The sequence below is a fragment of the Enterobacter sp. Res13-Sevr-PEC09-46 genome (genome assembly GCF_015672585.1).
Taxonomy (GTDB): Bacteria; Pseudomonadota; Gammaproteobacteria; order Enterobacterales; family Enterobacteriaceae; genus Enterobacter; species Enterobacter hormaechei_C.
This window is the reverse complement of record NZ_JADABR010000018.1, coordinates 281,171-393,727: the sequence shown is the minus strand read 5'-3', so window position 1 is coordinate 393,727 and position 112,557 is coordinate 281,171. Positions and strand designations below refer to the sequence as shown.

General features: G+C 55.6%; 97 protein-coding genes, 1 pseudogene, 1 riboswitch and 1 other annotated feature (1 of these 100 running past the window's edge). Of the genes and pseudogenes, 38 read left to right on the top strand and 60 right to left on the bottom strand.

What is annotated here, in order from left to right; all coding sequences use genetic code 11:
• Nucleotides 1-121 precede the first annotated feature (121 nt).
• The 4 genes from nadC to hofC all read left to right on the top strand — a co-directional run bounded on the left by nadC (nt 122) and on the right by hofC (nt 4,193).
• Nucleotides 122-1,015, top strand: a complete 894-nt coding sequence (nadC, locus tag IMQ56_RS13490; RefSeq protein WP_045347230.1) for a carboxylating nicotinate-nucleotide diphosphorylase — start codon at nt 122-124, stop codon at nt 1,013-1,015.
• Nucleotides 1,016-1,189: 174 nt separating this feature from the next.
• Nucleotides 1,190-1,627, top strand: a complete 438-nt coding sequence (gene ppdD / locus IMQ56_RS13485; RefSeq protein WP_015572680.1) for a prepilin peptidase-dependent pilin — start codon at nt 1,190-1,192, stop codon at nt 1,625-1,627.
• A 12-nt stretch (nt 1,628-1,639) separates the two neighbouring features.
• Nucleotides 1,640-3,019 (top strand): type II secretion system protein GspE, encoded by a 1,380-nt coding sequence (gspE, locus tag IMQ56_RS13480; RefSeq protein ID WP_047062346.1) that lies wholly within the window; start codon nt 1,640-1,642, stop codon nt 3,017-3,019.
• The gene (hofC, locus tag IMQ56_RS13475) at nt 3,009-4,193 is read left to right on the top strand and encodes a protein transport protein HofC (protein WP_017383776.1); all 1,185 of its coding nucleotides are present in this window, start codon (nt 3,009-3,011) and stop codon (nt 4,191-4,193) included. The genes gspE and hofC overlap by 11 nt, the downstream gene beginning before the upstream one ends.
• Nucleotides 4,194-4,226: 33 nt before the next feature.
• On the opposite strand, the gene IMQ56_RS13470 is transcribed toward hofC, so the two are convergent.
• On the bottom strand, nt 4,227-5,270 hold the full coding sequence (locus IMQ56_RS13470; protein ID WP_017383777.1) for a GMP reductase: 1,044 nt from the start codon (nt 5,268-5,270) through the stop codon (nt 4,227-4,229).
• 228 nt (nt 5,271-5,498) lie between these two features.
• On the opposite strand from IMQ56_RS13470, the gene coaE reads away from it, so the two are divergent.
• From coaE to yacG, 3 genes are read left to right on the top strand one after another with little or no spacing between them, the layout of a single operon-like run.
• Nucleotides 5,499-6,119, top strand: a complete 621-nt coding sequence (gene coaE / locus IMQ56_RS13465) for a dephospho-CoA kinase (RefSeq protein WP_126543237.1) — start codon at nt 5,499-5,501, stop codon at nt 6,117-6,119.
• On the top strand, nt 6,119-6,862 hold the full coding sequence (gene zapD / locus IMQ56_RS13460) for a cell division protein ZapD (RefSeq protein WP_017383779.1): 744 nt from the start codon (nt 6,119-6,121) through the stop codon (nt 6,860-6,862). Before coaE ends, zapD begins: the two co-directional genes overlap by 1 nt.
• A gap of 9 nt (nt 6,863-6,871) precedes the next feature.
• A complete protein-coding gene (yacG, locus tag IMQ56_RS13455; protein WP_015572675.1) occupies nt 6,872-7,066 on the top strand; it encodes a DNA gyrase inhibitor YacG in 195 nt (64 codons plus the stop codon).
• Between the two features lie 34 nt (nt 7,067-7,100).
• Here yacG and mutT read toward each other — a convergent pair whose 3' ends face one another.
• The 23 genes from mutT to leuO all read right to left on the bottom strand — a co-directional run bounded on the left by mutT (nt 7,101) and on the right by leuO (nt 34,267).
• The gene (gene mutT / locus IMQ56_RS13450) at nt 7,101-7,493 is read right to left on the bottom strand and encodes an 8-oxo-dGTP diphosphatase MutT (protein ID WP_026080649.1); all 393 of its coding nucleotides are present in this window, start codon (nt 7,491-7,493) and stop codon (nt 7,101-7,103) included.
• Between the two features lie 57 nt (nt 7,494-7,550).
• Complete coding sequence (gene secA, locus IMQ56_RS13445) at nt 7,551-10,256, bottom strand: preprotein translocase subunit SecA (RefSeq protein ID WP_015572673.1); 2,706 nt, start codon at nt 10,254-10,256, stop codon at nt 7,551-7,553.
• A 58-nt stretch (nt 10,257-10,314) separates the two neighbouring features.
• On the bottom strand, nt 10,315-10,818 hold the full coding sequence (gene secM / locus IMQ56_RS13440) for a secA translation cis-regulator SecM (RefSeq protein ID WP_032103219.1): 504 nt from the start codon (nt 10,816-10,818) through the stop codon (nt 10,315-10,317).
• Nucleotides 10,819-11,098: 280 nt separating this feature from the next.
• The gene (gene lpxC / locus IMQ56_RS13435; RefSeq protein ID WP_003856337.1) at nt 11,099-12,016 is read right to left on the bottom strand and encodes a UDP-3-O-acyl-N-acetylglucosamine deacetylase; all 918 of its coding nucleotides are present in this window, start codon (nt 12,014-12,016) and stop codon (nt 11,099-11,101) included.
• A gap of 101 nt (nt 12,017-12,117) precedes the next feature.
• A complete protein-coding gene (ftsZ, locus tag IMQ56_RS13430) occupies nt 12,118-13,269 on the bottom strand; it encodes a cell division protein FtsZ (protein ID WP_003856338.1) in 1,152 nt (383 codons plus the stop codon).
• Between the two features lie 63 nt (nt 13,270-13,332).
• The gene (gene ftsA, locus IMQ56_RS13425; protein ID WP_003856340.1) at nt 13,333-14,589 is read right to left on the bottom strand and encodes a cell division protein FtsA; all 1,257 of its coding nucleotides are present in this window, start codon (nt 14,587-14,589) and stop codon (nt 13,333-13,335) included.
• Nucleotides 14,586-15,428: a cell division protein FtsQ gene (gene ftsQ, locus IMQ56_RS13420; protein WP_003856342.1), complete on the bottom strand. Its 843-nt coding sequence runs from the start codon at nt 15,426-15,428 to the stop codon at nt 14,586-14,588. Before ftsQ ends, ftsA begins: the two co-directional genes overlap by 4 nt.
• 1 nt (nt 15,429) lies before the next feature.
• Nucleotides 15,430-16,350: a D-alanine--D-alanine ligase gene (locus IMQ56_RS13415; RefSeq protein ID WP_047728780.1), complete on the bottom strand. Its 921-nt coding sequence runs from the start codon at nt 16,348-16,350 to the stop codon at nt 15,430-15,432.
• Complete coding sequence (gene murC, locus IMQ56_RS13410) at nt 16,343-17,818, bottom strand: UDP-N-acetylmuramate--L-alanine ligase (RefSeq protein WP_003856345.1); 1,476 nt, start codon at nt 17,816-17,818, stop codon at nt 16,343-16,345. The genes IMQ56_RS13415 and murC overlap by 8 nt, the downstream gene beginning before the upstream one ends.
• A gap of 59 nt (nt 17,819-17,877) precedes the next feature.
• Nucleotides 17,878-18,942 (bottom strand): undecaprenyldiphospho-muramoylpentapeptide beta-N-acetylglucosaminyltransferase, encoded by a 1,065-nt coding sequence (gene murG / locus IMQ56_RS13405; RefSeq protein WP_017383783.1) that lies wholly within the window; start codon nt 18,940-18,942, stop codon nt 17,878-17,880.
• The gene (gene ftsW, locus IMQ56_RS13400) at nt 18,939-20,183 is read right to left on the bottom strand and encodes a cell division protein FtsW (RefSeq protein WP_006810115.1); all 1,245 of its coding nucleotides are present in this window, start codon (nt 20,181-20,183) and stop codon (nt 18,939-18,941) included. The genes murG and ftsW overlap by 4 nt, the downstream gene beginning before the upstream one ends.
• The gene (murD, locus tag IMQ56_RS13395) at nt 20,183-21,499 is read right to left on the bottom strand and encodes a UDP-N-acetylmuramoyl-L-alanine--D-glutamate ligase (RefSeq protein WP_045339669.1); all 1,317 of its coding nucleotides are present in this window, start codon (nt 21,497-21,499) and stop codon (nt 20,183-20,185) included. Before murD ends, ftsW begins: the two co-directional genes overlap by 1 nt.
• Nucleotides 21,500-21,501: 2 nt before the next feature.
• Nucleotides 21,502-22,584 (bottom strand): phospho-N-acetylmuramoyl-pentapeptide-transferase, encoded by a 1,083-nt coding sequence (mraY, locus tag IMQ56_RS13390; protein WP_003856353.1) that lies wholly within the window; start codon nt 22,582-22,584, stop codon nt 21,502-21,504.
• Nucleotides 22,578-23,936 carry a UDP-N-acetylmuramoyl-tripeptide--D-alanyl-D-alanine ligase gene (gene murF / locus IMQ56_RS13385; protein WP_032647243.1) on the bottom strand — a complete coding sequence of 453 codons (1,359 nt, stop codon included), beginning with the start codon at nt 23,934-23,936 and terminating at the stop codon, nt 22,578-22,580. Before murF ends, mraY begins: the two co-directional genes overlap by 7 nt.
• On the bottom strand, nt 23,933-25,420 hold the full coding sequence (murE, locus tag IMQ56_RS13380; RefSeq protein WP_040117211.1) for a UDP-N-acetylmuramoyl-L-alanyl-D-glutamate--2,6-diaminopimelate ligase: 1,488 nt from the start codon (nt 25,418-25,420) through the stop codon (nt 23,933-23,935). The genes murF and murE overlap by 4 nt, the downstream gene beginning before the upstream one ends.
• Nucleotides 25,407-27,173, bottom strand: a complete 1,767-nt coding sequence (ftsI, locus tag IMQ56_RS13375) for a peptidoglycan glycosyltransferase FtsI (protein WP_003856361.1) — start codon at nt 27,171-27,173, stop codon at nt 25,407-25,409. Before ftsI ends, murE begins: the two co-directional genes overlap by 14 nt.
• 15 nt (nt 27,174-27,188) lie before the next feature.
• Complete coding sequence (ftsL, locus tag IMQ56_RS13370) at nt 27,189-27,554, bottom strand: cell division protein FtsL (protein ID WP_003856363.1); 366 nt, start codon at nt 27,552-27,554, stop codon at nt 27,189-27,191.
• Complete coding sequence (gene rsmH / locus IMQ56_RS13365) at nt 27,551-28,492, bottom strand: 16S rRNA (cytosine(1402)-N(4))-methyltransferase RsmH (protein WP_003856366.1); 942 nt, start codon at nt 28,490-28,492, stop codon at nt 27,551-27,553. The genes ftsL and rsmH overlap by 4 nt, the downstream gene beginning before the upstream one ends.
• A gap of 2 nt (nt 28,493-28,494) precedes the next feature.
• A complete protein-coding gene (gene mraZ / locus IMQ56_RS13360; protein WP_006810119.1) occupies nt 28,495-28,953 on the bottom strand; it encodes a division/cell wall cluster transcriptional repressor MraZ in 459 nt (152 codons plus the stop codon).
• Nucleotides 28,954-29,544: 591 nt separating this feature from the next.
• A complete protein-coding gene (gene cra / locus IMQ56_RS13355; RefSeq protein WP_003856369.1) occupies nt 29,545-30,549 on the bottom strand; it encodes a catabolite repressor/activator in 1,005 nt (334 codons plus the stop codon).
• 179 nt (nt 30,550-30,728) lie between these two features.
• Nucleotides 30,729-31,220, bottom strand: a complete 492-nt coding sequence (gene ilvN, locus IMQ56_RS13350) for an acetolactate synthase small subunit (protein ID WP_003856371.1) — start codon at nt 31,218-31,220, stop codon at nt 30,729-30,731.
• 1 nt (nt 31,221) lies between these two features.
• Entirely contained in the window at nt 31,222-32,946 is a 1,725-nt protein-coding gene (ilvI, locus tag IMQ56_RS13345; protein ID WP_015572665.1) for an acetolactate synthase 3 large subunit, read from the bottom strand.
• Nucleotides 32,947-33,322: 376 nt separating this feature from the next.
• Nucleotides 33,323-34,267 (bottom strand): transcriptional regulator LeuO, encoded by a 945-nt coding sequence (leuO, locus tag IMQ56_RS13340; RefSeq protein ID WP_017383788.1) that lies wholly within the window; start codon nt 34,265-34,267, stop codon nt 33,323-33,325.
• An 806-nt stretch (nt 34,268-35,073) separates the two neighbouring features.
• On the opposite strand from leuO, the gene leuA reads away from it, so the two are divergent.
• From leuA to leuD, 4 genes are read left to right on the top strand one after another with little or no spacing between them, the layout of a single operon-like run.
• Nucleotides 35,074-36,645, top strand: coding sequence for a 2-isopropylmalate synthase (gene leuA / locus IMQ56_RS13330; RefSeq protein WP_017383789.1), 1,572 nt, complete (start codon nt 35,074-35,076; stop codon nt 36,643-36,645).
• Nucleotides 36,645-37,736: a 3-isopropylmalate dehydrogenase gene (gene leuB / locus IMQ56_RS13325; RefSeq protein ID WP_017694521.1), complete on the top strand. Its 1,092-nt coding sequence runs from the start codon at nt 36,645-36,647 to the stop codon at nt 37,734-37,736. Before leuA ends, leuB begins: the two co-directional genes overlap by 1 nt.
• Nucleotides 37,737-37,738: 2 nt before the next feature.
• Nucleotides 37,739-39,139 carry a 3-isopropylmalate dehydratase large subunit gene (gene leuC / locus IMQ56_RS13320; RefSeq protein WP_003856382.1) on the top strand — a complete coding sequence of 467 codons (1,401 nt, stop codon included), beginning with the start codon at nt 37,739-37,741 and terminating at the stop codon, nt 39,137-39,139.
• Between the two features lie 10 nt (nt 39,140-39,149).
• A complete protein-coding gene (leuD, locus tag IMQ56_RS13315; RefSeq protein ID WP_015572662.1) occupies nt 39,150-39,755 on the top strand; it encodes a 3-isopropylmalate dehydratase small subunit in 606 nt (201 codons plus the stop codon).
• A 91-nt stretch (nt 39,756-39,846) separates the two neighbouring features.
• Here leuD and IMQ56_RS13310 read toward each other — a convergent pair whose 3' ends face one another.
• The 3 genes from IMQ56_RS13310 to sgrT all read right to left on the bottom strand — a co-directional run bounded on the left by IMQ56_RS13310 (nt 39,847) and on the right by sgrT (nt 41,668).
• Complete coding sequence (locus IMQ56_RS13310) at nt 39,847-39,999, bottom strand: Hok/Gef family protein (protein ID WP_032647235.1); 153 nt, start codon at nt 39,997-39,999, stop codon at nt 39,847-39,849.
• Between the two features lie 216 nt (nt 40,000-40,215).
• Nucleotides 40,216-41,394, bottom strand: a complete 1,179-nt coding sequence (locus IMQ56_RS13305) for a sugar efflux transporter (protein ID WP_015572661.1) — start codon at nt 41,392-41,394, stop codon at nt 40,216-40,218.
• A 121-nt stretch (nt 41,395-41,515) separates the two neighbouring features.
• Nucleotides 41,516-41,668 (bottom strand): glucose uptake inhibitor SgrT, encoded by a 153-nt coding sequence (gene sgrT, locus IMQ56_RS13300; RefSeq protein WP_003856388.1) that lies wholly within the window; start codon nt 41,666-41,668, stop codon nt 41,516-41,518.
• 88 nt (nt 41,669-41,756) lie between these two features.
• Between sgrT and sgrR the strand changes: the two genes are divergently transcribed.
• The 4 genes from sgrR to thiQ all read left to right on the top strand — a co-directional run bounded on the left by sgrR (nt 41,757) and on the right by thiQ (nt 46,832).
• Nucleotides 41,757-43,412, top strand: coding sequence for an HTH-type transcriptional regulator SgrR (sgrR, locus tag IMQ56_RS13295; RefSeq protein ID WP_015572660.1), 1,656 nt, complete (start codon nt 41,757-41,759; stop codon nt 43,410-43,412).
• 36 nt (nt 43,413-43,448) lie between these two features.
• Nucleotides 43,449-43,549, top strand: a riboswitch (TPP riboswitch).
• 31 nt (nt 43,550-43,580) lie between these two features.
• Nucleotides 43,581-44,564 (top strand): thiamine ABC transporter substrate binding subunit, encoded by a 984-nt coding sequence (gene thiB, locus IMQ56_RS13290; protein ID WP_017383793.1) that lies wholly within the window; start codon nt 43,581-43,583, stop codon nt 44,562-44,564.
• The gene (thiP, locus tag IMQ56_RS13285; RefSeq protein WP_032670574.1) at nt 44,540-46,150 is read left to right on the top strand and encodes a thiamine/thiamine pyrophosphate ABC transporter permease ThiP; all 1,611 of its coding nucleotides are present in this window, start codon (nt 44,540-44,542) and stop codon (nt 46,148-46,150) included. The genes thiB and thiP overlap by 25 nt, the downstream gene beginning before the upstream one ends.
• Nucleotides 46,134-46,832: a thiamine ABC transporter ATP-binding protein ThiQ gene (thiQ, locus tag IMQ56_RS13280; protein ID WP_017694525.1), complete on the top strand. Its 699-nt coding sequence runs from the start codon at nt 46,134-46,136 to the stop codon at nt 46,830-46,832. The genes thiP and thiQ overlap by 17 nt, the downstream gene beginning before the upstream one ends.
• Before the next feature lie 28 nt (nt 46,833-46,860).
• Here the strand turns inward: thiQ and IMQ56_RS13275 are convergent, their stop codons facing one another.
• Complete coding sequence (locus IMQ56_RS13275) at nt 46,861-47,628, bottom strand: DedA family protein (RefSeq protein ID WP_196064055.1); 768 nt, start codon at nt 47,626-47,628, stop codon at nt 46,861-46,863.
• A gap of 118 nt (nt 47,629-47,746) precedes the next feature.
• Nucleotides 47,747-48,592: an arabinose operon transcriptional regulator AraC gene (gene araC, locus IMQ56_RS13270; RefSeq protein ID WP_003856402.1), complete on the bottom strand. Its 846-nt coding sequence runs from the start codon at nt 48,590-48,592 to the stop codon at nt 47,747-47,749.
• Between the two features lie 337 nt (nt 48,593-48,929).
• On the opposite strand from araC, the gene araB reads away from it, so the two are divergent.
• From araB to rluA, 6 genes are all read left to right on the top strand, one after another.
• Nucleotides 48,930-50,639, top strand: a complete 1,710-nt coding sequence (gene araB / locus IMQ56_RS13265) for a ribulokinase (RefSeq protein WP_196064054.1) — start codon at nt 48,930-48,932, stop codon at nt 50,637-50,639.
• A 10-nt stretch (nt 50,640-50,649) separates the two neighbouring features.
• Nucleotides 50,650-52,152 (top strand): L-arabinose isomerase, encoded by a 1,503-nt coding sequence (araA, locus tag IMQ56_RS13260; RefSeq protein ID WP_015572656.1) that lies wholly within the window; start codon nt 50,650-50,652, stop codon nt 52,150-52,152.
• An 86-nt stretch (nt 52,153-52,238) separates the two neighbouring features.
• Nucleotides 52,239-52,934 carry an L-ribulose-5-phosphate 4-epimerase gene (gene araD, locus IMQ56_RS13255; RefSeq protein WP_023295910.1) on the top strand — a complete coding sequence of 232 codons (696 nt, stop codon included), beginning with the start codon at nt 52,239-52,241 and terminating at the stop codon, nt 52,932-52,934.
• A 155-nt stretch (nt 52,935-53,089) separates the two neighbouring features.
• A complete protein-coding gene (polB, locus tag IMQ56_RS13250; RefSeq protein ID WP_048220370.1) occupies nt 53,090-55,447 on the top strand; it encodes a DNA polymerase II in 2,358 nt (785 codons plus the stop codon).
• A gap of 127 nt (nt 55,448-55,574) precedes the next feature.
• Nucleotides 55,575-58,481 carry an RNA polymerase-associated protein RapA gene (rapA, locus tag IMQ56_RS13245; RefSeq protein ID WP_015572654.1) on the top strand — a complete coding sequence of 969 codons (2,907 nt, stop codon included), beginning with the start codon at nt 55,575-55,577 and terminating at the stop codon, nt 58,479-58,481.
• Nucleotides 58,482-58,493: 12 nt separating this feature from the next.
• Nucleotides 58,494-59,153 (top strand): bifunctional tRNA pseudouridine(32) synthase/23S rRNA pseudouridine(746) synthase RluA, encoded by a 660-nt coding sequence (gene rluA, locus IMQ56_RS13240; RefSeq protein WP_003856412.1) that lies wholly within the window; start codon nt 58,494-58,496, stop codon nt 59,151-59,153.
• 31 nt (nt 59,154-59,184) lie between these two features.
• Here rluA and djlA read toward each other — a convergent pair whose 3' ends face one another.
• Nucleotides 59,185-60,000 (bottom strand): co-chaperone DjlA, encoded by an 816-nt coding sequence (gene djlA / locus IMQ56_RS13235; RefSeq protein ID WP_015572652.1) that lies wholly within the window; start codon nt 59,998-60,000, stop codon nt 59,185-59,187.
• Nucleotides 60,001-60,239: 239 nt separating this feature from the next.
• Between djlA and lptD the strand changes: the two genes are divergently transcribed.
• The 6 genes from lptD to apaH are packed head-to-tail and all read left to right on the top strand — an operon-like array spanning nt 60,240 to nt 66,969.
• A complete protein-coding gene (gene lptD / locus IMQ56_RS13230; protein ID WP_017383802.1) occupies nt 60,240-62,591 on the top strand; it encodes an LPS assembly protein LptD in 2,352 nt (783 codons plus the stop codon).
• Between the two features lie 53 nt (nt 62,592-62,644).
• Nucleotides 62,645-63,931 (top strand): peptidylprolyl isomerase SurA, encoded by a 1,287-nt coding sequence (surA, locus tag IMQ56_RS13225; RefSeq protein ID WP_017383803.1) that lies wholly within the window; start codon nt 62,645-62,647, stop codon nt 63,929-63,931.
• On the top strand, nt 63,928-64,917 hold the full coding sequence (pdxA, locus tag IMQ56_RS13220; protein ID WP_026080650.1) for a 4-hydroxythreonine-4-phosphate dehydrogenase PdxA: 990 nt from the start codon (nt 63,928-63,930) through the stop codon (nt 64,915-64,917). The genes surA and pdxA overlap by 4 nt, the downstream gene beginning before the upstream one ends.
• Nucleotides 64,914-65,735, top strand: a complete 822-nt coding sequence (rsmA, locus tag IMQ56_RS13215) for a 16S rRNA (adenine(1518)-N(6)/adenine(1519)-N(6))-dimethyltransferase RsmA (RefSeq protein WP_003856423.1) — start codon at nt 64,914-64,916, stop codon at nt 65,733-65,735. Before pdxA ends, rsmA begins: the two co-directional genes overlap by 4 nt.
• A 3-nt stretch (nt 65,736-65,738) precedes the next feature.
• Complete coding sequence (apaG, locus tag IMQ56_RS13210; protein ID WP_003856425.1) at nt 65,739-66,116, top strand: Co2+/Mg2+ efflux protein ApaG; 378 nt, start codon at nt 65,739-65,741, stop codon at nt 66,114-66,116.
• Between the two features lie 4 nt (nt 66,117-66,120).
• Complete coding sequence (gene apaH / locus IMQ56_RS13205; RefSeq protein WP_015572649.1) at nt 66,121-66,969, top strand: bis(5'-nucleosyl)-tetraphosphatase (symmetrical) ApaH; 849 nt, start codon at nt 66,121-66,123, stop codon at nt 66,967-66,969.
• Nucleotides 66,970-67,008: 39 nt separating this feature from the next.
• Here apaH and folA read toward each other — a convergent pair whose 3' ends face one another.
• The 3 genes from folA to kefF all read right to left on the bottom strand — a co-directional run bounded on the left by folA (nt 67,009) and on the right by kefF (nt 69,991).
• Complete coding sequence (folA, locus tag IMQ56_RS13200) at nt 67,009-67,488, bottom strand: type 3 dihydrofolate reductase (protein WP_003856431.1); 480 nt, start codon at nt 67,486-67,488, stop codon at nt 67,009-67,011.
• A gap of 114 nt (nt 67,489-67,602) precedes the next feature.
• Nucleotides 67,603-69,468 carry a glutathione-regulated potassium-efflux system protein KefC gene (gene kefC, locus IMQ56_RS13195; protein ID WP_015572648.1) on the bottom strand — a complete coding sequence of 622 codons (1,866 nt, stop codon included), beginning with the start codon at nt 69,466-69,468 and terminating at the stop codon, nt 67,603-67,605.
• The gene (kefF, locus tag IMQ56_RS13190; protein WP_017383806.1) at nt 69,461-69,991 is read right to left on the bottom strand and encodes a glutathione-regulated potassium-efflux system oxidoreductase KefF; all 531 of its coding nucleotides are present in this window, start codon (nt 69,989-69,991) and stop codon (nt 69,461-69,463) included. Before kefF ends, kefC begins: the two co-directional genes overlap by 8 nt.
• A 371-nt stretch (nt 69,992-70,362) precedes the next feature.
• Here kefF and IMQ56_RS13185 point away from each other — a divergent pair, with 371 nt between their 5' ends.
• Nucleotides 70,363-73,374 carry an autotransporter outer membrane beta-barrel domain-containing protein gene (locus IMQ56_RS13185; protein WP_196064053.1) on the top strand — a complete coding sequence of 1,004 codons (3,012 nt, stop codon included), beginning with the start codon at nt 70,363-70,365 and terminating at the stop codon, nt 73,372-73,374.
• Between the two features lie 48 nt (nt 73,375-73,422).
• On the opposite strand, the gene IMQ56_RS13180 is transcribed toward IMQ56_RS13185, so the two are convergent.
• From IMQ56_RS13180 to IMQ56_RS13160, 5 genes are all read right to left on the bottom strand, one after another.
• On the bottom strand, nt 73,423-73,656 hold the full coding sequence (locus tag IMQ56_RS13180) for a YgdI/YgdR family lipoprotein (protein ID WP_003856439.1): 234 nt from the start codon (nt 73,654-73,656) through the stop codon (nt 73,423-73,425).
• A 140-nt stretch (nt 73,657-73,796) separates the two neighbouring features.
• Nucleotides 73,797-77,021, bottom strand: coding sequence for a carbamoyl-phosphate synthase large subunit (gene carB, locus IMQ56_RS13175; RefSeq protein WP_017694535.1), 3,225 nt, complete (start codon nt 77,019-77,021; stop codon nt 73,797-73,799).
• A gap of 18 nt (nt 77,022-77,039) precedes the next feature.
• Nucleotides 77,040-78,188 carry a glutamine-hydrolyzing carbamoyl-phosphate synthase small subunit gene (gene carA, locus IMQ56_RS13170; RefSeq protein ID WP_196064052.1) on the bottom strand — a complete coding sequence of 383 codons (1,149 nt, stop codon included), beginning with the start codon at nt 78,186-78,188 and terminating at the stop codon, nt 77,040-77,042.
• A gap of 454 nt (nt 78,189-78,642) precedes the next feature.
• Nucleotides 78,643-79,464 carry a 4-hydroxy-tetrahydrodipicolinate reductase gene (dapB, locus tag IMQ56_RS13165; RefSeq protein ID WP_196064051.1) on the bottom strand — a complete coding sequence of 274 codons (822 nt, stop codon included), beginning with the start codon at nt 79,462-79,464 and terminating at the stop codon, nt 78,643-78,645.
• 132 nt (nt 79,465-79,596) lie between these two features.
• Nucleotides 79,597-80,604, bottom strand: a complete 1,008-nt coding sequence (locus IMQ56_RS13160; protein ID WP_017694536.1) for a LacI family DNA-binding transcriptional regulator — start codon at nt 80,602-80,604, stop codon at nt 79,597-79,599.
• A 187-nt stretch (nt 80,605-80,791) separates the two neighbouring features.
• Between IMQ56_RS13160 and IMQ56_RS13155 the strand changes: the two genes are divergently transcribed.
• The 5 genes from IMQ56_RS13155 to IMQ56_RS13135 are packed head-to-tail and all read left to right on the top strand — an operon-like array spanning nt 80,792 to nt 85,096.
• The gene (locus IMQ56_RS13155; protein ID WP_015572641.1) at nt 80,792-82,534 is read left to right on the top strand and encodes a class I mannose-6-phosphate isomerase; all 1,743 of its coding nucleotides are present in this window, start codon (nt 80,792-80,794) and stop codon (nt 82,532-82,534) included.
• Nucleotides 82,535-82,536: 2 nt separating this feature from the next.
• Complete coding sequence (locus tag IMQ56_RS13150; protein ID WP_017383812.1) at nt 82,537-82,965, top strand: PTS fructose transporter subunit IIA; 429 nt, start codon at nt 82,537-82,539, stop codon at nt 82,963-82,965.
• 10 nt (nt 82,966-82,975) lie between these two features.
• Complete coding sequence (locus IMQ56_RS13145) at nt 82,976-83,470, top strand: PTS sugar transporter subunit IIB (RefSeq protein ID WP_015572639.1); 495 nt, start codon at nt 82,976-82,978, stop codon at nt 83,468-83,470.
• Nucleotides 83,471-83,480: 10 nt separating this feature from the next.
• Nucleotides 83,481-84,278 carry a PTS sugar transporter subunit IIC gene (locus IMQ56_RS13140; RefSeq protein ID WP_015572638.1) on the top strand — a complete coding sequence of 266 codons (798 nt, stop codon included), beginning with the start codon at nt 83,481-83,483 and terminating at the stop codon, nt 84,276-84,278.
• On the top strand, nt 84,278-85,096 hold the full coding sequence (locus IMQ56_RS13135; protein WP_015572637.1) for a PTS system mannose/fructose/sorbose family transporter subunit IID: 819 nt from the start codon (nt 84,278-84,280) through the stop codon (nt 85,094-85,096). Before IMQ56_RS13140 ends, IMQ56_RS13135 begins: the two co-directional genes overlap by 1 nt.
• A 27-nt stretch (nt 85,097-85,123) precedes the next feature.
• On the opposite strand, the gene IMQ56_RS13130 is transcribed toward IMQ56_RS13135, so the two are convergent.
• The 8 genes and pseudogenes from IMQ56_RS13130 to IMQ56_RS23015 all read right to left on the bottom strand — a co-directional run.
• Nucleotides 85,124-85,894 (bottom strand): glucose-6-phosphate isomerase family protein, encoded by a 771-nt coding sequence (locus IMQ56_RS13130; RefSeq protein ID WP_015572636.1) that lies wholly within the window; start codon nt 85,892-85,894, stop codon nt 85,124-85,126.
• Nucleotides 85,887-86,441 (bottom strand): glucose-6-phosphate isomerase family protein, encoded by a 555-nt coding sequence (locus IMQ56_RS13125; protein ID WP_196064050.1) that lies wholly within the window; start codon nt 86,439-86,441, stop codon nt 85,887-85,889. Before IMQ56_RS13125 ends, IMQ56_RS13130 begins: the two co-directional genes overlap by 8 nt.
• Nucleotides 86,442-86,597: 156 nt before the next feature.
• Complete coding sequence (ispH, locus tag IMQ56_RS13120) at nt 86,598-87,548, bottom strand: 4-hydroxy-3-methylbut-2-enyl diphosphate reductase (protein WP_017383814.1); 951 nt, start codon at nt 87,546-87,548, stop codon at nt 86,598-86,600.
• Between the two features lies 1 nt (nt 87,549).
• Nucleotides 87,550-87,999 (bottom strand): FKBP-type peptidyl-prolyl cis-trans isomerase, encoded by a 450-nt coding sequence (fkpB, locus tag IMQ56_RS13115; RefSeq protein ID WP_015572634.1) that lies wholly within the window; start codon nt 87,997-87,999, stop codon nt 87,550-87,552.
• Nucleotides 88,000-88,115: 116 nt separating this feature from the next.
• Nucleotides 88,116-88,616 (bottom strand): signal peptidase II, encoded by a 501-nt coding sequence (gene lspA, locus IMQ56_RS13110; RefSeq protein WP_003856452.1) that lies wholly within the window; start codon nt 88,614-88,616, stop codon nt 88,116-88,118.
• Nucleotides 88,616-91,432, bottom strand: coding sequence for an isoleucine--tRNA ligase (gene ileS, locus IMQ56_RS13105; RefSeq protein WP_017383815.1), 2,817 nt, complete (start codon nt 91,430-91,432; stop codon nt 88,616-88,618). Before ileS ends, lspA begins: the two co-directional genes overlap by 1 nt.
• Before the next feature lie 45 nt (nt 91,433-91,477).
• On the bottom strand, nt 91,478-92,404 hold the full coding sequence (gene ribF, locus IMQ56_RS13100; RefSeq protein ID WP_003856456.1) for a bifunctional riboflavin kinase/FAD synthetase: 927 nt from the start codon (nt 92,402-92,404) through the stop codon (nt 91,478-91,480).
• Between the two features lie 7 nt (nt 92,405-92,411).
• Nucleotides 92,412-92,617: pseudogene (locus IMQ56_RS23015) on the bottom strand (DUF2575 domain-containing protein); the annotation flags it as partial.
• A gap of 115 nt (nt 92,618-92,732) precedes the next feature.
• On the opposite strand from IMQ56_RS23015, the gene rpsT reads away from it, so the two are divergent.
• Nucleotides 92,733-92,996, top strand: coding sequence for a 30S ribosomal protein S20 (gene rpsT / locus IMQ56_RS13095; protein WP_003856458.1), 264 nt, complete (start codon nt 92,733-92,735; stop codon nt 92,994-92,996).
• Between the two features lie 58 nt (nt 92,997-93,054).
• Here rpsT and nhaR read toward each other — a convergent pair whose 3' ends face one another.
• The 4 genes from nhaR to dnaK form a co-directional block, all read right to left on the bottom strand.
• A complete protein-coding gene (gene nhaR / locus IMQ56_RS13090; protein ID WP_003856462.1) occupies nt 93,055-93,954 on the bottom strand; it encodes a transcriptional activator NhaR in 900 nt (299 codons plus the stop codon).
• A 59-nt stretch (nt 93,955-94,013) separates the two neighbouring features.
• The gene (gene nhaA, locus IMQ56_RS13085) at nt 94,014-95,189 is read right to left on the bottom strand and encodes a Na+/H+ antiporter NhaA (RefSeq protein WP_017383817.1); all 1,176 of its coding nucleotides are present in this window, start codon (nt 95,187-95,189) and stop codon (nt 94,014-94,016) included.
• Nucleotides 95,190-95,361: 172 nt separating this feature from the next.
• Complete coding sequence (gene dnaJ, locus IMQ56_RS13080) at nt 95,362-96,507, bottom strand: molecular chaperone DnaJ (RefSeq protein WP_014830600.1); 1,146 nt, start codon at nt 96,505-96,507, stop codon at nt 95,362-95,364.
• Nucleotides 96,508-96,594: 87 nt separating this feature from the next.
• Nucleotides 96,595-98,508, bottom strand: coding sequence for a molecular chaperone DnaK (gene dnaK, locus IMQ56_RS13075; protein ID WP_017383818.1), 1,914 nt, complete (start codon nt 98,506-98,508; stop codon nt 96,595-96,597).
• Between the two features lie 296 nt (nt 98,509-98,804).
• Here dnaK and satP point away from each other — a divergent pair, with 296 nt between their 5' ends.
• A complete protein-coding gene (gene satP / locus IMQ56_RS13070; RefSeq protein WP_003856474.1) occupies nt 98,805-99,371 on the top strand; it encodes an acetate uptake transporter in 567 nt (188 codons plus the stop codon).
• Here satP and IMQ56_RS13065 read toward each other — a convergent pair.
• The 3 genes from IMQ56_RS13065 to tal form a co-directional block, all read right to left on the bottom strand.
• Complete coding sequence (locus tag IMQ56_RS13065; RefSeq protein ID WP_196064049.1) at nt 99,348-100,670, bottom strand: MFS transporter; 1,323 nt, start codon at nt 100,668-100,670, stop codon at nt 99,348-99,350. The two genes, satP and IMQ56_RS13065, sit on opposite strands and share 24 nt — an antisense overlap.
• 122 nt (nt 100,671-100,792) lie before the next feature.
• Complete coding sequence (mog, locus tag IMQ56_RS13060) at nt 100,793-101,380, bottom strand: molybdopterin adenylyltransferase (protein WP_017383820.1); 588 nt, start codon at nt 101,378-101,380, stop codon at nt 100,793-100,795.
• A gap of 110 nt (nt 101,381-101,490) precedes the next feature.
• On the bottom strand, nt 101,491-102,444 hold the full coding sequence (gene tal, locus IMQ56_RS13055) for a transaldolase (RefSeq protein ID WP_003856481.1): 954 nt from the start codon (nt 102,442-102,444) through the stop codon (nt 101,491-101,493).
• A gap of 262 nt (nt 102,445-102,706) precedes the next feature.
• On the opposite strand from tal, the gene IMQ56_RS13050 reads away from it, so the two are divergent.
• Nucleotides 102,707-104,140 (top strand): sodium:alanine symporter family protein, encoded by a 1,434-nt coding sequence (locus IMQ56_RS13050; protein ID WP_017383821.1) that lies wholly within the window; start codon nt 102,707-102,709, stop codon nt 104,138-104,140.
• Between the two features lie 66 nt (nt 104,141-104,206).
• Nucleotides 104,207-104,980 (top strand): peroxide stress protein YaaA, encoded by a 774-nt coding sequence (gene yaaA / locus IMQ56_RS13045; protein ID WP_015572628.1) that lies wholly within the window; start codon nt 104,207-104,209, stop codon nt 104,978-104,980.
• Nucleotides 104,981-105,011: 31 nt separating this feature from the next.
• Here yaaA and IMQ56_RS13040 read toward each other — a convergent pair whose 3' ends face one another.
• The 7 genes from IMQ56_RS13040 to yjjY all read right to left on the bottom strand — a co-directional run bounded on the left by IMQ56_RS13040 (nt 105,012) and on the right by yjjY (nt 111,818).
• Nucleotides 105,012-105,299, bottom strand: coding sequence for a DUF2502 domain-containing protein (locus IMQ56_RS13040; protein ID WP_015572627.1), 288 nt, complete (start codon nt 105,297-105,299; stop codon nt 105,012-105,014).
• 248 nt (nt 105,300-105,547) lie between these two features.
• The gene (gene thrC, locus IMQ56_RS13035) at nt 105,548-106,834 is read right to left on the bottom strand and encodes a threonine synthase (protein WP_017694545.1); all 1,287 of its coding nucleotides are present in this window, start codon (nt 106,832-106,834) and stop codon (nt 105,548-105,550) included.
• Between the two features lie 3 nt (nt 106,835-106,837).
• The gene (gene thrB, locus IMQ56_RS13030) at nt 106,838-107,767 is read right to left on the bottom strand and encodes a homoserine kinase (protein ID WP_022650380.1); all 930 of its coding nucleotides are present in this window, start codon (nt 107,765-107,767) and stop codon (nt 106,838-106,840) included.
• A 1-nt stretch (nt 107,768) separates the two neighbouring features.
• Entirely contained in the window at nt 107,769-110,231 is a 2,463-nt protein-coding gene (gene thrA, locus IMQ56_RS13025; RefSeq protein ID WP_023295899.1) for a bifunctional aspartate kinase/homoserine dehydrogenase I, read from the bottom strand.
• A gap of 24 nt (nt 110,232-110,255) precedes the next feature.
• Nucleotides 110,256-110,373 (bottom strand) — a sequence feature (Thr leader region).
• Nucleotides 110,312-110,380, bottom strand: coding sequence for a thr operon leader peptide (thrL, locus tag IMQ56_RS13020; RefSeq protein WP_015572623.1), 69 nt, complete (start codon nt 110,378-110,380; stop codon nt 110,312-110,314). Its footprint overlaps the feature before it by 62 nt.
• 211 nt (nt 110,381-110,591) lie before the next feature.
• Entirely contained in the window at nt 110,592-111,278 is a 687-nt protein-coding gene (locus tag IMQ56_RS13015) for a tRNA/rRNA methyltransferase (RefSeq protein WP_196064048.1), read from the bottom strand.
• A gap of 399 nt (nt 111,279-111,677) precedes the next feature.
• The gene (yjjY, locus tag IMQ56_RS13010; protein ID WP_001541509.1) at nt 111,678-111,818 is read right to left on the bottom strand and encodes a protein YjjY; all 141 of its coding nucleotides are present in this window, start codon (nt 111,816-111,818) and stop codon (nt 111,678-111,680) included.
• A 95-nt stretch (nt 111,819-111,913) separates the two neighbouring features.
• Between yjjY and arcA the strand changes: the two genes are divergently transcribed.
• Nucleotides 111,914-112,557: the 5' portion of a two-component system response regulator ArcA gene (gene arcA, locus IMQ56_RS13005; protein WP_003856501.1), read on the top strand. Its footprint extends 73 nt past the window's final position; 644 of the gene's 717 nt are visible here — the first part of the coding sequence; it begins with the start codon at nt 111,914-111,916; its stop codon lies beyond the right edge, outside the window.

Here is a 112,557-nt window from a genome sequence, read left to right as displayed (position 1 = left end):
GCGCGTCCACCAGCCATCCGTTTTCTAACAACATGCTGGAACTCCTTATCTATGGTGCTGTTACTCGGTTCAGAGTAGCATGTTTCAATATTATGATTCGTTACCAATTTGGAGTTTTATCATGCCGCCTCGCCGCTATAACCCCGACCACCGACGTGACGCGCTTCTGGAACGTATTAATAGTGATATCCCGGCAAGCGTTGCCCATGCCCTGAAAGAAGATCTCGGCGGCGACGTCAGCGCCGATAACGATATTACCGCCCAATTGTTGCCAAAAGAGACACGCTCGCATGCGGTGATCATCACCCGCGAAGCGGGGGTTTTCTGCGGCAAACGCTGGGTTGAGGAGGTCTTTACCCAGCTGGCAGGCGACGAGGTGCAGGTAACATGGCACGTTGAAGACGGTGATGCGGTCACGGCGAATCAGCCACTGTTCGAGCTGGACGGCCCGTCCCGCGTCTTGCTGACCGGTGAACGCACCGCGCTCAATTTTGTGCAAACGCTCTCTGGCGTTGCCAGTGAAGTACGCCGCTACGTTGACCTGCTGGCAGGCACCCGCACGCAGCTGCTGGATACCCGTAAAACCCTGCCGGGCCTGCGCACCGCGCTGAAATACGCGGTACTCTGCGGTGGCGGCGCCAACCATCGTCTGGGGCTATCCGATGCCTTCCTGATCAAAGAGAACCACATTATTGCCTCTGGCTCGGTGCGTCAGGCCGTGGAAAAAGCCTTCTGGCTACATCCGGATGTGCCGGTCGAAGTGGAAGTGGAAACGCTGGAGGAGCTGAACGAGGCCATTAAAGCGGGGGCTGACATCATCATGCTCGATAACTTCGACACGGAGCAGATGCGTGAAGCGGTCAAACGCACAAACGGCCAGGCGCAGCTTGAGGTGTCCGGCAACGTGACGTTCGACACCATCCGCGAATTTGCTGAAACCGGCGTCGATTACATCTCCGTTGGCGCCCTGACCAAGCACGTCCGCGCCCTCGACCTCTCGATGCGCTTCAAATAAATTATCCTCCCCTCTCCGCCCGGAGAGGGGAAATACGAAACCGCTCGCAATTACGCTGTCCTTCTCTGCAACACTGAATCATTTCCCTGAAAGCCCCTTCACGTTCACGCTTTTGTCCCTCGTTTCTGCATGCTGGCACTGCCACAGTAGCGCCACTTAACGTAAGGAGCAGACATGAACAGACAACAAGGATTTACCCTGATTGAGCTAATGGTGGTCATTGGCATTATTGCCATCCTGAGCGCCATTGGCGTTCCGGCCTATCAGAACTACCTGCGAAAAGCGGCGCTCACCGATATGCTGCAAACGTTCATCCCCTACCGCACCGCCATTGAGCTTTGCGCCCTGGATCGTGGTGGTGTGGATAGCTGCGACGCAGGCACCAATGGCATCCCCTCCCCGACAACCACACGTTACGTTTCAGCGATGAGCGTGGCAAAGGGGGCCGTATCGTTAACAGGGCAGGAAAGCCTTAACGGACTTGAAGTGCTCATGACACCGATCTGGAGCGACGGTAACGGTATGACGGGCTGGACGCGTGACTGCAAAATTGCGTCCGACACGGCGCTCAGACAAGCCTGTGAAGATGTTTTCCGCTTCGACAACAACTGACAGGAGTGGACAATGAATACCGAACAGCTAATGACGCTCTGTCAGCGCCATCACGCACTGCTACTCGCAAGCGACACCGATATGATCAGCATTGCGGTGGTGGGTAATCCTGCCTCTGAGCTGATGGAAGCGTTACGCTTCGCCACGCAGAAGCGTATTGATATTGAGTGCTGGACGGCAGAACGGATGGAAAAACGGCTTCAGTCCGTCTCATCATCACACCTGCCGGGCATAGCGCCAAACTCAGCCGCTGACGTGCTCAGTACAACCTTGCAGCAGGCAGTAAACCAGCGGGCTTCTGACATCCATATTGAACCGACGGAGCACGGCTACCAGATCCGTTTGCGAATCGACGGTGTTCTCTACCCGCAACTGCCGATCTCTGCCGCCCTCGGGACGACGCTTGCCGCACGTCTGAAGGTGCTGGGTCAACTGGATATTGCGGAGCGCCGCCTGCCGCAGGACGGCCAGTTTACGGTGGAGCTGGCAAGCGTCCCCGTCTCTTTTCGTATCGCAACCCTTCCCTGTAGTGGTGGAGAAAAAATCGTGCTTCGTCTGCTTCACCAGGTACAGCAGGCACTGGAGCTTGAACAGCTGGGGATGAGCGCAGATCAGCAGGCCCGTTTTGCCGGGGCGCTTAACAGCCCTCAGGGGTTGATTCTGGTCACCGGCCCGACCGGTAGCGGGAAAACAGTGACGCTGTACAGCGCGTTACAGGCGCGAAATACCCCTGACGTCAATATTTGCAGCGTGGAAGATCCCGTTGAAATCCCGCTTGCAGGCTTAAACCAGACGCAGATTAATCCGCGTGCGGGGCTGACCTTCCAGAGCGTGCTGCGTGCCCTGCTCAGGCAGGATCCTGACATCATTATGGTGGGTGAAATTCGTGACGGCGAAACGGCAGAAATTGCCATTAAGGCGGCGCAAACCGGACATCTGGTGCTGTCCACCCTCCATACTAACTCGACGACTGAAACGCTGGTACGGCTGCAACAGATGGGCGTCGCGCGCTGGATGATCTCTTCGGCGCTCTCGATGGTGATTGCCCAGCGACTGGTGCGCCGTTTATGTCCGTACTGCCGACAGGAAGCCAGCCGCCACACCGAATTACCCCGCACGCTGTGGCCCCGGCCGCTTCCTCGCTGGCAACCCACCGGCTGCGATCGCTGCTACCACGGTTTTTATGGTCGCGTAGCTATTTTTGAAGTGCTCGTCATCGACGACACGCTGCGGCAGGCCATCGCCAGCGGAGCAAACACGGAGGTGATTGGGTCCAGCGCTCGTCAGGCGGGAATGACCTCTTTGTTTGAGCATGGCTGCATGGCCGTAGAGCAAGGGCTGACCACGCTCGAAGAGCTGTTGCGCGTCCTGGGAATGCCCGATGGCTGCTAATTCGCTCTGGCGCTGGCGTGCCCTGAACACCGAGGGGGAGGTGCAAACCGGCACCCTCTGGGCCATCGACCGTGGCGCAGCTTACACGGCTCTGGTGCTTAAACAACTGCACCCGCTGGCGCTAAAACGCTGTCAGCAGCGCCAGCGATGGCAGGTGCAGCACTGCTACGATATTTTTCGCCAGCTCGCCACGCTGCTACAGGCTGGACTCACGCTATCCCAAAGCCTGCACATGCTGGCGGAACAGCATCCTTTGCAGCACTGGCAGGCGCTGCTGCACAGTCTTGCTGATGACCTGAGCGAAGGTTGCGCCCTGTCAGAGGCCATGAAGAAATGGCCAGAGGTGTTTAGCCCTCTTTATGTCTCAATGGTGAAGACGGGTGAGCTGACGGGTAAGCTCGAAGCCTGCTGCCGTCAGCTTGCGCAGCAACAAAAATCCCAGCAGCAGCTCAGTGCGAAGGTGAAGAAAGCGCTGCGCTATCCGCTGATCATCCTGACGCTGGCCGTTTTCGTGGTGCTGGCGATGGTCACGCTGGTTTTGCCTGAGTTTGCTGCAATCTACAAAACGTTCAACACCCCGCTCCCTTTGCTCACGCAGGCAGTCATAGGGCTGGCGGCCTTGGTTCAGGCGCATATCCTCACCCTTTTGACCCTGCTCGTGGCAATGGTTGTCATCGCCTGTAAGCTGCGGCGGCATCCACGCTGGCAGTATGTTTTGTTACACGTACCGGTTATGGGCACGCTGACGCGCGGGCAAAAACTGGGACAGATTTTTACCGTGCTGTCATTAACCCAGCAGGCCGGAATTGCCTTTTTACAAGGACTGGAGAGTGTGGAGGAGACCGTTGAGAGGGGCTACTGGCAGGAGAAACTCCGTGAGATACGCAGCGATATCGAACAGGGGATGCCCGTGTGGTCCTCCTTCCAGAAGGCCTCTGTTTTTACGCCACTGTGTATTCAGCTCATTCGCACCGGAGAAGTGTCGGGTTCACTGGATGTGATGCTGATGAATCTGGCCCGCCACCATACGGAACAGACATTTCAGCAGGCAGACAATCTGGCGGCGCTTCTTGAGCCTTTGCTACTGGTCGTGACGGGTCTGATTATTGGCACGCTGGTGGTGGCAATGTATTTGCCGATTTTCCATCTGGGGGATGCAATGAGCGCGGGGTAACGCTGGCGCACGGACGCGCGCCAGCCGTAGCCGTCAGAGGCTATTGAATACGCGGTTTTCCTGCTCCTGAACGCGGATAAACGTCGTGCGTTTCGTCAGCTCTTTCAGGCGGGAAGCACCAACGTAGGTGCAGGCAGAACGCAGACCGCCGAGGATATCGCGCGCCGTGTTTTCGACCGGACCACGCAGTGGCAGCTTAACGGTTTTGCCTTCCGCCGCACGGTATTTCGCGACACCGCCCACGTGACGGGTCATCGCGGATTCAGAGCTCATTCCGTAGAACAGCATGAATTTCTCGCCGTTCTCTTCTACCACGGTACCGCCGCTCTCTTCGTGGCCAGCCAGCATGCCGCCGAGCATCACGAAATCCGCGCCGCCGCCGAAGGCTTTCGCGACATCGCCTGGCATGGTGCAGCCACCGTCGCTGATGATCTGGCCGCCCAGACCGTGCGCAGCGTCAGCGCATTCAATTACCGCAGACAGCTGCGGATAACCCACACCGGTTTTCACGCGCGTGGTGCAAACGGACCCCGGGCCAATGCCAACTTTTACAATGTCGGCCCCGGAGAGGATCAGCTCTTCACACATTTCACCGGTCACCACGTTGCCCGCGATGATGGTTTTGGTTGGCCAGGCCTCACGTGCCTTGCTGACGAACTGAACGAAATGCTCGGAATAACCATTTGCCACGTCAATGCAGACAAAATTCAGCGCTGGATTGGCGTTCAGGATCTGTTTGGTTTTCTCGAAATCTGCATCAGAGGTACCGGTCGAGACCATCACATGCTTCACCACGTCAGCCGAGGCGGAGGCGACAAACGCATCCCACTCTTCAGCGCTGTAGTGTTTGTGTACCGCAGTAAGGATGTCGAATTGCGCCAGTGCGGTCGCCATCTCGAAGGTTCCGACGGTGTCCATGTTGGCCGCGATAATCGGCACGCCAGACCACGTCTGACCGGAATGCTTAAAGGTGAATTGACGTTCGAGTTCAACGTCTGAGCGACTTTTCAGTGTAGAGCGTTTAGGGCGGATAAGAACGTCTTTGAAACCTAACTTCAGATCTTCTTCGATACGCATGTGCGGATTCCTGGGGTTAGAGGCAAATATATTAAAAGCACAACTCCAGTGACGCTATCATACGCACTAATACCTGCTCCGCAAGACTGCGAAATTCTCTTTTTTTACGCTACAATCCTATAAATTTACCTGGTAAAAAGCGGGTAAAGAGAGCTAAACATTGGCTGTTGTAAGTTTGAATTTTAAGCAACTGATTTTAAAACTGAATAATTCCCAGGATCTGATTTAATGGGGTATATCGTCGCATTAACCGGCGGCATCGGTAGTGGTAAAAGCACCGTTGCGCACGCGTTTGCTCGTCTCGGCATCACGATTATCGACGCCGATATCATTGCCCGTCAGGTGGTAGAACCCAATACACCCGCCTTAAACGCCATCGAAGCGCATTTTGGTCGCCGTGTGATACAGGCTGACGGCACCCTGAATCGTCGGCAGCTGCGTGAGTGCATATTTTCCGATCCAGCGGAAAAAGCCTGGCTTAATGCCCTGCTCCACCCCATTATCCACCAGGAAACTCAGCGTCAGATTGCCGCAGCCCTTTCGCCCTATGTGTTGTGGGTGGTCCCGTTACTGGTGGAAAATCAGCTTCAAAATAAAGCAGACAGAACGCTGGTGATTGACGTTTCCCGCGAAACGCAAATCCAGAGAACCATGGCGCGTGACCATGTTTCTCGCGAGCATGCTGAACAAATTCTTGCCGCACAGGCCACGCGCGAAGCGCGCCTCGCCATTGCGGATGATGTTATTGATAATAACGGCGCACCAGATGCCATTGCATCGGATGTTGCTCGTCTGCACGCGCAGTATCTGACCTTCGCCGCGCAGGCCGTTGCACAGGAAAAACCATAATGTCGACTCATATCCTTTTTGAGCACCCGCTTAACGAAAAAATGCGTACCTGGCTACGCATAGAATTTCTTATTCAACAGCTTTCACAACATCTGCCTGTCAATGATCACGCCACGGCGCTGCATTTTTTCCGCAACGTGGGCGATCTGCTGGATGTGATTGAACGCGGCGACGTCCGCACTGAGCTGTTGAAAGAGCTGGAGCGCCAGCAGCGTAAATTACAGGCCTGGGCCGAAGTACCGGGCGTGGATCAAAGTCGAATTGACGCTTTACGCAAGCAGCTGAAAAACAGCAGCACGACCCTGATGGCCGCGCCGCGCGTTGGCCAGTTTTTACGAGAGGATCGTCTGATTGCGCTGGTGCGCCAGCGCCTGAGCATACCGGGCGGATGCTGTAGCTTTGACCTGCCAACGCTGCATATGTGGCTGCACATGCCGCAGGAACAGCGCGATCGCCAGGTGAACAGCTGGCTGGGCAGCCTGGAGCCGATGAATCAGACGTTATCCCTGATCCTCGATCTTGTGCGTAACTCTGCCCCGTTCCGCAAACAAACCAGTCTCAACGGTTTCTATCAGGATAACGGCGACGACGCCGATCTTCTGCGCCTGAACCTGTCTCTTGGCGAGCAGCTTTACCCGCAAATTTCCGGACATAAAAGCCGTTTCGCGATCCGCTTTATGCCGCTGGACAGTGAACATGGCACCGTGCCGGAACGCCTCGATTTTGAACTGGCCTGTTGTTAAGGAGTGCCAATGTCTGACGTAACCACCGTAAACTGCCCAACCTGTGGGAAAACTGTCGTCTGGGGAGACGTAAGTCCATTTCGCCCATTCTGCTGTAAGCGCTGTCAGCTTATAGACCTGGGCGAATGGGCGGCGGAAGAGAAACGCATTCCGAGCGAAGGCGATCTCTCGGATAGCGATGACTGGAGCGAAAACCAGCAGTAACGTTCAAAGCCTGCTGGCGCGTCGCTTAGCAGGCCTACGGTTGTGCGGCCAGCCGGAGGATCACAGGCTCATTGGCAGGCGGGAATTTTTCCGCATCACTGGCCTGAAGCTCAATCCAGTTACCCGGCTGCCCCTCTTTTCCCCACGGCTCACCTTCCCAGTTTTCAACCAGCCAGAACCACAGCGTGATGTGACGATCCGGAAACTGGTACTCCAGCTTATCGAACAGCGTTGCGCCAAGCGGGGTGATCCCCACCTCTTCCTGAAGCTCACGCACCAGCGCCTGCTCCGGCGTTTCACCTGATTCGATTTTTCCGCCGGGGAATTCCCATTTGTTGGCCATGTGCGCATCGGCGGCACGTTGGGTAATGAAGATCTGATTTTGCGGGTTGCGAATGATCCCGACAGCAATTTGCAGTGTTTTCATCATGTCACTTCCATAAAAAAGGCGCAGATATCTGCGCCTTTTCAGTTTGTTATGTTCTTAACTCAGACGGCCGTGGCACGCCTTGTATTTTTTGCCGGAACCGCATGGGCACGGATCGTTACGACCGACTTTACGATCGCCCGTCTGCGCTGCGATTGCCGCTGCGGCTTCGCTTTCATCGGTCTGATGGCTCAGCTGCTGCATCTGTGCCAGACGCTCAGCTTCTTCACGACGCTGCTGCTCCATCGCTTCCACTTCTTCCGGCATACGCACCTGAACTTTGCTCAGGGTGCTGATGACTTCATACTTCAGCGACTCCAGCATGGCAGCAAACATGGAGAAGGATTCACGCTTGTACTCCTGCTTCGGATCTTTCTGCGCATAACCACGCAGATGGATACCCTGACGCAGGTAGTCCATTGCCGCCAGGTGCTCTTTCCACAGGGAGTCCAGGGTCTGCAACATTACGCCTTTCTCAAAGTGACGCATCATCTCTGCGCCAACCACTTCTTCCTTACGCTTGTAGACGTCCAGCGCGGTTTCGTAGATACGCTCGCGAAGGGTCTCTTCGTGCAGCTCAGGCTCTTTGTCCAGCCACTCTTTGATTGGCAGTTCGAGATCGAAGTCGTTTTTCAGACGTTCCTGCAAACCTTCGATATCCCACATCTCTTCCAGAGACTGTGGCGGAATGTGCGCGTCGATAGTGGCTTTGAACACATCTTCGCGAATGCTGTTGATGGTTTCGCTCACGTCGGACACGTCCAGCAGTTCGTTACGCTGGGTGTAGATCGCACGACGCTGGTCGTTGGCAACGTCATCATATTCCAGCAGCTGCTTACGAATATCGAAGTTGCGGCTTTCTACTTTACGCTGGGCGTTGGCAATCGCTTTGGTAACCCACGGGTGCTCGATCGCTTCGCCAGGTTTCATGCCCAGTTTACGCATCATGCCGGACACACGGTCAGAGGCGAAAATACGCATCAGCGCATCTTCCATAGACAGATAGAAGCGGGAAGAACCGGCATCACCCTGACGACCTGCACGACCGCGCAGCTGGTTATCGATACGACGAGATTCATGACGCTCGGTACCAATGATGTGCAGACCACCGGATGCCAGCACCGCGTCATGACGCACCTGCCAGTCGGCTTTGATCTGCGCGATTTGCTCTGGGGTTGGGTTTTCCAGCTCCGCCACTTCGGCCTGCCAGCTACCGCCGAGCATAATATCGGTACCACGACCCGCCATGTTGGTGGCGATGGTTACGGCAGCCGGGTAACCGGCCTGCGCAACGATATCTGCTTCTTTAGCGTGGAACTTGGCGTTCAGAACGTTGTGTTTGATGCCCGCTTTAGTCAGCTCGTTAGATACCACTTCGGATTTCTCGATGGAGATGGTCCCCACCAGTACCGGCTGGCCCTTCGCGGTACGTTCGCGAATATCTTCGATGATCGCCTGAATTTTTTCCGCTTCAGTCATGTATACCAGGTCCGGCATATCCTTACGGATCATCGGACGGTTGGTAGGTACTACCACGGTATCCAGCTTATAGATGGAGCTGAACTCAAACGCTTCGGTATCTGCGGTACCGGTCATCCCCGCCAGCTTCTCGTACAGACGGAAGTAGTTCTGGAAGGTGATGGATGCCAGCGTCTGGTTTTCGTTTTGAATATCCACGCCTTCTTTCGCTTCCACGGCCTGGTGCAGGCCATCGGACCAGCGACGTCCCTGCATGGTACGGCCGGTGTGTTCATCGACGATGATGACTTCGCCGTCTTTAACGATGTAGTCAACGTCGCGGGTGAACAGGGCGTGCGCGCGCAGTGCGGCCGTTACGTGGTGCATCAGCATGATGTTGCTCGGGGAGTACAGAGACTCGCCCTCTTCCATAATGCCTTCAGCCACCAGCAACTCTTCGATTTTTACCAGGCCGCGTTCGGTCAGGTTGACCTGACGCGCTTTTTCATCCACGGAGAAGTGACCTTCCCCCTGGAAAGTATCGGAGTCTTCTTTCTCCTGACGCAGCAGGTGAGGAATGATTTTGTCGACTTTACGGTACATCTCGGAGCTGTCTTCGGCCGGGCCGGAGATGATCAGCGGGGTACGCGCTTCATCGATCAGAATGGAGTCAACCTCATCAACCAGCGCATAGTGCAGTTTACGCTGGACGCGCTCTTCCGGGCTGAACGCCATGTTGTCGCGCAGGTAGTCGAAGCCGTATTCGTTGTTGGTGCCGTAGGTGATATCTGCGTTATAGGCTTCACGCTTGGCAGGTGCCGGCAGGCCGGACATGTTAATGCCCACGGTCATGCCGAGGAATTCGAACAGTGGACGGTTGTTTTCTGCGTCGCGCTGCGCCAGATAGTCGTTGACGGTAACAACGTGAACGCCCTTACCCGTCAGCGCATTCAGGTAAGCCGGCAGCGTTGCCGTCAGGGTTTTACCTTCACCGGTACGCATTTCCGCGATGCAGCGCTCGTTGAGCACCATCCCGCCCAGCAGCTGCACGTCGAAGTGACGCATGCCGAACACGCGTTTACTGGCCTCACGTACAACGGCGAAGGCTTCCGGGATCAGGCTTTCTAAGGTTTCACCTTTCTCCAGACGCGCACGGAACTCCGCGGTTTTCGCTTTCAGCTCATCATCAGTGAGCTTCTCCATCGCCGGTTCCATACCGTTGATGACGTTCACAGCTTTGCGCATGCGGCGCAGGGTACGATCGTTACGACTACCAAAAACTTTGGTTAACAATTTGATTAGCATAATAAATTCTCAAACGCCCCAGTCGGGCAGATAAATTAAGGTATTGAAAAAGGTTAATTTAGCTGAGGCGTTGAGGCCCGGCACGGATGCCGTGAACCTGGCTAATCCATGTCGAAACAGAGAAGGATGCAGGGGAAACAAAATCCGTTTGCGCCGTCTGATTTACGGTCACTGGCGGCTGGTTGTCCTGCGTCAGAAGCGCATTAAGCGTATCGAGCAGGGCAAGATGCTGAGCCTGAACCGGCAGCGTTTCTTCCGCAACAGGCATCGTCTGCGGCGCCATCGCGAATGACAGATGGCGGATAACCGTGCGAATCGCGTGCTGCTGCCAGTAATCAACGGAGAAATTGGGACGACGGCTGGCTTCAAGCCATGCGAGATTAGTGAAGTTAACCCGTGTGGTGAGATCGTGTTTGGTCGTCGTGGAACGTGCTGGCGTGGCCGCGTCTGCGCTGTTGCTGAGCACAGGCAAGCCGAAACTCGCCGCGACCATCCCCAATAAGAGATGCGGCCAGAAGTAACGTCTGCCAAATTGTCGCCAGCGCGTCAGTATTCCGCTCACTTGCTCCACCACGTTCGCCCGCCAGTGCAGGCTGAGTTCAGTTATTCTTTTTTAGCGCCCAGATATTACCACTAAAGCCAATACACGGCAGCAGGAATGACACCTTGCAGCAGGTAAAAACGGTCAATAATGCAGCGAACACACCGTTATTCGGCACCCGACACAGGCCAGGGGTGAGGGGGACAAATTAAAGAAGGGCAGAAATAAAAACGACTGGCTTCCCTGGTCGGAGAGAGTACCAGGTGAACCAGTCGCTTTTCTTACGAAACGGCTTTAACCGTTACGCCAGGACCATAGTCGGGGCTTTGAACGCCAGCGGCAGTTCAGCTTCGTCTTCGAAGGTCACATATTCCCAGGCTTCCTGTTTTGCCAGGACGGCCTGCAACAGTTTGTTGTTCAGTGCATGACCGGATTTAAACGCGGTAAATGCACCAATGATGTTGTGACCACACATGAAGAGGTCGCCGATCGCGTCCAGCATTTTGTGACGAACAAATTCATCTTCAAAACGCAGGCCGTCTTCGTTCAGTACGCGATAATCGTCAACAACGATGGCACAATCGAAGCTGCCGCCCAGGCACAGGCCGCGGGATTGCAGATATTCGATATCACGCATAAAGCCGAAGGTACGTGCTCGGCTGATCTGACGCATGAACGCATCCGCAGAGAAGTTCATCGCATAGCGCTGAGTGCTGGAGTCAATCGCCGGATGGTTAAAATCGATGGTGAAGTCCAACGAGAAACCATTGTACGGTTTGAATTCAGCCCATTTGTCGCCATCTTCGACGCGAACGGTCTCTTTAATGCGAACAAATTTCTTCGCGCAGTTCAGTTCTTCGATGCCGGCATCCAGCAACAAATAAACGAACGGAGCAGCACTCCCGTCCATGATCGGGATTTCTGGCGCATCGACTTCAACCATAATGTTGTCGATACCCAGACCCGCCAGGGCGGCGTTCAGGTGCTCTACGGTAGAAATCCGCACGTCATGCTCGTTCACCAGACAAGTACAGAGCATAGTATCACGCACAGATTTGGCATCGGCCGGAAAATCTACCGGTGGATTCAAGTCGGTGCGACGATAGATGACCCCGGTATTGGCCGGCGCAGGGCGTAACGTCAGTGTGACTTTCTTGCCGGTATGTAAACCGACACCCGTCGCCTGAACGATACGTTTAAGTGTCCTTTGTTTGATCATCGTATAATCTCGCCAAATTAACTATCCAACCGAGAGTGTATATCACTAACGGTGGGCCAGTTTAGCACAAAGAGCGCAAATCCCCAAATTCCAGCCAATTCTTAGTCAGCTTGCTTACGCAGGAACGCCGGGATATCCAGATAATCTGGCTCTTTTGCCGTTTGTGGAGTTGGGTCGTTCACCACTTTCGCAGCGGGTTTTTGCTCCTGAGTCAGAGGCGCCATACCGTGCTGCTGGTAACGATCCATAACCGGCTGCTGAGTCTGTTTGTTGGTCACCAGGGTGATCTCAGGACGCTTGTCCATACCGATACCGGTGGCCACAACGGTCACACGCAGTTCGTCGTTCATTTCCGGATCAAGGGACGTACCGATAACAACGGTCGCGTTGTCAGAGGCGAACGCACGGATGGTGTTACCCACGGTTTCGAACTCATCCAGACGCAGGTCAAAGCCAGCGGTAATGTTGACCAGCACGCCGCGCGCACCAGACAGATCGATATCTTCCAGCAGTGGAGAAGAGATCGCCATTTCAGCGGCTTCTTCCGCACGGTCTTCGCCGCTCGCCACGCCAGAGCCCATCATCGCGTAGCCCATCTCGGACATCACGGTGCGAACGTCTGCAAAGTCAACGTTCATCAGACCTGGACGGGTAATCAGTTCAGCAATACCCTGAACCGCGCCTTTCAGCACGTCGTTTGCCGCGCCAAAGGCGTCCAGCAGAGAGATACCGCGACCCAGCACTTTCAGCAGCTTGTCGTTCGGGATGGTAATCAGAGAGTCCACGTGCTTGGACAGCTCGGTGATACCCTGCTCCGCGAAAGCCATACGCTTCTTACCTTCAAAGTTGAAAGGCTTGGTCACGACAGCAACGGTCAGAATACCTAAATCTTTAGCGACTTCCGCCACAACGGGTGCTGCACCGGTACCTGTACCGCCGCCCATACCCGCTGCGATGAAGACCATGTCTGCACCGTCCAGTGCAGCGCGCAGCGCTTCACGATCTTCTTCAGCCGCGTTGCGGCCCACTTCCGGGTTAGCCCCTGCTCCCAGACCTTTGGTGATGCCACCACCGATCTGAATCGTCTGGCCAACAGCCGTTTTACGCAGCGCCTGCGCATCGGTGTTCACCGCGAAGAATTCAACACCTTCGATGCGCTCGCGCACCATGTGCTCTACGGCGTTACCGCCGCCGCCACCGACGCCGATGACTTTAATCACCGCGTCGTTGGTTAATTCCATAGGTTCAAACATAATCTCTCTCTCCGTTGTGCCTGTCGCCCGAGACCGCTAATTCTCTCCGGTCTCTTAAAAAAATTAAAACTCTTTTCGCAACCAGGTGTTAAGTCGTTTGACCCAAGACCCCACCGAGACGCGTTTTTCCACTTCTGCTTCACCACTCAAATGGGATTCTTTCCCGTAGTGCAGCAGGCCCACGGCCGTTGAGTAATACGGCTCCTGAGCGTAATCCGTTAAACCGGTAATATTCAGCGGCGCACCAATACGCACCTGCGTATGGAACACGCGCTGAGCGCAGGCCGCAAGACCTTCAATTTGCGCTGCCCCGCCGGTTAATACAATCCCCGCCGCGAGATGATGTTTCACACCCTGCTGGCGAAGCTGTTCCTGTAACTGCAAAATCTCTTCGTTGACCAGGTTGAGCAGCTCGGTATAACGCGGCTCAATCACCTCTGCCAGCGTCTGGCGTTGCAGGCTGCGCGGCGGTCGCCCGCCTACGCTCGGCACTTCAACGCTCTCGTCTTTGCCGACGATAGAGCCCAGCGCGCAACCATGGCGCACTTTAATCGCCTCTGCATCGCTCGGTGGCGTACCAAAGGCGTAAGCGATATCGCTGGTCACCACATTCCCGGCGTACGGGATCACTTTGGTGTGGCGTAACGCACCGCCGGTATAGACGGCCATGTCCATTGTACCACCACCAATATCGACCACACAGACGCCCAGTTCACGTTCGTCTTCGGTCAGCACGGAATAGCTCGCGGCAAGACCGGCGAAAATGAGTTGGTCAACTTTCAGGCCACAACGTTCAACGGCTTTTACAATGTTCTTCGCCATATCGTTGTGACATGTGATCAGGTGCACTTTTGCCTGCATACGCACGCCCGAGAGACCGACCGGATTCTTGATGCCTTCCTGGTAGTCGATCGCGTATTCCTGCGGGATCACATGCAGCACACGGTGCTCGTCGCGAACACGCACGGATTTCGCCGTGTGGACAACGTTCTCAACGTCTTCCTGCGTCACCTCTTCTTCAGAAATCGGCACCATACCGATTTCATTCTGGCAGCTGATGTGCTTACCAGACAGGGCCAGATAGACAGAGGAAATCTGGCAATCTGCCATCAATTCAGCCTGGTCGATGGCGCGCTGAACGCATTTCACCACCGACTCAAGGTCGTTTACCCCACCTTTATCCATACCACGGGAGGGGCAGCTGCCCACGCCAATGATATTGACCATACCGTCGGGCAGAACTTCCCCTACCAAAGCGGCAACCTTCGCGGTGCCAATCTCCAGTCCTACTACCAATTTTCTGTCCGTCGACTTGATCATTGTTGTTCTGCCTGTACCTGTGCCTGATTTTGTTGCTGATTAGGTTCCTCGACCGGAGCCGGCTCCCAACCGACTGCTGCGCCTGAGTCATAGCGCAAATCAACGTAGCTTATCCGTTTGCCATCCGTCTGCGCCTGCTGCTGTAAAACCGGGTAAAGTTCTACAAAACGCGCCAGACGTTTCATTGTGTCGCCGCGGCCAAGATTGAGCTTAATGCCATTCGTTAGGGTCAACTGCCAGGAACGGCGCGCCGTCATCGCAGCATCTTTTAACGTAAAGCGATCCTTAGCCAGCACCTGCCCCATCTCACGAAAACCCTGCAATACTTCGTTTTCGCTGCCTTCCGGGCCATACAACATCGGTAAATTCTGCTTGTTGACACGATCACTCGGGACGCTGAACGAATTTCCGTCTACGTCAACCATATGCTGATCATTCCAACGCGCAATCGGCACATATTCAACCAGATGAATCTTCAATTCATCTGGCCATTGTTTTCTGACACTCGCCTGTTTTATCCACGGCAGACGTTCAATCTGACTCTGGATAATGTTGACGTCCTGCGTCATAAAGGTGCCAGGCGACCCAAGCGCCAGAATCGACTGGCGAATGTCATCGTTACGCGTGTAGTGTCGCTCCCCGGTCACCACCAGCTTCGACAGCGGCAACCGCTGCGCGTCTTCCATCCAGCCCAGCACCATCCAGCCGCTGATAAACACGGTGCACAGCACCCCGAGCAGGAAGATGATCCCTGCAAGACGCGTTCCATTACTCCGGCGCGAAGAGGAATATTCTTCTTCGTCATCGCGGTTGCGCGTGTTCAATGCAGCCTGAGACATATCAGCCCGCCTGGTCCAGAATACGTACGACTAACTGCGAGAAGCTCATTCCCGCCTGACGCGCCGCCATCGGCACAAGGCTATGGCTGGTCATACCCGGAGACGTGTTTGCTTCCAGCAGATAAAATTGCCCGTCACCGTCAAGCATCACGTCAATGCGTCCCCAGCCACGACATCCCAGCACATTCCAGGCTTTAAGCACCAGAGACTGTAATTCGGCCTCACGCTCTGCTTCAAGACCCGCTGGGCAGAAATATTGCGTCTCATCAGAGAGATACTTCGCCTCATAATCATAGAAGACTCCGGCGGGTTGGATGCGAATTGACGGTAAAATTTCTTCGCCAAGCATCGCGACGGTAAATTCCGGCCCGCTAAGCCATTTTTCAATCAGAACTTCTTCATCATGTTGAAATGCCAGTGCTAAAGCGTCAGCCAAATCTACAGCTTTATCGACTTTGGACATTCCCACGCTCGACCCTTCACGGCTCGGCTTCACAATAACCGGTAAGCCCAGTGCCGCAATGTGTGTATTAACGCTGTCCGACAGACCCATTTCATATTCACGACGCGTCAGTGCAACCCATGGCGCAACGGGCAGGTCCGCCCCCTGCCACAGCAGTTTGCTGCGCAGTTTATCCATGGAGATGGCGGATGCCATCACGCCGCTGCCGGTGTACGGCATACCGATCAGCTCCAGCAGCCCCTGCAACGTGCCGTCTTCACCGCCGCGACCGTGCAACGCGATAAAGGCTTTATCGAAGCCCATCGCTTTCAGCTGCGTGACGTCCACCTCTTTCGGATCAACCGGATGCGCGTCCACGCCACCTTCACGCAGGCCCGCCAGCACGGCAGCGCCCGAATTCAGAGAAACCTCGCGTTCGGCGGAAGTGCCGCCAAACAGGACAGCAATCTTATCAGCCATGACGCTCGTCCTCCTGAGTTTGCGGCTTCAGTTTGATTTCAGCTAAGGTACGGGCGATTTTGCCGATATTTCCCGCGCCCTGAATCAGGATCAGATCGTTACCCGTCAGGACCGGGGCAAGCATTTCAGCCACCTGAGCCGGGTCGGGAACCAGAATAGGATCCACTTTACCGCGTCCACGGATGGTACGACATAAAGAACGACTGTCCGCACCCGGAATCGGAGTTTCACCCGCTGCATAAACATCCAGCATCAGCAGGGTATCGACCTGCGAAAGGACGTTGGCAAAATCGTCATACAGATCGCGAGTACGCGTGTAACGGTGCGGCTGGAAGATCATGACCAGATTCTTTTCCGGCCAACCCGCGCGTGCCGCTTTGATGGTTGCGTCCACTTCCGTCGGATGGTGACCGTAGTCGTCTACCAGCATCGCAGAACCTGGCTTACCGTTTACCGGCTCCAGCGGGAATTCACCGAGGAAGTCGAAGCGACGGCCCGTCCCCTGGAAGCTCTCCAGTGCGCGCAGGATCGCCTCATCGTCAATGCCTTCTTCTGTCGCAACAGCGACTGCCGCTGCCGCATTCAGGGCGTTGTGACGTCCCGGAGCGTTCAGGGTGACATGCAGCAGGTCTTTATCCTGACGCGCGAGGGTGAAATGCCCCTGCGCACCGATCTGCTTGTAATCTTCTACGCGTACATCCGCGTCTTCGCTGAAGCCGTAGGTCGTAATTTGACGCCCGACGCGCGGCAGCAGCTCGCGAATAACCGGATCGTCCACGCACATCACCGCACGGCCATAGAACGGCAGGTTGTGCAGGAAGTTAATAAAGGTCTGCTTTAAGTTCTCGAAGTCGCCCTGGTAAGTGTCCATATGGTCAGCTTCGATGTTGGTGACGATCGCCACCATCGGCTGTAGATGCAGGAACGACGCATCGCTCTCATCCGCTTCCGCAATCAGATAACGGCTGTGGCCCAGACGCGCATGCACGCCAGCGGCTTTCACCAGACCACCGTTAACGAACGTCGGGTCGAGACCCGCTTCCGCATAAATGCTGGAGACCATCGCTGTTGTGGTGGTTTTACCGTGCGTACCGGCCACCGCAATGCCGTGACGGAAACGCATCAGTTCCGCCAGCATTTCCGCGCGACGGATCACCGGGATGCGCGCCTCATGCGCCGCAACGATTTCCGGGTTATCCGCGGAGATAGCGCTGGACACCACAACCACGCTCGCATCGCTCACGTTTTCCGGGCGATGATTGAAATAGATAGTCGCCCCCAGCGACGCCAGCTGCTGCGTAACAGGGTTTGGCGCCAGGTCAGACCCGCTGATCTGATAGCCTTCGTTAGCTAACACTTCGGCAATACCGCCCATGCCAGCACCACCGATGCCGACAAAGTGAATGTGCCGGACGCGACGCATCTCGGGCACGATAGAACGCAGTTTTGCCAGTTGTTGTGTATTCATTCTCTAAACGCCATCGACTACTTCAAAAAAATCGTGCAGCGCAACACGCACTGCGAGAATTATGCCTGGGCTGCCAGGCTCACTTCTTTTGCCACCCGTTCCGTTGCATCCGGGATAGCGGTCGCGCGTGCGCGTTGCGCCATCTCCAGTAATACATCCCGGTTCCAGCCCGCCAGGGTAGTGGCAACCGCATCAGCAGTAAATTGTGGCTGCTCAAAAATCTTCGCTGCGCCCGCTTTCTCAAGCGGCAGCGCATTCCAGTACTGCTGTCGGTCTTTGTGCTGGAACGGCACAAACAGCGCCGGTAAACCGGCGGCGGCGATTTCGCTCACCGTCAGCGCGCCCGAGCGACAGACCACAACATCGGCCCAGGCATAGGCTGCGGCCATATCATCAATAAATTCAGTCACTTTATGCTGCGGCTGACCTTCCTGCACGTAGGCCTGCTCAACGGTCTGCTGAGCGCCCTTCCCGCTCTGGTGCCAGATGGTCACCGCATCACCCAGTTTTGCCGCAACCTGCGGCATCGTCTGGTTTAAAATACGTGCGCCCTGGGAACCGCCGACGACCAGCACGCGCACCGGCCCTTCGCGACCCGCCAGACGCGTATCTGGCAGCGGCAGCGCCAGCACGTCCACACGTACCGGATTCCCTACGACATCCGCTTTCGGGAATGCCCCGGGGAAGGCCTGCATAACTTTGGTGGCGATTTTTGCCAGCCATTTGTTGGTCAACCCGGCAATACCGTTCTGCTCATGCAGAACAACGGGGATGCCCAGTGACCACGCCGCCAGTCCGCCCGGACCGGAAACGTAACCGCCCATGCCCAGAACGACGTCAGGCTTAAAACGCTTCATAATGGCGCGCGCCTGACGCCAGGCATTGAAAATGCGCACCGGCGCCAGCAGCTGCGCCTTGATCCCTTTGCCACGAAGGCCAGAAATACGAATAAAGTCGATCTCGATACCGTGTTTAGGTACCAGATCGGCTTCCATGCGGTCTGCGGTTCCCAGCCAGCGTACCTGCCAGCCCTGTTCCATTAAATGGTGCGCAACCGCCAGTCCCGGGAACACGTGTCCACCGGTACCGCCTGCCATCACCATTAACCGCTTCGGTTGATTCATCGTGAACCTCGTGTAAACGCCTGAGCTTTCTCCAGACGCGTTTCATAATCTATGCGTAACAAAAACATGATGGCCGTCGACATGATCAACAGACTCGAACCACCATAACTGATCAACGGCAACGTCAGACCTTTGGTCGGCAGCATACCCGCTGCCGCCCCAACGTTTACCAGCGCCTGGAAGCTAAACCAGATACCAATTGAGCAGGCCAGGAAACCGGAGAAGCGGTGATCGATCTCCAGCGCTTTCCGGCCAATCGACATGGCGCGGAAAGCGACGAAGAATACCATTAATAGCGCCAATACCACACCGATATAACCCAGTTCTTCCCCAATAATGGAGAAGATGAAGTCGGTGTGCGCCTCCGGTAAATACTCCAGTTTTTGTACCGAGTTGCCCAGGCCTTGACCCCAGACTTCGCCGCGGCCAAACGCCATCAGCGACTGCGTCAGCTGGTAACCGCTGCCGAACGGATCTTCCCATGGGTTCCAGAACGAGGTCACACGGCGGATACGGTAGGGTTCGGCGAGGATCAGCAGCACCACCGCCGAAATCCCCATCCCGATGATGGCAATGAACTGCCACAGTTTTGCGCCCGCCAGGAACAGCATCGCCAGCGTAGTGACAAACAGTACGACTACCGTACCGAGGTCGGGCTGCGCCAGCAGCAGGATCGCGAGGACCAGAATCACGCCCATCGGTTTTAAGAAGCCACGAAGGTTGTTACGAACTTCGTCAACTTTACGCACCAGGTAGTTAGCCAGGTAGCAGAACAACGAAAGTTTGGTGAACTCCGCGGGCTGAATACGCAGTGGCCCAAAGGCAATCCAGCGTGATGCCCCGTTAACGGAGCTCCCGACAACCAGAACGATCAACAGCATGATGATTGAGGCGATGAGCATGGCTGTACTGTGCCGCTGCCAGAACGACATCGGCAGGCGTAAGGTGATCATCGCCAGGCAGAACGCGAGAATGATGTACAGCCCGTCACGCTTGGCAAACAGGAACGGGTCGTTTGCCAGACGCTGTCCGACAGGCATTGACGCCGAGGTGACCATAATAAAGCCGATCGCCGCCAGCCCCAGCGTGAGCCAGAACAGCGTGCGGTCGTACATGATCAGGCTGTCGGAATCTTTATCCCGGGAAGCCATCACCCAGCCTTTCAGCGCCGTAAACAGCCATACCAGGATACCAAATCCTGGCAGGCGCGGCATTTTCAGGCGAGGGAGAGATAAACGCATCAGCCTAACTCCTTCGCCAGGCGGGTAAAGACATCACCCCGCTGTTCGAAACTCTTGAATTGATCGAGGCTGGCACAGGCTGGTGAGAGCAGTACCATATCGCCGGGCTTCACGCGTGGGGCGATGAGGCGCATCGCCTGCTCCATGGTCTCGGTTTGCTCGGCGACTTCAGGACGCAACGCTGCCAGCTCGCTGCCATCGCGGCCAAAGCAATACAGGCGCACGTTATCACCGTTGAGGTACTGCTTTAGCGAGGAGAAGTCAGCCGATTTACCGTCGCCGCCCAGCAGCAGGTATAGCGTGCCATCAACGTGCAAACCGTTCAGTGCCGCCTCGGTGCTACCCACGTTGGTCGCTTTGGAATCATTAATCCAGCGTACGCCGTTGTGCTCCAGCGCCAGCTGGAAGCGGTGCGCCAGGCCGGTAAAGGTGGTGAGCGCCTTCAGGCTTGAAGATCGCGGCAGGCCAACGGCATCCGCCAGCGCCAGCGCCGCCAGAGCATTGGTGTAGTTATGCTGGCCGGAGAGCATCATCTCTTTCACGTTCAGCACTTTCTCACCTTTCACGCGTAGCCAGGTTTCGCCCTGCTGACGATTAAGGTGATAGTCACCCATATTAATACCGAAGCTAATGCAGCGATCGTCTGCGCCGCGCACCGGCATGGTAAGTGCATCATCGGCATTTACTACGCAAACTTTGGCATTTTCATAAACGCGCAGTTTGGCCGCACGGTACTGCTGCAAGCCGAACGGGTATCTGTCCATATGATCTTCGGTGACGTTTAGGATCGTCGCCGCCGCCGCTTGCAGGCTTGAAGTGGTTTCCAGCTGGAAGCTGGAAAGCTCAAGGACGTACAGCTCACACCCTTTATCAAGCAGCATCAGAGCGGGCAGACCAATGTTACCGCCCACGCCGACATTTTTGCCCGCCGCCTTCGCCATTTCCCCCACCAGCGTGGTGACGGTGCTTTTACCGTTTGAACCGGTAATGGCGACGATCGGGGCCTGCGCCTCCCGGCAGAACAGTTCGATATCGCCGACAATCTCAACGCCTGCATCCGCGGCGGCGCTCAGGGAAGGATGCGCCAGCGCCATACCGGGGCTGGCAACAATCAGATCGGCGGCCAGCAGCCACTCATCATTCAGACCACCCAGGTGGCGTTCTACCTGCTCCGGCAGCTTGTCCAGACCCGGCGGAGAGACGCGCGTATCCATCACGCGCGGCGTCACACCACGTGCAAGGAAAAAGTCCACGCAGGAGAGGCCGGTGAGGCCTAACCCGATGATAACGACTTTTTTGCCCTGGTAATCTGCCATGATTAACGTACCTTCAGCGTTGCCAGGCCAATCAGCACCAGCATCAGCGAAATAATCCAGAAGCGCACAATGACGCGCGGCTCCGGCCAGCCTTTCAGTTCATAGTGGTGGTGAATCGGTGCCATACGGAAGATGCGCTGACCGCGCAGCTTGAAGGAACCGACCTGCAAAATCACCGACAGCGTCTCAACCACAAACACACCGCCCATGATTACCAGCAGGAACTCCTGACGCAGCAGCACGGCGATAATGCCCAGCGCACCGCCCAGCGCCAGTGAACCGACGTCGCCCATAAAGACCTGCGCCGGATAGGTGTTAAACCACAGGAAGCCCAGCCCCGCCCCGACAATCGCCGTACAGACGATCACCAGCTCACCCGCATGTCGCAGGTACGGGATGTGCAGGTAGTTTGCAAAGTTCATGTTACCGGTCGCCCACGCCACCAGCGCGAAACCGCCCGCAACAAACACGGTTGGCATGATGGCCAGGCCGTCCAGACCATCGGTCAGGTTGACGGCATTGCCGGTGCCGACGATCACAAAGTAAGCCAGCAGAATGTAGAACAGCCCCAGCTGCGGCATCACGTCTTTGAAGAACGGCACCACCAGCTCGGTGGCCGGGGTGTCTTTTCCTGCCAGGTAAAGCGCGAAGGCCACGCCCAGCGCAATCACCGACATCCAGAAATACTTCCAACGGGCGATCAACCCTTTAGTGTCTTTGCGCACGACTTTGCGGTAGTCATCAACAAAACCGATGATCCCGTAGCCAACCAGCACGGTCAGCACGCACCAGACATAGGGGTTAGACGGATAGGCCCACAGCAGAACGGACACCACAATCGCGGTTAGGATCATGATCCCGCCCATGGTCGGCGTACCGCGCTTGCTGAAGTGCGATTCCGGACCATCGTTGCGTACAACCTGGCCGAAAGAGAGTTTTTGCAGACGGGCAATCATGCGCGGGCCCATCCACAGCGAGATGAACAGCGCAGTCAGCAGGCTGACGATGGCGCGAAACGTCAGATAGGAAAAGACGTTAAAGCCTGAGTAATATTTGACCAAATGTTCGGCCAGCCAAACTAACATGTCCCGTTCTCCTGTAATGCGTGCACAACCTCTTCCATGGCGGCACTACGTGAACCTTTAACTAAAACAGTCACAATCTGTTTTTCTGTAATCAATGCCTTCAGGCGTTCGATCAGTGCAGATTTATCGGCAAAATGTTCGCCAACTTCACTGGCATCGGAAATGGCCTTGCTCAGCGTGCCTGCGCTCAATACGCGGTCAAGCCCGGCGGCTTTCGCCGCTTCACCCACCTGAACATGGCAGGCTTCGCTTTCATCACCCAGCTCGGCCATATCGCCCACAACCATCACGCGATAGCCCGGCATCTCAGACAAGACCTGCACGGCCGCCGTCATGGAGCCGACGTTAGCGTTGTAGGAGTCATCCAGCAGAAGTTTGTTTTCAGCCAGCTGGATCGGGAAAAGACGCCCCGGCACGGCTTTTAAATTTGCCAGACCTGCTTTGATCGCCGCGTGTGAGGCACCTACCGCCATTGAGAGCGCTGCCGCAGCAAGCGCATTGGCGATGTTATGACGACCGGGCAGGGGCAGCAGCACCTCGATGTCGCCCGTTGGGGTCGTGAGGGTGAACTCGGTGCCGTGTGACGTCACATGAATGTTGGTCGCCGAAAAATTACTGTTTGCCGCATTCGGTGAGAAGCGCCAGGTTTTGCGTGAACCAATGATGCTCTGCCAGTTCAGCCAGTCGTTGTTATCGGCGTTCATAATGGCGATGCCGTCATCCGGCAGTCCGGTATAAATTTCACCTTTCGCTTTCGCCACACCGGCCAGCGAACCAAAACCTTCAAGATGTGCCGCCGCCAGGTTATTCACCAGCGCCGCTTCCGGACGCGTCAGGCTCACGGTCCAGGCGATTTCGCCCTGATGGTTAGCCCCTAACTCAATCACCGCATATTCATGCTCGTGGGTCAGGCGCAGCAGCGTCATCGGTACACCGATGTCATTATTAAGGTTGCCCGCCGTATAAAGCGTGTTACCGCACTGGCTAAGGATCGCCGCCGTCATCTCTTTAACGGAGGTTTTACCCGACGAGCCCGTCAGCGCCACGACGCGTGTTGGCACCTGCTGGCGAACCCATGCCGCCAGCTCGCCAAACGCCAGGCGCGTATCTTTCACCACAATCTGCGGCAAATCGATATCGAGCTTACGGCTGACCAGCAGCGCGCCCGCGCCGTTATCTTTAGCCTGTTGCGCAAAATCGTGGGCGTCAAAACGCTCGCCCTTCAGCGCCACAAACAGGCAGCCCGCCGTCACCTTACGGGTGTCGGTGGTCACAGCCTCAATGGTTAGATCCTGACCATGCAGCATCCCCTGCAATACCGCAGCGGCCTGGCTTAACGTAATGCTAATCATGCCACCACTCCCAGCAGACGCGCTGCCGTCACGCGGTCGGAGTAATCCAGACGACGATTGCCGACGATCTGATAATCTTCATGACCTTTACCGGCCAGCAGAACCACATCGTTCTCCTGCGCCTGCATAATGGCGTTGGTCACGGCCTCCGCACGGCCTTCCACCACGCGCGCACGACCCGCATCCAGCATGCCCGCCAGAATGTCATTGATAATGACCCGCGGCTCTTCGGTACGCGGGTTGTCATCGGTTACCACGGGAATATCCGCGAACTGCTCAGCTATGGCGCCCATCAGCGGACGTTTGCCCTTGTCGCGATCGCCACCGCAGCCAAACACGCACCAGAGCTTGCCTGCGCAGTGCAGACGCGCCGCTTCCAGCGCTTTTTCCAGCGCATCCGGCGTGTGTGCGTAATCCACGACCACCGTCGGCTTGCCCGGCGCGCTGAACACTTCCATGCGGCCACAGACCGGTTGCAAACGCTCAGACGTTTTCAGCAGATCCGCCATCGGGTAGCCCAGCGCCAGCAACGTCGCCAGCGCCAGCAGCAGGTTACTGACGTTAAAGGCCCCCATCAGGCGGCTTTCAATTTCACCTTCGCCCCAGGTGGAAGCGAAGCGGATCGTCGCCCCACTATCGTGGTAGTTCACCTCGACCGCCTTCAGCCAGCGGCCGCGGCAGTTCGGATTAATGCGATCTTCCATCGACACCGCCACCGCATCCGGCAGTTTTTCCAGCCAGCGGCGACCGACTTCGTCGTCGGCGTTAATGATCGCCTGCCCGTGGTGGTGAGTGGAATAAAGCAGCCATTTCGCCGCTTCGTAGTGCTCCATATCACCATGATAATCAAGGTGATCGCGGCTCAGGTTAGTAAAGACAGAGGCAGCAAATTTCAGGGCCGCCACGCGATGTTGTACCAGACCATGGGAAGAGACTTCCATCGCAGCGAAGGTCGCCCCCTGCTCAGCGAGGCCCGCCAGCACACGCTGCACGTCAACCGCCGAGCCTGTAGTGTTTTCCGTCGGGCTTACTTTGCCCAGAAGACCGTTCCCCACCGTGCCCATGACGGCACCGGTTTCGCCCAGCAGCTGCGCCCACTGCGCCATCAGCTGAGTGGTGGTGGTTTTTCCGTTGGTTCCTGTCACGCCAACCAGCTTTAACTGGTCGGAAGGTTCGTTGTAAAAACGTCCTGCCAGCGCGGAGAGACGCTCATTCAGCTGGCTGAGATAGATGACCGGCACGCCGTGCATTTCACGGATCTCACCGTCTGTTGCCTCATCTTTGGCCTCAGCAATAATGGCAGCAACACCTTGCGCAATCGCCTGCGGGATATAACGACGCCCGTCCGCCTGATGACCCACTACTGCCACAAAAAGATCGCCAGAAGCCGCTACGCGGCTGTCCAGTACCATCTCTCGCAGTGCTCGCGCAGGTAGCATAGGCACCCACGGAGCAAGAAGGTCGCGCAAATTACGATCTGCCACCTGTTCCCTCGCCTTGATTAATTACAAATTCACTTTTTTCGCCCGTCGCCAGCGCATCCGGTTCAATGTTCATGGTGCGCAACACGCCGCCCATAATAGCCCCGAACACAGGCGCGGAGACGGCGCCGCCGTAGTATTTACCCGCCTGCGGATCGTTGATGACGACCACCAGCGCAAAACGCGGATTGCTTGCAGGCGCTACGCCTGCGGTATAGGCAATGTATTTGTTGATATAGCGGCCGTCCGGCCCCACTTTTTTCGCTGTACCGGTTTTAATGGCGATACGATAGCCCTTAATTGCGGCCTTCACGCCGCCACCGCCAGGTAACGCGACGCTTTCCATCATATGCACGACGGTACGAACGATAGATTCCGGGAAAACACGTTCCCCCGGAACCGGTGGATCAACTTTGGTGATCGACAGCGGACGATAAATGCCATAGCTGCCAATCGTTGCGTAGACTCGCGCTAACTGTAAGGGAGTTACCATTAGCCCGTAGCCGAAAGAGAAGGTGGCCCTCTCTATGTCAGACCACCGTTGTTTTTGAGGATATAAGCCACTGCGTTCTCCGACCAACCCCAAATTGGTCGCCTTTCCCAGCCCAAAACGTGAGTAAGTATCTACTAACGCTGAGGACGGCATCGCTAACGCCAGTTTTGACACACCGACGTTACTCGACTTCTGTAAGACCCCGGTGAGGGTCAGTTCGCTGTAACGTGCCACGTCTTTGATTTCGTGACCGTTAATTCGATAAGGAATCGTATTCAGAACGGTATTTTCGTTGACGATGCCTCGCTGTAGAGCCGTCATCACCACCATAGGTTTTACGGTCGAACCGGGTTCAAACACATCGGTGATGGAGCGGTTACGCATTGCATCTTTTGCTGTACCGGCAAAATTATTCGGGTTGTATGAGGGGCTACTGGCCATCGCCAGCACTTCACCTGTCGCCACATCCACCAGCACGGCGCTGCCCGATTCCGCCTTGTTAAACGCGACGGCGTTGTTCAGCTCACGATAGACCAGCGCCTGCAAGCGTTCATCAATACTCAGGGCCAGGTTGTGCGCGGCCTGGCTGTCTGTCGAGGAAATGTCTTCAATGACGCGACCATAGCGGTCTTTACGCACGATTCGCTCGCCAGGCTGGCCGGTAAGCCACTTGTCGAAGCTTTTTTCAACGCCCTCAATCCCCTGGCTATCCACGTTGGTAAAGCCAATCAGGTGCGCGGTGACTTCGCCCGAAGGATAGTAACGGCGGGATTCTTCCCGCAGATGAATGCCCGGCAGCTTCAGTTTCTTAATGTAGTCAGCCATGTCAGGGTTCACCTGACGGGCAAGATAGATAAAGCGCCCTTTCGGGTTGGCGTTAACGCGCGACGCCAGCTGATCCAGCGGCATTTTCAACGCGTCTGACAGCGCCTTCCAGCGGTTATCAAGGGTGATCCCGCCTGCATCGTGTAACTCTTTCGGATCGGCCCAGATCGCCTTCACCGGCACGCTCACCGCCAGCGGACGGCCGGAACGATCGGTGATCATCCCACGAGAGGTAGAAACTTCCTGCACGCGCAGAGAACGCATATCACCCTGACGTACCAGCATGTCAGGCGCGATGATTTGTAGCCACGCCACGCGTCCCAGCAGGAAACCCAGCGCCAGTAAAATGCAGCCGCAAAGCAACGCAAAACGCCAACTGACAAAGTTGGCCTGTTCTTCCTGGCGTTTTGGTTTTAGCGTTTTTGCCGCTGCTTTCATGCGTCGCGTTTTCCCTTATTTTTGTACTACGATATTTTCCTGCGAAGGATCAACATGCTGTAATTGCAGTTTTTCCGTTGCGATCCGTTCAACCCGGCTGTGATCGCCGAGCGCGTTTTCTTCAAGGATCAGATTTCGCCATTCAATATCCAGCGCATCGCGTTCCAGTACCATCTGTTCGCGCTGCGCAGTTAATAAACGGGTATGGTGAGCGGTGGTGACCACCATGACTGCCGTCACAATGATGCAAATGAACAAGCAGAGTGGCAGCTTCCCAAACCGCAAAAGATCGTCGCCGATCACGCCAGGCAAGGCATGGCGCTCGTTGCTTCCTAACGATCCCTTAACTTTGCTTAGGGTCTCTGTCACTCTGCTGATCATGCGTTCGTCCTCTCTGCAATACGCAGCACTGAACTACGGGCACGTGGATTCTCTGCCACCTCTTCTTCGCCCGGCATCAACTTGCCTAATGCTCGCAACTGACGGCCTCCCAGCTTTCTGAGTTGTTCTTCCGTCATCGGCAACCCAGCTGGAACCTGCGGACCGCGGCTCTGTTCACGCATAAAGCGTTTTACGATGCGATCTTCCAGCGAATGGAAGCTGATGATGGATAACCGCCCACCCGGGGCCAGCACGTCGAGCGAGCTTTTTAGCGCCAGCTCTATTTCCTCCAGTTCACTGTTTACCCAAATACGAACCGCCTGGAAGGTACGGGTCGCAGGATGTTTGTGCTTATCCTTCACCGGCGTTGCCGCCGCGATGACTTCTGCCAGCTCTTTGGTGCGGGTCATTGGCTCAACGCGGTTGCGCTCCACGATGGCGCGGGCAATACGTTTGCCAAAGCGTTCTTCACCGAAGGTTTTGATTACCCAGGCGATATCCGCTTCGTCAGCAGTTTGTAACCATTCAGCGGCAGACTGGCCGCGAGTGGGATCCATACGCATATCCAGCGGCCCATCACGCATAAAGGAGAAGCCGCGTTCTGCATCATCAAGCTGTGGTGAAGAGACGCCAAGATCGAGGAGAATCCCGTCGATCTTGCCGGTCAGGCCGCGCTCAGCGACATAATCCGCAAGCGCAGAGAAAGGTCCATGCACGATGGAAAAGCGAGGATCATCGATGGTTTGCGCAACGGCAATCGCCTGCGGATCGCGGTCAATTGCCAGCAGGCGTCCTTCCGCTCCAAGCTGGGAGAGGATCAAACGCGAGTGACCACCGCGACCAAAAGTGCCATCAATATAGATGCCGTCTGGACGAATATTCAGGCCGTTAACGGCCTCATCCAGCAGCACCGTTGTATGTTTATAATTTTCCATCATATTTATAGAGACAAGTCCCGCAGCCGTTCCGATAATGTTGCGGAATCAGACTGCTCAGCGTCGATATCTTCCTTGACCTGTTGATACCAGGTCGTTTCGTCCCACAGTTCAAACTTGTTGAACTGCCCGACCAGCATCACTTCTTTAGTCAGACCGGCATGTTGCCGCAACACAGGCGCAATCAATAATCGCCCGGCGCTATCCATCTGACATTCACTGGCATGTCCCAATAACAACCGCTGCACGCGGCGTTCTTGCGGGTTCATGCTCGACAGTCGCGACAGCTTTTGCTCAATGATTTCCCATTCAGGCAAAGGGTAAAGCAGCAGGCAGGGGGAGTTGATGTCAATGGTGCAAACCAGTTGACCCGAAGCGTTCTCAATCAGCTGGTCGCGGTATCGGGTTGGTACCGATAAACGCCCTTTGCTGTCGAGATTGACTAACGTTGCTCCACGGAACATGCCAGCCTCACCCCTCCTCACCACTTTAACCCACAAATTCCCACCTGAAGGAGTTTACGGAGCGAGGGAAAAGCTTGTCAAGCCAGGACTCTCTCTATACCGGCGCGAAAGCACCGTATTTACAGAGCAAGAGTGACCTGGCTAATAACTACACAACTGGCGAGGCAAAATTAACGTTATGAATATTTGTAAGAAAAAAACCGAATATGCACACGAGCGTTAAGACTCACTCAATATCATCGCAGGGAAATATAAAGTGTCAGTTTGCGACGCGGGCAGCATTTTAAGGCATATCGCCGGGGGATAACAGCACCAGATTAAGCGCAAGGCAATATGGATTCGTTCGTGTACATTGAGGGCTGAAGGGGACAGTAAAAAATGGCTGAATATTCATCGGCTGGCGGCTGTTTGTAACAAAACAATACAAAAGAATGCCCGTTAAAAATTATAATTGCGCTTTTTAACGCCAAAACGGATTCAGAAAAATAGCCGGCTACGAATCTTAGAGATAAATCCTAATTTTTATCCGGGAATTATTTCCCGCAATAAATGCGCCGCAAAAGGGGCTGTTTTACCGCCCCTGTGGAAATATTAATGGCGGCTCAAAATCCCGCGCCGATAGAGATTACGTTTGATACGCGTAAGCCCGGGTTTCGGTTTGCGAGGTTCATCCAGGCTTGCCAGAACAATCTCAAGCACGCGCTCGGCGACGTCGCGGTGACGCTGAGCCACGGCCAGCACCGGACATTGCAGGAAGTCGAGCAGTTCGTTATCGCCGAAGGTCGCAATCGCCAGATCGGATGGCAGCTTGCCATCGCGACGTAACGTCACGTCCATCACCCCCTGCAACAGGGCAAACGAGGTGGTAAACAACGCCTGCGGCATCGGGTGCGTTTCCAGCCATTTCTCGAACAGCTGAGCAGCCGCTTCGCGCTCATAGCTGTTGGCATACAGATAATGAACGTCACGCGGATCGTCTTTCCACGCCGTACGGAACCCTTGTTCACGCAGGAAGCTCACGGATAGTTCAGGCAAAGCGCCAAGATAGAGCACCGTTTCCGCCGGGAAGGTACGCAGCTCGGCAGCCAGCATTTCTGCATCGTCCTGATCGGCGCCTACGACGCTGGTGAAATGTTCACGATCCAAAGCACGATCCAGCGCCACAATCGGGAATGGATCGTTCGCCCAGCGCTGATAGAAAGGATGCTCGGGTGGTAAAGAGGTCGACACGATGATGGCGTCAACCTGACGTTGCAGCAGATGCTCAATGCAGCGCATCTCGTTGTCGGGCTGATCCTCGGAGCAGGCAATCAACAGCTGATAGCCCCGCTGACGAGCCTGACGTTCAAGATAGTTGGCGATGCGGGTATAGCTGGTGTTTTCCAGATCCGGGATCACCAGGCCAATCGAGCGGGTGCGTCCGGCACGTAAACCTGCGGCGACAGCATTCGGATGGTAATTATGCTCACGAACGACTGCCATCACTTTCTCAACGGTCTTATCGCTGACACGATACTGCTTTGCTTTACCGTTAATCACATAGCTGGCCGTGGTTCTCGACACGCCGGCGAGCCGGGCGATTTCATCCAGTTTCACAATTGCCCCTCAAAAAAAGAAAAAAGTCCATGGCCCTGTCAAGGTTATGGTTAAATATTTTAACATCTAAACGCAGAATAGCTTTCACGGCAACCGCTTTTGTCCGCGTTGTCGGCGGATTACGCAAAAAAAAGCCCGGCTTTGGCTACCGGGCTGAAAGAGGCGAACCTTTTGCGCAACTAACGCATGATTTTATCGCCGCGCGAGAGGCCAACAACGCCAGAGCGCGCAACTTCAACAATTTTTGCCACATCCCTGACGGAGGCCAGGAACGCATCCAGCTTATCGCTCGTTCCGGCAAGCTGCACAGTATATATAGAAGGCGTGACGTCAATGATCTGCCCACGGAAAATATCCGTGTTACGCTTGACCTCTTCACGGCCATAACCGCTGGCCTGAATTTTCACCAGCATCACTTCACGTTCGACGTAAGCCCCCTGCCCCAGCTCGCTGACGCGCAACACGTCCACCAGCTTGTGCAATTGCTTTTCGATCTGCTCAAGCACTTTCGCATCGCCGACAGTCTGGATCGTCATGCGGGAGAGCGTTGGATCATCGGTCGGCGCAACGGTCAGGCTTTCAATGTTGTATCCGCGCTGCGCAAAAAGCCCAATGACGCGTGATAGTGCGCCCGACTCATTTTCCAGTAATACAGATAATATCCGGCGCATATCAGGTTCTCTCCGTTTTGCTTAACCACATTTCATCCATACCACCGCCACGGATATGCATCGGATAAACGTGCTCTGTGCCGTCGACGATGACGTCCATGAAGACGAGGCGATTGTTTTTAACGTGCTCAAGCGCTTCGCCGAGCTTCGCTTCCAGCTCTGACGGATCGGTTACCCGCATGCCAATATGACCATAGGCTTCAGCCAGACGGACAAAGTCCGGAAGTGACTTCATATAAGACTGAGAGTGACGGCCGGAATAAATCATATCCTGCCACTGCTTCACCATACCGAGGTAACCGTTATTCAGGTTAAGCACCAGCACTGGCAACTCATATTGCAGCGCAGTAGAAAGCTCCTGAATATTCATCTGTATACTGCCATCACCCGTTACGCAGATAACCGTTTCGTTCGGCAACGCCAGCTTCACCCCCAGCGCGGCGGGCAGACCAAAGCCCATCGTGCCAAGCCCGCCTGAGTTGATCCAGCGACGCGGTTTATCAAACGGGTAATACAACGCAGCGAACATCTGATGCTGGCCTACGTCAGAAGTGACATACGCCTCGCCTTTGGTCAGATGCCAGATCGTCTCGATCACCGCCTGCGGCTTGATGTTCTCACTCTGCGTGTCGTATTTAAGGCACTGACGGCCGCGCCATTGTTCGATTTGTTGCCACCAGTCACGGATCTCATCCAGCGGTTGAGAGGCGGTCTCCTGCGCCAGCAGTTCCAACATTTGATCCAGCACCTGTCGTGCGTCCCCCACGATGGGCACATCCGCCGGCACCGTTTTAGAGATAGAAGTAGGATCGATATCAATGTGTAGCACCGTCGCATTCGGACAGTATTTCGCCAGGTTATTGGTGGTGCGATCGTCAAAACGTACGCCGACGGCAAAAATCACATCAGAATGGTGCATCGTCATATTGGCTTCATAGGTGCCATGCATACCCAGCATGCCCAGCGCCTGACGGTGGGTAGCCGGGAATGCCCCCAGCCCCATCAGCGATGACGCGACAGGAAGGTTCAGCTTCTCAATCAGTTCGCGTAGTTGCGTTTCACAGGCTGCATTGACGGCGCCGCCCCCCACATAGACTACGGGCTTTTTCGCAGCCAGCAGCGTTTGCAGCGCACGCTTAATCTGGCCTTTGTGTCCTTGCGTCGTCGGATTATACGAACGCATGCTCACCGACTCAGGCCACAGGTAAGGCAGTTTATTCGCGGGATTGAGAATATCTTTTGGCAGATCGACAACCACTGGCCCAGGACGACCGCTGGCGGCCAGCCAGAAGGCTTTTTTCAGCACGCCCGGGATATCTTCCGTTTGCTTAACCAGAAAGCTGTGCTTCACCACGGGGCGTGAGATCCCCACCATGTCGCATTCCTGAAACGCATCATAGCCAATCAGTGACGTCGCCACCTGTCCGGAGAGAATGACCAGTGGAATAGAGTCCATATACGCAGTCGCAATGCCGGTGATGGCATTGGTCGCTCCCGGCCCCGAAGTGACCAGCACTACACCCACTTCGCCCGTGGCGCGGGCCAGGCCGTCAGCCATATGCACAGCAGCCTGTTCATGACGAACCAGAACATGATCAATACCGCCTACCGTGTGCAGCGCGTCATAAATATCGAGAACCGCGCCTCCGGGATAGCCGAACACTTGTTTCACGCCCTGATCGATAAGCGATCGGACGACCATTTCCGCGCCAGACAACATCTCCATGCTTTGCCTCCAGGCTTTTGTTATAGACGGTCAACAGAATTCATTTCCGCGCCGTCTTCTGACAGGATAAACCCATCTTATAATGTGCAGAGTGAGGGATACCTTAACCGCTCGTTATGAGGCAGGCAATTAGCAAACGGAATGCGGGAATGGGCAATAAAAGCAGAAAAAATAGCTGTCAGACACGAATATGGTGAATTCGTCTGGTATGAGGGGAGACGCTAATAATTCATCTCTTAAAAAGAGGATGGATCAGGAAATCATCTATTTTTAAGCCGCCCTGAGCGTCTGAAAAAATGCGCACAGAACAAAATATTGCCTGCATAAAAAATCACAGAATAAACCGCATGGCACCATGCGGTTTATTCACCCTGACTTATCGACGACAAATATTGATCAGCAACTCTTCCATCCACTGGTGCCCTTTATCCCGCCCCGCCGCTTCATGCCAGGAAAGATAACAGGTACGGCTATTCAGCTTGAGCGGCAGAGGTAAAATTTGCAGGCTCAGCGAATCGGAGAACTCTTCAGCAAGCCAGCGCGGTGCAATAGCGACTAGCTGCGTCTGAGAAACGACATTTAAAACGCTGACCATCGCCATCCCCTGATAGGCCACGCTGGCTTGTTTATCGGCAGTGTCATACCACGGCTGACTGAACGAAGCATATCTGTCCAGAGCAACAACGGCATGCTGCTCGCTGTAAACATCGCTTTCACGCAGCGGCGAATTCATGCGTGGATGTTTTTTGCTGGCGACTAACACCATTTCATCTTTAAACAACGGAACACAGGCAAACTCTGGACGGCGAAACTCTTCGTAGCCCAGAACGAACTCCGTTTCCTGATAACGAAGCTGGTGCTCAGTGTTTTGATTTAAAGATGATTTAAAAACAAGATGAATATTAGGAGCAATCTGTTCAACTTTATTATATATAACAGACGTCAAATAATTGTCTAACGGACTGCAAACACAGAGATGGAAAACCCGCTCACTGCTTAAAGGTTCAAACCCTGAGCCGGGAAGCTCATTTTGAACCAGCTGTAGCGCCTGACGAATCGAACCGAATAGCTGGAATGCACGCGCCGTGGGCTGGATACCTCTTCCATACCGGACGAATAACTCGTCGTTAAACATCACCTTAAGTCTGGCTACGGCATTACTCACGGCAGGTTGAGACATTCCCAGAGATTGCGCTGCTCGCGTAATATTCTGCTCCTGCATAACTGCATCAAATACAGTTAACAGGTTGAGATCCACTGTGCGTAACTGAGGCTTAACCCCATCATAAGGCTGTGGTTGGTTAATATTATTTTCTGGCATTTCTGACTCCACTGTCACGCTAAATTCCCTTTGCCAAAGTACAGTAATAACTTCGAAAAATATGATTTACCATGCATATACAACAAGCGAAAGGAAATTATTTAAAATTCAGAATATATAAAGAACCCTCATTCAAGAGATGGCATTAAGCATTCCCTGAATGAAGAGCTAAAAATCGTTCAAATGATATCTAAAACTTTAATGCAGGCATGAAACCATAAAGCTGGCAAATACACAATCACCGCCTTAGTTAATAATAACTTAAGTATTATTAAACTATGAAGAGCATACACCACGATTTCATTAACAAAATGATATCAATATTGATAACTTTCCCGCCCATGATTCATTCATAGAACTTATAACTCAATGAAATAAAACACATTCCATTTCACAGCACATCGGTAAAAATACTGTGTTCAATTGCTACCAATTATATTCAAATTATTCCAGAGATGAATCTCAAGTCCAATAATAGACAATTAAATCGGTTAACAGCGTAAAAACCAGCACAATTAGCTAATGTGTTTATCCTGCGCTGAGTGGCCGTTTTGCCTGAGAGGGGTTGACATGAGTCGGCGTATCCAGTACCACTAAAAGCATATCGCATTCATCTGGAGCACGATTCATGATTCGCACCCTTCGTTTCACCGGTCTACTACTACTAAACGCATCCACTGTGCGCGGTAGACTGGCGGGCGAAATTCAGCGTTGAATCGTCTTCAGTAAAACAAAAAACCCGCGCCACTGCGCGGGTTTTTTTATGCTCGTAGCAAGGCGCCCTAAGACTGACAAGGACCTAACCCATGAGCCAGCAAGTCGTTATTTTCGATACTACTTTACGTGACGGTGAACAGGCATTACAGGCGAGCCTGAGTGTTAAAGAAAAACTGCAAATTGCGCTGGCCCTCGAACGCATGGGTGTAGACGTAATGGAAGTCGGGTTTCCCGTCTCCTCGCCGGGTGATTTCGAGTCAGTACAGACCATCGCCCGCACCATCAAAAACAGCCGCGTGTGCGGTCTGGCTCGCTGCGTTGAGAAAGATATTGATGTGGCCGCGGAATCCCTGAAAGTTGCAGAAGCCTTCCGTATCCATACATTCATTGCCACCTCCCCCATGCACATTGCAACCAAGTTGCGCAGCACGCTGGATGAAGTGATCGAACGTGCGGTGTATATGGTTAAACGCGCGCGTAACTACACTGATGACGTCGAATTCTCCTGTGAAGATGCAGGCCGCACGCCGATTGACGATTTGGCCCGTGTAGTGGAAGCCGCGATTAATGCCGGAGCCAGAACCATCAACATCCCGGATACCGTCGGCTACACCATGCCGTTTGAGTTCTCTAACATCATCACCGGCCTGTACGACCGCGTACCTAATATTGATAAAGCCATCATCTCTGTTCACACCCACGATGATTTGGGTCTGGCTGTGGGCAATGCCATCGCTGCCGTCCACGCCGGCGCGCGTCAGGTAGAAGGGGCAATGAACGGCATTGGTGAACGCGCCGGCAACTGCTCGCTGGAAGAAGTGATCATGGCGATCAAGGTGCGCAAAGACATTATGAACGTACACACTCGCATCAATCACAACGAAATCTGGCGCACCAGCCAGACCGTGAGCCAGATTTGCAATATGCCGATCCCGGCGAACAAGGCGATTGTTGGTACTGGCGCGTTCGCTCACTCCTCCGGTATTCACCAGGATGGCGTGCTGAAGAACCGTGAAAACTACGAAATCATGACTCCGGAATCCATCGGTCTGAACCAGGTTCAGCTGAACCTGACCTCACGCTCTGGCCGCGCGGCGGTGAAACACCGTATGGAAGAGATGGGGTATCAGGACAGCGATTACAACATGGATCAGCTGTACGACGCATTCCTGAAACTGGCTGACAAGAAAGGCCAGGTCTTCGATTACGACCTGGAAGCGCTGGCATTCATCAACAAACAGCAGGAAGAGCCAGAACACTTCCGTCTGGACTACTTCACCGTTCAGTCAGGCTCAAGTGATATCGCTACCGCCTCCGTCAAGCTGGCCTGCGGCGATGAAATTAAAGCGGAAGCCGCCAACGGTAACGGCCCTGTGGATGCCATTTACCAGGCGATTAACCGCGTCACTGAGTACGACGTAGAGCTGGTGAAATACGACCTGACGGCAAAAGGGCACGGTAAAGACGCCCTGGGCCAGGTTGATATCGTCGTCAACTATAACGGTCGCCGCTTCCACGGTGTGGGTCTGGCGACAGATATCGTTGAATCCTCCGCGAAAGCGATGGTGCATGTCCTGAACAACATCTGGCGCGCAGCCGAAGTCGAAAAAGAGTTGCAACGCAAAGCTCAGAATAAAGAGAACAACAAGGAAACCGTGTGATGTCGAAGAATTACCATATTGCTGTGTTGCCGGGTGACGGTATTGGCCCGGAAGTGATGACACAGGCGCTGAAAGTACTGGAAGCCGTACGTTCGCGTTTTGCGATGAAAATTACCACCAGCCACTACGACGTGGGCGGTATTGCCATTGATAACCACGGTACTCCCCTGCCGAAAGGGACTGTAGAAGGCTGCGAGAATGCCGATGCCGTTCTGTTTGGCTCCGTGGGTGGCCCTAAGTGGGAACATTTGCCTCCAGCAGAGCAGCCAGAGCGCGGCGCGCTGCTGCCGCTGCGTAAACACTTCAAACTGTTCAGCAACCTGCGTCCGGCGAAGCTGTACCCGGGGCTGGAAGAGTTTTGCCCGCTGCGCGCGGATATTGCGGCCAACGGTTTCGACATCCTGTGCGTGCGTGAGCTGACCGGCGGGATCTACTTCGGTCAGCCAAAAGGCCGCGAAGGCAGCGGTCAGCATGAGAAAGCGTTTGATACCGAGGTCTATCACCGTTTTGAAATTGAACGTATCGCTCATATCGCGTTTGAGTCAGCGCGCAAACGCCGCCGTAAAGTGACCTCTATTGATAAAGCGAACGTGCTCCAGTCGTCTATTTTGTGGCGCGAAATCGTCAGTGAAGTTGCCAGGCAGTACCCGGACGTTGAGCTGTCACATATGTATATCGACAACGCAACGATGCAGCTGATCAAAGATCCGTCCCAGTTTGACGTGCTGCTGTGCTCCAACCTGTTCGGCGATATTCTCTCGGATGAGTGCGCGATGATCACCGGCTCCATGGGCATGCTGCCCTCGGCCAGCCTGAACGAAGAAGGCTTTGGCCTGTACGAACCGGCGGGCGGCTCCGCGCCGGATATCGCAGGTAAAAACATCGCCAACCCGATTGCGCAGATCCTCTCCCTGGCTCTGCTGCTGCGCTACAGCCTGGATGCAGGCGATGCAGCAACCGCAATTGAAAACGCCATTAACCGGGCGTTAGAAGAAGGCGTCCGTACCGGTGATTTAGCACGCGGCACGGCAGCAGTCAGTACCGATGAAATGGGCGACATCATTGCCCGCTATGTCGCTGAAGGGGTGTAATCATGGCTAAGACGTTATATGAGAAGTTGTTTGATGCGCACGTTGTTTACGAAGCACCAAACGAAACCCCACTGTTGTACATCGACCGTCATCTGGTACACGAAGTGACCTCTCCTCAGGCATTTGACGGCCTGCGCGCGCACAAGCGCCCGGTGCGTCAGCCGGGTAAAACCTTTGCCACGATGGATCACAACGTTTCCACCCAGACCAAAGACATCAATGCATCTGGCGAGATGGCACGTATCCAGATGCAGGAGCTGATTAAGAACTGTAACGAGTTTGGCGTGGAGCTGTACGATCTGAACCACCCCTATCAGGGTATCGTCCACGTAATGGGGCCTGAGCAGGGTATTACTCTGCCGGGCATGACCATCGTCTGCGGCGACTCCCACACCGCGACGCACGGCGCATTTGGCGCCCTGGCGTTCGGGATTGGGACCTCTGAAGTTGAACACGTTCTGGCGACGCAGACCCTGAAGCAGGGCCGCGCCAAAACCATGAAGATTGAAGTGAAGGGTAAAGCTGCGCCGGGTATCACCGCGAAAGATATCGTGCTGGCGATTATCGGCAAAACCGGCAGCGCAGGCGGCACCGGTCACGTCGTGGAATTCTGCGGCGACGCTATCCAGGCGCTGAGCATGGAAGGTCGTATGACCCTGTGCAACATGGCCATTGAGATGGGCGCCAAAGCAGGCCTGGTGGCCCCAGACGAAACCACCTTCAACTATGTGAAGGGGCGTCTGCATGCGCCGAAAGGTCAGAATTTTGACGACGCGGTAGCGTACTGGAAAACCCTGAAAACGGACGAGGGGGCAATTTTTGATACCGTTGTGACGTTACAGGCGGAAGAGATCGCCCCGCAGGTCACCTGGGGCACCAACCCGGGCCAGGTGATTTCCGTCAACGACAGCATTCCTGATCCGGCCTCCTTTGCCGATCCGGTCGAACGTGCCAGTGCGGAAAAAGCGCTGGCTTACATGGGGCTGAAACCCGGCGTACCGCTGACCGACGTGAGCATTGATAAAGTGTTCATCGGCTCCTGTACCAACTCCCGTATTGAAGATTTACGCGCAGCGGCAGAAATTGCTAAAGGCCGCAAAGTGGCGCCGGGCGTGCAGGCGCTGGTTGTGCCGGGCTCCGGGCCGGTGAAAGCCCAGGCGGAAGCGGAGGGTCTGGATAAGATCTTTATTGAAGCAGGCTTCGAGTGGCGCCTGCCGGGTTGCTCCATGTGTCTGGCCATGAACAACGACCGCCTGAATCCGGGCGAGCGCTGTGCCTCCACCAGCAACCGTAACTTTGAAGGCCGTCAGGGCCGCGGTGGGCGCACCCACCTGGTCAGCCCGGCAATGGCCGCCGCTGCGGCAGTCACCGGTCATTTCGCCGATATTCGCAGCCTGAAATAAGGAGACAATCATGGCAGAGAAATTTACCCAACATACGGGCCGGGTTGTCCCTCTGGACGCCGCTAACGTCGATACTGACGCGATCATTCCTAAGCAGTTTTTGCAGAAAGTGACGCGCACGGGTTTTGGTGCGCATCTGTTCAACGACTGGCGTTTCCTCGACGATAAAGGCGAAGTGCCGAACCCGGAATTCGTCCTGAACTTTCCGGAATACAAAGGGGCTTCCATTCTGCTGGCGCGGGAAAACTTTGGCTGCGGATCGTCGCGTGAACATGCGCCCTGGGCATTAACCGACTACGGCTTTAAGGTGGTTATCGCCCCGAGCTTCGCGGATATCTTCTACGGCAACAGCTTCAACAACCAGCTGCTGCCGGTGACGCTGAGTGACGAACAGGTCGATGAACTGTTTGCGCTGGTGCAGGCGAATCCGGGGATTTCGTTTGAGGTGGATCTGGAAGCGGAAGTGGTGAAAGCCGGGGATAAGATCTACAGCTTCAGCATTGATGCGTTCCGCCGCCACTGCATGCTGAACGGTCTGGATAGCATTGGCCTGACGCTGCAACACGAAGAGGCTATCTCCGCTTACGAGAAAAAACAGCCTGCGTTTATGGGTTAAAGGCAATGGCCCGCAGGGCGCGGGCCATTGATAAGGGTGCGTTGAGGCTCAACCACTCTGGAGTGGCGGGGAAAACTCCCCGCCAATACTGCTAACGTTTTGCTTCGTAAGCCAACACTGCCGCCAGCTCTGTTTTCTCCTGTCTGAAGTGCAGCTCACACAGCGAGTCGCGCACCATCCAGGTGAAGAGCAACAGCGTCGTACAGATCAGAAACAAACCTAACAGCAGAGTACGTTTTGGCATTCCAGCCTCCTTATTGCTTTTCGGCAATGAAGAGACTAACCTCGCAATGTTGGTTGTGAAGTTGGTCTCCCCATCAGTTTTTTGATGTGGGACTCTCCACTGTTTGCCTCTTGCGAAAGCCTGAGGCAAACAGCCTCAAGCACCCGTCACGCACTCTATGCGCCTTCTCTGCGCCTGTCAGAAAATCGTTTCATTTCGTGAAGCCGCCTTCCAGAATCAAACGTCTTTTACCCGGCACGTCAGCATCAGCGTGACGAGCGAAATCGCTGCGATCACCCAGTACACGGATGCATGCCCATAGCTTTGCGACAGCGCCCCCTGAATCACCCCTGCCAGAATCACGCCGGTAGAGATACTGTTGGTAAACAGCGTGGTCGCGGAGCCTGCGCGCCCCGGCATTAAATCCTGGAACCAGAGCATGCCTATCCCGGCAACGATTCCGATAAACACCGCGTTAAACAGCTGTAACGCCAGCAAGGCTTCACGCGAATGGAACAGGATCAGCCCCGCGTAGAACAGTACCCCGGCCGCCACGGCGACGACCATCATCCGACGCTTTCCGAAACGTTTGACGTAGTAACCCGCCAGAATCATCGCCGGGATCTCCAGCCCGGCAGCGGTACCCATCAGAATACCCGCGAGCTTGTCGGGCAGTCCCAGATCGCTGCTGATCCACAGCGGCATATCAATAATGTACATGGTGTTGCAGGTCCACATCAGCGTGGAGGCGATAAACAACATGCGGACGTTTTTATCCTGCCAGCCGCTCACCTGCGTGATGGGCTTGTCCGTCACCTGCTCTACGCGCGCCACCGATGGCAGCGCAAAGGCTATCAGCGCCAGGCTGATGACAAAAATCCCCGCCGCGATGGAAAACATGGTGGTGAAGCCGTAGTTCAGCGCCAGCATAAACGCCAGCGGCGGACCGATGACCCACGCGAGAGAGAGCTGCGCACGCATCACCGAGCTGAACATCACCACTTCCCTCGCCGAGCTGTCGGCGTACTCCCGGGCCAGGGCGAACAGTTGCGGCATGGCGGTGTTCGCCAGAGAGGCCAGCAGCACGCCGCAGGTAATGAGCGTCAGGTAATGGCGGTTGAAGGCAAACAGCAGCGCGTTGCCCACGGCCATGGCGCAACAAAAGAGGATCAGCTTGCGGCGATCGCCCTGGCTGTCGGATCGTTTCGCCAGCCACAGGCTGACGAGGATCCCGGCAATGGCGTTGACGGTGTAGAACAGACCCACCCAAAACGGCTGCGCCCCCACCTCGCGGCTGAGAAACAGGCTCAACGTCGGCGCCTGTAGCGCGCCGGCCACGCCCATCATGAAGGCCACCAGCATAAAAGCGGCGTACACGCCATTCAGGCGTCGCCCCATCGTCATCAACCAGAGCATGCGCAAGTCCTTATGAAAGCGAATCGAAATTGGGTGAAATAGTAAACGAAAAAAGCCAGCAAAAAACATTTTGCTGGCGGGTGATTAGCACCAATACTCAGTCACACATGATCGAGGCGAGTTAGCGAGAAGAGGTCGGTTTCGTAACGTCCCACTGCATCAGATCTTCCAGTATTCTCAGCCGCTGCTCTGCGCACTGGCGGGCCAGCCAGGACACTCCCTTTGTCGCTGAAAAATAGTGCTGATAAAACTGACGTGCGGTAGACCTCTTCATAATTTACCTCCTCGCTTCATCGAAAAGGATTATTGGCTTAATATAGGGATTAATAAATTGCTGATTTTTTGTCAGGAGTTCCCCTTTTATGCCTTCCGGTCGTCTGCAACAACAATTTATCCGCCTCTGGCAGTGCTGCGAGGGGCAATCGCAGGAGACCACGCTGAACGAGCTGGCCGAGCTCCTCAACTGCTCCCGGCGTCATATGCGCACGCTCCTTAATACCATGCAGCAGCAGGGCTGGCTAAACTGGGAGGCCGAAGCCGGACGCGGCAAGCGTTCGCGCCTGACTTTCCTTTATACCGGCCTGGCGTTACAGCAACAGCGAGCGGAGGATCTGCTGGAGCAGGACCGCATCGATCAGCTGGTCCAGCTGGTGGGCGACAAAGCCGCCGTGCGCCAGATGCTGGTCTCGCATCTGGGACGCAGCTTTCGTCAGGGACGCCACATTCTGCGGGTACTTTACTACCGCCCAATGAAAAATCTGTTGCCCGGTACGGCGTTACGTCGCTCTGAAACCCACATGGCCCGGCAGATATTCAGCGGTCTGACGCGGATAAATGAGGAAAACGGGGAACTGGAAGCGGATATTGCCCATCACTGGCAACAGGTGTCTCCGCTGCACTGGCGCTTCTTTCTACGCCCCGGCATTCATTTCCACCATGGACGCGAGCTGGAGATGCGCGACGTTATCGCCTCTTTAGAGCGCGCCCGCACGCTGCCGCTCTATTCGCATATCGCACGGATCCACTCTCCAACGGCCTGGACGCTTGATATTGAGCTTTCGCAGCCGGACAAATGGCTTCCGTGGCTTCTGGGCTACGTGCCATCAATGATCCTGCCTGCCGAGTGGCGATCCCTGAACAATTTTTCCAGCCAGCCGATTGGTACGGGCCCCTACTCCGTTACACGAAATAACAGTAATCAGCTGAAGATCCGCGCCTTTGATGATTACTTTGGCTATAGGGCGTTGATCGACGAAGTGAACGTCTGGGTGTTACCGGATCTCAACGAAGAGCTGAGCGCAGGCCTGACCCTGGAAGGGCCAACAGCCGGTGAAAAGGCGTTCGAAAGCCGCCTGGAGGAGGGCTGCTACTACCTGCTCTTTGATAGCCGCAGCCATCGCGGGGCAAACCACGACGTCCGCAGGTGGATAAGCCATATTCTGGCGCCCGCTAACCTGATTTATCACGCAGAGGAGCAATACCAGACCTGGTGGTTCCCGGCCTATGGCCTGCTCCCACGCTGGCACCATGCGCAGCCCGTCCGCAGTGAAAAGCCTGCCGGACTGGAGATCATCACCCTCAGCTACTATCGCGATCACATTGAGCACCGTTTTCTGGCGAGGATCATGAGCACGCTGCTGGCAGCCGAAGGCGTGACGCTGGCGATTCAGGAAGTCGATTATGATGAATGGCATCGCGGAGACGTCATCAGCGATATCTGGCTCAACAGCGCAAACTTTACGCTGCCGCTTGATTTCTCGCTCTTTTCTCACCTGTACGAGGTGCCCCTGATTCAGCACTGTATCAACCGGGACTGGCAGCAGGACGCCGCGCGGTGGCGGGCAGGAGAAATGGATCTGGCCGCCTGGTGTCAGGAATTACTGACCGGGCAGACGATCGTACCGTTAATTCACCACTGGCTGCTGATCCAGGGGCAGCGCAGCATGCGCGGCCTGCGGATGAATACCCTCGGCTGGTTTGATTTTAAATCCGCCTGGTTTGCGCCGCCGGAGCCATAACGCTTTCGTAATATTCACCAAATCATTACAATAGCGCCGTTCTCAACGGGGTGCTGCATCACTGATGTGCGCTGAGATAATACCCGTCGAACCTGATCCGGATAACGCCGGCGAAGGGATTTGAGGCTGTCTCTCAAAATCCTTTGCCACTCAACCCTGAGGTGCAAAGTGTTAAAAAACGTTCTTCCTCTGCTGGCGCTGTTTGCGCTGCCTGTTTTTGCTAAGCCCGTTCTGACGGTCTATACCTACGACTCCTTCTCCGCCGACTGGGGCCCCGGCCCGGTGGTAAAAAAAGCCTTTGAAGCCGACTGCAACTGCGAGCTGAAATTCGTGGCGCTGGAAGATGGCGTCTCGCTGCTCAACCGTCTGCGCATGGAAGGCAAAAACAGCAAAGCCGACGTGGTGCTCGGGCTGGATAACAACCTGCTGGAAGCCGCCACCCAAACCAGACTGTTCGCCAAAAGCGGTTTGGCGGCAGATGCCGTCAACGTACCGGGCGGCTGGAAAAACGACACCTTCGTTCCCTTTGATTACGGTTACTTTGCGTTTGTCTACGATAAAAACAAGCTGAAGAATCCGCCCAAAAGCCTGAAAGAGCTGGTCGAAAGTGACCAGAAATGGCGCGTAATTTATGAAGATCCGCGTACCAGCACCCCGGGCCTGGGGCTGCTATTGTGGATGCAGAAAGTCTACGGGGATAAAACGCCGGAAGCGTGGCAGAAGCTGGCCGCGAAAACCGTTACCGTCACCAAAGGCTGGAGCGAAGCCTACGGCCTGTTCCTGAAAGGCGAAAGCGATCTGGTGCTGAGCTACACTACCTCTCCGGCCTACCACATTATCGCCGAGAAGAAGGATAACTACGCCGCCGCGAACTTTGCTGAAGGGCATTATTTGCAGGTGGAAGTGGCCGCCCGCACCGCCGCGAGCAAACAGCCGGAGCTTGCCGAAAAATTCCTGAAATTTATGGTCTCCCCGGCATTCCAGAATGCTATTCCGACAGGAAACTGGATGTACCCGGTCACTGACGTTGCGCTGCCGGCAGGCTTTGAGCAGCTAAACAAGCCGCAAACCTCACTGGAATTTACGCCGCAGCAGGTTGCCGCCCAGCGCGCCGCATGGATTAGTGAATGGCAACGCGCCGTCAGCCGCTGATCCCCGGCTGGTTAGTTCCCGGGCTGCTCGCCGCCATACTGATGGTGGTCGTCAGCCTGGGTGCATTCCTTGCGCTGTGGTTTAACGCGCCAGAGAGCGATCTGCTCGCCCTCTGGCACGACAGCTATCTCTGGCACGTCATCCGTTTCTCCTTCTGGCAGGCGTTTCTCTCCGCGCTGCTGTCGACGATCCCGGCCATTTTCCTTGCACGCGCCCTCTATCGCAGACGTTTCCCCGGCAGGCTTGCCCTGCTGCGGCTGTGCGCGATGACGCTGATCCTGCCCGTGCTGGTGGCGGTGTTCGGTATTCTGAGCGTCTACGGTCGGCAGGGCTGGCTGGCATCCCTGTTCAACCTGCTTGGTCTGGAATGGACCTTCTCCCCTTACGGCCTGAAAGGCATTCTGCTGGCGCATATTTTTTTCAATATGCCGATGGCGACGCGCCTCTTTTTACAGGCGCTGGAAAACATTCCCGGTGAGCAGCGTCAGATTGCCGCCCAGCTTGGCATGCGCGGCTGGTCGTTCTTCCGCTTTGTCGAATGGCCGTGGCTGCGACGCCAGATTGCCCCGGTGGCCGCGCTAATCTTTATGCTCTGCTTCGCCAGCTTTGCGACCGTGCTTTCTCTCGGCGGCGGGCCGCAGGCCACCACCATTGAGCTGGCGATCTATCAGGCCTTAAGTTACGACTACGATCCGGGCCGCGCCGCGCTGCTGGCGATGGTGCAGATGGTCTGCTGCCTGGCGCTGGTGTTACTCAGCCAGCGGCTGAGTAAAGCGATCCCCACAGGCAGCAATCACTTGACAGGCTGGCGCGATCCGCAGGACAGCCTGCACAGCCGCGTCGCGGATTTTATGCTGATCGCGCTGGCCCTCCTGCTTCTGCTGCCCCCGCTGCTGGCCGTTATCGTTGATGGCCTGAATCGCAATGTGTTGTCGGTACTGCAACAGCCTGTCCTGTGGCAGGCGACGTGGACCTCATTGCGCATCGCGCTGGCAGCCGGGCTGCTGTGCGTGATCCTGACCATGATGCTGCTCTGGAGCAGCCGCGAGCTGTACGCGCGTCATGCCCGTAAAGCCGGACACGCGCTGGAACTGACGGGTATGCTGATCCTGGCGATGCCGGGTATTGTGCTGGCGACCGGATTCTTTTTACTGTTCAACAGCACCATCGGCCTGCCGGAAAGCGCCGACGGCATCGTCATTTTTACCAACGCGCTGATGGCTATCCCTTACGCGCTCAAGGTGCTGGAAAACCCGATGCGCGACGTCAACAGCCGCTACAGTTTGCTGTGTCAGTCGCTGGGCATGCAGGGCTGGCAGCGTCTGAAGGTGGTCGAACTGCGCGCGCTAAAGCGTCCGCTGGCTCAGGCGCTGGCGTTTGCCTGCGTGCTGTCGATTGGCGATTTTGGCGTTGTGGCCCTCTTTGGCAACGAGGATTTCCGCACGCTGCCATTCTGGCTTTATCAGCAAATTGGCTCCTATCGTAGCCAGGACGGCGCCGTCACGGCACTTTTACTGCTGGTGCTGTGCTTTGCGTTATTTACCGTTATCGAAAAACTTCCGGGGCGTGATGTTAAAACTGACTGATGTAACCTGGCTTTATGAGCACCTGCCAATGCGTTTTACCCTCTCCGTTCGTCAGGGAGAGCGAATCGCAGTGCTTGGCCCCAGCGGGGCCGGAAAAAGTACCCTGCTCAATCTGATTGCCGGTTTTTTGCAGCCTGCCAGCGGGTCGATCGTCATTGATAATGGCGAGTATACCTACGCTCCGCCGGCTAAGCGCCCGGTGTCGATGCTGTTCCAGGAAAACAATCTGTTTAATCACCTTACGGTGTGGCAGAACATCGCGCTGGGTATGGATCCGGGGTTAAAACTCAGTGTTGCGCAGCGTCAGACGCTGGAGGCGATCGCCGAACAAATGGGCCTGGCTGCGTTTATCAACAGACTACCGGGTGAGCTTTCCGGCGGCCAGCGCCAGCGCGTGGCGCTGGCACGCTGTCTGGTGCGCAAGCAGCCGCTGCTGCTGCTCGACGAACCCTTTTCGGCGCTCGACCCGGCCCTGCGTCAGGAGATGCTCTCGCTGGTTGAGGAGGTTTGCGAGCGCGAGCAACTGACGATGCTGATGGTTTCGCATAGCATCGAAGATGCCGCACGCATCGCGCCGCGATCGGTAGTGATCGCGGAGGGACGTATTTTGTGGGATGGAACAACCGACGCCTTAATGAGCGGGAAAGAAAGCGCGTCAGGATTACTGGGTATAAGACCGTAGGCCGGGCAAACGCAGTGCCGCCCGGCGTTTAACGGCTCACCACCTTCAACAGGATCTCACCGTACACCGGCATCAGCGGGTGGCGAATCAGCGCCACCAGCGCCACGACAGCCACTCCCAGCGTCAGCGGGGCCAGCCAGAGCAGGCGCGTGCGCGGAAGATAGCGCGTCAGGCGATCAACACTGGCTTTCGCGCTGCGCCACAGGCGCCAGCAGAGCCAGACCGCCAGCCACAGCAGGACCGCCGTTCCCAGCAGCAGCCACTTGAACTCGCCGCTTTGCATACCGTCAGGAATATCGATCGCCGCGCCCGCCAGGATCCCCGGCAGGAAGTAGAACGGCGGCCAGAAGACGCAGCCGATGATGTTCGGCACCAGAAACTTCGCGACGGGCAGATCCAGCATCCCGGCCACCATCGGCACCAGCGGGCGCGTTGGGCCAACGAAGCGCCCCACAAGGATAGTGAACATGCTGTGCTGGTGCAGCGCGTGCTCGGTTTTATCCAGCAGCGCTTTGTTTTTTTTCATGAACGACCAGCGGTGCAGCGGCTTCTTAAAGCGCCAGCCCAGCCAGAAGGAGATCCAGTCCCCCAGCAAACAACCGATGATACCGGCCATCCACGCCTGCCAGAAATTGACCTCGCCGCTGCCGATAAGCGCCCCAAGCCCTGCCATCATCACGGTGCCGGGCAGGATCAGCCCGACCAGCGCCAGCGACTCCAGAAACGCCACCAGCGCCACGGCGATGAGCGAATACATAACGGACTGGGTAATAAAATGTTCCAGCAATGCCTGCATAACTATTCCGGTCAGAAAACGAATCAGCGATTCTGCTTAGCGCCCTGCACCGCGTCAAGGCATCAATTGTCTGAATAGTTTACAAGATGCGCCTGAAGTTCACCTGAATGTTTACCGATTATTCACATCCCGCGCGGAATTCGCTCGGGCTGGCACCGGTGCACTTCTTAAACACGCGAGAGAAATAGAGCTGATCTTCAAAGCCGACGTTACGCCCGACGGTGGCGATAGGCATTCGGGTGGTGCTGAGCAGCAGTTTCGCCTGGCTGATGCGCTGATCCTCACGCCAGCTGAGTACACTCACGCCAAGCTGCTGGCGGAACAGATGAGAGAGCCGTGACGGCGACAGACACACATGCTGGGCGACGCTGGCAATATCAAACTGGCTGTCGGCAAGGTGGTCGCTGATGTACTGGCAGGCGTCGCGGACGCGGTTGTCCAGCGGCGGATTAAGCGACTCGTTGATGGCCTCCATGCGGCGCAGCAGAACCTGTTCAAGCAGGTTGATGGCCAGCAGTTCGGCGTAGCGCCCGCCCGCCTGCCCTGCCTCAATAATCTGTGCGAACAGCTCACGGAACTGCGCCAGATGCGCCTCATCCGGGCGATATAAACCGGTATGGGCGAAAATGGCCGGCCACGAGAGCCACTCCTGCCAGTAGGCGCGCGGACGGAAATAGACCCACTGGTGATACCACTCTTTGGCATCCGGATGGCGCCCGTAGTGGTGGATCTCCCCCGGCGGGAACAGCAGCATATCACCGGGGCGGCAGATAAACTGCTGATCCCCGTTTTTGACGACCCCTTCTCCGCGTACGGTCAGGTTCAGGATATATCCCTTCATGCCAAGAGGGCGATCGACGTAAAAATCGAGATATCCCTCGGCCTCAATTGGCGTCAGCCCCGCCACCAGATGGGCGTTAAATGAGTAGCCCGGCAGTAAGGGATCGTTTTGCGGTTCGGCCATAGATTCAGTTCTCCCAAGGGTCCTGAAGGAAACCAATTGTCCATATCGATAAAAGCAGTATAAAAATGGCCCGCGAAAAGATCCAAAAAGCATCACGCCTCTTTTACGTCCGCCATGTTTCAGCCTTTCCCCCTGATTTGTCCGCCAGTACGGGCAGATAAGCAGTAACAAAAGTGTCTATAAGTGCGGCAGAAATGTCCACATAGAATATTTGCACGGCGTCACACTTTGCGTGGCTACAGCAATTTAGTCCATAAGATTAGCGGATCCTGCCTGACGATTTTTGTCCCCAGTCTCTAATGTTCTTCCATACCTGTTTTTTGGATGGAGCAACACCATGGCAATTGCAATTGGCCTCGATTTTGGCAGCGACTCAGTTCGCGCGCTGGCAGTGGACTGTACGACTGGCCTGGAGATAGCAACCAGCGTTGAGTGGTATCCGCGCTGGCAAGAGGGGCGCTACTGCGATGCGCCGAACAACCAGTTCCGCCACCACCCGCGTGATTACATTGAATCAATGGAAGCGGCGATCAAAACCGTGCTGGCGGAGTTGACGGACGCCCAGCGGGCCGATGTCGTGGGGATTGGCGTCGACAGCACCGGCTCAACGCCTGCTCCTGTCGATGCCGAAGGCCGCGTACTGGCGCTGCGACCGGAGTTTGCCGACAACCCGAACGCCATGTTTGTGCTGTGGAAAGACCATACCGCCGTGGAAGAGGCGGAAGCCATCACCCGCTTATGCCATCAGCCGGGCAAAACTGACTACTCACGGTATATCGGCGGAATTTACTCCAGCGAGTGGTTCTGGGCCAAGATCCTGCACGTTACCCGCGCGGACGCGTCGGTCGCACAGGCAGCGGCGTCATGGATTGAGCTGTGCGACTGGGTTCCCGCCCTGCTCTCCGGCACCACTCACCCGCAGGATATCCGCCGTGGCCGTTGCAGCGCCGGGCATAAATCGCTGTGGCATGAAAGCTGGGGGGGTCTGCCTCCGGCAGCGTTCTTCGATGAACTCGACCCGATCATCAACAAAAACCTGACATACCCGCTGTTTACCGACACCTTCACCGCCGATATTCCGGTCGGCACGCTCTGCGAAGAGTGGGCGAAACGCCTCGGTCTGCCGCAAAACGTGACCATTTCCGGCGGCGCGTTCGACTGCCATATGGGTGCGGTGGGCGCGGGTGCGCAGCCCAACACGCTGGTGAAAGTTATCGGCACCTCCACCTGTGACATTCTGACGGCAGATAAAGCCAGCGTCGGCGACCGCGCGGTGAAAGGCATTTGCGGTCAGGTTGACGGCAGCGTGGTACCCGATTTTATCGGCCTCGAAGCGGGTCAGTCCGCCTTCGGCGATATCTACGCCTGGTTTGGCCGCGTGCTCGGCTGGCCGCTGGATCAGCTGGCTGCCGCGCATCCTGAACTGAAAACGCAGGTTACGGCGAGCAAAAAACAGCTCCTGCCGCAGCTCACCGAAGCCTGGGCAAAAAATCCGTCTCTCGACCACCTGCCGGTGGTGCTGGACTGGTTCAACGGCCGTCGTACGCCGTTTGCCAACCAGCGTCTGAAAGGAGTGATTACCGATCTCAACCTCGCGACCGACGCGCCCGCGCTGTTTGGCGGCCTGATCGCCGCCACCGCATTCGGCGCGCGCGCCATTATGGAGTGCTTCACCGGGCAGGGCATTGACGTGAACAATGTGATGGCGCTGGGGGGCATCGCCCGTAAAAACCCGGTGATTATGCAGGCCTGCTGCGACGTGCTGAACCGGCCGCTGCAAATTGTGGCCTCCGATCAGTGCTGTGCGCTGGGCGCCGCGATTTTCGCTGCCGTGGCCGCAGGCGTACATGCGGATATCCCGACCGCGCAACAGCATATGGCGAGCGCCGTCGAAAGTACGCTCCAGCCGCAGACTCAGCAGGCACAACGCTTTGAACAGCTTTATCAGCGCTACCAGCAATGGGCAAAAAGCGCCGAACTTCACTATCTCCCTGTCGCCGCCCCGGCCAAAAGCACCGCGGACACTACGGCAACCCTGACACATTAAGGACACGATAATGACCATTTTTAATAATTATGAAGTGTGGTTTGTGATTGGCAGCCAGCATTTGTACGGACCGGAAGCGTTGCAGCAGGTGACGAAACACGCGGAGCACGTTGTGAATGCGCTGAACGCGGAAGCCAAACTGCCGTGCAAACTGGTGCTGAAGCCGCTGGGTACCACCCCGGACGAAATCACCAACATTTGCCGCGATGCCAATTACGATGACAAATGCGCTGGCCTGGTGGTGTGGCTGCACACCTTCTCGCCAGCCAAAATGTGGATCAACGGCCTGGCTATCCTCAACAAACCGCTGCTGCAATTCCACACGCAGTTCAACGCCTCCCTGCCGTGGGACAGCATCGACATGGACTTCATGAACCTGAACCAGACCGCGCACGGCGGCCGCGAGTTCGGCTTCATCGGCGCGCGCATGCGTCAACAGCATGCCGTGGTGACCGGGCACTGGCAGGACGGTCAGGCACAAAAACGCATTGGCTCCTGGATGCGTCAGGCGGTATCTAAGCAGGATACCCGCCACCTGAAAGTGGTGCGTTTCGGCGACAACATGCGCGAAGTGGCGGTCACCGACGGTGATAAAGTGGCCGCGCAGATTAAATTTGGCTTCTCCGTCAACACCTGGGCGGTGGGCGACCTGGTGCAGGTGGTGAATGACATCAGCGATGGCGACGTTAACGCGCTGGTGGACGAGTACGAAAGCAGCTATCGCCTGACGCCTGCGGCACAGGTCAACGGTGACAAGCGCCAGAACGTGCTGGATGCCGCACGTATTGAGCTGGGCATGAAGCGTTTTCTGGAACAGGGCGGCTTCCATGCCTTCACCACCACCTTTGAAGATCTCCACGGCCTGAAACAGCTCCCGGGTCTGGCGGTACAACGTCTGATGCAGCAGGGCTACGGCTTTGCGGGCGAAGGCGACTGGAAAACTGCCGCTCTGCTTCGCATCATGAAGGTGATGTCGACCGGTCTACAGGGCGGCACCTCTTTTATGGAGGACTACACCTACCACTTCGAGAACGGCAACGATCTGGTGCTCGGCTCGCACATGCTGGAAGTGTGTCCATCCATCGCGGTTGAAGAGAAACCGATCCTCGACGTGCAGTACCTCGGCATTGGCGGCAAAGCGGATCCGGCCCGTCTGATCTTCAACACCCGTACCGGCCCGGCCATTAACGCCAGCCTGATTGACCTCGGCGATCGTTTCCGCCTGCTGGTGAACTGCGTCGATGCGGTTGAAACCCCGCATTCTCTGCCGAAGCTGCCGGTCGCCAACGCTTTGTGGAAAGCGCAGCCTGACCTGCCAACCGCCTCGGAAGCCTGGATCCTGGCCGGCGGCGCGCACCACACCGTATTCAGCCACGCGCTTGACCTGAACGATATGCGTCAGTTTGCCGAGCTGCACGACATCGAACTGACCGTAATTGATAACGACACCCGTCTGCCAGCCTTTAAAGACGCGCTGCGCTGGAACGAAGTCTATTACGGTTCAAAACGCTAAGTACGGAGTGCCCGGTGGCACTTCGTTTACCGGGCCTACCGTTCTGTAGGCCGGATAAGCGCAGCGCCAACCGGCAGGAGACGACAATGTTAGAAGATCTCAAACGTCAGGTACTCGAAGCCAACCTGGCGCTGCCAAAACATAACCTCGTAACCCTGACATGGGGCAACGTCAGCGCCGTTGACCGGGAAAAAGGGGTGTTCGTGATCAAGCCTTCCGGCGTGGATTACACGGTAATGACCGCAGAAGACATGGTGGTGGTCAGCATCGAAACGGGTGAAGTGGTTGAAGGCAATAAAAAGCCCTCCTCCGATACGCCCACTCATCGCCTGCTGTATCAGGCCTTCCCGACCATCGGCGGGATTGTGCATACCCATTCGCGTCACGCGACCATCTGGGCGCAGGCGGGCCAGCCTATTCCGGCCACCGGCACCACCCACGCGGACTACTTTTACGGCACCATTCCCTGCACGCGTCTGATGACCGATGCGGAGATCGGCGGTGAGTACGAATGGGAAACGGGGAACGTGATTGTCGAAACCTTCGAAAAACAGGGAATCGACGCGGCGCAAATGCCCGGCGTGCTGGTGCACTCCCACGGCCCGTTTGCCTGGGGTAAAAACGCGGAGGACGCGGTGCACAACGCGATCGTGCTGGAGGAAGTCGCCTATATGGGGATCTTCTGCCGCCAGCTGGCACCGCAGCTGCCGGATATGCAGCAAACCCTGCTGGATAAGCATTACCTGCGTAAGCACGGTGCGAAAGCCTACTACGGGCAGTAAACCCTTGCCCGGTGACGCTGCGCTTACCGGGCCTGCGGAACCTGTAGGCCGGATAAGCGCAGCGCCATCCGGCGGAACAGATACTGTATAAAACTCCAGCAAACACCCCTCAACCAGGCTATAATCAGGCCTGGTTTGTTTTATGGGATAACGCCGTGACGCAGGCGCAAGAAGGCTTTTTACTGACCAGACACTGGCGGGATACCCCTCAGGGTACTGAGGTTGAATTCTGGCTGGCAACGGACAACGGCCCACGAAACGTTACGCTCCCGCCGCAGGAGTCCGTGGCCTTTATTCCTGAAGCTCACGTCGAGAAAGTGAAACAACTGCTACGCGGCGAAAACAACTGGCGCCTTACGCCGCTTCAGCTGAAAGATTTCCACCGCCAGCCGGTTTACGGCCTCTACTGCCGCGCCCATCGCCAGTTAATGCGCTATGAAAAGCTGCTTCGTGAAGCAGGCGTGACGCTTTACGAGGCCGACATTCGCCCGCCTGAACGCTTTCTGATGGAGCGGTTTATCACCGCCCCCGTCTGGGTAGATGGCGCCGCGCAAAACGGCAGGATCGTTAACGCGCGCCTGAAGCCTAATCCGCACTATCGCCCGCCGCTAAAGTGGGTGTCGCTGGATACTGAAACCACCCGCCACGGCGAACTGTACTGCATTGGCCTGGAAGGCTGTGGGCAGCGGGTTGTCTATATGCTCGGGCCGCCGAACGGCGATGCGTCCGCGCTGGATTTTAATCTGGAGTACGTCAACAGCCGCCCGCAACTGCTGGAGAAGCTTAACCAGTGGTTTGCCGAGCACGATCCGGATGTTCTGATCGGCTGGAACGTAGTGCAGTTTGACCTGCGCGTGCTGCAAAAACATGCCGAGCGTTACCGTATCCCGCTGATTCTGGGGCGCGGCAACAGTGAGCTGGAGTGGCGTGAGCACGGTTTTAAGAACGGTGTTTTCTTCGCGCAGGCTAACGGTCGCCTGATTATCGACGGCATCGAGGCGCTGAAATCCGCCTTCTGGAACTTCTCTTCCTTCTCGCTGGAAGCGGTCGCCCAGGAACTGCTCGGCGAAGGTAAATCCATCGACAATCCCTGGGACCGAATGGACGAGATCGACCGGCGCTTTAATGAAGATAAGCCGGCGCTCGCTACCTATAACCTGAAAGATTGCGAGCTGGTGACGCAGATCTTCCACAAAACCGAGATCATGCCGTTCCTGCTGGAGCGCGCGACGGTGAACGGTCTCGCGGTCGACAGGCACGGCGGCTCGGTAGCGGCCTTCAGCCACCTCTATTTTCCGCGAATGCACCGGGCAGGGTACGTTGCCCCCAACCTCGGGGACGTGCCGCCGCAGGCCAGTCCCGGCGGGTACGTGATGGACTCCCGGCCAGGATTGTATGACTCGGTGCTGGTGCTGGATTACAAAAGCCTCTACCCGTCGATTATCCGCACCTTCCTGATCGATCCCGTCGGGTTGGTTGAGGGCATGGCGCAGCCAGACGATGCGCACAGCACCGAAGGTTTTCTTGGAGCACGCTTCTCGCGCGAAAAACACTGCCTGCCCGAAATTGTGGGAAACATCTGGCACGGCCGCGACGAGGCGAAGCGCCACGGCAACAAGCCGCTCTCACAGGCGCTGAAAATCATTATGAACGCCTTTTACGGCGTGCTGGGTACCAGCGCCTGCCGCTTCTTTGATCCCCGTCTGGCGTCTTCCATCACCATGCGCGGGCACGACATTATGCGCCAGACCAAAGCGCTGATTGAATCTCGGGGCTATGACGTGATTTATGGCGATACCGACTCCACCTTTGTCTGGCTGAAAGCGGCCCATTCAGAAGACGACGCCGCGCGAATCGGCAAAGAACTGGTCGCCTACGTGAACGACTGGTGGCGCGAAAATTTGCAAAAAGAGCGGTTAACCAGCGCGTTAGAGCTGGAGTTTGAAACCCATTTTGCCCGCTTTTTAATGCCGACCATTCGCGGAACCGACCAGGGCAGCAAGAAGCGCTACGCCGGGCTGATTCAGGAAGGTGACACGCAGCGGATGGTCTTTAAAGGGCTGGAGACGGTGCGCACCGACTGGACGCCACTGGCGCAGCAGTTCCAGCAGACGCTCTACCTGCGGGTGTTTCGCAACGAGCCGTATCAGGACTACGTGCGCGACACCATCGCCAGCCTGATGGCGGGTGAACTGGATGACCAGCTGGTGTATCGCAAGCGCCTGCGCCGCCCGCTGGCCGAATATCAACGTAACGTTCCTCCCCACGTACGCGCCGCGCGGCTGGCGGATGAAGAGAATGTTCGCCGGGGCCGTGCGCCGCAGTATCAGAACCGGGGTACGATCAAATACGTCTGGACAACTAACGGCCCGGAACCCGTTGATTACCAGCAGTCTCCGCTCGATTACGATCACTACCTGACCCGCCAGCTTCAGCCGGTTGCGGAGGGAATTTTACCGTTCATCAATGACGACTTTGCTACACTAGTGACAGGACAACTTGGGCTATTTTGACGCGTGACGAAACCGTTGCCATCCAGTACCATAGCGCCCTTTCCATTCCCGGACCCATTTTTCGATGACCGTCTTTTTTGACGGGGTCGAACTATTGCCTGCAATTAAAGATTAGAGCCGAACAACTATGCCTTTTACACTTGGTCAACGCTGGATCAGCGATACAGAAAGCGAACTTGGATTAGGAACCGTCGTTGCCGTCGATGCGCGCATGGTTACCCTCCTTTTCCCTGCTACCGGTGAAAACCGCCTGTACGCTCGCAATGACTCCCCTGTTACCCGCGTAATGTTCAATCCGGGCGACACCGTGACCAGCCACGAAGGCTGGCAGCTGAAGGTTGAAGACGTAAAAGAAGAGAATGGACTGCTCGCCTACATTGGAACGCGTCTTGATACCGACGAGACGAATGTTATCCTGCGTGAAGTGCTGCTCGACAGCAAACTGGTTTTCAGCAAGCCGCAGGACCGTCTGTTTGCCGGGCAAATCGACCGAATGGATCGCTTCTCCCTGCGCTACCGCGCGCGTAAGTTCCAGAGTGAACAGTACCGCATGCCGTGGAGCGGCCTGCGCGGCCAGCGTACCAGCCTTATTCCCCATCAGCTGAATATCGCCCATGACGTGGGCCGTCGCCATGCGCCTCGCGTGCTGCTGGCTGACGAAGTGGGCCTGGGTAAAACCATCGAAGCAGGCATGATCCTGCACCAGCAGCTGCTCTCTGGCGCTGCCGAGCGCGTGCTGATTGTGGTGCCGGAAACGCTGCAACACCAGTGGCTGGTCGAGATGCTGCGCCGCTTTAACCTGCGCTTCTCCCTGTTCGACGACGAGCGCTATGCCGAAGCCCAGCACGACGCGGACAACCCGTTTGAAACCGAACAGCTGGTGATCTGCTCCCTGGACTTCGTACGCCGCAGCAAGCAGCGCCTGGAGCACCTGTGCGACGCAGAATGGGATCTGATGGTCGTCGACGAAGCGCACCACCTCGTCTGGAGCGAAGATGCGCCAAGCCGTGAATACATGGCGATTGAGCAGCTTGCCGAGCGCGTACCGGGCGTTCTGCTTCTGACCGCCACCCCGGAGCAGCTGGGTCTTGAGAGCCACTTCGCCCGTCTGCGCCTGCTCGATCCGAACCGATTCCACGATTTTGAGCAGTTTGTTGAAGAGCAGAAAAACTACCGTCCGGTGGCGGACGCCGTTGCGCTGCTGCTGGCCGGTAATCGTCTCTCTAATGATGAACTTAACACCCTCAGCGATCTGATCGGCGAGCAGGATATTGAGCCGCTGCTTCAGGCCGCGAACAGCGACAGCGATAATGCGGGATCTGCGCGTAAAGAGCTGATCGACATGCTGATGGACCGTCACGGCACCAGCCGCGTGCTGTTCCGCAACACCCGTAACGGCGTGAAAGGCTTCCCGAAACGCGAGCTGCACACCATCAAACTGCCGCTGCCGACCCAGTACCAGACGGCGATTAAAGTCTCCGGCATTATGGGCACCCGTAAATCAGCGGAAGATCGCGCGCGCGATATGCTCTACCCGGAGCAAATTTATCAGGAATTTGAAGGCGACACTGGCACCTGGTGGAACTTCGATCCGCGCGTGGAGTGGTTAATGGGTTATCTGACCGCGCACCGTTCCCGGAAGGTGCTGGTGATCTGCGCCAAGGCAGCCACCGCCCTGCAACTTGAACAAGTGCTGCGCGAGCGCGAAGGTATTCGCGCCGCCGTGTTCCATGAAGGCATGTCTATTATCGAGCGCGACCGCGCTGCGGCGTGGTTTAGTGAAGAGGACAGCGGCGCGCAGGTTCTGCTGTGCTCCGAAATCGGTTCTGAAGGCCGTAACTTCCAGTTCGCCAGCAATCTTGTGATGTTCGATCTGCCGTTTAACCCGGATCTGCTGGAGCAGCGAATCGGCCGTCTGGATCGTATCGGTCAGGCGCACGATATTCAGATCCACGTTCCGTATCTGGAGAAAACCGCCCAATCCGTTCTGGTTCGCTGGTACCACGAAGGCCTGGATGCGTTTGAACATACCTGCCCGACGGGCCGCACCATTTATGACCAGGTGCATAGCGATCTGATCGGTTACCTCGCGGCGCCGGAAAACACCGAGGGCTTTGATGAGCTGATCAAATCCTGTCGAGAGAAGCACGACGCGTTGAAAGCTCAGCTGGAGCAGGGTCGCGATCGCCTGCTGGAGATCCACTCCAACGGCGGTGAAAAAGCGCAGCAGCTGGCCGAAAGTATCGAAGAACAGGACGATGACACCAGCCTGATCAGCTTCTCCATGAACCTGTTCGACATCGTCGGCATTAACCAGGACGATCGCGGCGAGAACATGATCGTGCTGACCCCGTCCGATCATATGCTGGTGCCGGATTTCCCGGGCCTGCCGGAAGACGGCTGCACCATCACCTTTGAGCGTGATGTGGCGCTTTCCCGCGAAGATGCACAGTTCATCACCTGGGAGCACCCGCTGATCCGCAACGGTCTGGATCTGATCCTCTCCGGCGATACCGGCAGCAGCACCATCTCCCTGTTGAAGAACAAAGCCTTGCCTGTGGGCACGCTGCTGGTGGAGCTGATCTACGTTGTGGAAGCGCAGGCGCCGAAACAGCTTCAGCTTAACCGCTTCCTGCCGCCAACCCCGGTGCGTCTGCTGCTGGATAAAAACGGTACGAACCTGGCCGGCCAGGTGGAGTTTGAAAGCTTCAACCGTCAGCTGAGCGCGGTGAACCGCCATACCGGCAGTAAGCTGGTGAATGCGGTGCAGCAGGACGTGCATGCCATTCTGCAACTGGGTGAAGCCCAGGCCGAAAAAGCGGCCAGAGTGCTGATCGATGCGGCGCGTAGCGAAGCCGATGAGAAGCTTTCTGCCGAGCTGTCGCGTCTGGAAGCGTTGAAAGCAGTGAACCCTAACATTCGTGACGATGAGCTGGCCGCCATTGAGAGCAACCGCCAGCAGGTGCTGGAAAGCCTGAATCAGGCGGGATGGCGTCTCGACGCCCTGCGTCTTATCGTTGTGACGCATCAGTAAGCGGAGCGCAAGATGGTAATGGAGCCCTACAATCCCCCGATGGATCCGTGGCTGGTCATTCTGTATCAGGACGAGCATATTATGGTGGTTAACAAGCCGAGCGGCTTGTTATCCGTGCCGGGGCGTCTGGAAGAGCATAAAGACAGCGTGATGACGCGTATCCAGCGTGATTATCCCCAGGCCGAGTCTGTCCATCGTCTGGATATGGCGACCAGCGGCGTGATTGTGGTGGCTCTGAATAAAGCGGCAGAACGCGAGCTGAAGCGTCAGTTCCGCGAGCGCGAGCCGAAGAAACAGTATGTCGCGCGCGTCTGGGGCCATCCGGCACAGGCGGAAGGGCTGGTGGATTTACCGCTGATTTGCGACTGGCCGAACCGGCCAAAGCAGAAGGTGTGTTACGAAACCGGCAAGGCCGCGCAAACCGAGTATGAAGTGCTGGAGTACGCGCCGGATAACACCGCGCGCGTCCTGCTGAAGCCGATTACCGGGCGCTCCCACCAGCTGCGTGTGCATATGCTTGCGATGGGTCACCCCATTCTGGGGGACAGATTCTATGCGCCGCCGGAAGCGCTGGCGTTAGCGCCGCGCCTGCAACTGCATGCGCAGACGCTCACCATCACCCACCCTGCTTTCGGCAACGCCATGACGTTCAAAGCCCCGGTGGACTTCTGAAAAAATGGCCCGACACTGTCGGGCCATTTTTTTATTTAAAACCTTTCTGCTCTTTAATTAGCTCGTAGGCTTTCTGGATTTCCTGCGCTTTCTGTTTCGCCATCTCCATCATCTCTGGCGGCAGGCCTTTCGCCACCAGCTTATCCGGATGGTGCTCGCTCATCAGCTTACGATAGGCGCGTTTGATGGTCGTAACATCGTCAGACGGCTTCACGCCGAGGACGTTACAGGCATCTTCAAGCGTAGGGCCACGCTGCGCCTGCTGCCAGCCGCCGCCGGACGATTGCTGCTGATAACCGCCGCCAAAGTGCGCGCCGCCCTGCATCATGCGCAGGAACTGATCGAACTGCATGCGGGAAATGCCCAACTCTTCAGCAATCACATACAGGACGTCCCGTTCATTCGGATGCAGAGAGCCATCCGCGAAGGCGGCCTGGATTTGAATTTCCAGAAACATCCGAATTAAATCAAAACGCCCGAAACAGATGCTACGGAACTGCCGCATTTTTTCACGCAGCGGGTAGTGATCTGATTTACCAATCCGAAACGCATTCTGCGCCGCGATGCGGGATTCGCCGTGCAGATTCATGCGATCCATAAAGACGCTGGCCACCTGAATATCGGCTTCCGTTACGCGTCCTTTTGATTTGGTTAAGTGCCCCATCACCTCGAAGGTGGTGGAGAAAAAGAGTGACTGGCGCTCGCGCTGGTTGGCAAACCAGGCCATTTTGCGGCTGCGTGCTTTATCAAACATATGGCCGATAATGAGGCCAAGAACAACACCCCAGAATCCGGCACCCATAATAATTGCGAACGCAACGCCGATTATTTTACCCCAATACTGCATATACTCCCCGAATGCTCATGTTCCTGGCCGACGCAACGCCATCATTACAGTGGTCGCGCCACGGTCAATTGAGGGACATCGCCTATAATTTGCATTATCATACTCGTCATTCGATAGCGAGCCTAACACTCTGGCGCGCAAACGGGCAGGATTAACGCTGGTACTGCGCTGATGAGTAAGATAGTCTCTGAGCGTTTGTAAGCCGTAGCCACTGATGACGGAACAATAAAATACAACGTATGAAAAAACGTATCCCCACCCTTCTGGCCACAATGATTGGCACCGCCCTGTATAGCCAACAGGGGCTCGCAGCCGATCTCGCCTCGCAGTGTATGCTTGGCGTCCCAAGTTACAATCGCCCACTGGTGAAAGGCGATACGAATGACTTACCCGTCACCATTAATGCCGACAGCGCAAAAGGTAATTATCCTGACAATGCGACCTTTACGGGCAATGTCGATATTAACCAGGGAAACAGTCGCCTGCTTGCTGACGAAGTGCAATTGCACCAGAAGCAACCGGAAGGTGCTCAGGCGCCTGTCCGTACGGTGGATGCGCTGGGTAATGTGCACTATGACGACAATCAGGTCATCCTGAAAGGTCCGAAAGCCTGGTCGAATCTGAATACCAAAGACACCAACGTCTGGGAAGGTGATTACCAGATGGTCGGTCGTCAGGGGCGCGGTACCGCGGACCTGATGAAGCAGCGCGGCGAAAACCGCTACACCATTCTCGAAAACGGCACGTTTACCTCCTGTTTGCCAGGGTCAAATACCTGGAGCGTTGTGGGCAGTGAAGTGATCCACGACCGTGAAGAACAGGTTGCAGAGATCTGGAACGCCCGTTTTAAACTCGGCCCGGTGCCCATTTTCTATAGCCCTTACCTGCAACTGCCTGTGGGTGACAAACGTCGTTCAGGTTTCCTGATCCCGAACGCCAAGTACAGCACGTCGAACTACTTTGAGTTCTACCTGCCGTACTACTGGAACATTGCGCCCAACATGGACGCCACGATCACGCCGCACTATATCCATAAGCGCGGTAACATCATGTGGGAGAACGAATTCCGCTATCTGACCAAGGCGGGCGCGGGTCTGATGGAATTTGATTATCTGCCATCAGATAAGGTGTTCCAGGACGAGCATCCGAGCGAAGGTGATAAGCACCGCTGGATGTACTACTGGAAGCACGCCGGGGTATTGGATCAGGTGTGGCGTTTCAACATCGACTACACCAAAGTCAGCGATCCGTATTACTTCAACGACTTTGATTCTAAATACGGCTCCAGTACCGACGGTTACGCCACGCAGAAATTCAGCGTGGGCTACGCCATTGAGAACTTTGACGCGACGGTGTCGACCAAACAGTTCCAGGTATTTGATACACAATCGCGTAGTACCTATGGTGCCGAGCCGCAGCTGGACGTGAACTGGTACCAGAACGATGTGGGTCCTTTCGACACGCGCGTTTATGCTCAGGCGGTCCATTTCGTCAACACCAACTCGGATATGCCGGAATCAACGCGTCTGCATATCGAGCCGACGATCAATCTGCCGTGGTCAAACGACTGGGCGAGCCTGAATACCGAAGCTAAGCTGATGGCCACCCACTACCAGCAGAAAAATCTGGACTGGTATAACAAACGCTATGGCACCGATCTTGAAGAGTCGGTAAACCGTACGCTTCCGCAATTCAAAATGGACGGGAAGCTGATCTTCGAACGTGATATGGGCCTTCTCGCCGATGGATACACCCAGACGCTTGAGCCGCGTATGCAGTATCTGTACGTGCCTTATCGCGATCAGAGCAAAATTCAAAACTACGACTCTTCCTTCCTGCAATCAGACTACAGCGGCCTGTTCCGTGACCGTACCTACGGCGGGCTTGACCGTATTGCGTCTGCTAACCAGTTAACGACTGGCGTCACAACGCGCGTATATGATGATGCTGCCGTTGAACGTTTTAACGTTTCTGTTGGTCAAATCTACTATTTCACCGAGTCTCGTACCGGTGATGACGACATTAACTGGGAGAAAGACAACAAAACGGGCTCACTGGTATGGGCGGGCGACACCTACTGGCGCATGACGGATCGTTGGGGTCTGCGCGGTGGTGTTCAGTACGATACACGACTGGACAATATCGCGACGGGCAGCGCAGCCATCGAATACCGTCGTGATGAAGACCGCATGTTGCAGTTGACGTACCGTTACGCCAGCCCGGAGTATATCCAGGCGACGCTGCCAAACTATGCGAATACAGACCAATACAAAGACGGTATTTCACAGGTGGGTACCGCCGCGAGCTGGCCGATCGCCGATCGTTGGTCAGTCGTCGGGGCCTACTACTATGACACGAATGCCCAAAAACCTGCTGACCAGATGCTGGGTCTGCAATACAACTCCTGCTGTTACGCAATACGTGTCGGTTACGAACGCAAACTTAACGGCTGGGATACGCAAAACAGTCAGGGCAAATATGATAACGTGATCGGCTTTAATATCGAGTTGCGCGGCCTGAGTTCTAACTACGGTCTGGGCACGCAGCAGATGCTGCGCTCGAACATTCTGCCGTATCGTAGTTCATTGTAATGTGCTTGATTTACAACGTAATCCGCTTTGCGGTTAATTGAAATGGAAAAAGTATGAAGAACTGGAAAACGCTGCTACTCGGTGTCGCTATGGTTGCGAATACCAGCTTCGCGGCCCCACAGGTTGTCGATAAAGTCGCGGCTGTGGTTAACAACGGCGTCGTGCTTGAAAGTGACGTTGACGGTTTGATGAAATCTGTAAAGCTCAACTCGGGCGAAGCAGGTCAACAGCTTCCGGATGACGCTACGCTGCGCCACCAGATCCTGGAGCGTCTGATCATGGATCAGATTGTTCTTCAGATGGGCCAGAAAATGGGCGTGACGATCTCTGACGAGCAGCTCGATCAGGCGATCGCCAACATTGCAAAGCAGAACAACATTACCCCGGATCAGATGCGTAGCCGCCTGGCCTATGACGGCATCAGCTATGCCACCTACCGTAATCAGATCCGTAAAGAGATGCTGATTTCAGAAGTGCGTAACAATGAAGTCCGTCGCCGCGTCACCATCCTGCCTCAGGAAGTGGATGCCCTGGCAAAACAGGTAGGGAATCAGAATGATGCCAGCACTGAGCTTAACCTGAGCCACATCCTGATCCCACTGCCGGAAAACCCAACCTCCGATCAGGCGGCTGAGGCGGAAAGCCAGGCGCGCGCTATCGTTGAGCAGGCGCGTAATGGCGATGACTTCGGCAAGCTGGCGATCACCTATTCCGCTGACCAGCAGGCGCTGAAAGGCGGCCAGATGGGCTGGGGCCGTATTCAGGAGCTGCCATCCCTGTTTGCCCAGGCGCTGAGCACGGCGAAGAAAGGCGACATCGTCGGTCCAATCCGTTCCGGTGTGGGCTTCCACATTCTGAAAGTGAATGACCTGCGCGGCCAGAGCCAGAACATTTCGGTTACCGAAGTACATGCGCGTCATATCCTGCTTAAGCCGTCTCCGATCATGACTGACGATCAGGCTCGTGCGAAGCTGGAACAGATCGCCGCAGACATCAAGAGCGGTAAAACCACCTTCGATAAAGCGGCAAAAGAGTTCTCTCAGGATCCTGGCTCTGCAAACCAGGGCGGTGACCTGGGTTGGGCGGCAGCGGATATTTACGATCCGGCTTTCCGCGATGCGTTAATGAAGCTGAATAAAGGCCAGATGAGCGCGCCGGTGCACTCCTCCTTCGGCTGGCATCTGATCCAGCTGATGGACACGCGCAACGTGGATAAAACCGACGCGGCGCAGAAAGACCGTGCGTATCGCATGCTGTTTAACCGTAAGTTCTCTGAAGAAGCCGCAACCTGGATGCAGGAACAACGCGCCAGCGCTTACGTAAAAGTGTTGAGCAACTGATGAAACCGCATCGTGTTGTGATCACCCCCGGCGAACCCGCCGGGATTGGGCCTGACCTTGTGGTTCAGCTCGCCCAGCGCAGCTGGCCGGTAGAGTTGGTTGTCTGCGCAGATGCAACACTGTTACAAGACCGGGCAGCTTTGCTCGGTCTGCCTTTAACGCTCCTCCCTTACGTTGAAGGCCAACAGCCCGCACCGCAGCAGGCGGGTACTCTCACCCTGCTTTCTGTTCCGCTCCGTGCGCCTGTTGTCCCCGGTGAGTTACACACCGAAAACGGCCACTACGTCGTCGAGACGCTGGCGCGCGCCTGTGACGGTTGCCTTCAGGGCGAATTTGCCGCCCTGATCACCGGTCCGGTGCATAAAGGCGTGATCAATGACGCGGGCATTCCGTTTACCGGGCATACCGAATTTTTCGAAGAGCGTTCGCACAGCCCGAAAGTGGTGATGATGCTGGCAACCGAAGCAATGCGCGTTGCGCTGGTAACAACGCACCTGCCGATCAAAGCCATTCCGGATGCCATTACGCCTGAACTCTTGCGTGAGATCATTGGCATTTTGCATCACGATCTGCAAACCAAATTCGGCATTCCGCAGCCGCATGTGCTGGTTTGCGGCCTGAATCCGCACGCGGGTGAGGGCGGACATATGGGCACCGAAGAGATCGACACCATCATTCCGGTGCTTGAGGAGATGCGGGCGAAGGGGATGAACCTCAGCGGGCCTCTGCCTGCCGACACCCTTTTCCAGCCCAAATACCTGGATAATGCCGACGCCGTACTCGCGATGTACCACGATCAGGGTCTGCCCGTGCTAAAATACCAGGGCTTTGGCCGCGGGGTGAATATCACCCTCGGTTTACCCTTTATTCGAACGTCCGTTGACCACGGTACTGCGCTGGATCTGGCAGGCCAGGGAAAAGCGGATGTCGGCAGTTTTATTACGGCGCTTAATCTCGCCATCAAAATGATTGTTAATACTCAATGACTAATCGAGTCCATCAGGGCCACTTAGCCCGTAAACGCTTCGGGCAAAACTTCCTCAACGATCAGTTTGTGATCGACAGTATCGTTTCTGCCATTAATCCGCAGAAAGGTCAGGCCATGGTCGAAATCGGCCCGGGTCTTGCCGCGCTGACCGAGCCGGTAGGCGAACGCCTCGACGAACTGACCGTTATCGAACTCGACCGCGATCTGGCCGCGCGTCTGCAAACGCACCCGTTCCTCGGGCCGAAGCTGACGATTTATCAGCAGGATGCGATGACCATGAACTTTGGCGAACTGTCAGAAAAAATGGGACAGCCGCTGCGCGTGTTCGGTAACCTGCCGTACAACATCTCCACCCCGCTGATGTTCCATCTGTTTAGCTATACTGATGCCATTGCCGACATGCACTTCATGTTGCAAAAAGAGGTCGTTAACCGTCTGGTTGCAGGGCCGAACAGTAAAGCGTATGGTCGTTTAAGCGTGATGGCGCAATATTACTGCAACGTGATCCCGGTATTAGAAGTACCGCCTTCCGCATTCACGCCACCGCCAAAGGTAGATTCTGCGGTTGTGCGCCTGGTGCCACATAAAACGATGCCGTACCCGGTCAAAGACCTGCGCGTGCTGAGCCGTATCACGACAGAAGCCTTTAACCAGCGCCGTAAAACGATTCGTAACAGCCTTGGCAATCTGTTTACCGTTGACGTATTAGCTGAGTTGGGCATCGACCCGGCAATGCGTGCGGAAAATATTTCCGTAGAGCAGTACTGCAAGCTGGCTAATTACATCAGCGACAATGCGCCGCCGAAGGAGAGCTAAGCCATGATTGATTCGCCCCGCGTCTGTGTTCAGGTTCAAAGCGTCTACATTGAGTCCCAATCCACACCGGATGAAGAACGTTTTGTCTTTGCTTATACCGTAACCATTCGCAATCTGGGGCGGATGCCTGTGCAACTGCTCGGGCGCTACTGGCTTATCACCAACGGCAATGGCCGTGAAATTGAAGTCCAGGGCGAAGGCGTGGTCGGTGAACAACCCCATATCGCCCCTGGCGAAGAGTATCAGTACACCAGCGGCGCGGTAATTGAAACGCCGCTGGGTACCATGCAAGGCCATTATGAAATGGTCGATGCCGACGGCAATGCTTTCCGCATTGCTATTCCCGTATTCCGTCTCGCCGTACCTACACTTATTCATTAATCTAATGTCTACATATCTGATTGGCGACGTTCACGGTTGCTACGATGAACTGATCGCATTATTAAAACAGGTCGACTTCACCCCCGGGCAGGACACGCTCTGGCTGACGGGCGACTTAGTGGCGCGCGGTCCCGGTTCCCTGGACGTCCTCCGCTATGTCAAATCGCTGGGTGACAGCGTGCGCATGGTGCTGGGCAACCACGATCTGCATCTGCTGGCCGTATACGCCGGGATCAGCCGTAATAAGCCGAAAGATCGCATTACCCCCCTGCTGGAAGCACCGGATGCCGATGAGTTGCTCAACTGGCTGCGTCGCCAGCCACTGCTACAGATTGACGAAGAGAAAAAACTGGTGATGGCGCATGCCGGCATCACGCCTCAGTGGGATCTTGAGACGGCAAAAACCTGCGCGCGCGACGCCGAAGCGGTGCTGGCGAGCGACTCCTACCCGTTCTTCCTTGATGCGATGTACGGCGACATGCCAAATAACTGGAGTGATGACCTCAGCGGCCTGGCACGACTGCGTTTTATCACCAATGCTTTTACGCGGATGCGCTACTGCTTCCCGAACGGGCAACTGGATATGTATTGCAAAGATACGCCTGAAAATGCCCCTGCGCCGCTTAAGCCATGGTTTGCGATTCCGGGCCCCGTGACAAACGAATACAGTGTGGTATTTGGACACTGGGCATCGCTGGAAGGAAAAGGCACCCCGGAAAATATCTATGCGCTGGATACCGGATGCTGCTGGGGCGGGGATTTAACCTGCTTACGCTGGGAAGATAAAACTTACTTTGTGCAGCCATCCAACCGACAGCTGGACTTAGGCGAGGGTGAGGCAGTCGCCTCCTGAAGATGTTTATCCTCTCCCTTCGGGGAGAGGATAAAACCGTTAACGACGTTCCAGAATTTCGAAGCAGTAGCTGTGTGAGTTCTGCGCATCCGCATCGTGAAACTCACTGAATACGGACTCCCACTCGTCCGGATCGTAATCCGGGAAATGGGTATCCCCTTCCACTTCCGCATCAATGTGCGTCAGATACAGTTTCTGCGCTTTAGGCAGGAACTGCTCATACACACGCCCCCCGCCGATCACCATGATCTCTTCGGCATCGCCGCAGGCGGCAATGGCTTCATCAACGGACTTAACCCACTGAACGCGATCGTCAGTGCCCGGCTGGCTACTGATCACAATATTCTTACGACCCGGCAGTGGACGACCAATCGACTCCCAGGTCAGGCGGCCCATCACTACCGGCTTGTTTAACGTAGTACGTTTAAACCATGCGAGATCGGCAGGCAGGTTCCACGGCATGGCGTTTTCCATGCCGATAACGCGGTCTACCGCCAGCGCTGCAATCAGACTGATCATTGAAAATTTCCCGGATGCAAAAAATTGCCGCCACTATACGGAAAGCTTAATCTTTCGTCGACTGGCGGCAGGGTAAAGAATTAGAAATTTTTTAATATTGCTGGCAACTCCACTTCACGCAGAGGGTTTACTCTCCGGTTCATCCGCAGGATCACCAGTATGCTTGCCCTCTTCCGTTCCTTGCCAGCCGTGGCGCTGAACCAGCGACAGATGATTACGATCCTCGTTGATGATCTCCGTCAGCATGGTGCTGGTGCGTTTAAACACCGCAGCGCGTTCGGTTGCCGTACTGCTCGCCATCGCCACCATCTCTTCCACCATCTCATGATTAAAACGGCGGAACAGATCGGCACGCTCACGTGCCTCATACGCGCCAAGCCCCAGGCTTTCCAGCGCCATGCGGCCAGATTTGAGCGCCCCTTCGAAGGTTTCACGTTCAGGGGCTGCCACACCCGCCTGACGCAGCTGGATGTAGTGATCCACATCGCGCGCACGGGAGATAATGGTCAGATGCGGAAAATGCTCTTTAACCAGCTCAACCATCTGCATACTGGTCTCTGGATCGTCAATGGCATTAATCAACACCTCGGCTTTCGCCGCCCCGGCGGATTCCAGCAGATCAACTCGCGTCGCATCACCGTAAAACACTTTCATATCGAATTTACGCAGCGTATCGACATGGTCAGGATCGTGATCGAGGATAACCATTTTGACTCCGCTGGAGAGCAGTAAACGGCCAGTAATCTGCCCGAAGCGGCCAAATCCGGCGATGATCACCCGCGGCTGCTCCTCGTCGATCTCATCGGCTTCTCGCTCCTGTTCGCTTCCCGTTTTTTCCAGACGCGTCAGCAGCACCAGCAGGATCGGCGTTGCGGCCATCGACAGCGCAACCGCCAGCGTCAGCGCTTTTGCCCATTCCGGATCAAGTACATTTGCCATCTGCGCTGCGCCAAAGACAACGAAAGCAAACTCACTCCCCTGCCCCAGCAGCACGGCAAACCAGCGGCGTTGCGGTTTTGGCACATTTAACGGGCGGGCAATCAGCCACAGCATCGCCATTTTAATGACCAGGAAACCCACCAGCAGAATGATGATGCGCAGCGGATGGGTTACCAGCGTCCCGAAGTCGATAGACATCCCGACGCCGATGAAAAACAGCCCCAGCAGCAATCCTTTAAACGGCTCGATATCGCTTTCCAGCGCGTGACGGTATTCGGAGCTTGCCAGTAAGACCCCCGCGAGGAAGGCGCCCATTGCCATCGACAGCCCGGCCTCTTCCAGCAGCAATCCAAAACCAAACACCAGGAATAACGCAACGGCGCTGAATACTTCGCGCAGGCCAGAGCGAGCAACAAAGCGCAGCAGCGGACGCGTTACGTAGCGACCAAGCAGAACAACCAGCGCCAGCGCACCGGCAACCTTCAGCGCTGATAAGGCAAATGCCCCCAGCGTCGTTGATGCGCCGCTGGTTGCCAGCAGCGGGATCATCGCCACCAGCGGGATGGCGGCAATATCCTGGAACAACAGTACGGAGAAGGTGCTGCGCCCCATTTGCGACACCGTCAGATTACGCTCGTTCATTGCCTGCATGGCAATCGCCGTCGAGGAGAGCGCCAGCGTCATGCCGATCAGCTCTGCGACTTTCCACTCCATCCCCAGCAGAATGCAGAACCCGCCCAACAGCAGACCGCAGGCCAGCATTTGCAGGGCGCCTCCGCCAAACACCGAGGCGCGCAGTTTCCACAGCCGCTGCGGATCCAGCTCCAGACCAATCACAAACAGCATCAGCACCACGCCGATCTCCGCAAAATGCAGGATCGACTCGGCATCCGTCACCAGCCGAAAGCCCCAGGGGCCAATCACACACCCGGCAATCAGATAGCCGAGCACCGAGCCCAGCCCCAGACGAACCGCCACGGGCACAATTAATGCCGCCGCGCCGAGGTAAATCAGCGCCTGTATCAGCGTATGGCTATCCATTGTGCGTCTCCTGCCACTCAAGTAAACGTTGTTTGTAGTGACGAGCCTGCGCCTGCAAGGTTTCATCGTCGCAGACAAAGGTACAGTGCATCGCAAAAGGCGGAAGCCAGTTCAGACCGCAGTAAAGGGCAGTAGCCTGGAGCGGCTGCGCCAGCACGTCAAATCCGGGGAAGGCGCCAATCTCAAAGTGGCTTTCCCCCCCGCCGGTGGTAACAGCCCACATCAGGCTTTTGCCCTGAAGCGCGTTGCCGTTGTGTCCATATGCCCAACCGTGGGAGAAAACTTTGTCGATCCACAATTTCAGCAGCGGAGGCGTGCTGTACCACTGCATCGGATGCTGCCAGACGATCAGATCGGCACGGGAGAGCGCCTCCTGTTCGGCAGCGACATCGATATTGAAATCAGGGTAGAGTTGATAGAGGGAACGTATCTCTACGTTTTCAAGCGTCCTTGCCTGCTCAAGCATCCGCTTATTCGCATGCGAGTGCTGCGGATAGGGGTGCGCATAAATTATCAGAATCATGTATATGCCCGTCTTTTACTTTTCTTGTAGCAATGAGTGTAGACAGTTACCACCCCGACTTAAAGGAGTCATCTTACGCTTCAAAGTAAATCGCAAGTATTGGCAATCATCACCAGCTTAACAGCGATTACGGCGCTAAAGAAAGAAAACGACGCGTACGACAAATTCATGCCGCAAAATAATAGTAACAACTCATATTGCCAACAGATATTTTTAGAGGACCTTAAGTCATTCTTTAATAAAACAGTCTGTACATAACCCATTGAAAAAATAATAATTTTACGCTCTTTGTTTTGAGCTCATTATTTAGGCGATCGATATACGTTTCACACACGTGTCGAATATTCCTTCTCACTCAAATGGATGTGTACATGAGCAACAAACCCTCCCAATTAAATAATACAACCAAAACTCTGGGAAAGATATTTCCTGCCTTGTTGATATGCACCCCTGCGGTTGCGTTTTCTGCAACGATTGACCAATCAACTTCTGTTCCTCAAGATTTCTCAGCCGATGCTGAATATGTTATTAATAAAGACGTGACGATATCTTCCGCAGATAGTGAAGCGGCGGTATCTGTCACTGGGTTTACTATCAATAATATCACTAACGAAGGGAATATTTCCGGTAGGGAAACTGGCCTGGATATAAATACTGCCGCGCAACGTGTTGTGGTGAATAACGAGGAAGGTGCCGCCATCACATCGAAATCGGCTACAGCTATTAGTATTGAATCAATGCAAGGTGAAATTAGCAACCGTGGGAATATAACCGCTTTTGAGGATGGTATATTCGTTAGTGAAAACTCATCGGCTGTAAGTATTTCAAATAGCACAACCGGAGTTATTAAAGGTAAAACTGGCCTGAACGCACTTGCAGGCGTTGCCATTAATAATGCGGGTACGATCACTGGCACAGCGAATGATGGAATCGCTCTGAGCGAGGGTAACACTAAGGTCATAAATACTGGTAACGTGCAGGGTGCGCAATACGGTTTTAATGTAACGAATAATGCAAAAGTAGATATCACGAATAGCGGAACGATTAGTGGTGATACAGCCGCTGTTATGTTTGCCAGCAATAAAAATAACACCCTGGTGCTTGATACGGGTTCCACTCTTATCGGTGACGTTATTTCCACCAATTCCACGGGAAACACTCTCACCCTGATCGGCACCGGTACGGAAGACAGTAACTTTGTGGGTCTGAACGAAGGCGACGGTTTTGCCAGTATAAAAATGATGGGCGAAAATTGGGCGCTGTCGGGCGATCTCGATATTATTGGCTCTGGCGATTCCTTGCTGATAGACACGGGCGCGTTAACCCTGTCAGGCGCGGTATCGAATACCGGTAATACTCGGGTGGCCAAAGATGCTTCGTTGCAACTGGGCGATGGCGAAAAAACCGCGACCCTCAGCGGTGGGCTCACCAACAACGGTACCGTCATTTTTAACCAGGGAAGCGATTTCACTTTCGCCACCGACATGACCGGTAGCGGTAACGTCGAAAAAGTTGATTCCAACACCCTGACCCTGACGGGCAAAAATAGCTATACAGGGGATACGGTTCTGCACGGCGGCACCACGCTGGTCTCCACCGGCGCAACGCTCGGCGTCAAGGGCAGTAACGCCACCGTTACCGTTGAAAATGGCGCGACCTTTGCCACCGCAGGCGAAGTGAACAACAACATCGCGGTTCTTAGCGGCGGTACGCTGGCGGCATGGAATGCAGTCCAGGGTAACTCCACGCTCAGCGCTTCCGGCGTCGATACCATCAACGGCAACGTGACTAATGGCGGCACGCTGTTACTCAGTGCGGCTAATAATAGCGTTGGCAATAATTTTACGATTAATGGCGACTACACCGGCTCTGACGGTAGCCAGATCGTGATGAACAGCACCCTGGGTGAAGATAATTCACCAACTGATCACCTCACTATTACGGGCAGCAGCTTCGGTCAGTCCGGCATCAGCATCACCAACATTGGCGGCGCAGGCGCGCAAACCATTAACGGTATGGAAATTGTCAGCATCGGCGGCAGTTCCGAAGCCCAACTGACGCTGGCAAAACCGGTCGTCGCAGGCGCCTGGGAATATAACCTCTACCAGCACAGTGACGGCAACTGGTATCTGGAATCAAAGGCGACGCCTTCTGATGAGCATTCCGACGACACCGATGACGGTGGCAATACTGATGATGGCGATAACACCGATGATGGTGGCAACACCGACAATGGCGGCAACACCGATAACGGTGGCAACACCGACAACGGCGGCAACACCGACAACGGCGGCAACACCGACAACGGCGGTAACACCGATAACGGCGGCAACACCGATAACGGCGGCAACACCGACAACGGCGGCAACACCGATAACGGCGGCAGCACCGATAACGGCGGCAACACCGATAACGGCGGCAACACTGACAACGGCGGTAACAATGCTCCGGAAGTCATGGCACCTGAAGTGGGTGCTTACTTAGGTAACTACCTTGCCGCACAGAGCATGTTCCTGCATAAGCGTGACGATCGCGACCAGATCACCTTCCGCAATGAAGACGACCTGAACACCTGGATGTACGTTAAGGGTCGCTATCACGAGAACGATGCGGGTGGCGATAAAGTCAGCTACGACACCACCACCACCGTACTGCAAGTCGGCAGCGATTTCATGAGCAAGCCAATGGATAACGGCATCCTGCGTGCTGGCGGGATGTTCGGTGCAGGCCAGGCGAAGACCCACTCTGATGCAAAGCACAACGTACGTGACGCACAGGGTAAGGTTGATGGCTTCAATGTTGGGCTGTACGCCACCTGGCAGGAAGATCAGAAATTACGTCTGGGCAGCTACGTTGATACCTGGGCCGCTTACAGCTGGTACAACAACAACGTCACCAGCAATCGCAACGATGAAGACTACGATAGTGAAGGTTTCGCCGCGTCTGTTGAAGTCGGCCACGCGTGGATAATCCAGTCTGAAAATGAACGCACCTGGAAGATCGAGCCGCAGGCGCAGGTGATCTACAGCTATCTCGATCAGGAAAATCATACCGATCGCGACGGCGTACGCGTCACTACCCTTGACAATGACAGCGTCTTTGGTCGTCTCGGCATTAAAGCAAGCTACTTCCAGCAGAAGGACGTCAAGGCCTGGCAGCCGTACGTTGCGGTTAACTGGTTGAAAGGTGCAGGTCAAAACGATCTGGCATTCAACGACGAGACCGTCAGCAACGATACGCCGGAAGATCGTGGTCAGTTAGAGTTGGGCTTAACCGGCAACCTGAACGAAACCACGACGATCTCCCTGCGTGCCAGCGGCGAGTGGGGTGAAAACAGCTATGCCGCCTACGGCGGTCATATTTTGTTAAACCATCGCTGGTAATCGATCATCCTGAAGCAAAAAAGCAGTGGCATGTGCCACTGCTTTTTTTTAGTTATCCAGCTCGCCCATTGATTTAACCTGGTCACGGTTAATCTGTTCAGTTTGACCGGTTTCGGCGTTTTTGTACGATACCAGACCGGTATCGTCATCCACCTGCGGTTTCCCGTCAGTAACAATCGTTTTGCCATCGGTGGTTTTTACGGCCTGATTGGACGAACAGCCCGCCACGGTGAACATTGCGGTGGCAGCCAGAACGGAAGCGATCAGTAGTTTATTTTGCATGGTGTATTCCCCTGCTCTCAGTTGAATTTTCGTTATCGACCTAACTATTTTAGGCTAACTGACTGAAAGCGGATGAAAAACCAGAAGGTTCTTAAGATGGGAAAATTGCCCGGTAACCGGATGGCACCGGGCAATGTGTGTTACTTGCTAATCTGAGCGTGCATTTCCTGCACCGAAATCACCTTCTCGGTGGCATCCGCATTCAGCGCCATGGCCGTCGCGAAACCGCCGTTCAGGGTGGTGTCGTAATGCACTTTGTACTGGAGCGCGCTGCGGCGAATCAGTTTGGAGTCTTCAATCGCCTGGCGACCTGCGGTGGTGTTAATGATGTAGGTGTACTCGCCATTCTTAATGCGGTCCTGAATGTGCGGACGACCTTCATGCACTTTGTTCACCAGACGCGGGTTGATACCCGCTTCACCCAACACAATCGCCGTACCGTGAGTGGCGTCCAGCTCGAAGCCCTGTTTCAGCAGCTTGGCAGCCAGGTCAACCACGCGCTCTTTATCGCCTTCGCGAACGGAGAGCAGCGCACGGCCAGATTTTCTCATGGTGGAGCTACTGCCCAGCTGCGCTTTCGCAAACGCTTCTGCGAAGGTACGGCCAACGCCCATCACTTCCCCGGTAGAGCGCATCTCTGGCCCTAACAGCGGGTCAACGCCCGGGAATTTGTTGAACGGCAGTACCACCTCTTTCACCGAGTAGTACGGCGGGATAATTTCTTTCGTGACGCCCTGCTGAGCCAGCGTCTGGCCAGCCATCACGCGCGCCGCCACTTTCGCCAGCGGAATACCGGTCGCTTTGGAGACGAACGGTACGGTACGCGCCGCACGCGGGTTGACTTCAATCAGATAGACTTCGTTGTCTTTTACCGCGAACTGAACGTTCATCAGGCCGCGAACCTGGAGCTCGAAGGCTAGCTTCTGCACCTGCTGGCGCATCACGTCCTGAATCTCCTGGCTCAGGGTGTACGCTGGCAGAGAACAGGCGGAGTCACCGGAGTGCACGCCCGCCTGCTCGATGTGCTCCATGATGCCGCCAATCAGCACCCTTTCGCCGTCGCAGATGGCATCCACGTCGACTTCAACCGCGTCGTCGAGGAAGCGGTCGAGCAGCACAGGCGCATCGTTGGAAACGCTCACCGCCGTCTGGAAGTAGCGACGCAGGTCCGCTTCGTCGTAGACGATTTCCATCGCGCGGCCGCCCAGTACGTAGGATGGACGCACCACCAGCGGGTAGCCGATCTCTTTCGCTTTCTCAACGGCCATTTCAATTGCGGTCACGGTGGCGTTCGCCGGCTGTTTCAGTTTGAGACGGTCAACCGCCTGCTGGAAACGCTCGCGGTCTTCCGCACGGTCAATCGCATCCGGGCTGGTGCCGATAACCGGCACACCTGCTGCTTCCAGCGCGCGCGCCAGCTTCAGCGGAGTCTGGCCGCCATACTGCACGATCACGCCTTTTGGCTTCTCGATGCGCACGATTTCCAGCACGTCTTCCAGGGTGACCGGCTCGAAGTAGAGGCGGTCGGAAGTGTCGTAGTCGGTCGAGACGGTTTCCGGGTTACAGTTGACCATAATGGTCTCGTAACCGTCTTCGCGCAGCGCCAGTGAGGCGTGTACGCAGCAGTAGTCAAACTCGATGCCCTGGCCGATACGGTTTGGACCGCCGCCCAGCACCATAATCTTGTCGCGGTCGACGGACGGGTTCGCTTCGCACTCCTCTTCATAGGTGGAGTACATATATGCGGTATCGGTCGAGAATTCAGCCGCACAGGTGTCCACGCGCTTGTAGACCGGGTGCAGGTCGTACTGGTCGCGCAGCTTGCGGATTTCCGCTTCACGCACGCCCGCCAGCTTAGCCAGACGCGCATCGGCGAAGCCTTTACGCTTCAGCATGCGCAGGAAGTCTGCGTCCAGGCCGTTGATGCCCAGCTCCGCCACTTTCTCTTCCAGACGCACCAGCTCTTCAATCTGCACCAGGAACCAGCGGTCAATGTTAGTCAGGTTAAATACGCCGTCGACGGACAGGCCCGCGCGGAAGGCATCGGCAATGTACCAGATACGCTCTGCGCCCGCGTCTTTCAGCTCGCGGCGGATTTTGGTCAGTGCTTCCGGGTCGTCCAGGCTGACTTTCGGGTCAAAGCCGGTCGCGCCCACTTCCAGGCCGCGCAGCGCTTTTTGCAGGGATTCCTGCTGCGTGCGGCCAATCGCCATGACTTCACCAACGGATTTCATCTGGGTAGTCAGACGGTCGTTGGCGCCAGCGAATTTCTCGAAGTTAAAGCGTGGAATTTTAGTCACAACGTAGTCGATGGACGGTTCGAAGGACGCTGGCGTGCGGCCACCGGTGATATCGTTCATCAGCTCGTCAAGGGTGTAACCCACTGCCAGTTTCGCCGCCACTTTCGCAATCGGGAAACCGGTGGCTTTGGAGGCCAGCGCGGAGGAACGGGACACGCGCGGGTTCATTTCGATAACAATCAGACGGCCGGTTTTCGGGTTCACCGAGAACTGCACGTTAGAGCCGCCGGTTTCCACGCCGATTTCACGCAGTACCGCCATCGAGGCGTTACGCATGATTTGGTACTCTTTGTCGGTCAGCGTCTGAGCTGGCGCAACGGTGATGGAGTCACCGGTGTGGATCCCCATCGCGTCGAAGTTTTCGATGGAGCAGACGATGATGCAGTTGTCGTTTTTATCACGCACCACTTCCATCTCGTACTCTTTCCAGCCAATCAGCGATTCATCAATCAGCAGCTCTTTGGTTGGGGAGAGATCCAGGCCGCGCTCGCAAATTTCTTCAAACTCTTCGCGGTTGTAGGCAATACCGCCGCCGGTGCCGCCCATGGTGAAGGAAGGACGGATGATGCACGGATAACCCACTTCAGCCGCAACGGCCAGCGCTTCTTCCATATTGTGCGCGATACCGGAACGTGCGGTATCAAGGCCAATTTTTTTCATTGCCACGTCGAAGCGGCGACGGTCTTCTGCTTTATCAATCGCGTCGGCGGTCGCACCGATCATGGTCACGCCGAACTCTTCCAGCACGCCCTGACGCTCCAGCTCCAGCGCACAGTTCAGCGCCGTCTGGCCGCCCATGGTCGGCAGCACCGCGTCCGGACGCTCTTTCTCGATAATTTTGCGTACCACTTCCCAGTGAATCGGCTCGATGTAGGTCGCATCCGCCATTTCCGGGTCGGTCATGATGGTGGCCGGGTTAGAGTTTACCAGGATGACACGGTAACCCTCTTCACGCAGGGCTTTACACGCCTGCGCGCCGGAGTAGTCGAATTCGCAGGCCTGGCCGATGACAATCGGGCCAGCGCCAAGGATCAGGATGCTTTTTATGTCTGTACGTTTTGGCATGGTCTTCTCAGCTCCTGATTATTTAGCGGTCTTACGGTATTGCTCGATAAGTTCGATGAAGTGATCGAACAGCGGCGCGGCATCGTGAGGGCCCGGGCTGGCTTCAGGGTGGCCCTGGAAGCTGAACGCAGGCTTATCGGTGCGATGGATACCCTGCAAGGTACCATCGAACAGTGACTTATGCGTCACGCGCAGGTTAGACGGCATCGTCGCTTCATCCACAGCGAAGCCGTGGTTCTGCGCGGTGATCATCACCGTGTTGTTGTCGATATCTTTCACCGGGTGGTTACCACCGTGGTGGCCAAACTTCATCTTGACGGTGTTCGCTCCGCTCGCCAGCGCCAGCAGCTGATGGCCGAGACAGATGCCGAATACCGGGATGTCGGTTTCAAGGAAGGACTTGATGGCGTCGATAGCGTAGTCGCACGGCGCCGGGTCGCCAGGACCGTTAGAGAGGAAGATGCCGTCCGGGTTCATCTTCAGAACATCTTCAGCAGAGGTTTTCGCCGGAACCACCGTCAGGCGGCAGCCACGGTCAACCAGCATACGCAGGATGTTGCGCTTGGAGCCAAAATCATAGGCCACCACGTGGAACGGCAGCTCGCTTTCCGGTTTCGCTTCCGGCAGGTCGCCTTCCAGCGTCCAGCTTCCCTGCGTCCAGCTGTAGGCTTCAGCGGTGGTCACTTCTTTCGCCAGGTCCATACCGTTCAGTCCCGGGAAGGCTTTCGCTTTTTCCAGCGCCAGCGTCGCATCGAGGTTATCCCCTGCGATGATACAACCGTTTTGTGCACCCTTCTCGCGCAGCAGACGCGTCAGCTTACGGGTATCGATATCGGCAATCGCCACAATGTTGTGGCGCTTCAGGTAAGAAGAGAGGTCTTCGGTGTTGCGGAAGTTGCTGGCAATCAGCGGCAGGTCGCGAATGACCAGGCCTTGCGCATGTACCTGAGAGGATTCTTCGTCAGCCGCATTGGTGCCGACATTGCCGATATGAGGATAAGTAAGAGTAACGATTTGGCGAGAATAGGAAGGATCAGTGAGGATTTCTTGATAACCGGTCATTGAAGTATTGAAAACGACTTCCCCAACCGCCGAACCCGTTGCCCCTATGGCCCGACCGATAAACTGGGTTCCGTCTTCCAGAACCAATAGCGCTGACTTAATCAAAACACCCTCCAGAGAATATTCACTCACTTTATTTGCATATTAATTCATAACCATGTCATGGATCAATGCAAATGTGTTGCCAGCGGATTTTTGGCAAACGGCGGCATTCTGGGGATTTGCCATGTAAAAGTCAACTTAAAACGGGAGTTTTGTATATTCTTTTGCAAGCCTGGAGGTCTGAACTCAGATTAAGCGGCAAAAAGATCAACTAAATCACTGTGGAAACCGCTTGCGTATGCAGTTTAATAGAAAGAAACGTCTTGCAGGAATAAAAAGTGGACCAAATGGTCAAAATTTACAGTTCAACAACAGAAATTATCGAGAAAACACTTACTTTAAATCAGTTAGACACAATAAACACCCCAAACAGACAAAATAAAAGGGCAATAAAATATTGCCCTATGCAATCAATTAATTACGACTGCAATAACCACATCACGAAGGGTAATAATGCTTACAAATTGTTGAGTTCGAGGACATCTCGCATATCAAAAAGACCATTACACTTACCTTTCAGCCACAATGCCGAACGTACCGCCCCGTTTGCAAATGTCATGCGGCTGGATGCTTTATGAGTGATTTCGATCCTTTCGCCAATATCGGCGAACATAGCGGTATGTTCACCGACGATATCACCCGCGCGAACGGTGGCAAACCCAATGGTGCCAGGCACGCGCTCGCCAGTGTGGCCTTCGCGAGAATAGACCGCGATGTCTTTCAAATCTTTATCCATTGCACACGCAATCGCTTCGCCCATTGCCAGCGCCGTGCCTGACGGAGCATCGACTTTGTGGCGATGGTGCGCTTCGACGATTTCAATGTCGGTGTATTCGCCCATCACCTTCGCCGCCTTCTCCAGCAGTTTCAGCATGACGTTTACCCCCACGCTAAAGTTTGCCGCAAAGACAATCGCAATCTCAGTGGACGCATCCTGAATGGCTTGCTTACCGACCTCGTCAAAACCGGTGGTGCCAATCACCATCCCTTTACCGTGCTGACGGCAAAACGCCAGGTGAGCCAACGTGCCTTCAGGGCGGGTAAAATCGATAAACACGTCAAAGTCTTCTTTCACCGCCTCAAGGCTGCTCTGCACGGTAACGCCCGTCTGACCTGCGCCTGCCAGCTCGCCTGCATCGGCTCCCAAAAGCGATGAACCTTCACGCTCCAGCGCCGCGCCAAGCGCCACGCCATCCATCTGTAGTGCCGCCTGAATCAGCTGACGGCCCATACGTCCGCCCGCGCCCGCAATGGCGACGCGGATCTGTGCATCATGCATAGTTATTCTCTTACGTTAAAATGATGTAAATCGTTTTCAGATTAACCAGCCTTTGCACAGGCTGCCACAGAAAACGCCGATAATTAGAATTTAATGATAAACAGGGTGAGATATCAGTGAAAGACATGATCGTCAGCGAAAACCACATGATTCCCGCACCACCAGCGCAGGCGGCAGAATGATTCGTTTGGCGGGTTCGTCGTTGCCCTGTATGCGGCTGTAAAGTAACTCCCCTGCCTTACGACCAATCTCTTTCGCCGCCACCGATACGGTGGTCAATGCGGGCTGCACCAGAGCCGCTTCGGTAATATCATCGAAACCGACCAGCGCAAAATCACATCCCGGCTCACGGCCCATCTTGCGTAAGCTTTGCATCACCCCCAGCGCCACAACATCCTGATAGCAAATTGCCGCACTGATGTGTGGATGCTCGAGAAGTAACGCCTCTGCCACGCGCGCGCCGTCGCTTTGGCTGGCGTGAGAGGTTCTGATCCAGGCAGGATTCGGCGTCACGCCGTATTCCAGCAGCTTGCTGGTAAAGCCCCCGATACGCTGCGCCCGAGAGCCCGAATTCTGACTCCCTCCAATGAACGCAATGTGCCGATGGCCCATTCTGAGCAGATGCTCCGTCGCCATCTGCGTGCCTAAGAAGTTATCCGTTCCGACAAAATCAAAATCCGGATCGTTCAGCGGGCGCACAACCATGATAGCCGGAATATTGCGCCGCTTCAGACCCTCAAAAAAGGCCTGGGGCGTTTCCCGAGCCGCACACAGCACCATACCGCCGACGTTATTACGCATCAGTGAATCAACAAATTTTTGCTGTCGCTCTGCCGATTCCTCGCTATTCGCCAGAAAAAGCATCAGCTCGTGGCGCTCCATTTCATGACTTAGCCCTGCCGTCATTTCGCTGTAAAAAGGGTTGGTGATATCGTGCAAGAGCAGCCCGACCTGGTTACTGCTGCGGTTACGTAAATTGGCTGCCGTCTGGTTATAGACATAGCCGGATTCATCCAGCGCCTTAAGCACACGTTCGCGCGTGCTTTGCGAAATGCGGCCTTTGTTGCAGAGCACCATCGAGACCGTCGCCGTTGACACGCCGGCGCGTTTCGCGACATCGGCCAGTGTAATTCCTGTCATGTTGTCTCCTTCATCATCACTACAGGTTAATCGAATAACCTGTTTTTTGCATTTTTCCCTGTGAGACTCTTCACATTACCGCTGTTGTTCTGGATTCGATTCGAATTAATGGCGGGTTAATCGCGTTAACCACTCTTCTCAAATACGGTTAATCGAATAACCTTAAATAACGATTACGGAGGATACAATGACAACCTACGACAAATTCCCCACGGTGGCGATACAGGGTTTTGATGACAGCGCCTGGCAAGGCTGGGAAGCAATAACCCGCGTTCTTGAGTCACAAACCCAACAGCGCAGCCGCACGGTGCTGGTGATTGACTGCTATCCGGGCGTGCGCATGACCGAGCTTGAAGAGAACGTGCTGCCGCGTCTACGCCCGACGCTGGCGATCAATGCTGAACAGGCGCGACGGGATGAGTGTGCCATTCATGAGATGCTGGCACGCAACCTCACAGACGATCGCGTCTTTGGCGTTCTCTCCTGCCACCAGCTTGGAGAGTTTTTCGATCCCGCGCGTCTGGAGGCGTTGCAGGTTCAGGTGAACCAGTGTTCCGGGGGGCTGATTGTGATCTACGGACCCGGTGCGACGCTTGTCCATCCGGGTGATGTGCTGGTGTATGCCGATCTGCCGCGCTGGGAGATCCAGCAGCGTATGCGCCGGGGTGAGACTGGGAACTGGGGCGCAGATAATCAGCAGGAAGATATGCTTCGTCGCTACAAGCGCGCCTTTTTTGTCGAATGGCGCGTCTTCGATCGCCACAAAACACCGCTGCTCAGGCGCACCGATTTTTTACTGGATACAACCCAGACGAACCAGCCCGCGATGGTCAGCGGCGAGGCCCTGCGAGCCGGGCTGAAGCAAACTACCACCCAGCCTTTCCGCGTGGCGCCCTTTTTCGATCCTGGCGTCTGGGGCGGCCAGTGGATGAAACAGCAATTCGATCTCGATCCCTCTGCACCCAATTACGCGTGGTGTTTTGACTGCGTGCCCGAGGAGAACAGCCTGTTACTGCGTTTTGGCGCAGTGCGGATCGAGATCCCCTCTCAGGATCTGGTTTTGCTTGAGCCCCGTGCTCTGCTGGGCGAGAAAGTTCACGCACGTTTCGGCGCGGAATTCCCGATCCGTTTTGACTTCCTCGACACCATGGGTGGCCAGAATCTGAGCTTCCAGGTCCACCCCATTACCGAGTACATCCAACAGCAGTTTGGGATGCACTATACCCAGGATGAGAGTTATTACATTCTGGAAGCGGAGCCGGGTGCCGTCGTCTATCTGGGGACCAAAACCGGCACAGACCCTGAGGCCATGATGGACGATCTCAGGCGCGCGGGTCGCGGTGAAAAACCGTTTGATGACGACCGCTTCGTTAATCAGATCCCGGCAAAAAAGCACGATCATTTCCTGATCCCGGCTGGGACGGTGCACTGCTCCGGCGCGGGAACCATGGTGCTGGAGATCAGCGCTACGCCGTATATTTTCACCTTCAAACTGTGGGACTGGGGCCGCCTGGGCCTGGACGGGCTGCCGCGCCCGGTACACCTGGAGCACGGTGAAAAGGTGATCGACTGGCAGCGCGACGCACAGTGGGTTCATCAGCATCTGGTGAATCAGTTCGAACCTGTCGCGGAAGGAAACGGCTGGCGTGAAGAGCGTACTGGCCTGCACGAGCGTGAATTTATCGAAACCCGCCGCCACTGGTTTAGCGAACCCGTTTTGCACCACACCGGCGGCGGCGTGAACGTGCTGAATCTGGTAGAGGGCGACGAAGCAATTGTCGACAGCCCAACCGGTGCATTTGAGCCGTTTACCGTCCATTACGCCGAAACCTTCATCATTCCGGCAAGCGTAGGTGACTATCGCATTTCACCTTCAGCCCGTGCTTCCGGACACCCCCTCGCGACTATCAAAGCCTGGGTAAGGAGCTAACGATGATTCATTTTATTGTCGCCACTCATGGGCCGTTAGCCGCCGCGCTGCTGGAGAGCGGCCGGATGGTATACGGCGAGCTCCCCGGCGTACACGCCATTTGTCTGACCGAACAGGCGGGAATAGAGGGCTTCCGGCAGGATTTCATCTCCACACTGGAAGCGGCAAGCGTCAACGCTGACGGCGTGCTGGTGCTGTGCGACATGCAAAGCGGCACGCCGTGGAACGTGGCCTGTGAGGCCGCGTTTAACCCACATACGCAGCCGCCGGTCGCCGTGGTGGCTGGAGTCAACTTCCCGATGCTGCTGCAAACCGATGAGGTGATGATGGCTCGCGATGTTCATCAGGCTGCCGGGCAGCTTATCGAACTTACTCTGCCGACGCTGGTACAGGCGAAACCGGCAGATACTGCACAGACAGACGATTTTTAAGGAGCCGCATATGAGTATTTCTTTTGTACGCATTGACGATCGCGTGATCCACGGGCAGCTCATTACACGCTGGGCCAGGGAGCTGCCCTGCGACGGCATCGTTGCCATTGACGATGCCGTTGCGGCCGATCCGCTGTTATCGTCGGTCATGAAAGGAGCCGTATCAGATACTAAAGTGTGGCTGTTCGATACGGCAACCGCGATCGAAAAACTGCCAAAAGTGATTGCCAGCGAAAAGCGCTATTTCGTGATTGGCAAATCTCCACTCACGCTACAGCGCATTGAGCAGGCGGGCATTAGCCTGAAAAACAGCAACGGAAAAATTAACGTGGGCCCGATGAGCGCCCGGGCTAACACGATCACCATCGGCCCGAATCAATCGGTAACCCAGGATGAAGCGGCGGCGTTCGAGTGGCTGACCGGGCAGGGACACGCGATTGAATTCCGCCTGGTTCCTGATGCCAGTTTTTATACCTGGCAGGATGCCAGACAAAAGCTGAAATAAGGAGCAGATCATGATTATCGAAGCGGCTTTAATTGGCCTGCTGTGTTATCTGGGCGCACTCAGTAGTCCGTGGCTTTTAGGGCTGACGGGCGGCTGGTATCTCATCTCCCGACCGCTCATTTCCGGGATGCTGGTTGGCCTGATCCTGGGCGATATCAAAACCGGGATTATGATTGGCGTAGCGGTGCAGGCGGTGTATATCGCAATGGTGACACCCGGCGGCTCGATGCCAGCAGATTTAAACTTTGTGGCTTATCCGGCCATTGCACTGGGAATACTTTCCGGCAAAGGACCTGAGGTTGCCGTCGCGCTGGCGGCGACTATTGGGATCGCCGGAACCATTCTCTTCAATGCGATGATGGTGCTGAACTCCTTCTGGAACCATCGTGCGGATGTGGCGCTGGAGAACGGCGACGAGCGCGGGATCTACCTCAACAGCGCCATCTGGCCGCAGGCGATGAATTTTGTGCTGCGCTTTGTGCCTACCTTTATCGCCGTCTTTTTTGGCGCACAGTACATTAGCGGGTTTATGGACAGCCTGCCGCACATCGTCCTCTCCACCATGAATGTGCTGGGCGGCATCTTGCCCGCCGTCGGTATTGCCATCCTGCTTAAGCAGATCATCAAAAGCTATACCATGCTCATCTACTTTCTGGTGGGCTTCGTTTGCATCGTTTTCCTGAAACTCAATATGGTCGCGCTGGTGATCGTGGGCGCCCTGCTGGCACTGATTCATTACAACTATAAACCCGAGGCACCGCAGGCCGTGGCTTCAGCACCTGTCCCTGACGACGAGGATGAATTCTGATGGAAGAACGTAAACTCACCCGCAAGGATCTGCGCCGCTGCTGGCGAGCGTGGATGATGCACAACCTCTCCTCAATGAGCTTTGAACGCCTTGAATCCTTCGGCTTTTGCCTGAGCATGCTGCCGGTCGCAAAAAAGCTCTATCCCGACCCGGTACAACGTACCGAGATGCTGCGCCGTCACGCGTCGTTCTACAACACGGAGCCACAGATTGGCGCGATCGTTAACGGTATGGCGCTGGGGCTGGAGGAGAAAAAAGCCAACGGCGAGCCGATTGACGGTGAAACCATAAATACCCTGAAGGTAGGCCTGATGGGGCCAATTGCCGGGATCGGCGATTCGATGATCCCCGGCATGCTGATCCCGATCCTGCTTAGCATTGGGATGGCGCTGGCGGCAGGCGGAAATATCCTCGGTCCACTGTTTTATACCGTTGCCTGGCTGGCCATTATTATCCCTGGCTCCTGGTTCCTGTTTCTGAAAGGCTACCAGATGGGATCTGGCTCCGTGGAGATGCTGGTCAGCAGCAAATCTACCCGGCTACGGGAAGCGCTCTCGCTACTGGGCGTATTTGTCATGGGCGGCGTGGCGGCCAGCTACGTGAAGCTCGGCACCGGGCTGGAGTTCATCACCCGGGACGGGGTTAACATTCACGTTCAGCAGATGCTGGACGGTATTTTCCCGCAGCTGCTTCCGCTGGCGGTGGTGCTGGGGACCTGGTATCTGATGGCAAAACGCGGCGTGTCGCCGGTAAAAGCCATGATATTGCTGCTTATACTTGCAGCGCTTGGCGTGGCGTCCGGTTTGTTTGCAGGATAAGAAAACCGGGGCAATGCCCCGGCTTCTTTATGGATGGAAGTTATTCCACAGTTCTGCGACTTTATCCGGACGCGAAATAAACTGGAACCGTGCGGGGTCATCAATAAACTGCTGATAAACAGGCGCATCAGTAATGCCAAATTCCGGATAACTTCTCGGCGTAATCATCTGCAAGCGCCCTGGTCTGTAGTGACTGTTATGCTGCCAGACAATATGATTACCCTGAACTAAGGGATACCAGGCCAGACCTTTTCGCGCACGAACGGCCTCATACTCAAAGCCATATTCCCGATCGCACCACGCACCAAACGTCAGCGGCTCATTGGGCGAGGCCGAAATCGTCGCATGGCCCCATCCGGGAGGGACCAGTACCTTTTCACCCGGCCCCGCGAGTACCGCAAAACAACGTCCCGGATCGTCGTCCACATACTCCTGCATGTAGATAATCGCTTTACCCTGCCAGATTTCGTACAGCTCAGGGGGCGACCATCCGCTGTGCTGGCTAATACGGTGAACATGTCCCTGGCTGCGGACCGGCTCATCGCCAAGCGTGCCTGCCGCGTAGGTGACCACACCAAAAAGCAGCATGCGTTTTTCGAGCTCCGGCCTGTCCGCCAGACGCGCCACGTCCATCGCGATGGCATATACCTGTTCAGGCCCTTCGCAGTCCGGATTGCGCAGCGACGGGCGGATCTGATCCAGCGTTCTGATCTCCGGCATCGGCCCGGTAACATCCTCTCCGTAGCAAAAACCGAGCGGCTGACGGGTGATGGTCATATCAAGGCCATAGTTAGCCATGGCGCACCTCGTAACCTTCCCCGGAGGCAAAGATCCGCAGGGTGAAGCCCTCTGCCAGCGCCGCATAGTCGTGTCCCGCAATGCTCGGCCAGACGGCAAGGGAGGATAGCGTCTCGTTGCCAGTGTTAATCAAACGATGCGCTGTAAAAGGAGGAATAATATGCACGGAGCCAGCCGTCACCTGCTCAAGCCGCGCGTCGCCCGCCTCCGTTTGCAGCAGCAACAAGCCACATCCGCGCAGGCCAAAATAGACCTCGCCCTGTTCGCGGCGCTGATGAAAATGACCGCGAGTCATAAAGAACTCATCGCCCACGTTACCCGCACGCAGGTGAGTTACCCCAACGAAGAGTGCCCCTTCCCCTAAGGGCGAGCCCAGTATGTCTACGTCATACACACTTTTTTGAGGATTGCCGCACTTCCACGCCTCGCCGTCTGCGAAGATCCCAGGAAGATCCGCAAGACGAGTCGTTTTGCGGATAAGCGGCCCGCCGGCTAGCGCGCCGGTAGCCCACGTCAACTGAGGTGGCAAAAAGATGTCTGAATTCATATCGCTCTCCGGCCCGAGGAGAACAGCAATATCATGATGGCAGATTAAACGATTAACCTAGTGATAAAAGCGTCAATATTGATGGTGAATCACAGTTAACCAGAAACAAAAATGCCGGAGGCTTTCGCCACCGGCATTTTGAAGATTGAGAGGACATTATTCCACTTCGCGGGCGTCGATTCGCAGCTCTTTCGGCACTTCGAAGACAATGTTCTCTTCACGGCCTTCCAGCGGCACCGCTTCGCCACCGCCCAGCTCTTGTAGGCGGGCAATGACGTTTTGAACCAGGATATCCGGCGCTGAAGCGCCTGCGGTAACACCGACGCAGGCCGCGTTTTTCACCCACGCTTCCTGAATGTCCGTTGCGTCGTCGATCAGGAACGCCGCTTTCCCCATACGCTGCGCCAGTTCGGCCAGTCGGTTGGAGTTAGAGGAGTTTTTCGAGCCGACCACCAGCACCACATCCGCCTGTTCAGCCAGGGCGCGTACGGCTTCCTGACGGTTGGTGGTTGCATAGCAGATATCATCTTTGCGCGGCCCGACAATTTTCGGGAAGCGCTGGCGCAGGGCGTCAATCACGTCTGAGGTGTCGTCTACGGAAAGCGTCGTCTGGGTCATAAACGACAGACGGGCTTCGTTTTTCACGTCCAGCGTAAAGACATCTTCCGGTGACTCAACCAGATACATGCCCCCTTCCGGGTTGCTGTACTGGCCCATGGTGCCTTCAACTTCCGGGTGACCGGCGTGACCAATCAGAATTGACTCTTCACCACGACGGCTGGCGCGCGCCACTTCCATATGCACTTTTGTCACTAACGGACAGGTGGCATCGAATACGGTCAGATCGCGGCTTTTCGCCTCGTTGCGTACCGCCTGAGAGACGCCGTGCGCGGAGAAGATGAGGATTGCGCCGTCCGGCACTTCGCTGATCTGCTCGATAAAAATCGCACCGCGCTCGCGCAGGCTGTCGACCACGTAACGGTTGTGCACCACTTCGTGACGCACGTAAATCGGCGCGCCGTAAATCTCCAGCGCGTTTTCAACAATGCTGATAGCGCGGTCTACACCGGCGCAGAAGCCGCGCGGGTTAGCCAACAGGATCTGCATTTTACTCCTCCAGTGCCGGATCGATCTCCAGCACTTCGACATCAAAATGAACGGTACGCCCGGCAAGCGGATGGTTGAAATCGACGGTGATAGAATCGCCGTTGATTTCTCGGATCACGCCAGGCATTTCGCTGCCGTCCATAGCGGTAAAGAGCATAATCGCCCCGATTTCTGGTTCACCCGCATCCATAAACTCACGGCGCGAGAAATACTGGATCAGGTCCGGGCTTGGCACGCCAAATGCCGCATCCGGCTCCAGCGAAAACGCTTTTTTCTCGCCCTCTTTCAGACCCAGAAGCTGCTGCTCAAGGCCTTCAGACAGGGAGGTGTCACCCAGACGAAACAGCGCCGGTTTGCCATTGTTGCGGGTGGATTCGGCCGTGGAGCCGTCATCCAGCTTCAGCGTGAAATGAACGAGAACCGCGCTGTTGCTCTGTACGGATTTAGACATGCAAATTGCTCGCTTGTTTTGGGTCACCTGTTGCCCGGTGGCGCTACGCTTACCGGGCCTACGGGGGCCACAAATTCTGTAGGCCGGGATCGCTACGCGTCACCCGGCTGGTTTTGTTACGCCTGCTCTTTCGCGGCCGGTTTAGGCAAGAAGCCTTCCAGCACGATTAACGCCGCACCAACGCATATTGCGCTATCGGCGAGGTTAAAGGTCGCGAAGTGCCAGTCGCCGACGTAGAAATCGATCATATCGACCACAAAGCCGTGCCACAGGCGGTCAAACAGGTTACCCAGCGCGCCGCCAATGATCAGCGCGTAGGCGATGTTATTCAGCTTTTGCGTGGCCTTTGAGCGGTACATCAGCACCGCCAGCACGACGCAGATACCGATAGCGATACCCGCGAAGAACCAGCGCTGCCAGCCACCGCTGTCGGCAAGGAAACTAAACGCCGCACCATAGTTGCGGGCATAGTGCAGGTTAAGCGACGGAAACAGCGGGACCGTATCCCCCAGAGCGAAATTCTGGAGGATCAGGAACTTGCTGCCCAAATCAATAATCAGCACCACCACCACCAGCCACAGCCAGCGCAGTCCTGTTGAACAGAGAGTTTTACTCATCAGGCAAACTTACGTTTTTCGCCGTCACCGGCGACGTTGCTTACACAGCGTCCGCAGATGTCTGCGTGTTCCGCCACCTGACCGACATCAGTGGTGTAATGCCAGCAACGCGGGCATTTTTCACCGTCGGCTTTGCTCAGTGCGACCTTCAGTCCTTTGAGCAGTTCACTCTGCTGAGCATCAGCAGTAGCTTCGGCATAATCCGCAACTTTCGCACCGGAGGTCAACAGGACAAATCGTAATTCATCGCCCAGCGCGGTCAGTTTGGCCGCCAGCTCCGGTTCGGCGTACAGGGTCACGGTCGCTTCCAGCGAACCACCGACTTTCTTGTCAGCGCGCGCCTGCTCGATAACCTTATTCACTTCGCCACGCACTTTCAGCAGCTCGTCCCAGTAGGCATCGTTCATTGCTTCAGTGCTGGAGAGGTCGAACAGACCTTCGTACCACTCGCCGGTGAAGACATACTTCTCGCGTTCGCCCGGCAGGTAACCCCAGATTTCATCCGCGGTGAAGGACATGATCGGCGCCATCCAGCGTACCAGCGCCTCTGCGATGTGGAACAGCGCAGTCTGGCAGCTACGACGCGCCACGCTGTCCGCTTTCGCGGTGTACTGGCGGTCTTTGATGATGTCGAGGTAGAACGAGCCCATCTCGATGGAGCAGAAGCGCATCAGGCGCTGCACCACTTCGTGGAAGTCGTAAGACTCATAGGCTTTAAGAATATCTTCCTGCGCCGCTTTCGCGCAGCCTACCGCCCAGCGATCGAGCACAACCATCTCTTCCGGCTTCACCATGTCTTTCACCGGATCGAACCCGTTCAGGTTCGCCAGCAGGAAGCGCGCGGTGTTACGAATACGACGATAGCTGTCAGCAGCACGTTTCAGGATCTCATCAGAGACCGCCATTTCGCCGGTGTAGTCGGTAGAGGCCACCCACAGACGCAGAATGTCCGCGCCCAGTTTGTTCATCACGTCCTGCGGAGAAACGGTGTTACCGATAGATTTGGACATCTTACGGCCCTGACCATCCACGGTGAAGCCGTGGGTCAATACCTGGCGGTAAGGTGCTTTACCCTTCATGGCGGTGGAGATCATCAGCGATGACATGAACCAGCCGCGGTGTTGGTCAGACCCTTCCAGATACATATCGGCAGCGTGACCAGCAAACTCCGGACGCACGTCAACCACGGAGGAGTGGGTAGACCCGGAGTCGAACCACACGTCCAGGGTATCCGGCACTTTCTCGTAGCTGTCTGCGTCAGCGCCCAGGATGTCGCGGGCGTCGAGATCCCACCACGCCTGAATGCCGTCAACTTCGACGCGCTTCGCCACTTCTTCCATCAGTTCCAGCGTGTTCGGGTGCAGCTCCTGCGTCTCTTTATGTACGAACAGAGACATCGGCACGCCCCAGGTGCGCTGACGGGAGATACACCAGTCAGGACGGTTAGCCACCATGGATTCGATTCGCGCCTGGCCCCAGTCAGGGATCCACTGCACGCCTTTGATCTCTTTCAGAGACTGCGCGCGCAGGCCTTTCTGGTCCATGCTGATAAACCACTGCGGGGTTGCACGGAAGATGATCGGGGTCTTGTGACGCCAGCAGCACGGATAGCTGTGCTGCATTTTCTCAACGTGCAGCAGCGCGCCGCTGGTGCGCAGCATGTCAACGATGATGTCGTTAGCTTTAAAGACGTTGATGCCGTCCAGCGCCGGGTACGTGCCTGGCAGGTAAGAGCCGTCCGGACCAACCGGGTTAGCGATTTCCAGACCATATTTCAGGCTGATGTTGTAGTCGTCAGGACCGTGGCCACCGGCGGTATGCACCGCACCGGTACCCGCGTCCAGCGTGACGTGGTCGCCCAGAATCGCCGGAACGTCGAAGTCAAGGAACGGGTGTTTGAAGCGCATCAGTTCCAGCGCGTCGCCTTTTACGGTGCCCAGCACGGTGTAATCGGTGATGTTCGCGCGTTTCAGCACGCTTTCGACCAGGTCTTTCGCCAGGATAACCGCACGGCCATCAATCTGCACCAGCGCATACTCAAACTCGCCAGAAAGGGAGATCGCGCGGTTAGCAGGCAGCGTCCACGGGGTGGTGGTCCAGATCACCAGAGAGATCGGGCCGCTTACACCAGGCAGACCAAATTTAGCTTTGATCGCATCCTGATCGACCGCTTCGAAGGCCACGTCGATAGAAGGCGAGGTTTTGTCGTAATACTCCACTTCCGCTTCTGCCAGCGCAGAGCGGCAGTCGACGCACCAGTGCACCGGCTTCGCGCCTTTGTGCAGGTGACCGTTGCCGATGATTTTACCCAGCGCTCGGATGATGTTGGCTTCGGTTTTGAAGTCCATGGTCAGGTACGGATGCGACCAGTCACCCAGCACGCCCAGACGGATGAAGTCAGCGCGCTGACCGTCAACCTGGGTGGCAGCGTATTCGCGGCATTTCGCGCGGAATTCTGCGGCGGTGAACTTCTCACCCGGCTTACCGTACTCTTGCTCAACTTTCAGCTCGATTGGCAGACCATGGCAGTCCCAGCCCGGAACGTAAGGCGAGTCATATCCCGCGAGTCCTTTGGACTTCACGATAATGTCTTTCAGAATCTTGTTTACAGAGTGACCAATATGAATGCTGCCATTCGCATATGGAGGGCCATCATGCAGAATGAAGGTTTTTTTGCCTTTTTTGGCTGCACGAATGATGCCGTACAGGTCATCATCGGTCCAACGCGCCAGCATTCCCGGTTCACGCTTGGCGAGATCGCCGCGCATCGGGAACCCTGTTTCCGGCAAATTCAGGGTTGATTTATAGTCACTCATCAGATTCTCGGTTCCGTATTTATCACGTAGGCAGTTAAGCCGGTTCTAAAGCCCAAAAAACTCGCGGGCCGTTAATTCATCTCGCGCGATTTGCGCTTTAAGTTCATCCAGCGAAGCGAATCGCTGTTCATTGCGTATTTTTTTACGCAGTATCACATCTATATGGCGACCATACAGGTCCATTACAACGTCCAGCAGGTGTACTTCTAACTGTTGACGCACACCGGCAACCGTTGGACGTGTGCCAATGTTGGCGACGCCGTAGAAAGGCTTCTCGCCCAGTCCTGCCACTTCCACCGCATAGACCCCTTTAACCGGGGAGACCTGACGACGCAGCGGTATATTCGCCGTCGGGAAACCTATCGTGCGGCCCAGCGCATCGCCATGGACCACGCGACCTGAAATTGTGAACGGGTGACCCAGCAGCGTTTCTGCCGTGTCCAGTTCATCGTTCGCCAGCGCCTGACGTACCGCCGTGCTGCTGACGCGCACGCCGCCCTCACAGAAGGTCATCGTGCTGGTGACGTCAAACCCGTACTCCAGGCCAGCCTTCTGTAATAACAAGAAATCGCCCTGACGACCAGCGCCAAAGCGGAAATCATCGCCCACGGCGAGAAACTGCACGCCAAGCTGCCTGACCAACAGGTCGCTGACAAAATTTTGTGCGGTCAGCGCGGCAAAACGACGGTCGAACCTTACGCACAGGACGTAGTCCACCCCTGACTCCGCCAGGTAGCGTAACTTCTCACGCAGACGCGTCAGCCGCGCGGGGGATTTCTCGCCTGCAAACAGCTCCAGCGGCTGAGGCTCGAAAATCATCACCACGACGGGCAGGCCTCGCGCCTCGCCTTCTTTACGCAATCCCTGCAACAGCGCCTGATGCCCACGATGCACGCCGTCGAAATTACCAATGGTCAGCACGCACCCGTGCGGGGCTTGACTGAGATTATGTATGCCGCGTATCAGCTTCATGACTGGCTCAAAACAGTGAAAATCGCCAAAGTATACCTTGTACAGCGGTTAAGGTTAACCGGCGATTGTTCACGCTAAACAGAAAGCCGTATGATTTCATCACGCTGACCTTTCGCAGCAAAAAAATCTGTCCGCGAACTGCGATTTTTACGCCGAAAAGCTGTATTCACGAACGACAAGCTGGTAGAATCCTGCGCCATCACTACGTAACGTAGCGTCGCCACATTAACGGCGCTTATTTGCACAAATCCATTGACAAAAGAAGGTATAGAGGGCATATTCCTCGGCCTTTGAATTGTCCACATAGATCATATTTGGGAGTTGGACCTTGGCTAATATCAAATCAGCTAAGAAACGTGCCGTTCAGTCTGAAAAGGCTCGTAAGCACAATGCAAGCCGTCGCTCTATGATGCGTACTTTCATCAAGAAAGTATACGCAGCTATCGAAGCTGGCGACAAAGCTGCAGCGCAGAACGCATTTAACGAAATGCAACCAATCGTGGATCGTCAGGCTGCTAAAGGTCTGATCCACAAAAACAAAGCAGCGCGTCATAAAGCAAACCTGACCGCGCAGATCAACAAACTGGCTTAATCGCCACTTGTTGTTGCTTGTTTGAAAGAACCCGCTTAACGCGGGTTTTTTTATGTCTTCAGATTGCCGGCGGCGTAAAAAGCGCCGAATAGTCGCGATTGCAGATTCGCTGCACCGCCGGGTGCTGAATCATCCTTTCGGCGAATATGGCGTGATACTCTTCCATCACGTTATCCACCCTGCCGATCTCGGTTATTTTGTCGTCTGAATAGAGATCGTGCGCGTACAGCGTCGGAGCAACGAAGATAGCGTTATGCGCTTCGCCAAAGGCTTTCATCAGCGCCGCATCGTCGAACTCACCGAGAATTTCTACGTTCAGCCCCTGCGAGTTAAACCAGTTCAGCAGCTTCCGTCCGAGCATGGACCTCCGACCCGGCACCAGCAAGCGGCGCTCTTCCAGGCAGGCAGGAAACGGTTTTTCCGGTGGCGGATTGATGCACCAGAAACTGACGCCGCATTCGCCAATTTTCACCGAGAACAAGCCTTCCTGCTGCGTGGAATCGATAGGGCAATCCGAAATAATCATATCCAGCTTATGCTGGCTCAGCTGTTCCAGCAGCATCTCGTGAGTGGATTCAAAGCAGCGCAGGTGGATTTGCTCGTCTTCTACCACCGCCGCATCCAGTACGCCGCTCACCAGCCGTTTCGACAGCGCATCCGCCACACCCACGTCAAAAAGCAGGTTCGACTCTTTGCGGTAGTTGACGATGTCCAGCATCTCCTGACTCAGGGTGAACATTTTATCCGCATAGCGGAACACCAGCTCGCCCAACTCACTGGGCTCAATCCCACGGCCCTTGCGCTTGAACAACTTGCCCTGTAACCGCTCTTCCAGGGCTTTGATTTGCCCGGTAATGGTTTGTGGCGTCAGGTAAAGCGCTTCTGCCGCCCCCACGACCGAGCCCTGTTTATAAACGTGCCAGAAGTAATAAAGATGGTTGTAATTCAAATGAGACATCGCGTGTTCTCTCCCTGAGTGTGTATCGGGAGAAGGAGCCCCCTCCTCCCGGTTTTCCGTTATGCCTGGACAGCCTGTCCGGACAATTTCACCTTCAACAAGGTATAACCAATGACTGCGGCCAGTAATGACCCGATGAGAATGCCGAGTTTTGCCCAGACGATAAGCTCAGGCGCGTTTGCGCCAAACGCCAGCGTCGAGATAAAGATCGACATGGTGAATCCAATACCGCACAGCACGCCGACGGCCATAATCTGGCTAAAGGTGGTCCCGTTTGGCAATGACGCCAGCTTCAGCTTCAGCGCCAGCCAGCAGAACAGGCTGATACCCAGCGGCTTACCGATAAACAGACCGGCGATGATACCCAGCGGCAGCACGGAGGTGAGTCCGTCCAGGGTAACCCCGGCCAGGGAAACACCCGCGTTGGCAAACGCAAACAGCGGCAGGATCATAAAGCCCACCCACGGATGAAGCACATGCTCCAGCTGTCTGGCAGGCGATTTGCCGTCCTGCTCCTTCAGTGGAATAAAGAAGCCAACGATGACGCCCGCCAGCGTGGCATGCACGCCAGACTTCAGCACCGCCGTCCACAGCACCATGCCCACCAGAATATAAATACCCGTACGTCGGACGTTGAAGACGTTCAGCAAGGCCAGCACCACAATAGCCACGGCCGCCACGCTCAGCGACAGAACCGACAGATCGCTGGTGTAGAACAGCGCGATAATCACGATAGCGCCCAGATCATCGATAATCGCCAGCGCCATCAGGAAAATTTTCAGTGCTACCGGGACGCGGCTACCGAGCAAGGCTAAGACCCCGAGCGCAAACGCGATATCCGTTGCGGCCGGGATCGCCCAGCCGTCACGCGCAACCGGATCCTGCCACGCAAACGCGAGAAAGAGCAACGCCGGAACGATCATCCCGCCAATCGCCGCGATCACCGGAAACGCCGCGCGCTGACGGCTGGCAAGCGAACCGATCACCAGCTCACGTTTAACCTCCAGACCCACCAGCAGGAAGAACACCGCCATCAGCGCATCGTTGATCCACAGCAGCATGTTCTTGTTAATTTCCAGCGCCCCGACTTTCAGCTCGACGGGCGTTTCCAGAAATGCGTGATAGAGATCGCGCGTCATGCCCATATTGGCGAGCAGCATGGCGGCCGCAGCAGCAATAATCAGGATGACGCCGCCGGATGCCTCACTGCTAAAGAAACGGTGTAGTAATTTCACGTTTAAACTCTCTTTTACAACAATACCTCGGTAAAACCATAATATCAGCGCAAACAGATCGGTAAAAACAGATTAATATTGGGTATATATTCAGTTTAACCGAGGAATAACGCTATAAACAAAAAGCCCGGAATCGCTTCCGGGCTTTAAAGGATAGTAACCAGCTGGCGGGTTAGCGGGTTAAATCGTCGAAGAATTTTTTGACGCCATCGAAGAAGCTTTTGGAGCGCGGGCTGTTTTTCTCACCCGTCGGGCCGCCAAAGCTTTCCTGAAGCTCTTTCAGCAGCTGTTTCTGCTTATCGTTCAGGCCGACCGGCGTTTCCACGACCACGCGGCATAACAGGTCACCCTGCGCGCCACCGCGAACGGATTTAACGCCTTTGCCGCGCATGCGGAACAGCTTCCCGGTCTGGGTTTCGCCAGGGATTTTCAGGTTAACGCGACCGTCCAGCGTCGGCACTTCGATTTCGCCACCCAGCGCCGCCATCGCAAAGTTGATCGGCACTTCACAGTACAGGTTGTTACCTTCACGCTCGAAGATGGCGTGCTGCTTCACCTGAACCTGAACGTACAGATCGCCTGCCGGTGCGCCGTGCTCGCCGGCTTCACCCTCACCTGCCAGACGGATGCGGTCGCCTGTATCCACGCCTGCCGGGATCTTAACGGACAGCGTTTTGGTTTTCTCCACGCGACCGTGACCGTGGCATTTGGTGCACGGATCTTTAATCAGCGTACCGCGACCATGACAGTGCGGACAGGCCTGCTGCACCGCGAAGAAGCCCTGGCGCATCTGCACCTGACCGGAACCGTGACAGGTTGGGCAGGTCTGTGGCTGAGTCCCCGCTTTCGCGCCGCTGCCGTGGCAAACGTCACACTCTTCCAGCGTCGGAATACGGATCTCTTTGGTGACGCCGCGAACCGCTTCTTCAAGCGTCAGCTCCATGTTGTAGCGCAGGTCTGCGCCGCGCGCCGCGCGCTGACGACCACGTCCGCCGCCGAAGATATCGCCAAATACATCACCAAAGATATCGCTGAAATCAGCGCCGCCGCCGAAGCCGCCGCCACCAAATCCACCGCCGCCCATGCCGCCCTGTTCAAAGGCCGCGTGACCATACTGGTCATAGGCCGCACGTTTTTGTGCATCGGTCAGGACTTCGTAGGCTTCTTTAATCTCTTTAAATTTGGCTTCAGCCTCTTTGTCACCCTGATTACGGTCAGGGTGGAATTTCATGGCCAGGCGCTTATACGCCTTTTTGATTTCACGCTCTTCCGCAGTTTTCGGAACGCCTAAAATCTCGTAATAGTCTTGCTTTGCCATTGGTTTTTTTAAGCCCCTTAACATGCGAGCACGGGCGTGGAGGATTCTCCTACGCCCGTGCCGATTACTTACCCTGCATCAGGGCGATTATTTTTTGTCTTTCACTTCTTCGAACTCAGCGTCGACAACATCGTCGTCTTTCGCGTTGTTCTGGGAAGCCTCAGCGCCCGCCTGCTGCTGTGCGTGCTGCTGCTGAGCGATTTCCATCAGCTTCTGAGAAACCTGTGCCAGCTCCTGCATCTTCGCTTCGATGTCCGCTTTGTCTTCGCCTTTCAGAGACGTTTCCAGCGCGCTCAGTGCAGTTTCGATCGCAGTTTTGTCTTCCGCTGGCAGTTTATCGCCCGCTTCTTCAACCTGCTTACGGGTGCTGTGCAGCAGATGGTCACCCTGGTTACGGGTCTGAACCAGCTCTTCGAACTTACGGTCGGATTCCGCGTTAGCTTCGGCATCACGAACCATTTTTTCGATTTCCGCTTCGTTCAGGCCAGAAGATGCCTTGATGGTGATCTTCTGCTCTTTACCGCTGTTTTTGTCTTTCGCAGACACGTGCAGGATACCGTCAGCATCGATGTCGAAGGTGACTTCGATCTGTGGCATGCCGCGTGGTGCCGGGTTAATACCGTCCAGGTTGAACTGACCCAGAGATTTGTTATCCGCCGCGCGCTTACGCTCACCCTGAATCACATGGATGGTTACCGCAGACTGGTTGTCTTCAGCGGTAGAGAACACCTGGCTGTGTTTCGTCGGGATAGTGGTGTTTTTGTTGATGAGCGGAGTCATCACGCCACCCATGGTTTCGATACCCAGAGACAGCGGGGTAACGTCCAGCAGCAGTACGTCTTTTACTTCACCCGTCAGAACACCACCCTGAACCGCAGCACCGATAGCAACCGCTTCGTCCGGGTTCACGTCTTTACGTGGCTCTTTACCAAAGAATTCAGCAACTTTCTTCTGAACCATTGGCATACGAGTCTGACCACCTACCAGGATAACGTCCTGAATGTCAGACACGGACAGGCCAGCGTCCTGCAATGCAACTTTCAGTGGCTCGATAGAACGGTTCACCAGGTCTTCTACCAGGCTTTCCAGTTTCGCACGGGTCACTTTGATGTTCATGTGTTTTGGACCGGTCGCGTCTGCGGTGATGTACGGCAGGTTCACGTCGGTCTGCTGAGCGGAAGACAGCTCGATCTTCGCTTTCTCAGCGGCTTCTTTCAGTCGCTGCATGGCCAGCGGGTCGTTACGCAGGTCAATGCCCTGATCTTTCTTGAACTCGTCAACGAGGTAGTTGATCAGACGGGTATCGAAGTCTTCACCACCCAGGTGGGTATCACCGTTGGTTGCCAGAACTTCGAAGGTTTTTTCGCCGTCAACATCGTCGATTTCGATAATAGAGATATCGAAGGTACCACCACCCAGGTCGTAAACCGCGATAGTACGGTTGCCGACTTCTTTATCCAGACCGTAAGCCAGTGCTGCTGCGGTTGGTTCGTTGATGATACGTTTTACTTCCAGACCTGCGATACGGCCAGCATCTTTGGTTGCCTGACGCTGAGCATCGTTGAAGTAAGCAGGTACGGTGATAACAGCTTCAGTTACCGGTTCACCCAGGTAATCTTCCGCGGTTTTCTTCATTTTCTTCAGCACTTCAGCAGAGATCTGCGGAGGTGCCGTTTTGGTGCCTTTCACATCAAGCCATGCATCGCCGTTATCGGCTGCGATGATTTTGTAAGGCATGATGGAAACGTCACGCTGAACTTCTTCGTCCTGGAAGCGGCGGCCAATCAGGCGTTTGATCGCAAACAGGGTGTTTTGCGGGTTTGTCACGGCCTGACGTTTAGCCGGCTGACCAACCAGAGTTTCACCATCCTGGGTATAAGCAATGATAGAAGGCGTGGTGCGATCGCCCTCGGCGTTCTCCAGCACACGTGCAGTAGTGCCATCCATAATCGCTACACAAGAGTTGGTAGTACCCAGGTCGATACCAATAATTTTACCCATCTAAACGTCTCCACTAAAAATTCAGTCAACATGTGGTTGTGTACCTGTAATAAGGGCAGAACGTGCTTTTTCAACTGCCCAGATTTGATTTTTTTCAGGTCCACACACTGCGGTTGCTTACAAGATGGGGTCACAACAGCATCCATCAAGGGGGAAGGATAAAAAATTTTTTAATTTCACCCCGGTGAGATCATAGACGGCGTCGATGCCGCCCATTATGATGCCGCGCCCCGTCAGGTAGAACTGGCGCGGGTTTAACCATTTCACCATATTAATGATGATTTTTTTGAGGACTTATGGGCAACACTAAGTTGGCTAATCCGGCTCCGCTGGGCCTGATGGGTTTTGGCATGACCACCATTCTGCTGAACCTGCACAATATCGGGATGTTCCCGATGGACGGCATTATCCTGGCGATGGGCATTTTTTACGGCGGTATCGCACAGATCTTTGCGGGCCTGCTGGAATATAAGAAAGGCAACACCTTCGGCTTAACCGCCTTTACCTCTTACGGTTCCTTCTGGCTGACTCTGGTCGCAATTCTGCTGATGCCTAAAATGGGCCTGGCAGAGGCGGCAAACGCCCATTTCCTGGGCGTGTACCTGGGACTGTGGGGCGTGTTCACCCTGTTCATGTTCTTCGGTACCCTTAAGGCGAACCGCGCACTGCAATTCGTCTTCCTGAGCCTGACCGTACTGTTCGCTCTGCTGGCCATCGGTCACCTGGCGGATAACGAAGGCATCGTTCACGTTGCCGGCTGGGTAGGTCTGGTTTGCGGCGCAAGCGCAATCTACCTGGCCATGGGTGAAGTGCTGAACGAGCAGTTCGACCGCACCATTCTACCTATTGGTGAAAAACACTGATCCCTCTGTCGTGCCCGCGTCGCGGGCACGACGTCCCTCTGACTGGCGAAGCCACACCCCCAAAACCAGTCCCATCAGCGATAACGCCAGCACGTACCACGCAGGTGCAAGGGGTGACACCCCCATCAACACCGTCACCACAATCGGGGTCAGCCCACCGAAAATGGCATACGAGACATTATAAGAGAAAGAGATCCCAGTGAAGCGTACCTCCGGCGGGAAGGCGCGGACCATTACGTACGGTACGGCGCCAACGACGCCCACGCACAGCCCGACGACACCGTACAGCAGGAACAGCTGTTCAGGATGGGTGCCCGCAAGATGATAAAATGCCCAGCTCGACGCGGCCAGAAGCAAACTGCCGACAATAAAGGTCGCGCTTGCGCCGAAACGATCCGCCGCCAGCCCGGCGGCCAGACAACCAAAGCAGAGCATAATTGTCGCGATACTGTTCGCCTGTAACGTCACGGCAGGCGCAAAACCGTACTGTTTTTGCAGCCAGACCGGCGACATCAAAATGACCACCACGATCCCCGCAGACAGCAGCCAGGTCAGAAGCATCGACACCATTACCGCTTTTTTATGCCGCACTACTACGGTTTTCACCGGCAGTTCTTGCGCCAGCGCCTTCCGCTGCTGCATTTCCAGAAATATTGGCGTCTCTTGCAACCAGCGTCGCAGGTACATTGCCACCAGCCCAAACGCCCCGCCCAGCAGGAACGGTATACGCCAGCCCCAGTCGTGAACGGCCTGTTGCGTCATGCTGGTATTGATGATGGTTGCAACCACGGAGCCAAGCAGGATCCCGATCGTCAGCCCTGCGGTCAGCGTTCCGCACGCAATGCCGATGCGGCGCACCGGGACGTGTTCAGCGACAAACACCCAGGCGCCCGGCACTTCCCCGCCGATGGCCGCGCCCTGGAGAATACGCATCAGCAGCAGCAATAACGGGGCGATAATGCCCATCGACTCATAGGTAGGAAAAAGCCCAATCGCCAGCGTCGGCACGGCCATAAGCAGGATGCTGAGGGTAAACATCTTCTTGCGCCCGACCAGATCGCCAAAGTGCGCCATGACAATGCCGCCCAGCGGACGCGCCAGATAGCCGGCAGCGAAAATGCCGAAGGTTTGTACCTGACGCAGCCATTCCGGAATATCCGCCGGGAAAAACAGCGCCCCCACAACGGCGGCGAAGAAGACAAAGATGATGAAGTCGTAAAACTCCAGCGCGCCGCCCAGGGCAGCGAGCGTGAGGGTTTTGTAGTCCTGTCGATTCAGAGGTCGGGTGTTATGTGACATAGCGAACCATTGTGCATGTGTTGTGGATTATTTTTTACAGCAATCGTAAAGAAAAAATTACTATATCGTAAATCCATTTACACGCTACCGCGGCTGGCGCTAATGTCACATTTTAAAGAATTTCAGGAGATTGTTTCGCGGCGAGCGCTTTTAGGGCGAAATGCTGCTACCACATTGCCGTCAGTTTCCACATACGGACCGTCAAGCAGTTGTATACAATACGGTACACTTGCAAAGATACCGTGGACGATAACGCTGCCGTCCTCGGCTTTTACCCCTTCCAACGTTTCTTTTATCGACTTCGGCTGCCCCGGCAGGTTCAGGATCAGCGCCTGTTTGCGGATCACCCCGACCTGACGGGAAAGAATGGCCGTCGGGACAAAGTGTAGACTGATCTGGCGCATCTGCTCACCGAAGCCCGGCATTTCACGATCGGCGATAGCCAGCGTCGCGTCCGGCGTTACATCGCGGCGCGCGGGGCCGGTTCCGCCCGTCGTCAGCACCAGGTGGCAGCTCATCTCATCCACCAGTTCACACAGGGTTTGCTCGATGATCGGTTGCTCGTCCGGGATCAGGCGAGTCTGGATCTCAAACGGGGTAGTGAGCGCGCTGCCCAGCCACTCTTCCAGAGCAGGGATGCCTTTATCCTGATAAACACCGCTGGAGGCGCGGTCAGAAATCGACACTAAGCCGATGCGTAAGGTATTCATATCCATTCCATTCAAAAAGTACTGATTAAAGGGAATGATACACGCAGAGAGAAAATTCAGACAGAGGCGGGGGAAAGACGCGTGACCGGGAACCCGGTCACGCAGAATGATTACAGCAGGTCGCCGATCATTTTTTCCAGTTTTTCCTGGTCGATAGCAAACTTACGGATACCGTCCGCCAGTTTATCTACGGCCATTGGATCCTGGTTGTGCTGCCACAGGAACTCGGACTCGGTGATGCGCTCAGGGCGTGCTTTCACTTCGCCGGTGTAGGACAGTTTACGCTCGATAGCACCTTCGCTTTCTGCCAGCTCTTTCAGCAGCGCAGGAGCGATGGTCAGGCGGTCACAGCCAGCCAGCTCAATGATTTCGCCGACGTTACGGAAGCTTGCGCCCATAACAACGGTCTCATAGCCGTGCTGTTTGTAGTATTCGTAGATTTCAGTCACTGAAATCACGCCTGGATCTTCAGACGCCGCGTACTCTTTCTTGTCGGTGTTGGCTTTGTACCAGTCCAGAATACGGCCCACGAACGGAGAAATCAGGTATACGCCAGCTTCGGCACATGCACGCGCCTGCGCGAAGGAGAACAGCAGAGTCAGGTTACAGTTGATGCCTTCTTTTTCCAGCTGCTCAGCAGCGCGGATGCCCTGCCAGGTAGACGCCAGTTTGATCAGGATACGGTCATTGCTGATGCCCGCATCGTTGTACAGTTTGATCAGGCGTTTTGCTTTTGCGATAGACGCTTCGGTGTCGTAGGACAGGCGAGCATCAACTTCGGTAGAGATACGGCCAGGAACGAGCTTCAGGATTTCCAGACCGATGTTCACTGCCAGTTTGTCAGTAGCATCCACAACCTGCTGCGCGCGGTCATTGCTCTGTGCTTTTGCCCAGGTCACCGCCTCGTCGATCAGTTTGCGATACTCAGGGATCTGCGCGGCGTTAAGGATCAGAGAAGGGTTGGTTGTGGCATCCTGCGGCTGGTACAGCTTCATTGCCGCGATATCTCCGGTGTCAGCGACGACAGTGGTGAACTGACGAAGGGAGGTCAATTTATCCGTCATGATAGTGTTTCTCTTTTAACGTGCCCTGGATAATTCACACTACCGACAGCTTGCCAGCAGCGGAAAAATGACAGGTTTACTTGTTAGGGGGATGTAACCGGTCTGCCCTGATGATAACACGAGTGAGAGGCAGCGCAACCGCAGACAGTGCGCTTAGGCAGAGTATGATAAACTCAGAATATTAACAGGCTGCTAAGTAACAGCATGCACAATCAGTGGTAGCGCTTACATATTCACTTTGGCATCAACAAGAGGGACGTTAGTGCCTGATTTCTTTTTCTTTATCAACGAAGTCCTCTGGGGTTCGATCATGATATACCTGCTTTCAGGAGCAGGTATCTGGTTTACGTGGCGCAGCGGTCTGATTCAGTTTCGCTATATCCGCAAATTTGGCAGAAGTCTGAAAAACAGCGTCACCCCACAGCCGGGCGGCCTGACCTCGTTTCAGGCGCTCTGTACCAGCCTGGCCGCGCGCGTCGGCAGCGGTAACCTGGCCGGTGTCGCGCTGGCGATCGGCGCGGGCGGTCCGGGCGCAGTATTCTGGATGTGGGTGACGGCGATTATCGGTATGGCCACCTCCTTTGCTGAATGCTCGCTTGCGCAACTCTACAAAGAAAAAGACGGCAAAGGTCAGTTTCGCGGCGGTCCCGCCTGGTATATGGCTCGCGGGCTGGGAATGCGCTGGATGGGCGTTCTGTTCTCGATCTTTTTGCTGATTGCCTATGGCCTTATTTTCAATACCGTTCAGGCAAATTCCGTCGCCCACGCGCTGCGCTTTGCCTTCAATTGTCCGGAGTGGCTGACAGGCGGCGCGCTTGCCCTTCTCACCCTGCTGACCATTGTGACCGGGCTCAAAGGGGTTGCCCGCCTGATGCAGTGGCTGGTTCCGCTGATGGCGCTGCTGTGGGTGTCCACCAGCCTGATGGTATGCGCGATACATATCGATGAGGTGCCGAACGTCATCGTCACCATTTTCCAAAGCGCGTTCGGCTGGCGCGAAGCGGCTTCCGGCGCGCTGGGTTACACCCTTAGCCAGGCACTCACTGCGGGTTTTCAGCGGGGTATGTTCTCCAACGAAGCGGGAATGGGCTCCACGCCGAATGCCGCCGCAGCGGCCGCATCCTGGCCCCCACATCCCGCCGCGCAGGGCATTGTACAGATGATTGGCGTCTTCACAGACACCATTGTTATCTGCTCCGCCAGCGCGATGATAATGCTGCTGGCCGGTGCCGCTGAACAACCGTCCGGTAGTACGGCAGGCATTCATTGGGTACAACAGGCGCTGGTCTCCCTCGTCGGCGGCTGGGGCGCGGGCCTTGTCGCACTTGTCGTGGGACTTTTTGCCTTTAGTTCCATTGCGGTGAACTATATCTATGCCGAAAACAACCTTATCTTCCTGAAAGTTGACTCGCGTCTGGCCCGCAACATCCTTCGCGCGGGCGTGCTGGCGATGGTGTTTGTAGGTTGCCTGCTCAGCATGCCGATGATCTGGCAAATAGCGGACGTCATTATGGCGCTGATGGCCATCACGAACCTGACGGCCATTTTGCTGCTTTCACCGGTTGTGGCGCTGATCGCGCGCGATTATCTGCGTCAGCGCAAGCTCGGCGTACAGCCCGTCTTTGACGCCTCACGCTATCCCGAAATCGAGTCACAAATTGCCCCTGGCACCTGGGATGATTTGCCGCGGCAATAACAGCTATCGATCAATTCAGGGCGATTTTTTGTTAAAGTCGCTCTAAATTTCCTGCAAGGACTGGATATGCTGATTCTGATTTCACCTGCCAAAACGCTCGACTACCAGAGCCCGCTCGCCACTGAGCGTTATACCCAGCCGGAATTGCTGGACTACTCGCAACAGCTGATCCACGAGGCGCGTAAGCTTTCGGCTCCGCAAATCGCTTCGCTGATGAGCATCAGCGATAAACTCGCCGACCTGAATGCCACCCGTTTTCATGAGTGGCAGCCTGACTTCACGCCCGCCAACGCCCGCCAGGCGCTGTTGGCCTTCAAAGGTGACGTCTACACTGGCCTGCAAGCAGAAACGTTTAGCGAAGCCGATTTCGATTTTGCCCAGCTGCATCTGCGCATGTTATCCGGCCTGTACGGGGTGCTGCGACCGCTGGATCTGATGCAGCCGTATCGTCTGGAGATGGGTATCCGCCTGGAAAACGCCAAAGGCAAAGATCTGTACCAGTTCTGGGGCGATGTCATTACCGACAAGCTTAACGCGGCGCTGCAAGCCCAGGGGGACAACGTGGTGATCAACCTGGCCTCTGATGAGTACTTCAAATCGGTGAAACCGAAAAAGCTGGATGCGGACATTATCAAGCCGGTGTTCCTCGACGAGAAAAACGGCAAATTTAAAGTGATCAGCTTCTACGCCAAAAAAGCGCGCGGTCTGATGAGCCGCTTCATCATTCAAAACCGCCTGACGAAGCCAGAGCAGCTCACCGGCTTTAACAGTGAAGGGTATTTCTTCGACGAGGCATCGTCAGGAAAAAACGAGCTGGTGTTTAAGCGTCACGAGCAATAAAAGACAACCCCGCCAGCTGGCGGGGTTTGTGTTAATGGTGCTTCCGGTCCGGGCCCGGGCGACGATCGTCATGACGGTGGTGATCGTCACGATCGCGATGTTCATCGTGCGGACGCCAGTGGTTATCGCGCCAGTCATAGTGCGCTTTCCACCAGTCATGGTCGCGCCAGCGGCCGCCATCCCAGTAGTGCCCGTTATTATCCCGATCGCCAATTTGCAGTTTTACCGCTGGCACGAGGGTGATCTCAGCTGCCTGCACCGCCATGGGAGCGACCAGCATCAGTGAAAGCGCGATAAGTGCAGGTTTCAGTGTAGACATAGGTGACTCCTTATTCTTCTTGCCCAACGTGGGCCGATGTAAGGAGAGTACGTGATGGGGACGGGGGATGTTATCCTCTGCAATCCTAAACGCTAAGTGACCGCATTTATTGGGAATTTCTGCTTTTTTCCTGCTGTTTTTCTCCTTAATTTCTCCATAAAAAAGCCGGGTGGCGGCTTCGCCTTACCCGGCCTACGTTCTGAGCCGTTGTAGGCCCGGTAAGGCGTAGCCGCCACCGGGCAGCACAATCACGCTCGGGCCATCATCAGCTTACGCAGCGCGGCAAAGTCTGCGGGCAGCTCATGAGACAGCAGCGGCAGGTCGGCGCGATCGGCCAGCTCTTTTGGCAGCGGCAGCGTTTCCCCCAAGATCGCTTCCACGCTCTCTTTGAACTTGGCCGGATGGGCGGTGCCGAGGAACAGGCCATACTCACCCGGTTGAAGCTGATCGCGCAGGGCACGATAGGCAATCGCCGCGTGCGGCTCAGAGGTATAGCCCACCGCTTTCAGCTCGCGCATGGTGGCTTTAGTGGTTTCGTCCGTCACCGCTGCGTAACCCAGATCGCCCAGACGCCAGACCTTACGGCGGAACAGCTCTTCCACACGCGGCCAGTTGTTAGGCTGTGACACATCCATCGCATTGGAGAGCGTGGCCTGAGTCGCGTTCGGCGCCCATTTTCCGTCCTTCAGGAAACGCGGCACGGTGTCGTTGGCGTTGGTGGCGGCGATAAAGCGCTTCACCGGCAGGCCGAGTGATTTCGCCAGCAGGCCTGCCGTCAGGTCGCCGAAGTTCCCACTTGGCACGGAAACCACCAGCTGATTGCGCGCGTCCTGCGGCAGCTGCGCCACCGCTTCGAAGTAGTAGCAGATCTGCGCCAGAAGACGGCTGATGTTGATGGAGTTGGCAGAGTTCAGCCCCAGCGCCGCCTTCAGCTCTTCGTCATCGAAGGCCTGCTTCACTAGCGCCTGACAGGCATCGAAATCGCCGTCGATCGCCACGGTTTCAATGTTGCCCCCAAGGGTGCAGAACAGTTTTTCCTGAAGCGGGCTGATTTTGCCTTTCGGATAGAGGATCACCACGCGGACGTTTTTCAGGCCGTAGAACGCATGGGCCACCGCCGCCCCGGTATCGCCTGAAGTCGCGGTAAGAATGGTCACCGGTTTGTCGCCGCTGATGTGGGTCAGCATCTGCGCCATAAAGCGACCGCCGAAATCTTTGAACGCCAGCGTCGGACCGTGGAACAGCTCCAGACAACCAACGTCAGGCTCCACCTGCTTCACCGGCGCCGGGAAAGCAAACGCCGCACGCACGCGTTCTTCGAGCAGCTCCTGCGGGATTTCGTCGCCGATAAAGGCAGACAGAATTTTGGTGCTGCGGGTGACAAAGTCCTGCTTCAGCAGCTCATCGATTTCGGTCAGCTGAAATTCCGGCAGGTCGTGGGGGAAGAACAGCCCCTGATTTTTGCCAAGCCCCTGCGTTACCGCCTGCGCGAAGCTGACCTGCTCGTTATGATCTTTAAGGTTGTAGAGTTTCATTCGTTATCCCAGTACTCGTGCGCCAGCCGTGTCCAGACGGCAAATATGAACAAAGCCTTCCTGATTTTGCAGGTAGTGTTTAGAGAGCCAGTCCGCCACGCGCTGCGCGGTGTCTGGCTTGTCGCATAAGGCGAACAGCGTCGGGCCGGAGCCGGAGATGCCGCACGCCTGTGCGCCGATATCCATGGATGCCTGTCGCGCTTCGTTAAAGCCCGGCAGCAGCTTCGTGCGATACGGCTCGGCAATGACGTCTTTCATCAGTTTTGCCGCCAGCTGCGGCTGACGGGTGTAGCAGGCGTGAATAAAGCCCGCCAGATGACGCCCGTGGGCGATACAGTCCTGACGACGATACTGCGCCGGCAGGATCGCACGCGCTTCGGCGGTAGACACTTTAATGCCCGGATAGGCCAGCACCCACAGCCACTCATCAAACCCTGGCACCTGCTGGCTGATGATGCCATTTTCTTCAATCATCAGCTGCATGCCGCCAAGGAAGCACGGCGCCACGTTATCATAATGAATGCTGCCGGAGATGCGCCCTTCCAGCTCGCCCATCAGCGCCAGCAGACGGCTGTTGTTCAGCGGCTTGCCGCAATGCTCATTCATCGCCACCAGCGCGGCGACCACCGAGCAGGCGCTCGAGCCCAGCCCCGAACCAATCGGCATGCTCTTTTCCAGCGTCATGGCGACCGGCACGTTTTTGCCGATCTCCTGACAGAAGCGTTCCCAGCACTGATAAACGATATTCTCGCGCGGTTCAGACGGCAGCTTACTGGCGAAGCGGCCGATGTTATTCAGGCTGAAGCGCTCTGCCGCCTCAACCGTAACCGTATCGCCCAGCAGCGAACCGTCCACCGGCGTGACCGCCGCGCCCAGCACGTCAAATCCGACGCTCATATTGGCGCTGGAAGCCGGGGCATATACTTTAACCATCTTAAACTCCTAACTTCCATGACAGGGTACGCAGCAGATCGGCAAACACGCCTGCCGCCGTCACATCATTCCCTGCGCCATAGCCGCGAAGCACCAGCGGCAGTGGCTGATAATAATGGCTGTAGAACGCCAGGGCGTTCTCGCCGTTTTTCACCTTGTACAGCGGATCGTTGCCATCCACTTCGGCAATCTTCACCCGGCAGACGCCGTCTTCTTCAATGTTGCCAACATAGCGCAATACCTTACCTTCATCACGGGCTTTCGCAACGCGTGCGGCAAAGGCGTCGTCAAGCTGCGGCAACCTGGCCATAAAGGCGCTGACGTCACCGCTGTCATCAAATTCTGCTGGCAGCACCGGCTCAATCACGATATCCGAAAGCTCCAGCTCGCGGCCAGTTTCGCGCGCCAGGATCAGCAGCTTACGCGCCACGTCCATGCCGGAGAGGTCGTCGCGCGGATCCGGCTCGGTGTAGCCCAGCTCGCGCGCGGCGCGGGTGGCTTCCGACAAGCTCATCCCTTCGTCCAGCTTGCCGAAGATAAACGACAGGGAGCCGGAGAGGATGCCGGAGAAACGCTGTAGTTCGTCGCCCGCGTTGAGCAGGTTTTGCAGGTTCTCGATGACCGGCAGGCCCGCGCCCACGTTGGTGTCATACAGAAACTTACGGCGCGACTTACTCGCCGCCAGCCGCAGCTGGTGATAGTAATCCATCGACGAGGTGTTGGCCTTTTTGTTTGGCGTCACCACGTGGAAACCTTCGCGCAGGAAGTCGGCGTACTGATCGGCCACCGCCTGGCTGGAGGTACAGTCAACAATCACCGGGTTAAGCAGGTGATATTCTTTCACCAGGCGGATCAGGCGGCCCAGGTTAAATGGCTCTTTCGCCTCTTCCAGCTCCGCCTGCCAGTTTTCCAGATTCAGACCGTGGACGTTAGTCAGCAACGCTTTCGAGTTCGCAATGCCGCAGACGCGCAGATCGATATGTTTCTTCTTAAGCCACTCCTGCTGGCGCTTCACCTGCTCCAGCAGCGCGCCACCGACACCACCGACGCCCACCAGGAACAGCTCAATCACCTGGTCGGTGTTGAACAGCATCTGATGCACCACGCGCACGCCGGTAGTGGCGTCATCGTTATCCACGACAACGGAAATGGAACGCTCTGATGAGCCCTGGGCAATCGCCACGATATTGATATTAGCCCGGGCCAGCGCGGCAAAGAATTTGGCGGAGATACCGCGCAGGGTGCGCATGCCGTCGCCGACCACAGAGATAATCGCCAGACGTTCCTGAATCGAGAGCGGCTCCAGCAGCTCTTCTTTCAGCTCCAGATAGAACTCTTCTTCCAGCGCGCGACGGGCACGCAGGCAATCACCCTGCGGAACGCAGAAGCTGATGCTGTATTCGGAAGAAGACTGCGTGATCAGCACCACGGAGATCCCGTTGCGGGACATAGCGGCAAAGACGCGTGCCGCCATGCCGACCATGCCCTTCATCCCCGGGCCGGAGACGCTGAACATCGCCATATTGTTGAGGTTGGAGATGCCTTTCACCGGCAGGTCATCTTCATCCGCGCTGGCGCCAATCAGCGTGCCCGGCGCCTGGGGGTTACCGGTATTCTTAATCAGGCAAGGGATTTGGAACTGGGCAATCGGGGAGATGGTACGCGGGTGAAGAACTTTAGCGCCGAAGTAGGATAGCTCCATCGCTTCCTGGTACGACATCGACTTCAGCAGCCTGGCGTCCGGTACCTGGCGCGGATCGCAGGTATAAACGCCGTCGACGTCAGTCCAGATCTCACAACAGTCTGCGCGTAAACAGGCCGCCAGCACGGCAGCGGAGTAGTCAGAGCCGTTACGCCCCAGCACCACCAGTTCGCCCTTCTCGTTACCGGCGGTAAAGCCTGCCATCAGGATCATATGGTCAGACGGGATTTTGCTCGCCGCAATACGGCGTGTCGACTCGGCAATGTCGACGGTGGATTCAAGGTAGTGGCCCACAGCCAGCAGTTTTTCAACCGGATCGATGACCGTCACGTGGTGACCGCGCGCTTCCAGCACGCCTGCCATGATGGCGATAGAGAGTTTTTCACCCCGGCAAATCAGCGCCGCGTTGATGCTGTCCGGACACTGACCAAGCAGGCTGATACCGTGAAGAACGTGTTTAATCTGGGCAAATTCAAGTTCAACGGTGCTTTTCAGCTGCGCCAGCGGGAAACCAGGCTGGGCGTCGGCCAGCCCCTGAAGCAGATCGGCAAAGATACGCTCGGCGTCGCTGATGTTCGGTAGTGCATCCTGACCACCGATGGTTTTTTCAATCATCGCCACCAGGTGGTTCGTGATTTTGGCCGGGGCAGAGAGCACGGTGGCAACCTGCCCCTGCCTGGCGTTGCTTTCCAGGATATCGGCAACACGCAGAAAACGTTCTGCATTTGCCACTGACGTACCGCCGAACTTCAACACTCGCATGGTTCTACCTCATTTCCTTTAGCCGAAAAAAAAGCCCGCACTGTTCAGGTGCGGGCTTTTTTCTGTTTTTCCTGTACGCGTCAGCCCGCATCGTTACCTGTGGTAATGATGATGGTTGTAGTAATGGTGGTGATGCTGATGCGTTTCATGGATGTTGTGTACTCTGTCATTATTATCTGTCTGTGCTCTATTCTTTTAGGGTTAAAGGATCGAGCCCCTTAAGTCAATGAATTTTTAATTCGATCACAATTCGGGACATTCTCACGTCCCGCTGCGGGCAGATTTATTTTCATCGGAATACCCCAGATGCAACCCCAGACATCAGCAGGATCGGCCATAATAAAAACCTATGACACTATTTTACTCGGCTAATTTTTTTTCAATATCATGAAGCAATCGGTGCAGCATTGCCGTGTCGCGCTGCTCAAGACGCCCCAGGCGCTGCTGTAACCAGTCCACCATTTTTTGATCGTCAGCGACGCCCAACTGCTCAAGAAGGTTACCTGCACGAACACGCAGTGCCGCCAGCTGGTTTTCATCCGAAACTGTCACCGGTGGCTGAGAAATTTGTATTAAGGATGCTAATTGATAGCAATAGACCATCACCGCCTGCCCCAGATTGAGTGACGGATAATCCGCCACCATCGGCGCGCCCGTCAGCACGTCAGCCAGCTCCAGCTCTTCGTTAGTCAGCCCGGAATCTTCTCGCCCAAACACCAGCGCGGCTTTCTCCAGCCACTGGCTTTTCTCTTCCAGCATCGGCACCAGTTCAGCAGGCGTGGCGTAATAGTGAAACTTCGCCCGGCTGCGCGCGGTCGTCGCGACGGTAAACGAAATATCGTGGAGTGCGTCGGCGAGCGTAGCGTAAGTGGTTATATTATCGAGAATATCACCCGAACCGTGCGCCACCCAGCGCGCAGCAGGCTCCAGATGCGCCGTGCTGTCCACAATACGCAAATCGGTAAAACCCATAGTCTTCATGGCACGCGCCGCAGCGCCAATATTTTCAGCTCTTGCTGGTGCCACCAGCACAATCGACAGATGCATTTACGCTCTCTTTTTAATCAGTTAGCAGGTAAAAATGTGATTCAGTTCAACATATTACGCAGCACGAATTTACAATTTTGCAACACAAATCACCGAAATAGCGTTTCATAACAATTAAAAAAAGCTAAACTATTTTGTGGCTGAACAATCAGTTAGAATGTTAACAGAAGTCCATTATCCTTATGTTTTGTAATGATAATGACCATATGAATACTCTTTTCTGATTGGATTCGTACCGTTTATCAATCAATGTCCGCAACTAGTTGGTTTATTGAAAAATTGTGACAAAGGCTAGCATTCAGCTACGATGATTTCATCAAACTGTTAACGTGCTACAATTGAACTTGATATATGTCAACGAAGCGTAGTTTTATTGGGTGTCCGGTGTCACTTAGCCTGTTATGTTGCTGTTAAAATGGTTAGGATGACAGCCGTTTTTGACACTGTCGGGTCCAAAGGGAAAGTACCCACGACCAAGCTAATGATGTTGTTGACGTTGATGGAAAGTGCATCAAGAACGCAATTACGTACTTTAGTCACGTTAAGCCGATCATGTTAATTTGCGACATGCATCAGGCAGGTCAGGGACTTTTGTACTTCCTGTTTCGATTTAGTTGGCAATTTAGGTAGCAAACATGCAGACCCCGCACATTCTTATCGTTGAAGACGAGTTGGTAACACGCAACACGTTAAAGAGCATTTTCGAAGCAGAAGGCTACGATGTCTTTGAAGCGACCGATGGCGCAGAGATGCATCAGATCCTTTCTGAAAATGATATCAACCTGGTGATTATGGATATCAACCTGCCGGGCAAAAACGGGCTTCTTCTGGCGCGCGAACTGCGTGAACAGGCGAACGTCGCGTTGATGTTCCTGACGGGCCGTGACAACGAGGTTGATAAAATTCTTGGTCTGGAAATCGGCGCGGATGACTACATCACCAAGCCGTTCAACCCTCGCGAGTTAACCATTCGTGCACGCAACCTGCTGTCCCGCACCATGAATCTGGGTACGGTAAGTGAAGAGCGTCGTAGCGTCGACAGCTACAAATTCAACGGCTGGGAACTTGATATCAATAGCCGTTCGCTGATTAGCCCGAACGGTGAGCAGTACAAACTGCCGCGCAGTGAATTCCGCGCGATGCTGCACTTCTGCGAGAACCCGGGCAAGATTCAGTCCCGTGCAGAACTGCTGAAGAAAATGACCGGTCGTGAGTTGAAGCCACACGATCGTACCGTTGACGTAACCATCCGTCGTATTCGTAAGCACTTCGAATCTAC

Coding starts and splice junctions, on each gene's coding strand:
- nadC (WP_045347230.1), top strand. CDS start 122: ATGCCGCCTCGCCGCTATAACCCCGACCACCGACGTGACGCGCTTCTG.
- ppdD (WP_015572680.1), top strand. CDS start 1,190: ATGAACAGACAACAAGGATTTACCCTGATTGAGCTAATGGTGGTCATT.
- gspE (WP_047062346.1), top strand. CDS start 1,640: ATGAATACCGAACAGCTAATGACGCTCTGTCAGCGCCATCACGCACTG.
- hofC (WP_017383776.1), top strand. CDS start 3,009: ATGGCTGCTAATTCGCTCTGGCGCTGGCGTGCCCTGAACACCGAGGGG.
- IMQ56_RS13470 (WP_017383777.1), bottom strand. CDS start 5,270: ATGCGTATCGAAGAAGATCTGAAGTTAGGTTTCAAAGACGTTCTTATC.
- coaE (WP_126543237.1), top strand. CDS start 5,499: ATGGGGTATATCGTCGCATTAACCGGCGGCATCGGTAGTGGTAAAAGC.
- zapD (WP_017383779.1), top strand. CDS start 6,119: ATGTCGACTCATATCCTTTTTGAGCACCCGCTTAACGAAAAAATGCGT.
- yacG (WP_015572675.1), top strand. CDS start 6,872: ATGTCTGACGTAACCACCGTAAACTGCCCAACCTGTGGGAAAACTGTC.
- mutT (WP_026080649.1), bottom strand. CDS start 7,493: ATGAAAACACTGCAAATTGCTGTCGGGATCATTCGCAACCCGCAAAAT.
- secA (WP_015572673.1), bottom strand. CDS start 10,256: ATGCTAATCAAATTGTTAACCAAAGTTTTTGGTAGTCGTAACGATCGT.
- lpxC (WP_003856337.1), bottom strand. CDS start 12,016: ATGATCAAACAAAGGACACTTAAACGTATCGTTCAGGCGACGGGTGTC.
- ftsZ (WP_003856338.1), bottom strand. CDS start 13,269: ATGTTTGAACCTATGGAATTAACCAACGACGCGGTGATTAAAGTCATC.
- ftsA (WP_003856340.1), bottom strand. CDS start 14,589: ATGATCAAGTCGACGGACAGAAAATTGGTAGTAGGACTGGAGATTGGC.
- ftsQ (WP_003856342.1), bottom strand. CDS start 15,428: ATGTCTCAGGCTGCATTGAACACGCGCAACCGCGATGACGAAGAAGAA.
- IMQ56_RS13415 (WP_047728780.1), bottom strand. CDS start 16,350: ATGGCTGATAAGATTGCTGTCCTGTTTGGCGGCACTTCCGCCGAACGC.
- murC (WP_003856345.1), bottom strand. CDS start 17,818: ATGAATACACAACAACTGGCAAAACTGCGTTCTATCGTGCCCGAGATG.
- murG (WP_017383783.1), bottom strand. CDS start 18,942: ATGAATCAACCGAAGCGGTTAATGGTGATGGCAGGCGGTACCGGTGGA.
- ftsW (WP_006810115.1), bottom strand. CDS start 20,183: ATGCGTTTATCTCTCCCTCGCCTGAAAATGCCGCGCCTGCCAGGATTT.
- murD (WP_045339669.1), bottom strand. CDS start 21,499: ATGGCAGATTACCAGGGCAAAAAAGTCGTTATCATCGGGTTAGGCCTC.
- mraY (WP_003856353.1), bottom strand. CDS start 22,584: ATGTTAGTTTGGCTGGCCGAACATTTGGTCAAATATTACTCAGGCTTT.
- murF (WP_032647243.1), bottom strand. CDS start 23,936: ATGATTAGCATTACGTTAAGCCAGGCCGCTGCGGTATTGCAGGGGATG.
- ftsI (WP_003856361.1), bottom strand. CDS start 27,173: ATGAAAGCAGCGGCAAAAACGCTAAAACCAAAACGCCAGGAAGAACAG.
- ftsL (WP_003856363.1), bottom strand. CDS start 27,554: ATGATCAGCAGAGTGACAGAGACCCTAAGCAAAGTTAAGGGATCGTTA.
- rsmH (WP_003856366.1), bottom strand. CDS start 28,492: ATGATGGAAAATTATAAACATACAACGGTGCTGCTGGATGAGGCCGTT.
- mraZ (WP_006810119.1), bottom strand. CDS start 28,953: ATGTTCCGTGGAGCAACGTTAGTCAATCTCGACAGCAAAGGGCGTTTA.
- ilvN (WP_003856371.1), bottom strand. CDS start 31,220: ATGCGCCGGATATTATCTGTATTACTGGAAAATGAGTCGGGCGCACTA.
- ilvI (WP_015572665.1), bottom strand. CDS start 32,946: ATGGAGATGTTGTCTGGCGCGGAAATGGTCGTCCGATCGCTTATCGAT.
- leuO (WP_017383788.1), bottom strand. CDS start 34,267: ATGCCAGAAAATAATATTAACCAACCACAGCCTTATGATGGGGTTAAG.
- leuA (WP_017383789.1), top strand. CDS start 35,074: ATGAGCCAGCAAGTCGTTATTTTCGATACTACTTTACGTGACGGTGAA.
- leuB (WP_017694521.1), top strand. CDS start 36,645: ATGTCGAAGAATTACCATATTGCTGTGTTGCCGGGTGACGGTATTGGC.
- leuC (WP_003856382.1), top strand. CDS start 37,739: ATGGCTAAGACGTTATATGAGAAGTTGTTTGATGCGCACGTTGTTTAC.
- leuD (WP_015572662.1), top strand. CDS start 39,150: ATGGCAGAGAAATTTACCCAACATACGGGCCGGGTTGTCCCTCTGGAC.
- IMQ56_RS13310 (WP_032647235.1), bottom strand. CDS start 39,999: ATGCCAAAACGTACTCTGCTGTTAGGTTTGTTTCTGATCTGTACGACG.
- IMQ56_RS13305 (WP_015572661.1), bottom strand. CDS start 41,394: ATGCTCTGGTTGATGACGATGGGGCGACGCCTGAATGGCGTGTACGCC.
- sgrT (WP_003856388.1), bottom strand. CDS start 41,668: ATGAAGAGGTCTACCGCACGTCAGTTTTATCAGCACTATTTTTCAGCG.
- sgrR (WP_015572660.1), top strand. CDS start 41,757: ATGCCTTCCGGTCGTCTGCAACAACAATTTATCCGCCTCTGGCAGTGC.
- thiP (WP_032670574.1), top strand. CDS start 44,540: ATGGCAACGCGCCGTCAGCCGCTGATCCCCGGCTGGTTAGTTCCCGGG.
- thiQ (WP_017694525.1), top strand. CDS start 46,134: ATGTTAAAACTGACTGATGTAACCTGGCTTTATGAGCACCTGCCAATG.
- IMQ56_RS13275 (WP_196064055.1), bottom strand. CDS start 47,628: ATGCAGGCATTGCTGGAACATTTTATTACCCAGTCCGTTATGTATTCG.
- araC (WP_003856402.1), bottom strand. CDS start 48,592: ATGGCCGAACCGCAAAACGATCCCTTACTGCCGGGCTACTCATTTAAC.
- araB (WP_196064054.1), top strand. CDS start 48,930: ATGGCAATTGCAATTGGCCTCGATTTTGGCAGCGACTCAGTTCGCGCG.
- araA (WP_015572656.1), top strand. CDS start 50,650: ATGACCATTTTTAATAATTATGAAGTGTGGTTTGTGATTGGCAGCCAG.
- araD (WP_023295910.1), top strand. CDS start 52,239: ATGTTAGAAGATCTCAAACGTCAGGTACTCGAAGCCAACCTGGCGCTG.
- rapA (WP_015572654.1), top strand. CDS start 55,575: ATGCCTTTTACACTTGGTCAACGCTGGATCAGCGATACAGAAAGCGAA.
- rluA (WP_003856412.1), top strand. CDS start 58,494: ATGGTAATGGAGCCCTACAATCCCCCGATGGATCCGTGGCTGGTCATT.
- djlA (WP_015572652.1), bottom strand. CDS start 60,000: ATGCAGTATTGGGGTAAAATAATCGGCGTTGCGTTCGCAATTATTATG.
- lptD (WP_017383802.1), top strand. CDS start 60,240: ATGAAAAAACGTATCCCCACCCTTCTGGCCACAATGATTGGCACCGCC.
- surA (WP_017383803.1), top strand. CDS start 62,645: ATGAAGAACTGGAAAACGCTGCTACTCGGTGTCGCTATGGTTGCGAAT.
- rsmA (WP_003856423.1), top strand. CDS start 64,914: ATGACTAATCGAGTCCATCAGGGCCACTTAGCCCGTAAACGCTTCGGG.
- apaG (WP_003856425.1), top strand. CDS start 65,739: ATGATTGATTCGCCCCGCGTCTGTGTTCAGGTTCAAAGCGTCTACATT.
- apaH (WP_015572649.1), top strand. CDS start 66,121: ATGTCTACATATCTGATTGGCGACGTTCACGGTTGCTACGATGAACTG.
- folA (WP_003856431.1), bottom strand. CDS start 67,488: ATGATCAGTCTGATTGCAGCGCTGGCGGTAGACCGCGTTATCGGCATG.
- kefC (WP_015572648.1), bottom strand. CDS start 69,468: ATGGATAGCCATACGCTGATACAGGCGCTGATTTACCTCGGCGCGGCG.
- kefF (WP_017383806.1), bottom strand. CDS start 69,991: ATGATTCTGATAATTTATGCGCACCCCTATCCGCAGCACTCGCATGCG.
- IMQ56_RS13185 (WP_196064053.1), top strand. CDS start 70,363: ATGAGCAACAAACCCTCCCAATTAAATAATACAACCAAAACTCTGGGA.
- IMQ56_RS13180 (WP_003856439.1), bottom strand. CDS start 73,656: ATGCAAAATAAACTACTGATCGCTTCCGTTCTGGCTGCCACCGCAATG.
- carB (WP_017694535.1), bottom strand. CDS start 77,021: ATGCCAAAACGTACAGACATAAAAAGCATCCTGATCCTTGGCGCTGGC.
- dapB (WP_196064051.1), bottom strand. CDS start 79,464: ATGCATGATGCACAGATCCGCGTCGCCATTGCGGGCGCGGGCGGACGT.
- IMQ56_RS13160 (WP_017694536.1), bottom strand. CDS start 80,604: ATGACAGGAATTACACTGGCCGATGTCGCGAAACGCGCCGGCGTGTCA.
- IMQ56_RS13155 (WP_015572641.1), top strand. CDS start 80,792: ATGACAACCTACGACAAATTCCCCACGGTGGCGATACAGGGTTTTGAT.
- IMQ56_RS13150 (WP_017383812.1), top strand. CDS start 82,537: ATGATTCATTTTATTGTCGCCACTCATGGGCCGTTAGCCGCCGCGCTG.
- IMQ56_RS13145 (WP_015572639.1), top strand. CDS start 82,976: ATGAGTATTTCTTTTGTACGCATTGACGATCGCGTGATCCACGGGCAG.
- IMQ56_RS13140 (WP_015572638.1), top strand. CDS start 83,481: ATGATTATCGAAGCGGCTTTAATTGGCCTGCTGTGTTATCTGGGCGCA.
- IMQ56_RS13135 (WP_015572637.1), top strand. CDS start 84,278: ATGGAAGAACGTAAACTCACCCGCAAGGATCTGCGCCGCTGCTGGCGA.
- IMQ56_RS13130 (WP_015572636.1), bottom strand. CDS start 85,894: ATGGCTAACTATGGCCTTGATATGACCATCACCCGTCAGCCGCTCGGT.
- IMQ56_RS13125 (WP_196064050.1), bottom strand. CDS start 86,441: ATGAATTCAGACATCTTTTTGCCACCTCAGTTGACGTGGGCTACCGGC.
- ispH (WP_017383814.1), bottom strand. CDS start 87,548: ATGCAGATCCTGTTGGCTAACCCGCGCGGCTTCTGCGCCGGTGTAGAC.
- fkpB (WP_015572634.1), bottom strand. CDS start 87,999: ATGTCTAAATCCGTACAGAGCAACAGCGCGGTTCTCGTTCATTTCACG.
- lspA (WP_003856452.1), bottom strand. CDS start 88,616: ATGAGTAAAACTCTCTGTTCAACAGGACTGCGCTGGCTGTGGCTGGTG.
- ileS (WP_017383815.1), bottom strand. CDS start 91,432: ATGAGTGACTATAAATCAACCCTGAATTTGCCGGAAACAGGGTTCCCG.
- ribF (WP_003856456.1), bottom strand. CDS start 92,404: ATGAAGCTGATACGCGGCATACATAATCTCAGTCAAGCCCCGCACGGG.
- nhaR (WP_003856462.1), bottom strand. CDS start 93,954: ATGTCTCATTTGAATTACAACCATCTTTATTACTTCTGGCACGTTTAT.
- dnaJ (WP_014830600.1), bottom strand. CDS start 96,507: ATGGCAAAGCAAGACTATTACGAGATTTTAGGCGTTCCGAAAACTGCG.
- dnaK (WP_017383818.1), bottom strand. CDS start 98,508: ATGGGTAAAATTATTGGTATCGACCTGGGTACTACCAACTCTTGTGTA.
- satP (WP_003856474.1), top strand. CDS start 98,805: ATGGGCAACACTAAGTTGGCTAATCCGGCTCCGCTGGGCCTGATGGGT.
- IMQ56_RS13065 (WP_196064049.1), bottom strand. CDS start 100,670: ATGTCACATAACACCCGACCTCTGAATCGACAGGACTACAAAACCCTC.
- mog (WP_017383820.1), bottom strand. CDS start 101,380: ATGAATACCTTACGCATCGGCTTAGTGTCGATTTCTGACCGCGCCTCC.
- tal (WP_003856481.1), bottom strand. CDS start 102,444: ATGACGGATAAATTGACCTCCCTTCGTCAGTTCACCACTGTCGTCGCT.
- yaaA (WP_015572628.1), top strand. CDS start 104,207: ATGCTGATTCTGATTTCACCTGCCAAAACGCTCGACTACCAGAGCCCG.
- IMQ56_RS13040 (WP_015572627.1), bottom strand. CDS start 105,299: ATGTCTACACTGAAACCTGCACTTATCGCGCTTTCACTGATGCTGGTC.
- thrC (WP_017694545.1), bottom strand. CDS start 106,834: ATGAAACTCTACAACCTTAAAGATCATAACGAGCAGGTCAGCTTCGCG.
- thrB (WP_022650380.1), bottom strand. CDS start 107,767: ATGGTTAAAGTATATGCCCCGGCTTCCAGCGCCAATATGAGCGTCGGA.
- thrA (WP_023295899.1), bottom strand. CDS start 110,231: ATGCGAGTGTTGAAGTTCGGCGGTACGTCAGTGGCAAATGCAGAACGT.
- IMQ56_RS13015 (WP_196064048.1), bottom strand. CDS start 111,278: ATGCATCTGTCGATTGTGCTGGTGGCACCAGCAAGAGCTGAAAATATT.